General features: G+C 42.4%; 96 protein-coding genes, 1 tRNA gene and 1 pseudogene (1 of these 98 running past the window's edge). 43 read left to right on the forward strand and 55 right to left on the reverse strand.

Annotation, left to right across the window (positions count from 1 at the left end; translation table 11 throughout):
- Positions 1 to 778: 778 nt before the first annotated feature.
- From thrS to rnr, 4 genes are all read left to right on the forward strand, one after another.
- A complete protein-coding gene (gene thrS, locus HCZ91_RS04695; RefSeq protein ID WP_179798492.1) occupies positions 779 to 2,713 on the forward strand; it encodes a threonine--tRNA ligase in 1,935 nt (644 codons plus the stop codon).
- 23 nt (positions 2,714 to 2,736) lie between these two features.
- Positions 2,737 to 3,240: a translation initiation factor IF-3 gene (gene infC / locus HCZ91_RS04700; RefSeq protein ID WP_057762155.1), complete on the forward strand. Its 504-nt coding sequence runs from the start codon at positions 2,737 to 2,739 to the stop codon at positions 3,238 to 3,240.
- 404 nt (positions 3,241 to 3,644) lie between these two features.
- The gene (locus tag HCZ91_RS04705; RefSeq protein WP_179798493.1) at positions 3,645 to 4,889 is read left to right on the forward strand and encodes a toxic anion resistance protein; all 1,245 of its coding nucleotides are present in this window, start codon (positions 3,645 to 3,647) and stop codon (positions 4,887 to 4,889) included.
- Between the two features lie 139 nt (positions 4,890 to 5,028).
- Positions 5,029 to 7,305 (forward strand): ribonuclease R, encoded by a 2,277-nt coding sequence (rnr, locus tag HCZ91_RS04710; protein ID WP_179798494.1) that lies wholly within the window; start codon positions 5,029 to 5,031, stop codon positions 7,303 to 7,305.
- Between the two features lie 117 nt (positions 7,306 to 7,422).
- On the opposite strand, the gene HCZ91_RS04715 is transcribed toward rnr, so the two are convergent.
- From HCZ91_RS04715 to hisA, 3 genes are all read right to left on the reverse strand, one after another.
- Positions 7,423 to 7,704: a hypothetical protein gene (locus tag HCZ91_RS04715; protein WP_179798495.1), complete on the reverse strand. Its 282-nt coding sequence runs from the start codon at positions 7,702 to 7,704 to the stop codon at positions 7,423 to 7,425.
- A gap of 81 nt (positions 7,705 to 7,785) precedes the next feature.
- The gene (locus HCZ91_RS04720; protein ID WP_179798496.1) at positions 7,786 to 9,462 is read right to left on the reverse strand and encodes a mechanosensitive ion channel family protein; all 1,677 of its coding nucleotides are present in this window, start codon (positions 9,460 to 9,462) and stop codon (positions 7,786 to 7,788) included.
- A gap of 89 nt (positions 9,463 to 9,551) precedes the next feature.
- Positions 9,552 to 10,289 (reverse strand): 1-(5-phosphoribosyl)-5-[(5-phosphoribosylamino)methylideneamino]imidazole-4-carboxamide isomerase, encoded by a 738-nt coding sequence (gene hisA / locus HCZ91_RS04725; protein ID WP_179798497.1) that lies wholly within the window; start codon positions 10,287 to 10,289, stop codon positions 9,552 to 9,554.
- A gap of 1,096 nt (positions 10,290 to 11,385) precedes the next feature.
- Between hisA and HCZ91_RS04730 the strand changes: the two genes are divergently transcribed.
- From HCZ91_RS04730 to HCZ91_RS04790, 13 genes are all read left to right on the forward strand, one after another.
- On the forward strand, positions 11,386 to 12,738 hold the full coding sequence (locus tag HCZ91_RS04730) for a Na(+)-translocating NADH-quinone reductase subunit A (RefSeq protein WP_179798498.1): 1,353 nt from the start codon (positions 11,386 to 11,388) through the stop codon (positions 12,736 to 12,738).
- Between the two features lie 5 nt (positions 12,739 to 12,743).
- Positions 12,744 to 13,979, forward strand: coding sequence for an NADH:ubiquinone reductase (Na(+)-transporting) subunit B (locus tag HCZ91_RS04735; RefSeq protein ID WP_057762164.1), 1,236 nt, complete (start codon positions 12,744 to 12,746; stop codon positions 13,977 to 13,979).
- Complete coding sequence (locus HCZ91_RS04740; protein ID WP_057762167.1) at positions 13,960 to 14,862, forward strand: Na(+)-translocating NADH-quinone reductase subunit C; 903 nt, start codon at positions 13,960 to 13,962, stop codon at positions 14,860 to 14,862. The genes HCZ91_RS04735 and HCZ91_RS04740 overlap by 20 nt, the downstream gene beginning before the upstream one ends.
- A gap of 1 nt (position 14,863) precedes the next feature.
- Positions 14,864 to 15,535, forward strand: a complete 672-nt coding sequence (locus tag HCZ91_RS04745) for an NADH:ubiquinone reductase (Na(+)-transporting) subunit D (protein ID WP_101204727.1) — start codon at positions 14,864 to 14,866, stop codon at positions 15,533 to 15,535.
- Positions 15,535 to 16,143, forward strand: a complete 609-nt coding sequence (gene nqrE / locus HCZ91_RS04750; RefSeq protein ID WP_011281361.1) for an NADH:ubiquinone reductase (Na(+)-transporting) subunit E — start codon at positions 15,535 to 15,537, stop codon at positions 16,141 to 16,143. Before HCZ91_RS04745 ends, nqrE begins: the two co-directional genes overlap by 1 nt.
- Before the next feature lie 122 nt (positions 16,144 to 16,265).
- The gene (nqrF, locus tag HCZ91_RS04755) at positions 16,266 to 17,501 is read left to right on the forward strand and encodes an NADH:ubiquinone reductase (Na(+)-transporting) subunit F (RefSeq protein WP_102078341.1); all 1,236 of its coding nucleotides are present in this window, start codon (positions 16,266 to 16,268) and stop codon (positions 17,499 to 17,501) included.
- Between the two features lie 177 nt (positions 17,502 to 17,678).
- On the forward strand, positions 17,679 to 18,479 hold the full coding sequence (locus HCZ91_RS04760; protein WP_179798499.1) for an SDR family oxidoreductase: 801 nt from the start codon (positions 17,679 to 17,681) through the stop codon (positions 18,477 to 18,479).
- A gap of 123 nt (positions 18,480 to 18,602) precedes the next feature.
- Entirely contained in the window at positions 18,603 to 19,757 is a 1,155-nt protein-coding gene (locus HCZ91_RS04765; RefSeq protein ID WP_179798500.1) for an FAD:protein FMN transferase, read from the forward strand.
- A 200-nt stretch (positions 19,758 to 19,957) separates the two neighbouring features.
- Complete coding sequence (gene nqrM, locus HCZ91_RS04770; RefSeq protein ID WP_179798501.1) at positions 19,958 to 20,203, forward strand: (Na+)-NQR maturation NqrM; 246 nt, start codon at positions 19,958 to 19,960, stop codon at positions 20,201 to 20,203.
- A gap of 396 nt (positions 20,204 to 20,599) precedes the next feature.
- Positions 20,600 to 21,832, forward strand: coding sequence for an MFS transporter (locus HCZ91_RS04775; protein ID WP_179798502.1), 1,233 nt, complete (start codon positions 20,600 to 20,602; stop codon positions 21,830 to 21,832).
- 295 nt (positions 21,833 to 22,127) lie between these two features.
- Positions 22,128 to 22,982: an arylesterase gene (locus tag HCZ91_RS04780; RefSeq protein ID WP_179798503.1), complete on the forward strand. Its 855-nt coding sequence runs from the start codon at positions 22,128 to 22,130 to the stop codon at positions 22,980 to 22,982.
- A gap of 12 nt (positions 22,983 to 22,994) precedes the next feature.
- On the forward strand, positions 22,995 to 23,714 hold the full coding sequence (locus HCZ91_RS04785; RefSeq protein WP_179798504.1) for an ABC transporter ATP-binding protein: 720 nt from the start codon (positions 22,995 to 22,997) through the stop codon (positions 23,712 to 23,714).
- Between the two features lie 19 nt (positions 23,715 to 23,733).
- Positions 23,734 to 26,376: an FtsX-like permease family protein gene (locus tag HCZ91_RS04790; protein ID WP_179798505.1), complete on the forward strand. Its 2,643-nt coding sequence runs from the start codon at positions 23,734 to 23,736 to the stop codon at positions 26,374 to 26,376.
- 184 nt (positions 26,377 to 26,560) lie between these two features.
- Here the strand turns inward: HCZ91_RS04790 and HCZ91_RS04795 are convergent, their stop codons facing one another.
- Entirely contained in the window at positions 26,561 to 27,043 is a 483-nt protein-coding gene (locus HCZ91_RS04795; protein WP_179798506.1) for a DUF4411 family protein, read from the reverse strand.
- Positions 27,040 to 28,182, reverse strand: a complete 1,143-nt coding sequence (locus HCZ91_RS04800; protein WP_179798507.1) for an XRE family transcriptional regulator — start codon at positions 28,180 to 28,182, stop codon at positions 27,040 to 27,042. The genes HCZ91_RS04795 and HCZ91_RS04800 overlap by 4 nt, the downstream gene beginning before the upstream one ends.
- A 523-nt stretch (positions 28,183 to 28,705) precedes the next feature.
- On the opposite strand from HCZ91_RS04800, the gene HCZ91_RS04805 reads away from it, so the two are divergent.
- The gene (locus HCZ91_RS04805) at positions 28,706 to 30,043 is read left to right on the forward strand and encodes a valine--pyruvate transaminase (RefSeq protein WP_179798508.1); all 1,338 of its coding nucleotides are present in this window, start codon (positions 28,706 to 28,708) and stop codon (positions 30,041 to 30,043) included.
- A gap of 52 nt (positions 30,044 to 30,095) precedes the next feature.
- On the opposite strand, the gene HCZ91_RS04810 is transcribed toward HCZ91_RS04805, so the two are convergent.
- The 3 genes from HCZ91_RS04810 to hisB all read right to left on the reverse strand — a co-directional run bounded on the left by HCZ91_RS04810 (position 30,096) and on the right by hisB (position 32,158).
- Positions 30,096 to 30,485: a hypothetical protein gene (locus tag HCZ91_RS04810; protein ID WP_160022833.1), complete on the reverse strand. Its 390-nt coding sequence runs from the start codon at positions 30,483 to 30,485 to the stop codon at positions 30,096 to 30,098.
- 183 nt (positions 30,486 to 30,668) lie between these two features.
- Positions 30,669 to 31,304: an imidazole glycerol phosphate synthase subunit HisH gene (gene hisH, locus HCZ91_RS04815; RefSeq protein WP_179798509.1), complete on the reverse strand. Its 636-nt coding sequence runs from the start codon at positions 31,302 to 31,304 to the stop codon at positions 30,669 to 30,671.
- Positions 31,305 to 31,492: 188 nt separating this feature from the next.
- Entirely contained in the window at positions 31,493 to 32,158 is a 666-nt protein-coding gene (hisB, locus tag HCZ91_RS04820) for an imidazoleglycerol-phosphate dehydratase HisB (RefSeq protein ID WP_218870054.1), read from the reverse strand.
- Between the two features lie 387 nt (positions 32,159 to 32,545).
- On the opposite strand from hisB, the gene HCZ91_RS04825 reads away from it, so the two are divergent.
- Together HCZ91_RS04825 and HCZ91_RS04830 are read left to right on the forward strand one after the other, a co-directional pair.
- Complete coding sequence (locus HCZ91_RS04825) at positions 32,546 to 32,968, forward strand: hypothetical protein (protein WP_102091078.1); 423 nt, start codon at positions 32,546 to 32,548, stop codon at positions 32,966 to 32,968.
- A gap of 123 nt (positions 32,969 to 33,091) precedes the next feature.
- Positions 33,092 to 33,167, forward strand: a tRNA-Phe gene (locus HCZ91_RS04830).
- A 124-nt stretch (positions 33,168 to 33,291) separates the two neighbouring features.
- Here the strand turns inward: HCZ91_RS04830 and HCZ91_RS04835 are convergent.
- On the reverse strand, positions 33,292 to 33,774 hold the full coding sequence (locus HCZ91_RS04835; protein WP_179798510.1) for a hypothetical protein: 483 nt from the start codon (positions 33,772 to 33,774) through the stop codon (positions 33,292 to 33,294).
- Between the two features lie 79 nt (positions 33,775 to 33,853).
- On the opposite strand from HCZ91_RS04835, the gene HCZ91_RS04840 reads away from it, so the two are divergent.
- On the forward strand, positions 33,854 to 34,354 hold the full coding sequence (locus HCZ91_RS04840) for a DUF4385 domain-containing protein (RefSeq protein ID WP_179798511.1): 501 nt from the start codon (positions 33,854 to 33,856) through the stop codon (positions 34,352 to 34,354).
- A 130-nt stretch (positions 34,355 to 34,484) separates the two neighbouring features.
- Positions 34,485 to 35,168 (forward strand): phosphoglycolate phosphatase, encoded by a 684-nt coding sequence (locus HCZ91_RS04845; RefSeq protein WP_179798512.1) that lies wholly within the window; start codon positions 34,485 to 34,487, stop codon positions 35,166 to 35,168.
- A 50-nt stretch (positions 35,169 to 35,218) separates the two neighbouring features.
- On the opposite strand, the gene HCZ91_RS04850 is transcribed toward HCZ91_RS04845, so the two are convergent.
- On the reverse strand, positions 35,219 to 36,808 hold the full coding sequence (locus HCZ91_RS04850; protein ID WP_179798513.1) for a YifB family Mg chelatase-like AAA ATPase: 1,590 nt from the start codon (positions 36,806 to 36,808) through the stop codon (positions 35,219 to 35,221).
- A 353-nt stretch (positions 36,809 to 37,161) separates the two neighbouring features.
- Here HCZ91_RS04850 and hemN point away from each other — a divergent pair, with 353 nt between their 5' ends.
- Positions 37,162 to 38,718: an oxygen-independent coproporphyrinogen III oxidase gene (gene hemN, locus HCZ91_RS04855; protein WP_179798514.1), complete on the forward strand. Its 1,557-nt coding sequence runs from the start codon at positions 37,162 to 37,164 to the stop codon at positions 38,716 to 38,718.
- 77 nt (positions 38,719 to 38,795) lie between these two features.
- On the opposite strand, the gene HCZ91_RS04860 is transcribed toward hemN, so the two are convergent.
- From HCZ91_RS04860 to HCZ91_RS04880, 5 genes and pseudogenes are all read right to left on the reverse strand, one after another.
- Positions 38,796 to 39,656, reverse strand: a complete 861-nt coding sequence (locus HCZ91_RS04860; RefSeq protein WP_057762202.1) for an SPFH domain-containing protein — start codon at positions 39,654 to 39,656, stop codon at positions 38,796 to 38,798.
- A gap of 16 nt (positions 39,657 to 39,672) precedes the next feature.
- A complete protein-coding gene (locus HCZ91_RS04865) occupies positions 39,673 to 40,167 on the reverse strand; it encodes an NfeD family protein (protein ID WP_227511172.1) in 495 nt (164 codons plus the stop codon).
- Between the two features lie 195 nt (positions 40,168 to 40,362).
- Entirely contained in the window at positions 40,363 to 40,929 is a 567-nt protein-coding gene (locus tag HCZ91_RS04870) for a porin family protein (protein ID WP_179798515.1), read from the reverse strand.
- Between the two features lie 92 nt (positions 40,930 to 41,021).
- Positions 41,022 to 41,773, reverse strand: a pseudogene (locus HCZ91_RS04875) (IS5 family transposase).
- A gap of 214 nt (positions 41,774 to 41,987) precedes the next feature.
- Positions 41,988 to 42,527 (reverse strand): porin family protein, encoded by a 540-nt coding sequence (locus tag HCZ91_RS04880; protein ID WP_179798516.1) that lies wholly within the window; start codon positions 42,525 to 42,527, stop codon positions 41,988 to 41,990.
- Positions 42,528 to 42,831: 304 nt separating this feature from the next.
- On the opposite strand from HCZ91_RS04880, the gene HCZ91_RS04885 reads away from it, so the two are divergent.
- Together HCZ91_RS04885 and HCZ91_RS04890 are read left to right on the forward strand one after the other, a co-directional pair.
- Positions 42,832 to 44,064, forward strand: a complete 1,233-nt coding sequence (locus HCZ91_RS04885) for an 8-amino-7-oxononanoate synthase (RefSeq protein WP_179798517.1) — start codon at positions 42,832 to 42,834, stop codon at positions 44,062 to 44,064.
- A gap of 71 nt (positions 44,065 to 44,135) precedes the next feature.
- On the forward strand, positions 44,136 to 44,945 hold the full coding sequence (locus tag HCZ91_RS04890; RefSeq protein ID WP_257019974.1) for a methyltransferase domain-containing protein: 810 nt from the start codon (positions 44,136 to 44,138) through the stop codon (positions 44,943 to 44,945).
- A gap of 229 nt (positions 44,946 to 45,174) precedes the next feature.
- Here the strand turns inward: HCZ91_RS04890 and dnaK are convergent, their stop codons facing one another.
- Together dnaK and grpE are read right to left on the reverse strand one after the other, a co-directional pair.
- Positions 45,175 to 47,115 (reverse strand): molecular chaperone DnaK, encoded by a 1,941-nt coding sequence (dnaK, locus tag HCZ91_RS04895; protein WP_179798519.1) that lies wholly within the window; start codon positions 47,113 to 47,115, stop codon positions 45,175 to 45,177.
- A 183-nt stretch (positions 47,116 to 47,298) separates the two neighbouring features.
- Positions 47,299 to 47,898: a nucleotide exchange factor GrpE gene (grpE, locus tag HCZ91_RS04900; RefSeq protein ID WP_057762215.1), complete on the reverse strand. Its 600-nt coding sequence runs from the start codon at positions 47,896 to 47,898 to the stop codon at positions 47,299 to 47,301.
- 433 nt (positions 47,899 to 48,331) lie between these two features.
- Here grpE and HCZ91_RS04905 point away from each other — a divergent pair, with 433 nt between their 5' ends.
- Positions 48,332 to 49,744, forward strand: coding sequence for an alpha/beta hydrolase (locus tag HCZ91_RS04905; protein ID WP_179798520.1), 1,413 nt, complete (start codon positions 48,332 to 48,334; stop codon positions 49,742 to 49,744).
- Positions 49,745 to 49,776: 32 nt separating this feature from the next.
- Here HCZ91_RS04905 and HCZ91_RS04910 read toward each other — a convergent pair whose 3' ends face one another.
- The 9 genes from HCZ91_RS04910 to fmt form a co-directional block, all read right to left on the reverse strand.
- Positions 49,777 to 50,910, reverse strand: coding sequence for a metallophosphoesterase (locus tag HCZ91_RS04910; protein ID WP_179798521.1), 1,134 nt, complete (start codon positions 50,908 to 50,910; stop codon positions 49,777 to 49,779).
- An 86-nt stretch (positions 50,911 to 50,996) separates the two neighbouring features.
- Complete coding sequence (locus HCZ91_RS04915) at positions 50,997 to 52,007, reverse strand: TIGR01777 family oxidoreductase (RefSeq protein ID WP_179798522.1); 1,011 nt, start codon at positions 52,005 to 52,007, stop codon at positions 50,997 to 50,999.
- A 292-nt stretch (positions 52,008 to 52,299) separates the two neighbouring features.
- The gene (locus HCZ91_RS04920) at positions 52,300 to 52,929 is read right to left on the reverse strand and encodes an L-threonylcarbamoyladenylate synthase (RefSeq protein WP_179798523.1); all 630 of its coding nucleotides are present in this window, start codon (positions 52,927 to 52,929) and stop codon (positions 52,300 to 52,302) included.
- A gap of 117 nt (positions 52,930 to 53,046) precedes the next feature.
- The gene (gene dprA, locus HCZ91_RS04925; RefSeq protein ID WP_179798524.1) at positions 53,047 to 54,312 is read right to left on the reverse strand and encodes a DNA-processing protein DprA; all 1,266 of its coding nucleotides are present in this window, start codon (positions 54,310 to 54,312) and stop codon (positions 53,047 to 53,049) included.
- Positions 54,313 to 54,387: 75 nt separating this feature from the next.
- Positions 54,388 to 55,491, reverse strand: coding sequence for a LysM peptidoglycan-binding domain-containing protein (locus HCZ91_RS04930; protein WP_257019975.1), 1,104 nt, complete (start codon positions 55,489 to 55,491; stop codon positions 54,388 to 54,390).
- 331 nt (positions 55,492 to 55,822) lie between these two features.
- Positions 55,823 to 57,244: a threonine synthase gene (gene thrC / locus HCZ91_RS04935; RefSeq protein WP_179798526.1), complete on the reverse strand. Its 1,422-nt coding sequence runs from the start codon at positions 57,242 to 57,244 to the stop codon at positions 55,823 to 55,825.
- 54 nt (positions 57,245 to 57,298) lie between these two features.
- On the reverse strand, positions 57,299 to 58,312 hold the full coding sequence (locus HCZ91_RS04940) for a DUF2806 domain-containing protein (protein ID WP_179798527.1): 1,014 nt from the start codon (positions 58,310 to 58,312) through the stop codon (positions 57,299 to 57,301).
- A gap of 33 nt (positions 58,313 to 58,345) precedes the next feature.
- Positions 58,346 to 59,947 carry a transcription antitermination factor NusB gene (locus tag HCZ91_RS04945; protein ID WP_179798528.1) on the reverse strand — a complete coding sequence of 534 codons (1,602 nt, stop codon included), beginning with the start codon at positions 59,945 to 59,947 and terminating at the stop codon, positions 58,346 to 58,348.
- A gap of 65 nt (positions 59,948 to 60,012) precedes the next feature.
- Positions 60,013 to 61,083, reverse strand: a complete 1,071-nt coding sequence (gene fmt / locus HCZ91_RS04950; protein ID WP_179798529.1) for a methionyl-tRNA formyltransferase — start codon at positions 61,081 to 61,083, stop codon at positions 60,013 to 60,015.
- 327 nt (positions 61,084 to 61,410) lie between these two features.
- On the opposite strand from fmt, the gene HCZ91_RS04955 reads away from it, so the two are divergent.
- Positions 61,411 to 64,164, forward strand: a complete 2,754-nt coding sequence (locus tag HCZ91_RS04955; RefSeq protein WP_179798530.1) for a response regulator — start codon at positions 61,411 to 61,413, stop codon at positions 64,162 to 64,164.
- A gap of 105 nt (positions 64,165 to 64,269) precedes the next feature.
- On the opposite strand, the gene HCZ91_RS04960 is transcribed toward HCZ91_RS04955, so the two are convergent.
- The 8 genes from HCZ91_RS04960 to rpmH all read right to left on the reverse strand — a co-directional run bounded on the left by HCZ91_RS04960 (position 64,270) and on the right by rpmH (position 71,778).
- Complete coding sequence (locus HCZ91_RS04960; protein WP_179798531.1) at positions 64,270 to 64,944, reverse strand: riboflavin synthase; 675 nt, start codon at positions 64,942 to 64,944, stop codon at positions 64,270 to 64,272.
- Positions 64,945 to 65,375: 431 nt separating this feature from the next.
- Positions 65,376 to 66,431, reverse strand: a complete 1,056-nt coding sequence (gene ribD / locus HCZ91_RS04965; RefSeq protein WP_179798532.1) for a bifunctional diaminohydroxyphosphoribosylaminopyrimidine deaminase/5-amino-6-(5-phosphoribosylamino)uracil reductase RibD — start codon at positions 66,429 to 66,431, stop codon at positions 65,376 to 65,378.
- 167 nt (positions 66,432 to 66,598) lie between these two features.
- Positions 66,599 to 67,057: a transcriptional regulator NrdR gene (gene nrdR / locus HCZ91_RS04970; protein ID WP_057762240.1), complete on the reverse strand. Its 459-nt coding sequence runs from the start codon at positions 67,055 to 67,057 to the stop codon at positions 66,599 to 66,601.
- An 86-nt stretch (positions 67,058 to 67,143) separates the two neighbouring features.
- Positions 67,144 to 68,532, reverse strand: coding sequence for a tRNA uridine-5-carboxymethylaminomethyl(34) synthesis GTPase MnmE (gene mnmE / locus HCZ91_RS04975; RefSeq protein WP_179798613.1), 1,389 nt, complete (start codon positions 68,530 to 68,532; stop codon positions 67,144 to 67,146).
- A 280-nt stretch (positions 68,533 to 68,812) separates the two neighbouring features.
- Complete coding sequence (yidC, locus tag HCZ91_RS04980; protein WP_179798533.1) at positions 68,813 to 70,495, reverse strand: membrane protein insertase YidC; 1,683 nt, start codon at positions 70,493 to 70,495, stop codon at positions 68,813 to 68,815.
- Between the two features lie 215 nt (positions 70,496 to 70,710).
- On the reverse strand, positions 70,711 to 71,091 hold the full coding sequence (yidD, locus tag HCZ91_RS04985) for a membrane protein insertion efficiency factor YidD (protein ID WP_179798534.1): 381 nt from the start codon (positions 71,089 to 71,091) through the stop codon (positions 70,711 to 70,713).
- 1 nt (position 71,092) lies between these two features.
- Positions 71,093 to 71,464 carry a ribonuclease P protein component gene (gene rnpA / locus HCZ91_RS04990; RefSeq protein WP_179798535.1) on the reverse strand — a complete coding sequence of 124 codons (372 nt, stop codon included), beginning with the start codon at positions 71,462 to 71,464 and terminating at the stop codon, positions 71,093 to 71,095.
- Positions 71,465 to 71,643: 179 nt separating this feature from the next.
- Positions 71,644 to 71,778, reverse strand: a complete 135-nt coding sequence (gene rpmH / locus HCZ91_RS04995; RefSeq protein ID WP_007394757.1) for a 50S ribosomal protein L34 — start codon at positions 71,776 to 71,778, stop codon at positions 71,644 to 71,646.
- A gap of 590 nt (positions 71,779 to 72,368) precedes the next feature.
- Between rpmH and dnaA the strand changes: the two genes are divergently transcribed.
- The 5 genes from dnaA (at position 72,369) to HCZ91_RS05020 (ending at position 80,371) form a co-directional block, all read left to right on the forward strand.
- On the forward strand, positions 72,369 to 73,808 hold the full coding sequence (gene dnaA / locus HCZ91_RS05000; protein WP_102094841.1) for a chromosomal replication initiator protein DnaA: 1,440 nt from the start codon (positions 72,369 to 72,371) through the stop codon (positions 73,806 to 73,808).
- 160 nt (positions 73,809 to 73,968) lie between these two features.
- Positions 73,969 to 75,144: a DNA polymerase III subunit beta gene (gene dnaN, locus HCZ91_RS05005; RefSeq protein WP_179798536.1), complete on the forward strand. Its 1,176-nt coding sequence runs from the start codon at positions 73,969 to 73,971 to the stop codon at positions 75,142 to 75,144.
- A 138-nt stretch (positions 75,145 to 75,282) separates the two neighbouring features.
- Entirely contained in the window at positions 75,283 to 76,494 is a 1,212-nt protein-coding gene (gene recF, locus HCZ91_RS05010; RefSeq protein ID WP_179798537.1) for a DNA replication and repair protein RecF, read from the forward strand.
- Positions 76,495 to 77,005: 511 nt separating this feature from the next.
- Positions 77,006 to 79,621, forward strand: a complete 2,616-nt coding sequence (gene gyrB / locus HCZ91_RS05015) for a DNA topoisomerase (ATP-hydrolyzing) subunit B (protein WP_179798538.1) — start codon at positions 77,006 to 77,008, stop codon at positions 79,619 to 79,621.
- 126 nt (positions 79,622 to 79,747) lie between these two features.
- Positions 79,748 to 80,371, forward strand: a complete 624-nt coding sequence (locus HCZ91_RS05020; protein ID WP_179798539.1) for a manganese efflux pump MntP family protein — start codon at positions 79,748 to 79,750, stop codon at positions 80,369 to 80,371.
- Between the two features lie 106 nt (positions 80,372 to 80,477).
- Here the strand turns inward: HCZ91_RS05020 and rlmF are convergent, their stop codons facing one another.
- Together rlmF and HCZ91_RS05030 are read right to left on the reverse strand one after the other, a co-directional pair.
- A complete protein-coding gene (gene rlmF, locus HCZ91_RS05025) occupies positions 80,478 to 81,515 on the reverse strand; it encodes a 23S rRNA (adenine(1618)-N(6))-methyltransferase RlmF (RefSeq protein ID WP_134292782.1) in 1,038 nt (345 codons plus the stop codon).
- Positions 81,516 to 81,602: 87 nt separating this feature from the next.
- Positions 81,603 to 82,358, reverse strand: a complete 756-nt coding sequence (locus HCZ91_RS05030) for a LysE family transporter (protein ID WP_179798540.1) — start codon at positions 82,356 to 82,358, stop codon at positions 81,603 to 81,605.
- A gap of 229 nt (positions 82,359 to 82,587) precedes the next feature.
- On the opposite strand from HCZ91_RS05030, the gene HCZ91_RS05035 reads away from it, so the two are divergent.
- Positions 82,588 to 83,388 (forward strand): crotonase/enoyl-CoA hydratase family protein, encoded by an 801-nt coding sequence (locus tag HCZ91_RS05035; RefSeq protein WP_179798541.1) that lies wholly within the window; start codon positions 82,588 to 82,590, stop codon positions 83,386 to 83,388.
- Between the two features lie 192 nt (positions 83,389 to 83,580).
- On the opposite strand, the gene HCZ91_RS05040 is transcribed toward HCZ91_RS05035, so the two are convergent.
- Entirely contained in the window at positions 83,581 to 84,315 is a 735-nt protein-coding gene (locus HCZ91_RS05040; RefSeq protein WP_257019976.1) for a hypothetical protein, read from the reverse strand.
- A gap of 445 nt (positions 84,316 to 84,760) precedes the next feature.
- On the opposite strand from HCZ91_RS05040, the gene HCZ91_RS05045 reads away from it, so the two are divergent.
- The 3 genes from HCZ91_RS05045 (at position 84,761) to HCZ91_RS05055 (ending at position 89,193) form a co-directional block, all read left to right on the forward strand.
- Positions 84,761 to 85,918, forward strand: a complete 1,158-nt coding sequence (locus HCZ91_RS05045; protein WP_179798542.1) for a MalY/PatB family protein — start codon at positions 84,761 to 84,763, stop codon at positions 85,916 to 85,918.
- Positions 85,919 to 86,139: 221 nt separating this feature from the next.
- Positions 86,140 to 87,735 (forward strand): glutamine-hydrolyzing GMP synthase, encoded by a 1,596-nt coding sequence (gene guaA, locus HCZ91_RS05050; RefSeq protein WP_179798543.1) that lies wholly within the window; start codon positions 86,140 to 86,142, stop codon positions 87,733 to 87,735.
- Positions 87,736 to 87,978: 243 nt separating this feature from the next.
- Positions 87,979 to 89,193 (forward strand): DUF3578 domain-containing protein, encoded by a 1,215-nt coding sequence (locus HCZ91_RS05055; RefSeq protein ID WP_179798544.1) that lies wholly within the window; start codon positions 87,979 to 87,981, stop codon positions 89,191 to 89,193.
- Positions 89,194 to 89,267: 74 nt separating this feature from the next.
- Here HCZ91_RS05055 and HCZ91_RS05060 read toward each other — a convergent pair whose 3' ends face one another.
- The 3 genes from HCZ91_RS05060 to HCZ91_RS05070 all read right to left on the reverse strand — a co-directional run bounded on the left by HCZ91_RS05060 (position 89,268) and on the right by HCZ91_RS05070 (position 91,931).
- Positions 89,268 to 90,272, reverse strand: a complete 1,005-nt coding sequence (locus HCZ91_RS05060; protein ID WP_179798545.1) for a YhdH/YhfP family quinone oxidoreductase — start codon at positions 90,270 to 90,272, stop codon at positions 89,268 to 89,270.
- A 191-nt stretch (positions 90,273 to 90,463) separates the two neighbouring features.
- Positions 90,464 to 91,441: a zinc-binding dehydrogenase gene (locus HCZ91_RS05065; RefSeq protein WP_179798546.1), complete on the reverse strand. Its 978-nt coding sequence runs from the start codon at positions 91,439 to 91,441 to the stop codon at positions 90,464 to 90,466.
- A gap of 235 nt (positions 91,442 to 91,676) precedes the next feature.
- The gene (locus HCZ91_RS05070; RefSeq protein WP_179798547.1) at positions 91,677 to 91,931 is read right to left on the reverse strand and encodes a DUF2798 domain-containing protein; all 255 of its coding nucleotides are present in this window, start codon (positions 91,929 to 91,931) and stop codon (positions 91,677 to 91,679) included.
- 344 nt (positions 91,932 to 92,275) lie between these two features.
- Between HCZ91_RS05070 and HCZ91_RS05075 the strand changes: the two genes are divergently transcribed.
- Positions 92,276 to 92,995, forward strand: a complete 720-nt coding sequence (locus HCZ91_RS05075) for an aspartate/glutamate racemase family protein (protein WP_179798548.1) — start codon at positions 92,276 to 92,278, stop codon at positions 92,993 to 92,995.
- 25 nt (positions 92,996 to 93,020) lie between these two features.
- Here HCZ91_RS05075 and HCZ91_RS05080 read toward each other — a convergent pair whose 3' ends face one another.
- The 6 genes from HCZ91_RS05080 to HCZ91_RS05105 all read right to left on the reverse strand — a co-directional run bounded on the left by HCZ91_RS05080 (position 93,021) and on the right by HCZ91_RS05105 (position 98,938).
- Positions 93,021 to 94,064, reverse strand: coding sequence for a nitronate monooxygenase (locus tag HCZ91_RS05080; protein WP_179798549.1), 1,044 nt, complete (start codon positions 94,062 to 94,064; stop codon positions 93,021 to 93,023).
- A gap of 177 nt (positions 94,065 to 94,241) precedes the next feature.
- Complete coding sequence (locus tag HCZ91_RS05085) at positions 94,242 to 95,699, reverse strand: hypothetical protein (RefSeq protein WP_179798550.1); 1,458 nt, start codon at positions 95,697 to 95,699, stop codon at positions 94,242 to 94,244.
- A gap of 179 nt (positions 95,700 to 95,878) precedes the next feature.
- Positions 95,879 to 96,256 (reverse strand): DsrE family protein, encoded by a 378-nt coding sequence (locus HCZ91_RS05090; RefSeq protein WP_134292833.1) that lies wholly within the window; start codon positions 96,254 to 96,256, stop codon positions 95,879 to 95,881.
- A gap of 177 nt (positions 96,257 to 96,433) precedes the next feature.
- Positions 96,434 to 96,985, reverse strand: a complete 552-nt coding sequence (locus tag HCZ91_RS05095) for an acyl-CoA thioesterase (protein WP_179798551.1) — start codon at positions 96,983 to 96,985, stop codon at positions 96,434 to 96,436.
- 50 nt (positions 96,986 to 97,035) lie between these two features.
- Entirely contained in the window at positions 97,036 to 98,133 is a 1,098-nt protein-coding gene (locus HCZ91_RS05100) for an alpha/beta fold hydrolase (RefSeq protein WP_179798552.1), read from the reverse strand.
- A gap of 202 nt (positions 98,134 to 98,335) precedes the next feature.
- Positions 98,336 to 98,938 carry a YigZ family protein gene (locus HCZ91_RS05105; protein WP_179798553.1) on the reverse strand — a complete coding sequence of 201 codons (603 nt, stop codon included), beginning with the start codon at positions 98,936 to 98,938 and terminating at the stop codon, positions 98,336 to 98,338.
- 196 nt (positions 98,939 to 99,134) lie between these two features.
- On the opposite strand from HCZ91_RS05105, the gene HCZ91_RS05110 reads away from it, so the two are divergent.
- Both HCZ91_RS05110 and HCZ91_RS05115 read left to right on the forward strand, forming a co-directional pair.
- Entirely contained in the window at positions 99,135 to 99,839 is a 705-nt protein-coding gene (locus HCZ91_RS05110; RefSeq protein WP_057757631.1) for a 16S rRNA pseudouridine(516) synthase, read from the forward strand.
- A gap of 376 nt (positions 99,840 to 100,215) precedes the next feature.
- Positions 100,216 to 101,280 (forward strand): disulfide isomerase DsbC N-terminal domain-containing protein, encoded by a 1,065-nt coding sequence (locus HCZ91_RS05115; RefSeq protein WP_179798554.1) that lies wholly within the window; start codon positions 100,216 to 100,218, stop codon positions 101,278 to 101,280.
- A 153-nt stretch (positions 101,281 to 101,433) separates the two neighbouring features.
- Here the strand turns inward: HCZ91_RS05115 and HCZ91_RS05120 are convergent, their stop codons facing one another.
- Positions 101,434 to 102,252, reverse strand: coding sequence for a DUF2939 domain-containing protein (locus HCZ91_RS05120; RefSeq protein ID WP_257019977.1), 819 nt, complete (start codon positions 102,250 to 102,252; stop codon positions 101,434 to 101,436).
- Positions 102,253 to 102,506: 254 nt separating this feature from the next.
- Between HCZ91_RS05120 and dnaJ the strand changes: the two genes are divergently transcribed.
- From dnaJ to HCZ91_RS05135, 3 genes are all read left to right on the forward strand, one after another.
- On the forward strand, positions 102,507 to 103,643 hold the full coding sequence (dnaJ, locus tag HCZ91_RS05125) for a molecular chaperone DnaJ (RefSeq protein ID WP_057757637.1): 1,137 nt from the start codon (positions 102,507 to 102,509) through the stop codon (positions 103,641 to 103,643).
- A 172-nt stretch (positions 103,644 to 103,815) separates the two neighbouring features.
- Positions 103,816 to 104,646 carry a 4-hydroxy-tetrahydrodipicolinate reductase gene (gene dapB / locus HCZ91_RS05130; protein ID WP_179798555.1) on the forward strand — a complete coding sequence of 277 codons (831 nt, stop codon included), beginning with the start codon at positions 103,816 to 103,818 and terminating at the stop codon, positions 104,644 to 104,646.
- A 76-nt stretch (positions 104,647 to 104,722) separates the two neighbouring features.
- On the forward strand, positions 104,723 to 105,643 hold the full coding sequence (locus HCZ91_RS05135) for a hypothetical protein (RefSeq protein ID WP_257019978.1): 921 nt from the start codon (positions 104,723 to 104,725) through the stop codon (positions 105,641 to 105,643).
- 78 nt (positions 105,644 to 105,721) lie between these two features.
- Here HCZ91_RS05135 and HCZ91_RS05140 read toward each other — a convergent pair whose 3' ends face one another.
- From HCZ91_RS05140 to erpA, 8 genes are all read right to left on the reverse strand, one after another.
- Positions 105,722 to 106,897: a type III PLP-dependent enzyme gene (locus tag HCZ91_RS05140; protein WP_057762254.1), complete on the reverse strand. Its 1,176-nt coding sequence runs from the start codon at positions 106,895 to 106,897 to the stop codon at positions 105,722 to 105,724.
- A gap of 147 nt (positions 106,898 to 107,044) precedes the next feature.
- Positions 107,045 to 107,599, reverse strand: a complete 555-nt coding sequence (gene def / locus HCZ91_RS05145; protein ID WP_057757649.1) for a peptide deformylase — start codon at positions 107,597 to 107,599, stop codon at positions 107,045 to 107,047.
- Positions 107,600 to 107,833: 234 nt separating this feature from the next.
- Positions 107,834 to 108,088 (reverse strand): GlsB/YeaQ/YmgE family stress response membrane protein, encoded by a 255-nt coding sequence (locus tag HCZ91_RS05150; protein WP_179798556.1) that lies wholly within the window; start codon positions 108,086 to 108,088, stop codon positions 107,834 to 107,836.
- 357 nt (positions 108,089 to 108,445) lie between these two features.
- Positions 108,446 to 109,927, reverse strand: coding sequence for a UDP-N-acetylmuramate:L-alanyl-gamma-D-glutamyl-meso-diaminopimelate ligase (gene mpl, locus HCZ91_RS05155; RefSeq protein WP_179798557.1), 1,482 nt, complete (start codon positions 109,925 to 109,927; stop codon positions 108,446 to 108,448).
- A gap of 261 nt (positions 109,928 to 110,188) precedes the next feature.
- Entirely contained in the window at positions 110,189 to 110,827 is a 639-nt protein-coding gene (locus HCZ91_RS05160; protein WP_179798558.1) for a copper resistance protein NlpE N-terminal domain-containing protein, read from the reverse strand.
- 442 nt (positions 110,828 to 111,269) lie between these two features.
- Positions 111,270 to 111,782: a disulfide bond formation protein B gene (locus HCZ91_RS05165; protein WP_134292233.1), complete on the reverse strand. Its 513-nt coding sequence runs from the start codon at positions 111,780 to 111,782 to the stop codon at positions 111,270 to 111,272.
- Positions 111,783 to 111,963: 181 nt separating this feature from the next.
- Complete coding sequence (gene gshA / locus HCZ91_RS05170; RefSeq protein ID WP_179798559.1) at positions 111,964 to 113,538, reverse strand: glutamate--cysteine ligase; 1,575 nt, start codon at positions 113,536 to 113,538, stop codon at positions 111,964 to 111,966.
- 353 nt (positions 113,539 to 113,891) lie between these two features.
- Positions 113,892 to 114,272 carry an iron-sulfur cluster insertion protein ErpA gene (gene erpA / locus HCZ91_RS05175; RefSeq protein WP_179798560.1) on the reverse strand — a complete coding sequence of 127 codons (381 nt, stop codon included), beginning with the start codon at positions 114,270 to 114,272 and terminating at the stop codon, positions 113,892 to 113,894.
- Between the two features lie 928 nt (positions 114,273 to 115,200).
- Between erpA and HCZ91_RS05180 the strand changes: the two genes are divergently transcribed.
- On the forward strand, positions 115,201 to 115,343 hold the 5' portion of the coding sequence (locus tag HCZ91_RS05180) for an ATP-binding cassette domain-containing protein (RefSeq protein WP_179798561.1). It continues 1,879 nt past the right edge of the window; the window shows 143 of its 2,022 coding nt (coding positions 1-143); it begins with the start codon at positions 115,201 to 115,203; its stop codon lies off the right edge, out of view.

Consider the following 115,343-nt stretch of genomic DNA (forward strand, 5'->3'; position numbering starts at 1 on the left):
ATTTGTTTCAACAAGTTAACTGGGTTATTAATGTGTAATTACACACTAGCTACTTCCAGCTCGTCTTGATGAGGTGCGTATTATAGACGGTTTAAATTTTGTGTCAACCCGTTTTATTAATGTTTTTAATCTTATTTTAGTAGATGAATAAATCTGTATTTTTTTTCAATGGGTTATGAACTTAGGGTTCTTTATCTTCTTAAGTACTAGTGTGCAATACGACTTAATTTAACAATTTTTAGTAAAGGTAAGATTATTTGTTCCTTATAACTGGACTTATCCATCCTGTCATTCTTGAGTATCTTCCTTAAACAAATTATCTATTATATTTTTGAATGTTGATATTCATATGATTAGCACTATATAGGAGCTAAGTCATTTAGGGTTATATGATGCTTTCAATATATTGTCCTATATAGTGTAGTATTTGATACTACCTTTGTCATAAGATGTGGCTCTTATATTAGTCGTCGCGCAATCCCTTGATATCTAGTGTTGAGAGACGGTTTTTGCTATAATAGGTATTTTGCTGCATTACTTATATATTTTGGCTGTTATGTTACTTCTATAGCGAAATGCGTTTTGCTGCAATGCTATTGATTAACTGGCTTTAAGCCTTGCATCAGCTCTAGCATATATAGTCATAATAAGTCTTTAGGTAATGCGTCCCTTTCACAACATATCACGATGATTAGATATAATTGATGTGGTCTCACGGTTATATGATTGATGGTTGCAATCATCACTGCCAACGGACCCAATAATAGGCGAATAGATTATGGTAGCGATTACTTTACCCGATGGTAGTGTAAAAGACTTTGAAGGTCATACAACAGTCATGGAAGTGGCGCAAAGTATTGGGACAGGACTCGCTAAAGCGACGGTTGCTGGACGTGTAAATGGTCATCTCGTAGACGCTCATGATCCTATCGTCGCTGATGCCAACGTTGAAATCGTAACGCCAAAAGACGACGACGGTGTCGATATTATCCGTCACTCATGCGCTCATCTATTAGGTCACGCTGTTAAGCAGCTATATCCTGATGTGAAAATGGTCATTGGTCCTGTCATTGATGATGGTTTTTATTACGATATCTTTAGTGAAACACCATTTACGCCTGAGCATATGGAAGCGATTGAAAAACGCATGATGGAGCTGATCAAGCAAGATTATGACGTTATCAAAAAAATGACGCCACGTGCCGAAGCGATTGAGATATTTGAATCACGTAACGAAGACTATAAGCTAAAGCTTATCAATGATATGCCAGGTGAAGAAGCCTTTGGCTTGTATCATCATCAAGAATACGTCGATATGTGCCGTGGCCCGCATGTGCCAAACACGCGCTTTTTGAAAGTATTTAAACTGACCAAAATGTCAGGTGCTTATTGGCGCGGCGATGCGAAAAATGAGCAGTTACAACGTATCTATGGTACTGCGTGGGCTGATAAGAAACAGCTAAAAGCTTATATCCAGCGTATTGAAGAAGCAGAAAAACGTGACCATCGTAAAATCGGTAAAGCGCTGAACCTATTTCATATGCAAGAGCAAGCGCCAGGTATGGTGTTCTGGCATGCTAATGGTTGGACGATTTATCAAGTACTTGAGCAATATATGCGCAAAGTACAATACGATAACGGCTACGAAGAGATTAAGACACCTCAAATCGTTGATCGCAGCTTGTGGGAGCGTTCAGGACATTGGGGCAACTATGCAACCAATATGTTCACGACTTCTAGCGAAAACCGTGATTATGCAGTAAAACCGATGAACTGCCCTTGTCATGTGCAAGTGTTTAATCAAGGTTTAAAGTCTTATCGTGACTTACCACTGCGTATGGCTGAATTTGGTTCTTGTCATCGTAATGAGCCATCAGGTTCATTGCATGGTTTGATGCGTGTACGTGGTTTTACTCAAGATGATGCCCATATCTTCTGTACGCAGGCACAGATTCAACAAGAAGTTGCTGATTTTATTAAGCTAACGCTTGCTGTCTATGAAGATTTTGGCTTTGATAACATTATCATGAAGCTCTCTACCCGCCCTGAAAAACGTGTTGGTAGTGATGATTCTTGGGACTTTGCAGAAAAAGCGCTAGCAGATGCGCTTGACAGCTCAGGGCTAGACTGGGATTACTTACCTGGCGAAGGTGCATTCTATGGTCCAAAGATTGAGTTTAGTCTAAAGGATTCTTTAGGACGTATTTGGCAGTGCGGTACTATTCAGGTTGATCCAAATATGCCTGAGCGTCTCGATGCTGAGTTCGTCAATGAGCAAAACGATCGTGAAGTACCTATTATGTTGCACCGTGCAATCTTAGGTTCGTTCGAGCGTTTCATCGGTATTTTGATCGAAAACTATGCTGGTTGGATGCCAGTATGGCTAGCACCGCAGCAAGTTGTGGTCATGAATATCACCGATAAGCAAGCTGATGCATGTGAAAACGTGGTTAGCGAGCTCAAAAATGCAGGTTTGCGCGCTATTAGCGACTTGCGTAACGAAAAGATTGGATTTAAGATACGAGAGAAAACATTAGAACGTATTCCCTATATGCTAGTATTAGGGGATAAAGAAGTCGAATCGGGCAGTGTTAACGTCCGAACTCGTGAAGGTGAGAACCTTGGCGTGATGAGTGTTTCTGAATTTATTACATTAGTACAGACCGCTGTCAGTAAAAAAGGCCGACAGACCCCAAAAACAGATGAGGAGTAATACCTATTAAACAGTCCAACCGTTTGAACATCAACGAAGATATCAATGTCAAAGAAGTCCGTCTCGTTAAAGAAGATGGCGAGCAAATGGGTGTGGTTGATATCGCAACCGCGATGAAAGCGGCACGTGATGAAAATCTAGATTTGGTTGAATTAGTTCCTGAAGCTAAGCCGCCAGTATGTAAGATCATGGATTATAAGCATTTCCTCTATGATCAAAAGCAAAAGGCTAAAGAAGCTAAGAAAAACCAAAAGCAGACTCAGCTTAAAGAGATGAAGCTACGTCCTAGTACCGAAGAGGCCGATTATCAGGTTAAACTGAGAAAAATCGTGAGCTTCTTGGAAGATCAAGACAAAGTTAAAATTAGCATCCGTTTCCGCGGACGTGAAATGGCGCACCAAGATATTGGTCGCAAACAACTTGATCGTATCATTGAAGATACTGCTGATATCTCAAACGTCGAACAGTACCCTAAGATGGAAGGTCGTCAGATGGGTATGCTGCTTGGACCCACTAAGAAAAAGTAATCTGTTTATTGGATTGCTTTGAGTGGTGGCTGTTAGTCTATATAGCTATTTATAAATCTAACCATCAATATGCTGCGGGATATTGATGGTTTTTTATTATTTGGACTCAAAAACGGCTGTAATGAACATAGCTATACTGAACATAATAGCCTAGCATCATTGACTGACGCTATTTTACAAAACCTACCTTCTCAACTTTCTGATTACACGGTAATCTAAAGGTCTAGTTATATTTACTAGTTAGTATTTAGCAGTAACTAATGATCATTTGATAAAAATTAGTACGAGCTAAAAACATTTTATAAATGTATAAAAGCTAAGTGTATAAATAAAAACAATGTATATCACGACTGTCAGAGTCGTTGAAAAAAACACTTCCCTTCTCCGATATCAGAGGATATTTCATGCAAGAATTGACGCCACCAGAAAACGCTACAACGCCCAGTATCTCTCTAACAGCACCTGAACCTGTCAAAGAAATACAGAAAAGTGAAGCAGATCAGATGGTCAAATTGGATGAAAGCCAAATTCCTGAGCTCGATGCCAAGGTTGATGCTTTTGTTGATCATGTGCTTACCAACTCTGTGCATAGCGATGAGTTTCGACAAAATGTGCAGTCTATTCATAATCTAGGTACCAAAGAGATTCGTGAATCTGCGCAAGTATCTAATCGAATGTTAGATTTGCCTGCAAAAAGTCTTAATGACAGTTTATTCGACAACTCTCCTATCGCCAAATCATTGACGGAACTACGCGGGATTGTCGAAGACTTAGATCCGAGCAAAAAAGAGCTGACCAGCTCACGCAAGTTGTTCGGTCTCATTCCGTTCGGTAATAAAGTACAAGATTATTTCCGTCAATATGAGTCAGCGCAGTCGCATATCAATGCAGTGGTGACCAGCCTCTATAATGGTAAGGATGAGCTGCTCAAAGACAATGCGATGATCGAGCAAGAAAAAGTCAATATGTGGGAGCTGATGCAGTCTATTCGCCAGTATGTCTATGTTGGCAAAAAGATTGATGAGCAGCTTGAGCATAAGGTCTATGCCATAGAAGCAACAGATCCAGAAAAAGCGCGCATCATTAAAGAAGAGATGTTGTTTTATGTCCGTCAAAAAAATACTGACTTTTTAACTCAGTTAGCAGTGAATGTACAAGGCTATTTAGCGCTTGATACCATTCGCCGTAATAACTTAGAGCTGATCAAAGGTGTCGATCGCGCAACCACGACCACGGTGTCTGCATTACGCACGGCTGTTGTTGTTGCCCAAGCAATGACCAATCAAAAATTGGTATTGGATCAAATCACTGCATTGAACAAAACCACCAGTAGTTTGATTGAATCAACTTCAGCGATGCTCAAACGTCAGTCAGGTGAAATCCATGAGCAGGCGACCAGCAGTAGTATTGAGCTTGATAAACTGCAAAATGCCTTCAATAATGTCTATGACACTATGGATATGATTAGCAATTACAAAATTGAAGCGCTAGAGAATATGAAGCAAACGGTCAATACACTGACCACTGAAGTAGATAAAGCACAAAAATACTTGGATAAATCAAATCAGACTACGGTGTTAGAAGTCTCAAAAGAGTTAGATAGTAAAAAAATCACTAACCAATCAAGCAATGTCAATATTGATATTTGATTTATCCCTATAGCGGTCGCCAGAAAACTGACCGCTTCCTGCTACCGAATACACATAAGACAATTGACGCAAGATATTGCAACGTCGTTCGTGTTAAGATAGCCACTATTAATAATTTTAAAAATAGATACGGTAATTTATGAGTTGGAATGATCCAAACGCCTCAAGTGAGGCAAAAAAATATGACAACCCGATTCCTAGTCGTGAGCTGATACTCAGCACGATTAATGAGCATGGGGAAGTCACGCATCAACAGTTGGCAAAAGCCTTTAACATTGATGATCCTGATCAGTTTGATGCTTTGGGCAATCGCCTAAAAGCAATGGCGCGTGACGGCCAAGTGAATCGTGATGGTCGTCCTTATCGCTATCGCACGGTGACTAAGCAAGATATCGTCTCAGGTACAGTGTCTGCACATCCAAAAGGTTTTGGTTTTGTAGTGCTAAGTGACATGCCAGATTTGTTTTTGCATGAAAAACAAATGCGCTGGGTATTCAATGGCGATACAGTAGCAGCCGTCGGCACTTCGACAGACAATCGTGGACGTACCGAAGGGCGCATCGTTGATGTTGTCGAACGTCGCCAAAACAACTTTATCGGTACACTTGCTCGTGATGAAGACGGCTATTGTGTTGAGCTTGGTAGCCCGAACAATCATCAACCGATTACGGTTACTGATGACAATGTTCAGGCGCTAAATATCAAACAAGGCGCTCCTGTTAAAGTCGATATCATTGACTGGCCAAACCAGCATGAATTTGCCACTGGTAAAATCACTGAAGTGCTGTCTGACGATAATGATCGTGAATTGATTATTGAGACTACCCTGCTCAACTATGATATTCCATCAGATTTTAGCGAAGCTGCGCTTAAACAAGCTGATGACTATCAGGAGCCAACCGAAAAAGACATAAAAGGCCGCACAGACATACGTCATCTACCGCTTGTCACTATCGATGGCGAAGATGCTCGTGACTTTGATGATGCTGTATTTGCTGAAAAGCGTTCTGGTGGTAACTACCGTGTCGTGGTTGCGATTGCGGACGTCAGCTATTATGTGACACCGAATTCACCACTTGACCAAGATGCTTATGAGCGTGGTACTTCGGTATACTTCCCGCATCGCGTGATTCCAATGTTGCCTGAAGTGTTATCTAACGGTCTATGTTCATTGAACCCTAATCTAGATCGCTTATGTATGGTTGCTGATATCAAGATATCGCGCGCTGGTAAAGTGACTGGATATGAGTTTTATCCGTCAGTGATGCACTCACAAGCACGTCTAACTTATAATCAAGTAAATGATTATCTTGTGAACCCGAATGATAAGAGATTACCTAAATCACTAACAGGTAATAAAGACGTTAAAAAGTCTGTTGATACCTTACATCAATTGTATGAGCTACTGCTTAAAAAGCGTGAAGAACGTCATGCAATGGAATTTGAAACGGTTGAAACGTATATCAAGTTCAATGAGAAAGGCGGAATCGAAGCGATTTTACCACGTACTCGTGGCGACTCTCAGAAGCTAATCGAAGAGTGTATGCTCCTTGCCAATACTTGTGCTGCAAACTTCGCGCTTAAGCATGAGTTACCAGTTTTGTATCGTAACCATGATAAGCCTGATAATGAGAAGTCGATGCGTATTCATGAATATGCAAAAAACTTTGGCTTACCATTCCCAGAAGAAAATCCAACGCAAGCGGATTATCAGCGCATTATCGAAGCGACTAAAGATAGACCAGATGCCATCAGTATTCATAGCATGCTGCTGCGTTCAATGATGCAAGCAAACTATGCACCTGACAATATTGGTCACTTTGGCTTAGCATATGACGAATATAGCCACTTTACCTCGCCAATTCGCCGTTATCCAGATTTGATGCTGCATCGCGCGATTAAAGCGAAAGTCACTAATAGCCCACAGCCTGTTATGGACTTTTCTCTTGAAGGTGCTGGTACACAAACATCAGATACAGAACGCCGTGCAGAAAAAGCATCACGTTATGTAGAGTCTTGGCTCAAGTGTCATTATATGACCGATCATGTCGGTGAAGAGTTCGAAGGCGTTGTGACTACGGTTACTAGCTTTGGTCTATTCGTCACATTGACTGACTTATATATCGATGGTTTGGTTCATATTTCAAACGTTGGCGATGACTTCTTCGTCTACGATGAACAGCAACAGCAGCTTATCGGTAAAGATAAAGGCACGCTATTTGGACTGGGCGATTCAGTTAAAGTGAAGGTTGCGGGTGTCAACATGGACCTGCTACAGATTGATTTTGATTTGAAGGCTAAATTGCAATCTAGTGCAATGAACCAAAGTAAAAAAGGTCAATCGAAGAAAGAGCAGCCTAAGAAAGCCCCAGCGAAAAGAAGCAGCAACCGCAGAGGCGCTGCCAAAAAAAGCTAAGCTTAGACTGATACTTAAATACTGATGTTGTAATACAATAAAAAAGGCTAACGCGATCGTTAGCCTTTTTTATGCTGTGTACTTTTGAGTTATAGATGATATAGCTATTTATTGTGCCTATTGCGCATCGTCCAATTGGTCTACACGGTCTTGCTCTGCTTGCTGCGCTTGGTCAATTTTACTGGTCGCACTATCTACGATAGCTTTCGGCTGTTGACTAAGTGGCTGGCTAGTAATATCTGCATCAGAGGTAGCTACTGTAGAATCAGGCTGTTCAGCCGCTACACTACTGGTTGCAATCTCTCTATTTTGTTCGCGACTATTACCATTGATAATGTTAAAGCCAAGCAATGCCACAATACCAATTACTGCAAAGATAATAACGTGTTTCATTTCCATAAAAAGCCCCGTATTTGAATAACCATCAAATATAGATTCTGTTGCACTTTTTATGCCTAAATCTTATTTAACGTCTAGTACCTATTCTTGCGGGCTATTATTATTCAATAAATCCGTCTCATCTGAGCTTTGAGCAATCTCTTGCTCTACCTTTTCCATCAGCTTATCGTCAGGACGGGCGTCGAGAACCTCATTAGCACTGCGACCTTGCAAAATGGTTTTGGCTCGAGCCTTGGCTTGTTGTTTATCTTGGTCATCCGTATGACTCTCAATGACCTGATTTGTTTCAGCAGGTTTAGGAGTCGACGGCGTAATCGTTATATCAGATTGAATATTATTAGCATTGCTGACACTGCTTTGCATGTGCTCAAAGGCTTTTTCTAACTTATTGTTGAAGCGCAGACGATAGATAGGCTCAGGTAAGCTAAAGCCTTTATCTTCTAGTGCATGCTTGGTCTCACGAATGGCGATACTGCGTGCTTTGGCAAAGTCAGTCTCTGATTGGTCTACCCAAACCTGAAATTCCAAAACAATATTAGAATCACCCACATTGGTAATGACCGCAATCGCCTTTGGTTCATTCAACACAAACGCTAGTGTATGTATCGCATCCAATCCGACTTTGATTGCTGCTAATGGATCGTCATTGGCATCAACGCCTAATTCAAAAGTAAATCGGCGCTCAGGATTTTTGGTGTAATTTAGAATGGTACCTTTAAAGACTTCAGCATTAGGAATACGTAACTGATTACCATCTAATGTCATCAGTATCGTCGCGCGCGAGGTCAAACGAACCACGATGCCCTCTTGCCCATTAATCACGATATGGTCACGAGCACGAAAAGGTTGGCGAATGCTCAGCATTAGTGAAGCGATATAATTCTCGATAGTATCTTTGACTGCGAAACCAACCGCAATACCAATGACACCTGCACCACCAAGCAATGTGCCTAAAATAGTCTCTGCACCTATCAGACTTAGTCCTAGAATCAGACCAAAGATAATAAAAATGACTTTGACCGTTTGTGACAGCAGCTCAGCGACAAATGGATTGGGCGTAAGACGTTGCCACATTTTTTTTCGATTAGATAACCAACTGCCAAACCATGCTACCAAGGCAAATATAACGATGCCAACCAATAGTAGTGGTAGCGCCTTCACTAGATTGGTCACCTGCGCTTTTAAACCTTGATAGACCGTTGAGACATTCTCTTGAACATCTAGCGTGCGGTTAATTCTGTCTTCTACAGTGACGACATCTGTTAGTCGGTTGGTTAAGTTAATCGCTTGCTGTGCTTTTTTTTCGTTGGCTGTCTCTCCCGTTAGGGTAACGACCCCTTGGGTAACACTAACATTGACAGCTTGTAAACCTTCGATTTCAGAGAAAATACCGCTGATACGTTGACGAATGTCGTTGTCTTTTTGCGGTGTGGGTGTGGTCTCGATTTGAGCATTATTGGTGCTTTCGCCACTGATTACTGGCGGTGGAGCAGGCGTTGGCAATGAGCTAGCAGGTTCTGTGGTATCACCTGTTGATGCTTCATTTTCTGATGTGGCAGAATTATCGTTAGATACGCTTTCCTCTGTCGTCTCTACACCTTCAGTTGTCTCTATACCTAGCGCTGCTGCGATACCAGAAATTTCTTCACTGGCAGCATGCGCTGAAAACGCAAAAAGAAGGATGCTTAGTAGCAACACTATTTGACCCCACGCTTTTATAGAACTGCGTACTATCGGACGGTCAATATAAGTGGCCATAAGCATCCTTTATTTTTTACGGATTTTTCTCGCTTAGCTTGTTGCTGATAATTAGCTGTCTGATTTTAACCGACTAATTTTTGATTTATTTAGCTATCTAAGTAAAGCTGCGCTTCGCTCAAGTTCAATGTGCCTTCATAGATAGCGCGACCGGTAATGATACCTTCGATACAGTCACCGTAAAGCTTTAACAGCTCAATATCTTTCATATCAGTAACGCCGCCTGATGCAATCACAGGTAATCCGCCTTCGCGCGCCAGATTAACAGTTTGTTCAACGTTGACGCCTTGCATCATGCCATCACGGGCGATGTCAGTATAAACGATTGATGACACACCGACGTCTGCAAAGCGCTTAGCAAGCTCGGTCGCCTTGGTGTCTGTCACGTTTGCCCAGCCATGAGTGGCTACCATACCGTCTTTGGCGTCGATACCGACGATGATATGCCCTGCAAATTCGCGGCAAGCTTCCGCGACAAAATCAGGATCTTCAACGGCTTTTGTACCGATAATGATATACGTCAAACCTGCGGTAATATACTGCTCGATAGTGTTCATGTTACGTACACCGCCGCCTAGCTGAATAGGCAGGTTCGGGTAGGCTTTGGTGATATCATTGACCACTTGTCTATGTACTGGCACACCGTCAAAAGCACCATTCAAATCGACCAAATGTAAGCGACGCGCGCCTTCATCTACCCAACGCGCTGCCATGGCAACTGGGTCATCAGAGAACACCGTATCATCTTCCATACGGCCTTGTTTTAAACGTACACACTTACCATCTTTTAAATCAATAGCCGGGATAATGACAGGCACAGCACACATATAGCATTCCTTATAAAGCACAAGATTGGCAATAAATTTAGTAAATTAAAATTTTGAGAATGAAACGTTATTGAAGCATCAAATAACGAGAGAAAACGCTGCTTAAAAGTAGCATAAATTATGGACAGATCGAAAACCAAGACATCGCTAAGTTAGCAATCTGTTTGAATACAAATAAGAAAGACAGAAACTAGACAATCATAACCATAAGTTTTAGTACGTAGAATCACTACCAACAATCGTTAAATTCTATTACTGACTGGCAATTTTAGGTCAATTTAGCGTATAATCCTAGGTAAATTTTTATTTGTTTCTATGTGATAGTAACCATGTGTTACGCTTTTTGTTGAGTTGTTACAACTCACTAATACAGCATGGTGATCAGGATGGATCGAGCAATCCTTCAATACGCCAATAAAATATTGGCCAAGAAATTGCTAAAAAGGACTATCTGAAAAAATCTCAACCAATAGTCTCTAAACCATCGATTCTGCGGTATTTAACCTTAATTAGATGTCTTGCAAGCCCCTATCACTAGCTAACTATATTAAAACCGTTACGATTAAAACTATAGCAGCTTATAATAAGTGAAGTTTGCTTATCAGTTGCTTAGCTAGTTTGTCTTTTAACCAGTATATCATCTACCTTAATAGATCGTTATTTGGCCACACTCTTATTCTATCGAATACTTTTAGACGGTATTAGTGAGCGAGAGATGGTCAAACATACTGGTGTTACAAGTTTTAAATTTCAATGAAACGTGTGATAAAGCCATTTGTATTTAAACCAGTCTCTTTTAGCCATGTGCTGTAGTGATTGATTTCGATGAAACGGTTTTAGCATACACCTTGGTAGCCAGTCGCCACTTTGGTAATTCGAATAAGACATTAACGTGTTGTTAAGGAGTCTAAGGTCAGCGTTAATACTCTTACTAGTAGTTATGATCATGTATTGTCTTCACAGAGCTTTCATCCCTATTTCACTATAAAGGAAATAGACGATTGAAGGCTTTGTTGAGTGATACAAACGTTCATGCTACCGATATACCAAACAGGACGTCTGGTATCGTTTTAGACTATGGACTAAGTTTTCGCTTATGATTACCATCAAAAAAGGTTTGGATTTGCCCATCACTGGTGAACCCTCCCGCGAGATATCTGAGCACCAACCGACACATGTAGCACTTGTTGGCTATGATTATGTGGGTATGAAACCCACTATGAATGTCAAAGAAGGTGACATTGTAGCCAAAGGTCAGCCCGTTTATGAAGACAAAAAACGTGTTGGCGTGATCTACACTGCCCCTGCTGCCGGTAAGGTCGTCGCTGTTAAACGTGGCGAACGTCGAGTGTTTGAGAGTCTTGTGATTGCGGTCGACCCAAATGGTGAAGAAGTAGACTTTGAGCGCTATGACTCACAGCAGCTTGCTGACCTAGACTCTGAAGTCGTTGAAACCCAACTGATTGCCTCTGGCGAATGGACGGCGTTCCGTACGCGTCCTTATAGCCGCGCACCCGAAATCGGCGCTCGTCCACATGCCATCTTTGTCACAGCAATGGATACCAATCCACTTGCCTTTGACCCGATGCTTGTGATCAATGAGCAGCTACAAGCGTTCAATGATGGACTTGCTGTATTATCTACGCTTAGTCCAAAGACCTTTGTCTGCCATCATGGCGATACCCAACTGACGCCAGTTGCAAAAACTGCAGCGAATAACGTCACTGAGTATCATGGTTTTGCTGGTAAGCATCCAGCTGGTCTTGCTGGTACGCACATTCACTTTTTGCATCCTATTAGCCGCGGTGTGACCGTATGGACGATTGGTTATCAAGACGTGATTGCCATCGGTAAATTGTTCACGACAGGTCGTCTATATACGCGCCGCATGGTGAGCTTAGCAGGTCCTGCTGTCACTAACCCGCATTTGGTTATGACTGAACGTGGTGCTGATATTACTGCATTGACCAAAGGTAAGCTGGCTGCTGGCGAGAACCGTATCATTTCAGGTTCAGTATTGTCTGGTCGCAAAGTGTTTGAAAACATTGCCTATCTGGGTCGTTTTCACAATCAGATCAGCGTATTGACTGAAGGCCGTGAGCGTCCTGCGTTCCATTTCTTTAGCCCCGGTAAAAACCGCTTCTCAAAACTGCCTATCTATATTTCGCAGTTCTTTGGTGGCAAAAAGTACGACTTTACTACGACAAGTAACGGCTCACCACGAGCGATGGTACCAATCGGTGTCTACGAAGAAGTCATGCCACAAGATTACCTACCAACTCAGTTACTACGTGCATTGATTGTCGAAGACATCATTAGTGCCGTAGATTTGGGTGTGCTTGAACTGGACGAAGAAGATTTGGCACTATGCACCTTTGTATCTCCTGGCAAATATGAATTCGGTGATATTTTGCGTGATAACTTAACGCGCATTGAGCTGGAGGGCTAACCACGATGAAATTTTTACACAATATGTTCGATCGTATGGAGCCATCTTTCACCAAAGGCGGCAAACACGAAAAGTACTACGCTATTTTTGAGATGTTTGATACGTTCTTACGTCAACCAAGCTCAACCACTTATGCATCATCGCATGTACGTGACGGGATTGACCTAAAACGTATTATGATTACCGTATGGCTATGCACCTTCCCAGCGATGTTTTGGGGTATGTACAACATTGGTCATCAAGCACTAACCGCTATCGCTCAGCTTGGCTTGCAGCCTGAAGGCTGGCGTACTGTAATCACTAGCATGGCAGGCTATAACCCAGACAGTATCTGGGCAAGTTTCGTCTATGGTGCGATGCAGTTTTTGCCTATTTATATCGTGACGTTTGCAGTGGGTATTCTCTGTGAGATTATCTTTGCTGTCGTCCGTGGGCACGAGGTCAACGAAGGTTTCTTTGTGACTTCAGTTCTATTTGCATTATGTCTACCACCTGATATTCCTTTATGGCAAGTTGCCCTAGGTATTATCTTCGGTGTGGTTGTCGCAAAAGAAGTGTTCGGTGGTACTGGTAAAAACTTCCTGAACCCTGCCCTATCGGGTCGTGCATTCCTATACTTTGCTTATCCAGCCTATATGTCTGGTGACTCAGTATGGACGGCGGTAGATGGTTTCTCAGGTGCGACGCCTCTTGGCCTTGCAGCACTTGGTGTGGTTCCTCAGGACTTCGTCGATGTCTATGGTAATGCGATCACGTGGAGTGATGCATTCTTAGGCAACATGCAAGGCAGTATCGGTGAAGTATCGACGCTAGCCATCCTAATGGGTGCGGCAGTGTTGCTATGGACGCGTATTGCTTCTTGGCGCATTATGGCAGGTTGTGTGGTCGGTCTGATTGCGACGTCTCTTGTGTTCAACATGATTGGCTCTGAAGACAACATGATGATGAGCTTGCCGTTCTACTGGCACTTAGTTATCGGTGGCTTTGCTTTCGGTGCTGTATTTATGGCAACCGATCCAGTATCAGCTGCGCATACAAACAAAGGCCGCTGGGCTTACGGTATCTTGATTGGTTTTATGACCGTATTGATTCGCGTCATCAACCCTGCTTTCCCAGAAGGCATCATGCTGGCCATTCTATTCGCCAACTTATTTGCTCCATTGTTTGATTACTTTGTGACTCAAGCAAATATCAAACGCCAAACCGCTCGGAGGGTTCGCTATGTCCAAGCCCAAAAGTAATAACGCGAAAACCATCAGTGTGGCTTTGACGCTATGCTTGGTGTGTTCAGTGTTGGTTTCAGCAGTGGCTGTTGGTCTAAAGCCTGCGCAAGTCGAAAACGCACGTTTAGATCGTAACAAAAACATCTTAGTTGCGGCTGACATGTATGACGCTGAGTCTGATACAGCAGATGATGTCGCCGAACGTTTTAAAGACTTTGAAGTCAAAATCATTGATTTAAACGAAGGTACTTATCTCGATGACGATGCGCTAAAAACTGCTGGCATCCCTGATCGTAATGCTTATGACGCCAGTCAAGCGACAAAAAACCAAGCTCTAAGTGAAGACTTGGGTGACAACGATCCTGCTGGTATTGGTCGTAAGCCAAAATATGCCAAAGTCTATGTCAAAAATGATGACGCAGGTCAGCCAGAAACGGTTGTATTGCCAATTCAGGGCTACGGTCTATGGGGCACTATCTATGGTTTCTTAACGCTCGAAAGTGATATGAATACCATCAAAGGTATCAGTTTCTATGAGCATAAAGAAACCCCAGGTCTTGGCGCTCGTATCGAAGAGCCAGAATGGCGTGCAAAGTGGAGCGGTATCGAGTCTTATGACGAGAATGGTAACGTTGCCACTGGTGTCACCAAAGCTGGTAACCCAAAAGAGAACTGGGTTGATGGCATTAGCGGTGCAACATTGACTAGCCGCGGCGTCAGCAACATGATTCAGTTTTGGTTGGGCGAGCAAGGTTATAAGCCTTATCTAGATACGCTACGCGAAAAGAGCGGCCAAACGGTTGAAGGTGCAGACACGCAAGCAAATCAATCAAAGCCGGCAGCTCAACCTAAAACCGAATTGGCAGCCAAGCTACCAGTAGCAAACGGCAAGGAGGCATAACATGGCTGACACTAAAAGCATTTTAACCACGCCTATCTTTGATAATAACCCTATTGCCCTACAGATCCTTGGTATCTGTTCGGCATTGGCTGTCACCACCAGCATGGCTAACGCTATGGTCATGTGTGTGGCATTGACCTTGGTCACGGCATTTTCGAGCTTCTTTATCTCGATTATCCGTAAGCAGATTCCATCAAGCATTCGTATCATCGTACAGATGACGATTATTGCTTCATTGGTTATCTTGGTTGATCAGGTACTAAAAGCAGTTGCTTATGACGTCAGTAAAGGTTTGTCAGTTTTCGTCGGTTTGATCATCACGAACTGTATCGTTATGGGCCGTGCTGAAGCATTTGCTATGAGCAACCCACCAGTCCCAAGCTTTTTAGACGGTATTGGTAACGGTCTTGGTTACTCAGCAGTATTACTATTCGTTGCAACTATCCGTGAGCTATTGGGTGCTGGTACTTGGTTCGGTATTACGATTCTACAGCCAGTCACTGATGGCGGTTGGTACATACCAAACGGTCTATTACTGTTACCACCATCAGCGTTCTTTATCATTGGTTTGTTCATCGCTGTTGTCCGTATCTGGAAACCAGAACAAGTTGAAGAAGCTGAGTTTGTAATGAAGCCGCAGTCTAAAGGCATGGCACATGGAGGCGGTCACTAATGGGACATTATGTTAGTTTATTTATAACCTCAGTCTTTATTGAGAACATGGCGCTTGCCTACTTCTTAGGTATGTGTACTTTTTTGGCCGTATCCAAAAAAGTCTCTACAGCGATTGGTCTAGGTGTTGCGGTTGTTGTCGTGATGGCAATTACCGTTCCACTAAACAATTTACTATTCCAGTTCATCCTAAAAGATGGTGCGCTGGCATGGGCAGGGTTCCCTGATATCGACTTGAGCTTCTTAGGATTGCTAAGTTATATCGGTTTGATTGCAGCCACCGTACAGATCCTAGAGATGTTCTTGGACAAGTTTGTACCGAGTCTATATAACGCGCTTGGGGTGTTCTTACCACTAATCACCGTAAACTGTGCCATCTTGGGTGGTGTACTATTTATGGTTGAGCGTGACTATAACTTTGGTGAATCTGTTGTCTATGGTGTGGGTGCAGGCTTCGGTTGGGCACTTGCTATTACAGCATTGGCGGGTATCCGTGAAAAGCTCAAATACTCAGATATTCCAGCACCGCTGCGTGGTCTTGGTATTACTTTTATCACGGTTGGTCTTATGTCGCTCGGCTTTATGTCGTTCGGTGGTATGTCCATCTAAACCGCTAAGCTCAAAGCTTTCATTAGCTATTTGACTTATTTAATTCATTTATTCGGTAGAGGTTTGGGTACAGCATAGATTATGCCCCCACACCCCTACCCCATAGATTAAGGATACCTACCATGGATTACGCTACGGCGATTGGTGGCGTTGCTATGTTTACCTTGATCATCATGGGCCTCGTCGCTATTATTTTGGCGGCACGCTCAAGACTGGTCAGTTCAGGCGATGTCACTATCCATATTAATGATAATCCCGATAATGATGTGGTGACACCAGCTGGCGGCAAACTACTACAAACGCTAGCGGGCGAAGGTATATTTTTATCTTCAGCTTGTGGTGGTGGTGGTACTTGTGCGCAGTGTCGTTGCCGCGTTATTGAAGGTGGTGGTTCTATTTTGCCCACCGAAGAAGGCTATTTTACTCAAGGTGAAATCCGCAATCACATGCGCTTAGCTTGTCAGGTAGCTGTTAAGCAAGACATGAAAATTGAGATTGATCCTGAGTTCTTTGACGTACAGAAATGGGAATGTGAAGTTATCTCTAACGATAACGTTGCCACTTTCATTAAAGAGCTTGTTCTAAAAATTCCAGAAGGCGAAGAAGTAAACTTCCGCGCTGGTGGTTATGTACAGTTGGAAGCGCCACCGCATGAAGTACACTACAAAGACTTTGTGGTTGATGAAGAATATAGAGAAGACTGGGAAAAATTCGGCATTTTCAACTATGTCTCAAAAGTTGATGAGCCTGTTATCCGTGCTTACTCAATGGCTAACTACCCTGAAGAGAAAGGCCTCATCAAATTTAACATCCGTATCGCCAGTCCACCGCCACGTGGTCCTGACGGTATCCCACCAGGCAAAATGTCTTCATGGGTATTTAGCTTAGTACCTGGTGACAAAGTGACAGTTTCAGGTCCTTATGGTGAGTTCTTTGCCAAGAAGACCGAAGCTGAAATGATCTTTGTCGGTGGTGGTGCTGGTATGGCCCCAATGCGCTCACATATCTTTGATCAGCTCAAACGCCTGAACACTGATCGTAAGATTAGCTTCTGGTATGGTGCTCGTTCTATTCGTGAGATGTTCTACGTTGAAGACTATGATCAGCTAGAAGAAGAGTTCGATAACTTTGAGTGGCATGTTGCACTGTCTGACCCATTACCAGAAGATAACTGGGAAGGTCCAACAGGCTTTATCCATAACGTATTGCTCGAAAACTATCTGAAAGATCATCCAAACCCAGAAGACTGTGAATACTACATGTGTGGGCCACCGATGATGAACGCTGCCGTAATCGACATGCTACACAGCATGGGCGTGGAAGACGAAAACATCATGCTTGATGATTTCGGTGGTTAAGTTAGATAATTAATCTAGCAAAGTAAGGTTTAAGAATATAAAAAAGAGTCTCAATTGAGGCTCTTTTTTTGTGCGATTTTTACACATAGTAGTGCCTTTGCAGACTACAAATCTAGCTAGTAGAGTCGCTTTATTATCCTATATTATGGACTATCTAAACTTTGAGAAAGGACTCTTATGAAAACGAAATACAAAGATTTGACCATTTGGATTACCGGTGCTTCTAGCGGTATTGGAGAAGCCCTTGCCATAGCCTTTGCCAAAAAAGGTGCTCGGATTATTTTAAGTGGACGCGATCAGGACAGATTAGACACAGTCAAACAACGCTGCAAGCGTGCTAACAAGCATATAGTTATTCCTTTTGATATCAGTGATGCCAACCAAGCCAAAGAAGCTTATGCTACTGCTAAAGCTCAGGCGGGGAAAATCGACTGGCTGATTAATAACGCTGGTATCAGTCAGCGTTCACTCATCATGGACACGGCTGAAGAAGTTGAACGCCAAATCATGGAAATAGATTACTTTGCTCAGACGCGTCTTACCAGACTTGCGTTGCCTGACATGATTGCACAAGGCGGCGGCAAAGTAGTTATGATATCTAGTGTGGCAGGTTTATTGGGTACGCAATATCGCGGTGCTTATGGGGCAGCCAAGGCGGCACTGCATATGTGGGCAAACAGCTTGCGCGCTGAGCTACATGACCAAGGTATCGAAGTAGCCACGATATTCCCCGGGTTTATTCAGACCAACATCTCTATCAATGCATTGACTGGCGATGGTAGCGCACAAGGTACGATGGATGAGGCAACCAATAATGGTCTAACTGCGACTGAGTTTGCTAAACAAGTTGTGAAGGCGCTCGCCAAGGAAGAAGAATATATTATCGTCGCTGGTCGCAAAGAAAAACTGGCCACACGAGTCAACCGCGTCTCTCCGCCAAAACTCTATAAGCTCATACGTGAGTCACAAGTGAAATAAGCTACTTAACCGAACGAATTGTCACCGAATAATGCCTTCGTTGGTATTTTTGGGTTCAAGGGGTGTAAAATAGGCAGTGCTTGTTTTACACCCTACTCATTTCTACGCCATACCGAAAATATTATGAAAAACACTATATCCAGCTTATCTTCCAAAAAACCTATACACCTTACCTTAGTAGGCGTCATCAGCCTTGCTAGTACTTTAGGTCTTAGCGCTTGCCAGCAAACCCCAGACTATAACTATCTGATCGGTGAGACGATGGGAACGAGCTACCATATTAGCTATCAGTTGCCTGATGATGCGGACGAAGCTGCCATACAAGCTGCGGTAGACGAGCGCCTAAAACAAATTAACGATAGCATGTCTACTTATCAAAACGACTCAACAATATCTACATTCAATCGTTTGGGCAAAGACAAACCTATCACTATCGATGCTGATTTTAGTCGTGTGCTAGATGTCTCGCAAATTGTCTATCAGCAGTCTGGCGGTGCTTTTGACCCTACCGTTATGCCACTCGTAAACACCTGGGGCTTTGGGAGCACCATGACGGTCGAGCGCCTACAAAGTCCACCGACCGCCGTTGAAATTGCGCAGGCCAAAGCATTGGTCGATTTTGAGAGCATCATAAAGAAAGACGACACCATCTATAAAACCAAAGATGGCGTTGGTTTAGATTTTTCTGCTGTTGCCAAAGGTTATGGCGTCGATGTCATCGCTGATGTGCTGAGAGAGGATTACCAAATTCGTAACTATATGGTTGAGATCGGTGGTGAAATAGCCACCTCTGGTGTCAATAACCAACAGCAGCCATGGCAAATTGCGATTGACGCTCCTATTGAAGGCAGTACGGTCAGCGAACGTCAAACCATATCTGCTATTCGTCAACCAAAGAATACGGCTAGCCAAATGCATCTAGCGACCTCTGGTAACTATCGCAACTCTGTCATATTCGATGGCAAACGCTATAGCCATACTATCGATCCGACAACGGGTAACCCTATTGCAGACGGCGCACCTTCAATTACTGTCGCAGCTGATTCGGTTGCATTGGCGGATGCGTGGGCAACTGCCCTTACCGCGATGCCTTATCACAAAGCACTAGACCTCGCTAAAACGCAAAATCTAGCAGCCATGTTTGTGGTACTAGCTGACGATGTAAAGGCAAAAGGTTCTGATGATATCTCTAACGAAGCTGCTGACGATAACATTGACGATTGGCAGGTGGTACAGACACCAGCGATGAAAGCGTTACGTGCTGATAAAAAGCTCTAAACATACTTCAAACTCTAGATGGCACATTCTAAAAGCTACTAGTAAGTGATAGATGTGAAACAAGAGAATACGTTAACGCACAACGAGCCGCACTAAAATTTGCTATACTATTATACAGTTGTTATTAACGGTGCTTAGCTGCCATAAACTTAGGTAACACCACTAATAACTGCCCTATTTTTTAAAATGAGGTTTCCTCTATGCTTAGCCAACTGCTTCTTATGCTTGCCATTACTTTCACCGTATTTGTCCTATTCTTCATTTTTATGGGCGTCGGTTATATGGTCAAAAAAAAGCCGCTTAGAGGATCTTGTGGCGGTGTTGCCAAATTGATGGGTGATGAAAATTGCTCGTTTTGTGGTAATGATCCCAATAAGTGCGATTCACTAATCGCTGAACAGCAAGAGAATGCATTGAGAGCTGCTCAATTGGGTAAATCGGTTTAATAGCCTATTGGTTACCATACGCTGGTAGCATTTACCTGACATATGTTCTTATAATAGCGTCAAGTCATTCAAAAGTGACTTGGCGCTATTTTTATTGTGCGATAAGACTGCTTATTTAAGATTTATTATTATCGCCATCTCTTATTATCACTGTTCTATAGCCGTAACTCGAAGTAACCACACATACATTTTGACTAAGCTGCCTGCCAATTTAGCAAAGTCAGTTAAGAAAATTGTATGTCTTACGCGCTACATATATTTTTCGGTCTGATTTACGATATCTCTTACCGTCTAGGTACGTGTCTGGGTAAATGCTCTCTGGTGTTATTTTATAAGCGGCAATTTCTTGGCGCTGTTTAATAACGTGTTCTTTTTCGCTGTCATCGTTGTGCTGCTATGTCTACCTCGTCCAATCTATCTGCTTCATCTAGCCTGCCATCCTCGCGCTTTACCTTTTGGTTGGTTCTGTGTGCCATGGTTCTGCTAGCCACCAATATGCGTGCGCCTATCGTCGCACTAGGTTCTATCGCCCCAGTGGTAAAAGACGCGCTTGATATCTCTGAGTTTCAGATAGGCTGGCTAGGGGCAGTACCTATGCTGAGCTTTGCCGTTGGTGCGCTGATTTCCCCAACCATTGGCAAGCGATTCGGACTAGAAAACACACTGATTGCTATGATTGGGCTATTGACGGTAGGAATGGTTATCCGTACTGCTATCCCGACGTGGAGTGGGTTTTTAATTGGTACTTTACTACTTACCCTCGCCATCGGCTTCGCTAATACTTTGGCAGCACCTGTCATTAAGCAGCGTACCCCGCAACATATTCCGCTAATTACTGGTCTGTTTAGTCTAACGATGACCACAGCAGCAGGTATCGTCGCAGGCGTCGTACTACCGTTATCGGAGCAAGTTGGTTGGCAGTGGGCATTAGGTGGTTGGACGATACTGGGCGTATTTGCCTTTGTCATTTGGCTGTTCTTACGTGTGCGTTTGGGTTCATCTAACCATCAAGCGGTTATCCCTGCGGCCTTAGGTTCTTCTGAGATCTCTATGTGGCGAACCACCTTTGCGTGGCAGATTGCTATTTTTATGGGATTACAGTCATTATTGTTTTATACCGTCGCCAGTTTTTTACCATCGATTTGGGTTAGTAAGGGACTATCTGCCGTCAGTGCTGGACAGATGGGTTCTGTATTCCAGTTTATGGCACCAGTTTCTATATTAAGTTTAACTTGGCTAGTCAATCGCGGCCGCCCTATTCAAGCGCTAGCAGTGTTCGCCGCTGTGCTAAATGTCGTTGGTATATTGGGCATAAGTTACCTATCGACTGACTTGGCATGGCTATGGTCAGGCATGATGGGCATGGGCTGTTCAGCAATTTTTACCTTGAGCATGATGCTGTTCTCTATGCGTACTTATACGACCAATCAGGCAAGTGAGCTGTCTGGTATGGCTCAAGCAGTGGGTTATGTGATTGCGTTTTTTGGCCCATTGGGCACAGGCTGGCTCCATGAAACAACGGGCAGTTGGAGTGTGCCACTTTTTATTATGCTGATACTGATGATTGTCAACGTCGTGATTGCTTGGCTTGTTAGTCGTCCAGTGATGGTCGATGGCAAATATATTTGATTGCTATAAGCCTTTGTTATTCATAAGGCCATAATTGCTAACGCGCAATAAAGCGGCTTTAAATTAACCTTAGGGCAATATAGGTCACTGTCTTATTTTGCTATAGTCAGTTCAATATAACTTAGATACTTAATATAAGCTGGATACTCAATATAATCTGGATAAAAGGAAGGTGAGTGACAGTACTACCAATAGTAGACTGAGCGAGCCTGACGATTCATCCGACTGATACCGTATCTGATTTAGATAGGATTTGACTATACCTTGGTTTGATTGCATATAGGACATAACACCCATGATGAATTTCCCTTCTCGTTTTGCTCAGCCCTTGCCTGCTATCGCCATGCTCGCAGCTGTAATGGCTATCAGTGGCTGTCAGAAAGATGCTGAAACCACATCTGCTACTGATACGCAGAGTACCAGTACTGAAGCGACTAACAGTCAAGCCAGCACTGCTCCAGTAGCAGCTGAAACCGCAGCAACAACTGATCAACAGGTCAAATCCTCATCACTTACTATTTTAGCGCTTGGTGACTCTCTGACAGAAGGTCTGGGAGTGGACAAAGACGACAACTATCCTGCTCAGTTAGAAGATCGTCTACAAGAGATGGGCTACGCTAATGCCAAGGTTATCAACTCAGGTCTAAGCGGTGAAACCAGTACGGGATTGGTCAATCGATTGGACTGGGTGTCGCAAACCAAACCCGACATCACCATATTGACTATTGGTGCTAACGATGCGATACGCGGTATCGATGTAGCGACCATTGAAGCCAATATTCGTACTGCGGTTAAGCACCTGCAAGACAATGGTAGTGTCGTCATCTTAGGCGGTATGTCGATCTATGACAATCTAGGCAGTGAATACGTCGCGGCATTCTCAGACATTTATCCACGTGTTGCCAAGGATATGAATCTAACGCTTATTCCGTTCTTCTTAGAGGGCGTCGGCGGTGACCGAGAGCTTAACCAAGCAGATGCGATTCATCCAACCAAAGAAGGCTATGAGATTATCGTTAATAACAATATCCTGCCCATTCTAGAACCGAAGCTAGAAGAACTACAAGAGTTAAAAACAGCCGATACCGATAACACAGCTACTACTGCTCAAGACAATACGACAAAAAATAAGACAAATGAGACTACTTAACGAGACCATGTAATGACATTATCATCTTCGACTGCCACAGCAACGCCACAAGCAGACGCTAAGACACAAGCACTACTGACCGCCTCACAGTTAAATAAAACCGTACAAGTCGGTGAGCAAAAGCTGTCCATCATCAAAGACGTGGATATCTATGTTAATGCTGGCGAGTTTGTGGTCATTATGGGCAAATCAGGCTCGGGTAAATCTACTCTGTTAGGGTTACTCGCAGCATTAGACTATCCCGATAACGGTACGGTATCGCTGGCAGGTCAAATGCTTAGCAGTCTTGACGAAGATGCGCTAGCCGTTATTCGTCAACAGGATATGGGCTTTGTCTTTCAGTCGTTTCATTTATTGCCCACACTGACCGTCGCTGAAAATATCGCCTTTCCACTTGATATTGCCAGACGTCCAAACCCAGCACGCGTAGACGAGCTGATAGATGCGGTCGACTTAGGTCATAGACGTAACAGCTTACCTAATCAGTTGTCAGGTGGTGAGCAGCAGCGTACAGCGGTGGCACGAGCACTGGTATCGCACCCAAAGATTGTGTTTGCGGATGAGCCAACGGGTAACTTAGACGAGCAAAATGCTGATCAAGTCATGCAGCTATTGTTAGACCTACGTCAACAGGTTGGCTCGGCACTGGTGGTCGTGACTCATGACCCTGCACTTGCCGAGATGGCAGATCGCGTCATCACTATGCATGACGGCCGCATTGTACCTACATGAATAACTGGATTGTATCTTAATGAATAGTAAGCCCACAGACAACAAATCGCCTGATACAAAAAAGACTGCTACCAGTATGCATCAAGAGTCCAGTTATCCTAGCGGCATTCTTAGTCAACTATTTACCCGTACCCTAGGTTTTCAAACACTAGGCTCGCAAGCACTCAGCCGTAGCTGGTGGCAGCGCTGGGTGTATCCCGTGTTGTTTCTACTCACATTGACCTTGTCTCTTGCAACCTACCTGACCCTCGACTCTGTACAGCAGTCTGTCGATAGCTATATCAATGACAATCAGCGCGCGCTCGTTGGTGGGGATCTAATCCTAAACAGTAAACAAGACTGGCCAAGCGAAGTATTGTCACAGGTAGAAACTATCCCTAATACACAGACCGTGTATGACTATCAGTTTAGCGCCATGCTGGTCAATGATGAGCAAACCTTGCTTGCCAGCGTCAAAGCCGTCTCGCCGTCGTATCCCTTATACGGCACAGCGGAGCTTGCCTCGGGGCAGCCGCTGTGGGATCAGCTAACATCTGACAGTGTGATCGTCGCACCAGAAGTGCTCAGTAGTCTACAGGCCGATATCGGCGACCGTATCACCATTGGCGATGCGCAGTTTACGATCAGTGATGTACTGACCAAAGAGCCTGACCGTCCGCTGACTACCTTTGGTTTTGGTGGGCGTGTGTTGATGAAACAAGATGCACTCCCGTCAACCAACCTATTGGGGCAACGCAGCCGCATAAACTATCGTATTGAGATGGCAGGCGATCCAGAGCTGATAACCACGCAGCGTGAACAGCTTACAGATATCCTGACCAATTATCCTGATATCGAGCTCTCTGATGCAGAGTCCGCAGATACTTCTGTCTCGCGTATATCTGATAATGTGCTGATGTTTTTAAAATTGCTAGTCATTGCGGTGTTGCTACTATCTGCGGTTGCTATGTATGGCGTCATTAGTGCATTTGTCAGTAAGCAGCAGTCCAATAACGCGATTCGCTTGGCGTTAGGCGAGCCGCTGGGCTCACTCAAACGTAGCTACTATCAATTGCTTATCGTCACGACCGTCATTGCTTGTGTCGCAGCGGTTGCCCTTAGTTTGGGCTTGCTTAAAATCGGTCAGCCGTATCTGGTGGCTATCTTGCCTGCCGATGTGGGTCTCGCTATTAACCCAATCAGTGCTATTAAAACCATTGTGATTGCTTTAGCCCTGACGTTACTGATTGCGCAGCGTGGTTTGAGCGCGCTTAGCACAACCAAACCCGCTACCCTACTCAATCAAGGGGCGAGTACGCAAACACAAAACTTGCCTTGGTATCGACGCGTACCGTTACTATGGTATGGCTTGGTGCTGGCAGGGCTGTATGCTTTCTTTGCTTATGAAGTGGGTTCGCTGTCATTAGGCGCACAGTTATTGGGCGGCTTGATTGGCTTTGTGGCGATATTTTGGCTATTGGCACGTGGGTGGCTCTGGCTGCTCAACAAGTTGGCAAGTAATACCAAGGTCAGTTGGATGCAGCGTATCTCCATTCATAATCTGGCGCGTAAAGGCAACCAATCAGCGTTATTCTTTGTCACCTTATCACTATCGGTGGCGGTGCTGACGCTTATCACCACACTCAATCACAGTATCAATGCGCAGTTTATCAATGCTTATCCTGAAGACGCGCCCAATCTGTTTTTGCTCGATGTGCAGAGCGATCAGCATGATGATATTGATGCGATCATTGAGGCGCCCGTCACTTATTACCCCGTAATTCGTGCCCGTGTGGAGACAGCAAATGATGTGGCGGCAAAAGATATCGAGCCTGCTGATGGGTTTGATGATCCCACGCGTGTCTTTAACTTGAGCTATGCAGATACGGTCATGGATACCGAATACATCGTTGACTCACTCACGGACGATGCACTGTATACGTCTATCGATGCGACAAATGAACAAATCAAGCCTTTGTCTATCTTGGACACTGCCGCAGGTATGCTCAATGTCGGTATGGGCGATCAGGTGCGTTTTAACATTCAAGGTATCGAAATCATCGGGCAAATTACCAGTATTCGCACGCGCTATGAGCGTGGCCCAAGCCCGTATTTCTACTTCTTGTTTGAGCCGTCCGTGCTGTCTGCTGCCCCGCAGATTCAGTTTGCTACTGCACATGTATCAGAAGATGCTATTCCAGAGCTGCAAGGCAAACTGGTACGCGAGTTCCCTGCTGTCACCACAATCGATGGCACTGCTATTGCTAAGCAAATCCAAGAGCTGGTGGTACAAATGAGCCGCTTGGTCTATGTGTTCACCTTGCTTGCCCTACTCACTGGGGTCATGGTGCTAATTAGCTCGCTACTATCTACCTCGCAAGACCGTATGAAAGACAGCGCGTCATTTAGACTGCTCGGTATGCAAAAGCGCGACCTGTATATGCTAAATATCCTAGAGTTAGGCGTGCTTGGTATTAGCGCGGCGACCTTTGCCGTTGTCATTGCCAACGTTGGTGCATGGGCTGCCATCACACAATGGTTTAATCTACAGTTTAGTGTGCCGTGGACAAGCTTGGCCATTGGCGGTGCGGCATTAATCGTATTGCTGTTTGCCATTGCTATTATTTATGTGAGATTGGTGATTGGACGTGGGATTATGGCAAGGGTCAGGGCGATGATTTAAGCGTATTCGATTTTGGCTTTATACGAAAAAACCCCTTAATTGGGGTTTTTTGGTCTGCTACTTTAGACTAAACGGTGGCTATAAGGGCTATAAAATTTCTCTAATCAGTATTGAATATAGAAAAATCGATTTAAATGTTTATTTCTTTCGAATTAAAATATGGTCTATTCCTAGTTATTAATGATTACTTAAAGCAGTCATCAAACTCTCTAAGCAACTCAAACGTATTTATATAATCTACACCTAGTTCATGACAAATATTGGGTATAAGTATTTTCTCCCCTTGTAACTTATATCTCTCTTCAGTAACAACCGTTGAACCATCTGTCATGGCTCTAGCAATTAGCCAAGGATCTGCTGAACCTAAAAAATTTATATTTTTCTTATGGCCTAAATTATATTTTCTTTGGCATAGATTCGCGATGATTTTGAAGTTCTCTTGACACGCATTATCACTTTCAGAATGGAAGTAATAGCTATACTGTTTAACCCAATCTGCTAATTCATCTCCAAAATCTTTAAGTTCATCGTAAACTGATCGAATACTATATAAATTTCCTTTATTCTCATGGTCACGTAACCACTCCCAAAAAACGGGACAAAAATCTAAACCATAATATCGTTTGTTCGCTTCAAGAAATACATTAGTATCCAAAACGTATCTCATAGTTTTATACCTACATTCTGAGCAAACTTTTCAATATTACTAGGCTTAATTCCTAACATGTATCCAGCATCTCTATAAAGCATCCTTCCAGATAAAGTCTGTGAGATAACCGCTTGTGATAACTGTGAACTAAGTTTAGAGTTTTTGACTACATAATAGCTAGGCCCGCTATCGCTCTTCTTCTTACTAGCTAAGAATTCTTCGCGGATTTTGTAGATATAATTTTCATAATGCTGTTTATCAATATAATTTAAGGTTAGTGATCGTCTAGCAATAACATGACGGCTTACGTGGAAAGTTTTTGCTAGACTAGCAAAAGCCATATCAAGGCTGGTTTCATCAAGATTGTTCCACTGTTTCACAAACTCGTTCTTAGGAACTAAGAACTCTCCAGCCACTGCATTACAAAATTGCTCAGTAGGGTCTACTGATGAGAAGCTGTTGTCAGAAACGCCTGACTCTCCCTTCAGAATATGAGCTAGCTCATGAATCAAAGTAAATAGTTGAGCATTCAAACTATCCGCAGTATTTATAAATATTAGTGGAGCAATCTCATCAGCTATAGCAAACCCACGAAACTCTTCAATATCCAACGGTTTAGTATGATGGCCTAAGTTACTATCCTGTATTACCATTACTCGCAATTCTTCAACAGCTTTGACCAATTGTCGATAGTAGTCCCTAGCATCCTTAACTTTACAAACTTTTAATTTCTTAGTTAAAAAAGTAACCATTTCCTTGATGTCTGCTTTAGATAAAGAACCTACATAAGAGTTTTCTTCAACACCTAGTTCGCTTAAATAAGCTCGATACCATTCTACTCTTTCCTGATTCAAACGAATTATCTCTTTTAAGGCTTGGCTAGGCTCTCTTAGGTCCTTACTGTCTATAGTACGCAAGTCTGGTAGTGCGAGGTTATCTTCCTCTGGAACTTCATTCAAAAATAAGAAACCGAAAGGAATATTAGTAATGTTAGCAAACTGCTTAGCTTTACCAAAAGCTATATTAGTCTTTCCTTGTTCAATTTCAGTCAGCTTTTCTTCTTTTATAGAAAGCTTCTTAGATATATCAGACATACCTAAACCTGAGCGTTTAATAGCCCAGCTGATAATGTTAGGATTTATGAGAGCATATGCCATGATAAACTCAATACGACTTAGAATAGTTTAGTATGATTATATTCTAGCACTTTTTCTGTTACCATCATTTTAAAAATGTACCTAACAGGTATTATTGATTTATCTCAGTATCAAATAGACGTTAACTCACCTTCCTAATAATAGTCGCCTTGAGACGTGGTTTAGCCTCGACAGTAGCGGGTATACTTATGTGACCACTTGCTTGCGGGGACTTGGCTGAAAGGGTTATCGAAACAACAGGAACACTATCAGCCTTTAGTCACCGCGCCAGTGGGCATATAAGATATTAGCGGATGGCGAGATTAGCTACCAAACCCTTAGCTTTAAAACCTCAAACCAAAACGCCTTCTATCCATACAGAGGGCATTTTTGATGCGCTCAACGTATAAGCATATAAACCAATATCAGCCATTCACTTTGCTTATTTATTGGGGCGATTACCTAGCCCTCATTTGCTATACTAGCCCAACTTTATCGGTTAAATACCCACTTATAACACCCTCCCAAACAGCATGGTAGCCTTATGAAATTCTCAAAGTTCGGTCAAAAATTTACCCAACCCACTGGCATCTCACAATTGATGGATGATCTGGGCGATGCGCTAAAAAGCGATCAACCTGTCAACATGTTGGGCGGTGGTAACCCTGCCAAAATTGATGCCGTTAATGAGTTGTTCTTGGAGACCTATAAGGCGCTGGGTGTTGATAATGATGCAGGCGTGCCCAATAGTAGCGCGATTATCAGCATGGCGAACTACTCTAATCCGCAAGGTGATGCCGCTTTTATCGACGCCTTAGTTGGCTTCTTTAACCGTCATTACGATTGGAACCTCACTTCAGAAAACATCGCCTTGACCAATGGCTCACAGAATGCGTTTTTCTATCTGTTTAATCTGTTTGGCGGTGCTTTCGTTGATGAAAACAGTCAAGATGAAAAGAACGAATCTATCGACAAGTCCATTCTACTGCCATTGACCCCTGAGTATATCGGCTATAGCGATGTGCATGTGGAAGGTCAGCATTTCACCGCGGTATTACCGCATATTGATGAAGTGACGCATGATGGTGAGGAAGGCTTCTTTAAATATCGTGTGGATTTTGACGCGTTAGAGAACTTGCCAGCGCTAAAGGAAGGGCGTATCGGCGCGATTTGCTGCTCACGCCCGACCAACCCGACTGGCAACGTGCTAACCGATGACGAAATGGCGCATTTGGCCGAGATTGCCAAACGCTATGACATACCGCTGATTATCGATAATGCCTACGGTATGCCCTTCCCCAATATCATCTACTCTGACGCGCATCTGAATTGGGATAATAATACGATTCTGTGCTTTAGCCTATCCAAAATAGGTTTGCCCGGTATGCGTACCGGTATCATCGTGGCCGACGCCAAAGTAATCGAAGCGGTTAGCGCGATGAATGCGGTGGTCAATCTAGCACCGACACGCTTTGGTGCAGCGATTGCCACGCCATTGGTAGAAAACGATCGTATAAAGCAATTATCTGATAACGACATCAAGCCGTTTTATCAAAAGCAGGCCACCCTTGCTGTGAAGCTATTAAAAGAAGCCTTGGGCGATTATCCTTTGGTCATTCATAAGCCTGAAGGCGCGATATTTTTATGGTTATGGTTTAAAGACTTGCCGATTAGCACGCTGGATCTATACGAGCGCCTAAAAGAAAAAGGCACGCTTATTGTACCAAGCGAGTACTTCTTCCCCGGTGTCGATGTCAGCGATTATCAGCATGCGCACGAGTGTATTCGTATGAGTATCGCCGCGGATGAGCAGACACTGACTGATGGTATCAAAGCCATTGGTGAAGTCGTACGTGAGCTGTATGATGAAGCCAAAAAATAAGATGAGCTGCTAGAATTATAAATTTAAATAGCAAAACGAAAAAACGGACTAATTAATAGTCCGTTTTTTTATGGCGCTTGGTCAATGAAGTCGATTTATTGGTTGGTCGAAATATAGTCGTCCACTTATTCAGCGCAAAAAGCACGTACGGCAGCATACAAGTATTAATCAAATCACGGATACTTGCGAGTATCTGATCACGGCTCAAGCCAGTTAAGCCAAGCGATTCAATTGTATCTCGATTGTCCAGATACTCACCCAACAGCGCAATGCAAGTTACGACGATCAGAGCGATAAATGATCGAATACCTTGGCTTTTGATAATAGGTCGCAGCGCAACCAGACACAGCAGATAAACACCGACACCGACATAGATATGTAAGGCATCTTTGGCAAGGCCAGTTGTTTCCACAACATTCATTTTAAAGGCAGTAAAATCCACTGAGATATTCCAAATATAAGCGAGTAGAAAATAACTGAGCGTATCACTAAACCATAATGGCTAAACTATAATAGCTAAAGAATAGCAGCTACAAAGTGATCACTGAGCATAAAAAAGGCAGATTATACAATTGATAATCTACCTTCTACTAAATTAAATATTCACTTCACGTTTATCAACTACTTACACATTCCACTCTACAAAGTTCTTGAGCAGTTGCAAGCCAGCAGTATGGCTCTTTTCTGGATGGAACTGGGTGGCAAATAGATTGTCTTGGATAACACTGGCGCAGAACGGTTGACCATAGTCACATACCGCCGCCACTTGTGAGCTATCAGCAGGTTCACAGTAGTAACTATGCACAAAGTAAAAGTGCGCATTGTCTTCGATACCGTGCCAAAGCGGATGATCAAAATCCATACCGCTAATGGTATTCCAACCCATATGCGGTACTTTTATCGTTGCGCCCTGCTTGTCTTTCCACGTATGGTCAAACGCTTCTACAGTGCCGTTTAAGATGCCCAAACAGTCCGTGCCACCATTTTCAGCTGACTGCTCAAACAATGCCTGCATGCCCACACAGATGGCCATAACGGGCTTGTTAAATACTGCATGCCGTATCACTTCATCAATGCCTGCCTCGTGCATACCAGCGATACAATCACGCATCGCACCCACACCAGGGAAGACAATCTTATCAGCCGCCGCCACGACTTTTGGATCATTGGTGATAGAGACTTCTGCCCCAACTACTGATAAGGCTTTGCTAGCAGAATGCAGGTTGCCCATACCATAATCTAATAGTGCTACTTTAGTCATCGATTGGTTCTCATTTTTAAATATTTTGACTACTGTACTATTTATATTATTGACCATTTATATTGTTGGCTATTACTAAGGTGTAGATAAGGTTTTGCTACAAGGAAGTCAAGCGCAGGCTGTACAACTAGTATGCTACGCTTGACTGGCCCTTTTGAGTAATCTTGTAGAAGAGCCTTAAATGCGCCTTAGAAAGCTTCTTTGGTCGATGGCAAGGTGTTTAGCGCACGCTCATCATACTCACAGGCCATACGTAACGCACGAGCAAAGGCTTTAAAGGTTGATTCGATCTGATGATGACTGTTTTTGCCTTTTAGGTTGTCCAAGTGCACCGTCATCCATGAGTGATTGACGAACCCGTAAAAGAACTCACTGAACAAATCCACATCGAAACGGCCGACGTGCGAACGTGTAAAAGGAATGTCCATATGCAAACCAGGACGCCCTGACAGATCGACGACAGCACGGGTCAATGACTCATCTAGCGGCGCATAGAAATGCCCATAACGACGAATGCCTTTCTTGTCACTCAATGCTTTATTGAACGCTTGGCCAAGGGTAATACCAGTGTCTTCAACGCTATGATGGTCATCAATAAACGTATCACCGGTACATTTGATATCTAAGTCAAACAAACCGTGACGCTTAATTTGATCAATCATATGATCCAAAAATGGCACACCAGTGTCTACTGTGCCTTTACCTGTACCATCTAAATTAACGGTACAGGTGATTTGCGTTTCGGCAGTGATACGCTCAACGGTCGCGATACGTTCAGGGCGACCATATAGATTTACGTTTTTTGACTCAGTTTGCTCAGGTGTGGCAGCAGTCGTCGTTGCATTGGCTGTCATGGCTACTCTCTATCAGTTTTTTATCAGTGAAAAGCGGTCAATAAATAAGGCAAAAACCTGCCCAAAATATTTTACTAGTGTCTGGGTCAGACCTTAGCAGAAAATGTATTAGAAAATGATATATACAAAAGATATCAACATATTAGGGTTTATACATACTAAATATTATATAGCCTCATCATAGCAAACCCTAACATTTACTGCCACGACCAAGCGGTAAACCACGCACAAAATCACGTCATTCTGCTAAAATAGTGTGTTCAGTATTATCAATCATGACTCGCGCTGACTTTGCAGACCCTTACTTACGGCACTACACGCTATGACATCGTGCTGTCTCATATTGCTAATTTATACTATAGAAACCCTCTATTTATAGGAACTGCTATGCCTTTAGAAGCGATCGCCATTAATAGTTTGGATGCGCCACTTATCAAAAAACCTGCTCGCGACAATGAGCTAGCAGAGCGCTTGCAAGCGTTGTACGATAGTGATGATGCACAGCCTGATGGTCTCGAGGTATTAAATATCGTTGAGCAAGGGTTTAAACGTGGACAGTATCTCTATGTCGGGATGTTCAATGATAAGCCTATCGCTGCGGTCGCCTGCTTTGATGACGGGCAGACCAATGCCAAGCGCCTGCAATATCTCACCGTGCATCCAGAGAACCGTAAACGTGCTATCGATGCCAAGTTTATTAAATTGGTCTATGATTGCGAAGTTAGAAAAGGCGTACGTGAATTTGTCCCTGCTGACGCTGATATTCACCGCATCATGAGCGAGTACGAACTATTACGTGTAAAAGACTAAATTGAGCACTAAAATGGTTAATTTTGCCAATATCTAATTATTTATCGTCTTTTATCAGATATAATGCAAAAACAGCTTGACAGAAGCGCGTATATTTAGTTTAATAGCGACCTCAACGAAGACGGCTCGATAGCTCAGTAGGTAGAGCAACGGATTGAAAATCCGTGTGTCGGCAGTTCGATCCTGCCTCGAGCCACCATTCGTTAATAGAATTCTAAAAAGCCCTGAACAGCGATGTTCGGGGCTTTTTTTATGTTTGAATTTTACCGTATTCTTTAGCGTTTATTCTATTCATGCATTGTTCTTATTCGTAGAGCCGACCACTATTCGTACAACCGACCACGTAAGAGTAAATTACAGCGCTCACGCGAATCCAAGTCGTATATAGTTGCGCGGTAATCAATACCGTGACGCCCTTCAAAAAATATCACTCGATCACCCACTGCCAAAAAACAAGACGTGCGTGCATCATAGATAAAGCCATCTATCACAAATGCCAAATCGCGATCTATCTCGCGTACCGTATAAGTCTCCCCTTGCGGAATCAAACGTTCAAACCACGCGCTATGGGCAGTCGTATTGGCTAGTATGCTTGTCGTTAGCAATAGCCATGCCACCAGTATATTTTTGGGTAATCGCAAACGGCTGAGCTCATTTACACTTATCTTATTTCTCAACATAACATCTCTCGTGGCATTGTATTTATCATACTCATAGTCTTCATACCTCTCACAGCTAACCTTACCATAACCATTTTCGCTCATCGCTTCTGATGCTAAATACCTACTGTCACGGTTGCATAACATTTTTGTGCTTTTTTCTAAACAGCTTGGCTAAGTATACTCAATAACCATCTACGCTAGATAAAAATAATAGGTCATACATATGAGAGAGTTTGATTACGACTTGGATTATAAGAGTTTGGATTTGCGCGCTCAGCCTGAGTTGTACCGTGTCGGTCGCGGTGAGCAAGGCGTATTACTGGTAGAGCCTTATAAGTCTGAGATTTTACCTCATTGGCGCTTTGCGACTCCCGATATCGCCCGCGAGAGTAGTGAGGCTATCTATCAGATGTTTTTAGATTACTTGGCTGACGATGACTTCGTCGGCGCAGATATGGCGCGCAAGTTTATTCAAATGGGCTATACCCGCGCTCGTCGCTTTGCCAATCATAAAGGTGGCAAAAAATATAAAGGCGCGGTACCCGATGATAAAAAAGGTCAAAGCGGCGCTCATGGTCGCGAAGAGTTGCCACGACAAGAGGAAGACCCAGTTAAAGCAGAATCCGCACGAATCTTTAAAGTTAAATGGGATGAATGCCGTGAGAACAAAGATTACTTAAGAATGAAAAAAGAGCATCGTGAACGCTATAAAGATGTCGAATAGATGCTAATGCTCAAGACATTTGCTCAAGACATTAAGCACAACAGGTAACTAAATTGACTGGTCTCAGAACGCTACTGTGCTAAGGTATGGCCAATATAATAAATATAACGATTTTCAATAGTGAGGAACAATGAACAAGCAGCTTTTAATTTTTGATTTTGATGGAACGCTCATTGATAGCGTACCTGATTTGGCCGACGCCACCAACACCATGCTAACCACATTAGGCAAAGACACCTACCCTATCGAGACGATACGTAACTGGATAGGAAATGGCTCACGCCTGCTCGTAGAGCGCGCGTTGGTTGGTAAAGTGGAAGTAGCAGAAGGTGAGCTAACGGTTGAGGAAGCCGATCATGCAGAGCAAATATTTTTTGAGGCTTATAAAAACCTCAGTGGTAGCAAAACCGTTGCCTATCCAGATGTCGATGACGGACTCAAAAAACTGCACGCAGCTGGCTATACGCTTGCTTTAGTCACCAATAAGCCCATTCGATTTGTACCGAAGATATTGCACTCATTTGGCTGGCAAGATTTGTTTAGTGAAGTGATTGGCGGCGACAGTTTATCTGTCAAAAAACCAGATCCAGCGCCCCTACTGCATGTCTGTGAGACTCTCAATGTCAGTGTTGATCAGGCAGTGATGATTGGCGACTCTAGGAACGATATGTTGGCTGGACAGAACGCCAATATGGACACGCTCGGTTTGTCTTATGGTTATAACTACGGCCAAGATATTCGCGAATTAAATCCGACCGAAGCATTTGACCATTTCGCGGACTTGGTTGCTTGGGTTATGAAAGATAGAGTTTAGTCTATAAAAAACCTATCAAATCATCATGATGTAACTTGCTCAAACATAGATTACGCTTTGCTGCGATAGCTCAGCGCCTCAGATACGTGGGCGCTGTTGATATCCGTACTATTAGCCAAATCCGCGATTGTACGCGCAACCCGTAATACTCGGTGGTAGCCACGCGCGGATAAATTCAAACGCTGCTGAGCAAGTTGCAATAACTGCTTTTCATTGTCGCCTAGCTGGATATATTCATCGATTTCGCTAGGGCTAAGCTCATTATTGACTTTTTGTTGTCGTTTTAATTGATGCTGATGCGCGGCTGCTACTCGCTCGCGTACTTGTTTGGATGTTTCCCCTGCCTGCGCGCTTTGCAAATCAGCAATCGGCAATGCTGGTACGGTAATATGCAAATCAATACGATCTAATAGTGGCCCTGAGAGTTTGTCTTGATAGCGTTTGATTTGCTCAGGTCGACAGCGGCAGCGACCTGAAGTATCACCATCATAACCACACGGGCACGGATTCATAGCAGCGACTAATTGAAAGTTGGCTGGAAAGGTCATTTGAGAGTTAGCACGGCTAATAGTAATTTGTTTGGCTTCTAACGGCTGGCGTAATACTTCAAGCACGCTCCGATCAAATTCTGGTAACTCATCAAGGAACAATACCCCTTTATTAGCAAGCGTAATCTCGCCTGGTTTTGGCCGTGAACCACCACCGACTAATGCCACAGCTGATATCGTATGATGCACTTGTCTGAACGGCCGCGTCCCATAGTCATAATCGCTGTCCGCCACCGAATAGGTACTGGCAACCTCTAGCGCATCCTCATCACTCAAATCTGGCAATATCGTTGGCAATCGTGATGCCATAAGCGTCTTGCCAGAACCTGGGGGCCCTGTAAATAACAATGAATGGCCACCAGCGGCGGCAATCTCTAACGCGCGCCGAGCATGATGCTGTCCTTTGACATCAGCTAAATCCACTTGATAGCCAACATGCTGCTGTGTGGGACTAGGCTGTACTACTGCTAAACTCTCATAGCTTGCACTTGGGTCAACGAGCGACTGCAGATGGTCGCAAACTGCTTTTAGACTCTGAGCAGCTAGTATCGTTACGCCATCAACGCGGCTGGCCTCACGACCATTATCAATCGGTACGATCAGTTGCGGAGTTGTCTGTGGCGAGTTATTTGAGTTATTTGAATTATTTTGCTCTTGGTCACTCGCTGCTACCTGAGACAACGCTACTGCCAATTTCTCAGCTTTGATTGCTCGTGCGACTGCCAAACTACCAGTTACTTGTCGCAATTGACCATTGAGCGCTAATTCGCCGATAAATTCAAATCCTGATAGCACCTCTGGCTCAAGCTGTCCGCTTGCTGCCAGTATACCAATAGCAATTGGTAAGTCTAAACGCGCGCCATCTTTAGGTAGATCAGCAGGGGCTAAATTGATCGTGAGACGGCGGTTAGGAAACTGGAAACCTGAATTGAGAATGGCGGAGCGTACCCTGTCTTTACTCTCACGCACGGCGGCTTCAGGCAGCCCAACGATGGTCAATGCAGGTAATCCTTGCGATAGATGCACCTCAATGATGACCTTTGGAGCATGCAGACCAACCACCGAACGGGTATAGACTTGGGCAAACGACATCAGCATCTTCCTAATACAGAGTATTATTGATAATAAAGTATTATTTATCAACGCGCAAATGTCGTGTTTTATTGCTGGTGTGGAGAGAATCACCACAACCTCAGCGTCGTTCTGAGGTTTTTTATGTGTAAATGATAGCTCTATTTTAATATTTAAGAATACTCACCGACCACCCCACTGCTAACAAGGATTTGCTATACTAACTACTATACATTTAGCGATACATACTGCTGCCGATGATATATTCAAGCCGTGTTATCAATCAATCTTAAAAGCAAAAAATAAACGCCAAATCCGAAATCATTGATAATATAAAAACCAGCAGTATCTAGAGTAAAAACGAGGAATATCGCATGACAGACTATTCAGAACAGAACACTCAGCAGCCCTACAACCGTGCGGACGAGCCGCCCACGACTGTGCGCCCTGTTATGCAGACTGACAACCCTTATGCTAGTACACGTGGCAGTATTACTAGCAAGCAGCTACCAGCATTTGATGAGGCAATCATCAATAAGTACAATCGCTCAGGGCCACGTTATACCTCTTATCCGACTGCTTTAGAATTTACTCCAATACCGGATAGCTTTGAGGCTATCGGTCTTGAGACAAAAATCCTGCAGAATCGTGAAGGGCGCGCTCCTTTATCGCTATATTTTCATATTCCGTTCTGTCGCCACCTTTGCTACTACTGCGCTTGTAATAAGATTATTACCAAAAAAAATAGCGACTCTGGCGATTACTTGCAGTATTTAATCGCTGAAATTACGCATAAGCGCCGCCTGTTATCTACGCCAGAAGGCAGCGACAAACCATTGGTCAAACAGCTACATTTAGGCGGTGGTACACCAACGTTTTTACGTGACGAAGAGATGGTGCAATTATGGGAGTTTTTACAGACTCAGTTTGAGTTTTTGCCAGAAGACGAAGGTGACTACTCTATCGAAATTGATCCTCGTGAGCTGAGTGAAAACACTCTGAAAATATTGCGTAATCTCGGTTTCAACCGTATCAGCTTAGGTGTGCAAGATTTAGATGAAACGGTGCAAATTGCCGTTAATCGTGTGCATTCCGCAGAGCTTATTGAAAGCGTGCTAACAGAAGCACGTGAGCTTGGTTTTCGCTCTATCAATATTGATTTGATTTATGGTTTACCGCATCAAACGCCTGATACTTTGGACAAAACCGTAAATCGTATCATCGAGATGTCGCCAGATCGCCTGTCGGTCTTTAACTATGCGCATTTGCCTGAGCGATTTAAAGCTCAGCGTCAGATAAAAGATGAAGACTTGCCAAGCCCAGCTACCAAACTGACGATGCTCGGCAGTACTGTCAATACATTGACCGAAGCCGGCTATCAATATATCGGTATCGATCATTTTGCCAAACCTGATGACGAGTTGGCTATCGCCCAGCGCGAAGGTAAATTACATCGTAACTTTCAGGGTTACACCATCATGGGTGATTGTGACTTATTAGGCTTTGGTGTCTCATCAATCAGTCAGGTTTCTAATGCCAATACGCGCTATATTTTGCAGAACGATACTGATCTACAGAACTATCAAGCCAAGATTGATATGACGAAAATCAATCCGACTGTCATGCCTGCGGTCAAGTATATAAAAACCTCTATCAAAGACCGCTTGCGTGAATATGTCATCATGAACTTACTATGTCATGACTATCTCGATTTTAAAGATGTGAATCAAAAATTTGGTATCGATGCCATCACCTATTTTATTAATGAGATTCAGCAGTTGGGCGCTATGCAAGACGATAGACTGATTGATATGGATGCAGCAGGTATCCGCGTCTTACCTAGAGGTCGCTTGCTTGGCCGTAACGTCGCCATGGTATTTGATGAATATTTAGAAAAGAAACATCAAAACCGCTTTTCGAAAGTTATCTAAGTTAGCGAGTCATTCCTCAATTATTAAACATAAAAAAGACCTCAAGCGAGGTCTTTTTTTATTATTGCTGTGGCTTTTTACACTTTTAATTTATCACCGACCATACCTTTTACAGTGCTTAAGATATCTGCTGGTAATACCACCATTTTGGAGTTATCAGATTCCGCCAACTCTCGTATCGCTTTAATATACTGCTCACCAAGCAAGTATACAATCGGCATCTCTTCCTCACCCATCGCACTAGTAATCAAACGAATCGATTCTTCAGAACCTCTGGCTAGTACCACCTGCGCTTCAGCATCACGGCGTGACGCTTCCAAGCGACCATCCGCTTCTAAGATAGCAGCTTGCTTTTGACCATCAGCACGGGTCACGGTTGCACGGCGTAAACGCTCTGCCGCTGCTTGCTCTTCCATGGATGCTTGCATGGTCTGCGAAGGATTAATATCTTGAATCTCTACTGTCTTAAGGGTAATACCCCAATCTGCGATATCTTCTGAAATCGCATGTTTTAGCTTGGTTTTGATCTCGTCGCGACTAGACAATGCGCTATCAAGATCCATCTCACCAATGATCGAACGTAGCGATGTTTGCACCAGATTACGGATACCGTATTCATAATCTTCAATACCATAGACCGCTTTATCAGGACGCACGATATTAATATAAGCGACAGCGTTTGCAATGATAACGACGTTGTCACGAGTAATGACTTCTTGTGACGGAATATCAAGTACGATGTCCTTGGTCGTTACTTTATAAGCCACATCATCTACATAAGGGATGATGAGGTTGAGTCCAGGCTCTAGCGTTTGGCTATACTTACCCAGTCTCTGCACTACCCATTTATAACCTTGCGGTACAATACGTACGCCTTTAAACACGGTGAATACCACCAGTGCAATCAATACCACCATGACAATACTAAAGCTTTCCATAACTCATCCCTTATTATTATACCTGCATACTTTTATGCATCGCTGCCTGCGCTTTTGTACTGCTCACAATCAGCTCGTTACCCACGATATCCGTCACTACCACTCTATCGCCGATTGCCACCTGCTCCCCTCTCGTACGGCACATCCATTCAGCCGCACCAACGATAGGAACACTAAATCTAACTGTGCCAGCTTTATCTAGCTGCGGTGACACGATAATCATCCCGACTTCACCGACTATGACACTGCCGCCCAGTCCAGCTTTGGTACGATCTACTGACAACGGTTTGATAAACTTGAACCAAGCCAGTAAGAACACAGCAGAGAGCACTAACCAGACGATAATCTGAACAGAGACAGAAATAGGTAGCAGCCATGATAGAGCTGCAACGATGATGGCAGCGGCACCAAACCACAGACTGGCAAACGTCGGTACAAACATCTCGACTATTAGTAATAAGAAGCCCAATACTAACCAATGCCAAGGTTCAATCATCCAAAGTATCTCCATCCTTGCCACCATTCCTATCTTTATCATTCCAGTTTTTAATGTAGCACATTTTTAAGGATAACAACGCTTTAACGATAATGATATATTATCGGTGAGCTACTTATAAATTATTACCCTAAAAGCCTCATCATAAATTTTAAGCAAAAAAAACGACCACTTAAAGTGATCGTTCTATTGACTAACTCTAACTCTATACTAGAATTTGAAATGTGCGCCTAATGTAAAGCCATTTACATCTACATCATCGCCATCAGCGTCAATAGTAGGGTAAACGTTGTACATAACCTCCATAGTTGCCATAGGGGTAATGTTATATCCGAGTCCTAAACCACCAGATATACCTGTATCAGAATAGCTAAAACTTTCATCTTCTTCATCAATATTAAAATCATCTATATCAATTTTATTTTTAGCAACGCCTAGACGACCCTTAGCATATAAAGCGGTATTAGGAAACATATAGTCATAAGTAGCGTATAAACCGTAAACATCAGCACTATATTCTGAAGTTCCAAACTCGTCTTTAAAGGCATCAGCATCACCAGTAGCTAAATATTCAGCTTCAACACCAAACTCTGGAGTAAACTTATAGCCACCATAAATACCATATGACACTGCATCATCATCTACATCGTCTGGACCATATTGACCAACTTTAACACCAGCATACGGTTGGCCTGTGTAATTCATTGCTGCCTGTGCGCTCATTGTCATTACTGAGCCAGCGATTACTGCGATTAAAGCTTTTTGTAGATTTTTCATATACTTTTCTCAACTTTGGATTCAATAAACAAATAGTTTGTTTAATATCAAATGATACTCAACTATTTTCTACTTGTTATTAGGGCGTGTCTTCAATTCATCTTACAATGAACGATAGTACACGCCAGATAAAGCATTGACTTAAAATTACGCGCTAACTTCTCATAGCGAGTGGCGATACTACGAAAGTGTTTAAGCCTTGCAAACATATTTTCAACAAGATGACGCAGCTTGTACAAATAGCTATCAAACTCTGGATTAGGCTGTTTGGCATTTTTCCTTTTAGGAACGACAGGTATCATATTATGGCTTCGAGCTTTGTCTCTGATAGACTCTGAGTCATAGCCTTTATCAGCGATAAAGTAATCAGCTTGCCCAATCATTTCAATCAATTCACCTGCAACTTGACTGTCGTGGACTTCACCCCCAGTGATTTTAAAATTGAGCGGATATCCATCGGCATCACAGGATAGGTGTATCTTTGTAGTTGCTCCGCCACGGCTTTGTCCAATTGCTCGTTCTTCACCAAGCCGAGCTCCACTTGCATGCTGATGACAGCGAACATAGCTTCCGTCTGTGAATACCCATTCCGTATCAACTTCTGCTCAAAAGCCAAAAAAAAATCCGCCCATAAGCCAGTTTTCGACCAGCGGTTGAAACGACTATAGGCTGTTTTCCACGAACATAATTCTTCAGGTATGTCACGCCAAGGCGCCCCTGTGCGTAGTTTCCACAGTATGGCTTCCATGATCTCTCGGCTGTTTTGAGTTTGATAGCAGCCGTACTTTATCATCGTCGATTGCAATTGATCCCAAAGCGTATCTGTTAATGCTTTTCTTGCCATAACTTGTATTTCTAGCATCGACTCAATAGATGCGGTATTGTAACTATTATTTAGGGCTTATCCAATTGAAGACACGCCCTAGTAGTGGAGGTATCATACCAAATTACTTAAGAAAGTAAACATATGTTTCATAGAAATTTTAAGCAAAAAAAACGACCATGTGAAATGGTCGTTTATTCGTTTTTGACTATAGGTACGAGTACACTATATTATCTTAGAACTTTAAGTTAGCACCAACAGTAAGCAGCTTAGTATCTGCATCACTATCCATCATGGCATACTCTGTTTCAATATTGAAGTTAGGATTCACCGCATAGCCAAGACCGATGCCACCAGCAATACCAGTATCACTCACTGAATCACTGCTACCGTCGTTAAAATCAGCTTCTAGCTCTGTTTTAGCGATACCAAGCTTACCTTTGGCATACAGTGCAGTATTTGGGAACGTGTAACGATAAGTACCGTACGCACCATAAGTTTTCGTATCATAATCGCCAGCATTATTGTCTAGATCAGCATCATCTGAACCAACATATTCAACTTCCATACCAAAATTAGGATCGAAGTTATAACCAGCATACACACCATACGCAGTTGGATCGTCGCCGCTTACATCATTATCGAACTGACCAATCTTAGCACCAACATACGGTTGACCTGTATAGCCGTTACCATAATTAACGGCAGCTTGTGCACCTACAGTAAGTAAAGAACCAGTTGCTAGTGCAAGTATAGTTTTTTGTAGAGTTTTCATTATTAGCTCCTTCAAGTAAATTTGGACAAACAAGTTATTTAGTTGTATTGACCATTTGGCCGTATCGCCTTGTTTGCTAACGATGGGTACATAGTAACAAACTATTTCAGACACTCTGTCAGTGTTTAATGGTATGAGAGTTAAGATTTGAAAGCATTTGTCAGTGCTCGGGTTACAAAGGCCTAGATATGAAACCTTTTGTTACATCCACCCAGTTTATGCAATAATCCGTACTCATTTCACAGTTTTCTTGCTAGATAAATCGGCTAAATATGGCTGATATAACAATAATTAGAGAGAAAAAATGCAAAATTCTATCACTGAGCGCTTACAAACTGCACTTGCAGACTTAAAAGCAAAGCAGCAGTACCGCCAATTTCCAAACCTGCAGCACGATGGGCGATACGTCGTTAGTGCAGGTAAGGCTTTACTTAATATTGCGAGTAATGATTATCTTGGCTTAAGCGGCGATACCGAGATGCAAGCTGAGTTTCTAGCTCAAGTGGGACAGCTATCTACTATGCACACTCCTAAAATGAGTGCCACTTCCTCACGCCTACTGACAGGCAATGATATACAGTTAGAAGCTCTAGAAGAGGAACTGCAAAACTGGTATCAAAGCGCCATAGAGAAACAGAGTTCAACCAACTCCAAGTCGGTGCTGGTGTTGAACAGTGGCTATCATGCCAATCTAGGTATCTTGCCAGCATTAACAACTTTGCCAGTCAAGACACTTATTTTGGCTGATAAACTAGTACATGCCAGCATTATCGATGGTATGCGCTTAAGCCAAAGTAAATTTGTCACTTATCGTCGTTACCGTCACAACGATTACGAGCATTTGGCCAAGTTTATTGAACAAGCAGACGAGACGGTTGAACGCATCATTATTGTCACCGAGAGTATATTTAGTATGGATGGTGACCGTGCTGACTTGGCTCAACTAGTTCAATTCAAATCCAAAGATACTCGTATTGAGCTGTATGTCGATGAAGCACATGCTGTTGGAGTGCTTGGCGATACAGGTCTAGGATTGGCGGAAGAAACGCATACCTTGGCTGATATTGACTATTTGGTAGGTACCTTTGGTAAAGCATTTGCTTCAATGGGTGCTTATATAATGTGTGATGAAGTCATCAAACAATGGCTGATCAATGCCATGCGTCCACTGATTTTTAGTACCGCACTCCCTCCTATCAATCACGCATGGACACGATTTATCTTAGCAAAAATGCCGACCTTAACTGACCAACGTGCGCATCTAGCCCAGCTATCTACTACGCTTAGTCAAGCCATTGACCCACGGCACCGTGTATCGCCAACTTTGCAAGAGATATATTACCAATCCCCTATCGTTCCTTATATATTAGGCGATAATGCAAGTACCCTTGCCAAAGCACAACAGTTACAAGCCGCTGGATTTTACGCGCTGCCTATCAGGCCTCCTACTGTGCCTACAAATACTGCTCGCATTCGCTTAGTTATGAATGCCAAACTAACTAACGAAGACTGCGAGCGATTGATACAGCAATTGTAATTTTATCGTTTAACACAAACTTTATTTCTACTATCGATAGATAACTGGCGCACTTGGACATAATGAAGCCTATGACAACACTCGACACAGCTGATGACCTCAGTGTTAGAAAACGAACCATCGCTCGCCACTTTGCCAATGCAAGCGACTATGACCAGCATGCCAGTATCCAGCAGACCGTTTGTCAGTATTTATTAGGCAGTATTGCTCATACCAAGCAAAGTAGCGTGCTAGAAGTGGGTGCAGGCACAGGTCAAATGACGCGCCTACTCGCTGCTCATATTCAAAGCCAGTATTGGCTTATTAATGAGTTATGTAATGAGCAGACGGCTACATTGCAATCAATACTGCCAACTGCTGACGTAATGATTGGCGATGCTGAAACCATAGATTTAGCAGAAAATAATAGCTTGATAGTTAGTGCCAATGCCGTGCAATGGTTTGATAATCCGTTGAGTTTCGTCACGCAATCCGCGCAGCGTCTACAACCTGGAGGACAACTGGTCTTTAGTACTTTTACGCCAAATAACTTTTTGCAAATTAAAACTCTTACTGGCCAAGGACTTCACTACCCAGATATTAATGAATGGCAATTGGCATTAGATAGTGCAAGCTTTGAGAATATCAAACTCTCAACTCAGCGCTTTGATTTACCATTTCCAACCCCCTACGCTATCCTAAAGCATATGAAACTCACTGGCGTATCGACCAATCAAACGCAAGCTAAATCAGAAGATACTCAAACCTTTATATGGACAAAATCCCGTCTACAGCAATTTGAGTCAGACTATTGGCAGCAATTCTCAAAAAAGAATGACATAGGACAGCTCGTGGTTAATTTAACCTATGAAGTGCTCATAGTGAGCGCGTTTAAACTATAAGAACACGTCTCATCAATAAAAACAATAGCTAGCAGAAATAGTAACTGATAAGAAAAATAGCCATAAAAAAACGCACCCCGAAGGATGCGTTTTTTTAATTTAACTAGTTATCGATTCGTATCGACTATACCATTTTCAAAAACTTGAGTAGCAAGGAAAACAAGCGTAAGTACTACATCAAGTAGACTAAGCGAGTTTGACGTAGCTAATCGCGTTTTTGGATTTGGTATTATTTTTTGTCTTCGTCTACTTCAGTGAACTCAGCATCAACGACGTCGTCATCAGCTTTGTTGCTACCAGCATCGTCAGCACCTTGTTGGAACTGGCTTGGATCCATACCTTCTGCGCCAGCGCCGCTATCAGCGTAGATTTTTTGGCTGATTGGCAAGAATGCATTGTCTAATGCTTCAAGCTTAGCTTTGATTTCGTCATGATCGTCTTCTTTCGCCGCCGCTTCAAGCTCAGTGATGGCAGATTCTACTGTTGATTTTTCTTCATCAGTGACTTTGTCTTCTGCTTCTTTTAGCGCTTTTTGTACGGCATGAATACGACCATCTGCTTCGTTACGAACTTGCGCTAGGTTAGCGAACTTCTCATCTTCAGCAGCATTGGCTTCTGCATCGCGAACCATTTGTTCGACTTCTTCGTCCGACAAACCAGAATCCGCTTTGATTTGGATACTTTGTGCTTTACCAGTACCTTTATCGGTTGCAGAGATGTTCATGATACCATCAGCATTGATGTCAAAAGACACTTCGATTTGCGGTAGGCCACGTGGTGCTGGTGGAATATCCGTCAAGTCAAAACGACCAAGCATTTTGTTTTGGTTAGCGATTTTACGCTCACCTTGATATACCTGAATCGTTACAGCTGGCTGGTTGTCTTCAGCAGTTGAGAATACCTGTGATTTCTTAGTAGGAATCATGGTGTTTTTCTCGATAACTGGCGTCATGACACCGCCCATCGTTTCGATACCTAGAGTCAATGGCGTTACATCAAGTAGCAATACGTCAGTTTTGTCACCAGACAATACGGCACCTTGAATCGCTGCACCAGCTGCAACTGCTTCATCAGGGTTCACGTCTTTACGTGGCTCTTGACCGAAGAAGTCTTGTACTTTTTGCTGTACTAGTGGCATACGAGTCTGACCACCGACCAAGATTACATCGTTGATGTCGCCAATTTTTAGGCCAGCATCTTCAAGTGCAGTCTTACAAGGACCCATTGTACGTTGTACCAATTCTTCAGTTAGGCTCTCTAGTTTCGAGCGACTGATAGTAACGACTAAATGCTTAGGACCACTGCTATCAGCAGTGATGTATGGCAAGTTTACTTCAGTGCTTTGTGCACTTGATAGCTCAATCTTCGCTTTTTCAGCCGCTTCTTTTAGACGCTGCATCGCAAGAGAGTCACCTTTTAGGTTCACGTCTTGCTCTTTTTTGAATTCAGCAACTAAGAAGTCAATCAATGCTGAGTCAAAGTCTTCACCACCTAGGAAAGTATCACCGTTGGTCGCTAGTACTTCGAACTGTTGTTCGCCGTCTACGTCTGCGATTTCGATGATTGAGATATCGAAAGTACCACCACCTAAGTCATATACAGCAACAGTGCCATCGCCTTGCTTCTTGTCCATACCATAAGCAAGTGCAGCAGCAGTTGGCTCATTGATGATACGTTTTACATCAAGACCAGCGATTTTACCCGCATCTTTAGTTGCTTGACGCTGTGAGTCATTGAAGTAAGCAGGTACAGTTACAACTGCTTCAGTCACGCTCTCACCAAGATAATCTTCTGCTGTTTTTTTCATTTTTTTCAAGATTTCAGCAGAAACCTGTGGTGGCGCAAGCTTTTTACCGTTGATTTCTACCCACGCATCGCCGTTATCTGCTTTAGCGATTTTGTAAGGAACCATGCCGATATCTTTTTGCACGACTTTGTCATCAAAACGACGACCGATCAAACGCTTGATCGCAAACAAAGTGTTACTTGGATTAGTTACTGCTTGACGCTTGGCTGACTGACCAACAAGCGTTTCGTCATCTTTATAAGCGACGATTGATGGTGTTGTACGAGTACCTTCAGCATTTTCGATGACTTTAACTTTGTCACCTTCCATTACTGCTACACACGAGTTAGTAGTACCTAAATCAATACCAATTACTTTACCCATAATCAATTGCTCCTAATTTGTTTTTAACTATAAATACTTATTTATCCAGACCGTAGTCGGTCACTTGTTGCTATATATCGGTTTACCCGTCGTATTTTTCAAGGTGATAATCACGCAAAAACTGTGTTTCATGTCATTTTTTGTGAAAAACCTTCATATTAGTAGGGTTTAGCCCTAAAAATATTACTGACCAACACGAACCATGGCCGGACGTAATAGACGACCGTTTAGGCTATAGCCTTTTTGTAAGACCGTACCCACTGTATCTGCCGCTGCTTCTGGGTCAATACCCACTGCTTCATGGAAGTCCGCGTTGAACTTTTCGCCTTGTGGATCGACCACTTCTACGCCGTTTTTGGTCAATACTGCAACCAATGCTTTGTGCGTTAATTGCACACCCTCAGCGACTGGATCATTGGCATCGGCATTTTCGATAGCACGCTCTAAGTTGTCAACGATGTCTAACAATTCTTTAGCAAATTTCTGTAGTGCAAACTTTTTGCTCTTATCCGCTTCTTGCTCCATGCGTTTTTGCGCATTATAAGCTTCAGCATTAGCGCGTGCAGTACCTTCTTTGGCTTGTTTTACTTCGCCTTCTAGCTCAGCAATACGCGCTTTAAAAGTATCAAGGTTGATTTCGTTTTCGATAGTCGTTTCTTCACCTGAATTATTCTGTGGATCAAACTCTTTCATGGTTTCTTCTAAGATACTGTCATTGTGATCAATATTCTCATGTGCCACATTTTGGTCAAGATTTTCGTGGTTCGGGTTTTGCTCGCTCATGATAGCTCCTTGGAATTTCAATAATGAAGATTAAGAGACGGCACAGTAGACCAAATCATTACTGGTCCTACTATGCCATTATTAAATGCTCGATGTTTCTAACTCATTGTTTTTTTAATACGCTTCAATAGCTGCTTGATAAAGGTGATGAGGACAAATTTCAAGCCTAGAGCAAAGGAATTTTTACCATTTATGACAAATATTCAAGAAGTCTGATTAAAGATATGCGTCAAACGTTTTTGTTCCATGTCAATAAATCTCAATATTTACTCACAAAAAGAACAAAAAACCGCTATTTATTCCAATTGCTTTACGCTTATTAATCAAGCTATTACCAAACGATACGCTATTATTCTGCTAGCTATTTTATCATTGCTATAAATATTATCGCCCACACTCAAATGCACGCTAAAAATCATTTATGAGAGCTGTTATGTCTAATTCAAAAAATTTATCTATCAATACTTTGCTTAATAAAGCATTGATGACATTGCACTTAGCGTCAAAAGAAAATCCAGCGTCAAGAGAGTCATCGAACCAAGATGCACAAACGTATGACTCATTAGAAAAACGTCTGAGCGTTAAAGAAAAAATACTCGCTTATAACCCTGTAGCAAACTACCAGCCGCATACATTGCACTATGCAATGAAAAGTCTCGGTTACTTACCAGACCCTATTTTAGAAGGGGTGATTGGTTACCTAAAAGGTCCTAATTCAAAACAATATTTGCATGCAAACGCTCATATGCGTCTCATCCTTGCAGTGAATAGCTACCTAAAAACACCGTTAGAACTAACTCCAATGCCGGAATTGCGTGAGAGGTTTACTACTGATGCGGTAGCCATGCAATCACCTAGAGTATGGCAGCAAGCCAATACGACTATGCTAAGTAACATAAAGCCCTTCACTAAAAAAAATGATTCACCTGTTAGTTGGAAAGATGAAACGATTGCCAATGCGGATAATGGCGACATGACTGTCCGTTGTTATAAAGCAGGCGGCAAAAAATCTGGTTTTAGAAGAAAACGTGTCCATAATCCTGATGAAACAGTCATGCTGTTTTTTCATGGTGGCGGGTTCTGCATTGGTGATGTCGATACACATCATGAGTTCTGTCATGCGGTCTGTGAGCAGACTGGCTGGTCTGTGGTTAGTGTCGATTATCGCTTAGCCCCTGAATGTCCCGCTCCAGCAGCATTAAAAGACTGTATCACTGCATATGCTTGGTTGGTTGAAAACTCTGACAAATTAGGTGCATTACCCTCTCGTATCGTATTAGCTGGTGATAGCGCAGGTGGTGGTCTATCAACTTTAATTGCGCAGCAGCTGACAGCACCGAGCAAAAGCGCATGGGCAGACCTAGGGATAGAAGGTCAGAAAATGTTTAATCTATTAGAAAAACTACCCGAACCTCTAGCGCAAATGCCCTTGTATCCAGTCACTGATATTGAGACAGATTATCCTAGTTGGGAGCTATATGGTGAGGGTCTACTATTAGATCATGCTGATGTAGCAGTATTTGATGCTGCTTGTTTGGAAAATAGTCCGCTGCCTCGTCTACATATACTGAACTCACCTATGCTGGGTGATAATAGTAAAGTTTGCCCAACTTACATTGTAGCTTCTGAGCTCGATGTATTACGTGACGAGGCATTTGCTTATGCAAAGCAGCTGAGAGGTTATGGCGTTGCTGTAGAGACCTATACTGTGCTTGGTGCACCGCATGGCTTTATTCACTTTATGAGTGTCCATCAAGGTCTTGGACAAGAGACAAACAATATCATTCTTGGGTTTAGCAGCTTTGTACGTGAGATCATCAGTACACAATCGCGGTTAGCTGCATAGACCGCTTGCTAGCTAATTATCGGTTTGTATATTCAATTTGTATTGCCAGATAGTGTAATTAACCAAATCTCTGAGCGCGATCCCAATCGAAAGGGAATGCCCCAAAAACCATAACCAGAGGACACGACGAAGTGCCCTTTACCAATCTGCTCATAGCCATAGCCTAATCTATTAATAGCATTGACGATGAAATTAGCGGGGAATACTTGACCGTTGTGGGTATGTCCCGAGACTTGTAAATCTATAGGTAATTGACTGTGATTATCTATATCACTCGGTCTATGGTCTAACAATATCACTGGCTGCGACGTATCTACTTGCGTCAGCAGATCGGTAGTTGCTACACGTTGACGTTTATGATTATCAAAACGTCCAACTAACCATACTGGTTGACCCTCGTGCTCGATATAGAGCACCTCATCGTTCAACAATTGTATACCTGCATTTTGCAGCGCTTCGCTAATGGGTCGCTCATGACCATACAAATCATGATTACCCAATGTCGCATAGACACCGCGTGGCAGAATGCTGCACAATTCTGCTAAGTTTTGCTCCATATGATATTCATTAAAGGCCTCTGTATTATCATCCATAATATCCCCTGGCATTAGTAGCATATCTGCACCAGAGCGAATCATAAGTTGTTGCAATCTATCTATGGCTTTTACACCAAATAATCGTCCTATATGCAAGTCACTAGCGACTGCAATGCGTAATGGCTTGGTTAAAGGTTTATCTATATTAATAGAAAGCTTGCGTATAACAGGGGTATAGGCACTATATAACGAATAAATAAATAGTCCTAAAAATAGGAATAGCGCTAGTACTCTTAGCCCTATAGCCATTTCATTCGATTGGTGTAACGTACTACCTGATAAAGCAACTACTAGCAGATACCCTCCGTAGAATAGACTCACTGCCAACGCCGTCAGTATCATAAAATGCATGATTAGCATCCATCCACTAATCCAGCGATAACTGTTAGCAAATGCTCTTTTTACGCTCAATATTAATAGACCATTAGTAATAATAAATACACTAACCCATATCGTTGTCTGTAATGTTGGCGTCATCCAAGGCTGGAGCCACCACTGTATACTTAATACTGTACCCAGACTGAACAGCTGTAATAGCAAAAAGATAGTGAAGAAAAATGCGTAACGCATGGACTGCCCTTAGACATAAATACTGTTTGATAAGTGATTATCAGAAAATAAACTCTAATGTTTCACATGAAACAACTGCTATATAACTATTTCTGATTTCCTAATGCTTGCTGGAGTGTCGAGTGTTTGAACGAATAACCTGCATCCAATAGTGCTTGTGGCAGCACCTTTTGACCATCGATAAGTAATGTCGACATTTCGCCAAACATCAGCTTGAGTAAAAACTCTGGTAAAGTAAAAAAGGTTGGACGATGTAGCCACGAGCCAAGCGCTTTGGTAAAAGTATGATTGTTCACAGGATTTGGAGCAGTAAGGTTATATACGACTGTATGCGTATCATTTGCGGTACCGCTTGCAGTCTTGATAGTGCTGTTACTAATAGGTGCATTATCTTGGGCTAAGCTTTCGATGTGATTAACGTCTGATTCTTTAGTAAGTTTAAGCTGCTGCTCGATAATAAAGATGACCGCACTAACCCAATCTTCACGGCTGATCCAGCTCATGATTTGTTGTCCATCACCCAACTGTCCACCGACACCAAATTTAAATGGTAGCAACAATTTAGCCACCATACCGCCTTCAGGATGGATGACTACACCTGTTCTGACGATAGCTACAGGAACATCATGATCGGTCGCTTTAAGTGCTAATTGCTCCCATTCATCACATAGTGTATGAGCAAAGTCTGTCTCATAATCGCTGTTTTCAGTCAGTGGCTTATCGCCTTGTGTACCATACCAGCCGATTGCTGATCCGCTCACCAGTAACTTGGGTTTTGTGCTAGCACGTGCGATAAAATCCAGTATCGATTGAGTAGGTTTGATACGGCTCGCCATCAACTCTCTTTTGCGCTCATCGCTCCAACGAGAGTCAGCAATCCCAGCACCTGCTAAATTTAGTATGACATCAAAGCTCATATCAGACATCGCAAGCTCGTCATAAGTCATCATATTGATATCATCGGGATGTGGTTGACCGCTATTACGAGTTAGCCAAGTAATCGTCACGTCTTTATTCTGCGCGCGATACCGTGCCATTAGCTCTCGACTAAAAGCACTTCCCAAAAACCCTGAACCACCACTGATCAAAACATCCATACCTTACACTCCCTATATGCCTCAAATATCGCCATTATGACTTATCGCTGAGTTGCTTATTGTTGAAGTACTTATCGTTCAATAAAAACCAGACCGTTATAACCATCGTCTGATTTTTTGTGGTTTTTATCAAAACGACTTTTACATGCTTTTGGTAAAGGAAAGTGAGCAAATAGGAAAGCTAGCAGATGGTTAATTTATAAACGCTCACGTAAATAAGGAGTAGCGACAATCATCACTTTGCATTGCAAGCAATCGCTTATGAGAAATTTAAGAGTTCGTATAGAGAACGCTATCGAACGACGAAACCTGTCGTTGCATCACGAATTTGGCTAGGCAAGGTATAACCTAAAGTATCGCCCTGCAAATAACCAATTTGCTCTTCGAAATAAGCATAGGCGGCCTCAAAAGTGCTAGCAGGTATTTGACCTGACGGGTTGCAGCTTGTAGAAACCAATAGACCAAATGGGTTCTGCTCACTGACCATCTGCTGGCAAAGCTGACGAACTGTAAGATGCGAGATAACTCGAACAGCAATAGTCTGATGCTGACCGGTAATCCAAGTGGGCACAGTGTTCGCAAGCGGCTGAGGAATCGGTAATAACCAAGTATGTGCTTGGCGATTGTGCTGTTCATCTCTACTATCGTCTGTCTGCCAGCTATCAATAACCTGCTGGCGCTGAACATCATCTAAAGAGGCTAGTAAGGGGGCTAAGCGAGACACACTATCAGTAACGACTATCATGCCTTTGGCTTGTGGACGTTGTTTGATATCCAAGATACGCTGAACAGCTGCTTGGTCATAAGGGTCGCAACCAATACCCCAAACGCTTTCTGTAGGATACGCGAGCAGTTGCCCTTCTTTTAGCCACTTAGCAGCTTGGATAGCAGAATTAGTAATAAGAGGTGTAGGTTGGCTCATGACTTAAATGGTTCGTAGAAGTAAATTCTAATAATACCACAAGAGGGATATTGTCTAGGAGAGACTATAACTAAGGGCTATCTATGCCAGCGTCTAATAAGGAATATTTGCAATATTTTAAACGCGTAAATATCGTCCACCTTGTTCGCTGATAAGACCCATTAACTCAAGCTCCATTAGCTGACCAATCAACTGCGGCGGTGCAAGCTTGGTTGCACTAATAAGCGCATCTAAATCCTGCCCATGCCAGTCAAGCTGCTCATAGATTGCAGCTAAATGCTCAGGCACAACGACTGTGCTGCGCGCAGGCTTTATCTCAGAGGATGGTTGCTGGCTAGTAGATTTGATTGAGTTTTTCTCTATCTCAAATGCATCTGAAGTCTGAATAACATTATAGTGATTGCTATTAGAGTGATTACTATTGAAAGTAGTAACGTTTGCTGTTCTATAAGCGCCTTTATCGTAATCAAGCTGACCATTGACGTCTTCTAGTACTTGCTGAGGATGATAAACCAAAGTCGCGCCTTCACGTATTAAATGATGGCAACCCTCTGCATTGCTATTGTCAATATGACTGGGAATAGCAAAGACCTGTTTACCTTGCTCAGACGTGAGACGTGCTGTGATAAGCGAGCCGCTTTTGATTGTCGCTTCCGTTACGATGGTCGCGAGACTCAGTCCAGCTACCAAACGATTGCGACGCGGAAAAGTATGTTTATGCGGCTGAGTGTGTGGTAATAGCTCACTAATAATGCAGCCACCTTGCTCAACAATTTGAGTAAATAACTGATCTCGATGATTGGGATAGTTCACATCGATCCCTGTACCCATGACACCAACCGTCCGTCCCTGATAGTCAGGGTCTGCTTGTGCTAGCGCGCCTAAATGTGCGCGTTTATCTACACCCATAGCCAGACCGCTAGTAACAATATAACCTGCTTGCGCTAAGTACTGCGCCATATCAAACGTGATTTTTTGCGCATGCGCGGTAGGTTTTCGGCTACCTACTATAGCGATTTGTGCTTGATGCAGGCGCGCGCTATTCCCACGATAAAACAATAATGGCGGCGGGTCGTAGATTTGTGAGAGTTGGGCAGGATAATCGGCGTCATCAGCGAATAGCAAACCATAACGCCCATCTATCAATGCTTGCTGAATCTTATCGATATTGGCGAGTGTTTGCTCTGGCTGCTCATGACGTTTTAGATGGGTATGATGAATACCTAGCTGCTTCCATGCCTCTACTTTGGCTTGCCAAGCAAGCTGCGGATAACCGAAAGAAGTGATTAGTGTGTGATAAGCAGATAACGACGCATTCACCTCGTACCACAGCGCTAGGATAGCGCGCTGATCGTCGGATAAAGAAGAGGTGACTGCCGTCATTGTGATCTGTCTCGTATAGGCAAGCTTAGATTAGTATTTAGTTTAATATATTGCTTAATAAAACCTTATAGCTATTTATAAATAAGGGGGTGGTAATAACTGATCGCCAATATTAAGTGGCAGCTCAGAGTCAAGTACGTAAGCATAGCTGATGTGGTCAAAGGTATTGAAAACCATCACCATACCACTTGGCTCGTTTGGTAGACGTACAGGCGTGTCGTTGTCTTTAGTATCACGTACCAAAGGTCCTTTTTGATAAACCGTCAGCACATCACCTGGTTTAGCACCTTGTAAGCTACCCAGATTGATGGCAACCACACTACCCTTCGCAGCCGAGCTGATAGAGTCCATCACACGTACGATCATACCACCGCGACTGACACTTGCAGGCGTTGGATAAAAGACAGGAGGGATAGCGTTATCTAACTCTACGAATACGCGATCCCCTTCACGCACTTCTTTGCCATAGCTATCGATAAGCTGCAAGCTAGTCACACCATTGCTTTCTGTAGAAGTTGCTAGTCCTGTCGCTACCTGCGTAACTTCTAAGCCGATCACTTCTTGCGTTTTGGGGTCTACATATAGCTCACCCTCACGGTAAACGCCGTAACGCTGGCCTACGATAAGCGGTACGCCTTTAGCATAGACTTTATCACCACGCGCCGTGATTAAGTTACCTTTTTTAGAGGCCAATATATAAGGAGTGGTGTTGAAGTCTTGAGGATTAACAATGAGTGTTTTATCAAGCCAATGCTGAATAGCCGACCACGGAATAGGAGGAATACTATTGGCCGTCGAGGTAATCGCGACCGTACTCGTACTTACATTTCCAGTAAGCTGCTTTTCAACGCCAGCACAGCCTTCACCAGTATCAACGCCAATCAGTGTTTTTCCTTGAATCACACAAAGGATAAGAACGTCATTAGGGTAAATAAGGTTTGGATTTTTGATTTGCTTATTGGTTGCCCAAATTTCTTTCCAGCGCCATGGGCTGTCTAGGTAGCGACCTGAGATATCCCATAAGGTATCGCCTTTTTTAACGATATAACGATTGGGCGCATCAGCTTTGATAGTTGGCGGCGGATTGTTAGCTTGAGCCGTGCTCATCAACATGGCACTACTAAACGTCGTAACTAATAATCCTTTTGCCAGTGCTTTTGCTGTCTTTTTTAAGCTCATCTTCATCGTTATATCCACAATATGTACCACTGTGTTCGACGCAAAGAACTGTACTAAATTTATTACTGTAAAAATTTCTTAAATTAATAAAAAATCAATAATATCAGCAATTTACAAGTAAAATTCTCATGGCGATTATAGGGTAACTGTTCAGTGTAATTGGCTAGAATAATTCCTAAAAAAGCGCCTAGCACGATGATGACTTGCTGACGCTGTTTCTAATATTACAATTATATCTACCATAACACAATCATAAACACTTTATTACAATGGTGTAACTTTTACGCGGATACTTTTCCTTGTTGATGATAAGCATAAAGACCGTAATTACTTAAGCAGGATTCGGCGTAACATGTTGGCGGATTTGTTCAGCAACCAGTTCAGCCTTGTTTTCCAGTACCACTACATGCTGTGGCAAATCTTCTAGACCTTTGGTATGTGCTGGACGAGCAATGTCTATCTGACCAATGGCCTCAACGATAGTATCTGCAAACTTAACAGGTAGTGCCGTCTCTGCACAAACAATGATTTCGCCATCCAGTTGTAGCTCTTTAGCGACCTTGATACCGTCTGCGGTGTGTGGATCAACCAGTTCGCCATACTGCTCGTACAGTGCTTTAATGGTTTGCAAACGGTCGCTGTGGGTAGATTTACCAGCAGCAAAACCATAACGGGTATTGACCGCTTCCATCAACTCAGATAGATCAAAACCTTGACCAGATTTCACCCCTTCAAATAACTCATGGACACGGGCGCTATCTTTCTCTAGTAGCAGATAAACAAAACGCTCAAAGTTAGATGCTTTCGAAATATCCATCGATGGACTAGAGGTAACATAAGTTTTTTCGGTCGGACGTGGCTGATAAGCGCCTTGATTGAAGAAGTCATTCAATACGTCGTTTTCATTGGTTGCGACAATCAGACGGTCAATTGGCAGTCCCATTTCACGAGCGATATGACCGGCACAGATATTACCAAAGTTACCAGATGGTACGCTAAAGCTGATTTTTTCATCGTTGCTGGTAGTAATGGCAAAATAGGCTTTAAAGTAATAAACGATTTGCGCAAGGATACGACCCCAGTTGATAGAGTTAACGGTACCGAGGTTATAAGCCGCTTTAAATTCGGCATCTTGCTGCAATGCCTTGACGATATCTTGGCAATCATCAAACATGCCATCGATGGCAATATTATGGATGTTATCATCGGTCAAACTATACATTTGTGCACGCTGAAATTCGCTCATTTTACCGTGCGGTGACAGCATAAAGACTTCGATATTTTCTTTGCCGCGCAATGCATACTCTGCTGCGCTGCCCGTGTCACCACTGGTCGCACCAATAATAGTAATGCGAGCGTCCTTTCTTTTGAGCACGTATTCGAAGGCATTGCCCAAGAACTGCATCGCCACATCTTTAAATGCCAATGTCGGACCGTTCGATAATCCTAAAATATATAAGTTATCCTCAAGCTTACGGACAGGGACAATCTCATCAGAACCAAATATCTCAGCAGTATAAGTACGCTCGATGATATCTTGCAAATCAGCCACAGGAATATCAGTGGCAAAGCGCTGCATAATCGCCATGGCAAGCTGTGGATAGCTGAGCGTACGCCATTCATCAAGGGTCGTGCTATCAATATTTGGATAGTGCTCAGGCAGCATCAAACCGCCATCTGGCGCAAGCCCCATCAATAGTACATCACTAAAATCCATCGGCGCTGTCTGACCACGGGTACTGATATATTTCATGGTTTTTCCTATATATAGTTTGAATTACTCATCTGTATTTGAAAAAATAATTTTCTAATCATTAAAAATAAATATAGGCTTAAAATTATTATCAATTTTTTCGCATATTGTAACTTGGTAATCATCTGTTAATTGGTCTGCCAACCACTTTAAGTGGCTTGGTTTAGTCTCATAGGTGATAAGACTTAAGACCTCTTTTCCTACTTTTGTAACCTTATAGCATAAAAGTTTAACATTCTCATTCAAGCTTTTGCTTGAAATCATAAGAGCCTTTTCACTGACTAAGATAAATGAAAGAAAACCTGCCTCATCAACTTTTCTTATATTAAGAAGCTCTTGAACTACTCCTAAAGTTGAAACACCAGAGATTATGCCAATTTCTTCCAAAAGATTTAATTCACCTCTCGTCATTTTTGATGCTTCAAGGAAGTTATCATTTGATGCTACAAAACTTCCTTCTGTGACACGTCCATATATAATTCCCAGCTCTGAATAATAAGGTGCAAGCTTCTCTACAAGTAAAGCGTCTGATTTAGACATAGTCTTTAGAAACTCTAATAACCTTAAGGAATAACGTCCTGGTTCTAGAAATTCTTGAGCTAATATGTTACCCCATAGTGACTGAACTTCTTCATCAGTGACTTTACTAGCATTATCGCGCCATGTATTTAGCCAATCCTGACTTACTTCTTCCTTAGGTAAATCTGAAACATCTTCTATCAGGCGTCCGTTAGCATGATTAATTGCTTTTACTACATTTATTTCTGCACGGATTAATCTTTTGATATCATGACTAAGAACTGTATCCCTTACTGATGTTCCTGACTCGTTTTCTACTGAAGCTGTCGATTCATAGCCAATTAGATTGATTTCATTATTATTAAGTTCAGCTATCTCTTTTTCACCTTCAGAGATAGCAATCCTGCTAATTTTATCCAACTCTATTGCGCCAAGAGTAAGCTTTTTATTTTTCCAAACTGTATAGTAAGGATAGATTAATCCACCAATACCCTTCTCTATTAAAGTCTCCCACATTTTAAGTAGCAACACTTCACCAGGCATTTGCATTCTTAATTCCTTGAAATACAGTTAGTCAGCTATTTATTCAGCAGTTTTGTGCAACAGCGCATAATAAAAACCATCGCCACTCGCGCTATCAATCGGTAAGCACTGACGACCGATCGCTTGTTCGATGCCCCAGTTGCAATCGTCGGTAAACTCAATCACTACCGCATCATTATGATGAGTGATAAAGTCCTGCATTTGCTCAACGTTTTCTTGCTTTAAGATAGAACATGTCACATACAACAGATAACCACCAACCTTGAGTTGTGGCCATAGATTATGCAAGATGTCTGCTTGTAGCAGCGCCGTTTGCTCGATGTCTTCTTCAGTACGCAAGATGCTGATATCTGGATGACGGCGAATCACGCCAGTCGCAGTACAAGGAGAATCTAATAATATCGCATCAAATACCGGCTCATTTGTCGCCGCCTTTTTATTCTTGCCATGCTGCCATCTAGTCGCATCCGCACAGACAATATTCAATGCGATGCTGTTATTTGCTTGCTGCAAATCATGCTGACTTAGATTTAAACGCTGTAAATTCTCGCGAATACGCTCGATACGCGGTGCTTCATTATCAATAGCTGTTACCTTGATATCAGTAATCGCAGGTGACGTTTCAGATGATATCTCATTATTGTCTTGTTTCACGTGAAACAACGATGATTCGTCGTTAGCGCTTATGAGCTCTAACCAATGAGCAAGCTTGCCACCAGGTGCCGCACAAGCATCTAGAATATGTAGCTCATTATTATTACTTTCATCACTGTCGCTGTCAGTGTTCGCACTTTCAGCGCTAAGCTTAGCCATTAATGCTTGATTAATAATCGGTGCAGCGAGCTGAGCATGCATATCTTGAACGCTAGCCGTTCCTAAAGTGAAATCAGGCAAAGCGTTAACGGCAGTACTTTGATGTAGTCTAAGACCTTTGGTTGATAGCGTGGTAGAAATAGCAGACCCTGATGAGTTTGCTACCTTAAAACCAGTCGTTAGCTCAACGATATCTGCATCAATTTCTGCGCCATCCAATGCATGCTGATAATCTTCTACCGAAGTAACCGCAGAGTTCACTCGTAAAAACATCGGTGCTGGCTGACGCAAACCTTGTGTCAGCTCATCATACTGTTCGCTCCAATCTTGTTTAAGCTGATAAGCGAGCCAATTCGGTAGACTATGCTTTTTATCGCATTTCTTACGGAATTTGCTTGGATTCTTGGCGACTTTACGCAAAATAGCATTCACCAAACCAGTCGAATGAGCAAACTCAATTTCTTTGGCTGCTTCAACGGTTTCATGAATTGCAGCATGGTCAGCCACTTCTAAATATAGCAACTGTACTAAGCCGACTTGAATGGTGGTACGCACTTCAACTTCGTCGATAGGGTTGTCTGCTAAGCTATCGAGCAAACGTGCCAGCGCATGCCATTGACGCAATGTCGTGAGCAGTAATGCATGAGCAAAGCCTTTATCGCCATCGTGCAGACTATTCAGTAACGGGTCAAGGACGCTTGAGAGCGACTGACCATTTTGAATAGCCAGTAAGGTACGAATCACACGCACGCGTACGCTGCCATTCATAATAAGATTGCTTGATGGTTTGAGCTTATTGTTTCTAGGCGCAGTACTGTTTTGTCTCATTAAATTTCATTTCCTTGACGTATGATCGATAGCGTCTTGTGCAAGTAGGTTAAATATAAGTAACGTTATTTTGTTTCTGACGTAAATTGATCGCCGTCATTTAATTGGTTGCCATGGCAAACTTGTTCAGCAGTCATCGGCTTACCACCCGCAAACTGCAAGTGAGTAATGGCTAAAGTAGTGGCCGACGACTCGGTATCATTATCCTTACCACAAGCGACTAAGATCGCTTTTCGTCCGACACTGATAACCGTTCCAGCAGGTTTATTCGTTTGCTGCGATGTATTTACAGGTAAGCTAGCCAACACTTTGACGCGCTGCCCTGCTAGGAAAGTATAAGCACCCGGCCATGGTGTCAGCCCACGAATTTGGCGTTCAATAGCGGCAGCAGGCTGCGACCAATCAACTTCGCCTTCGGTTTTGACCAGCTTTTCAGCGTAGTTGGCTTGACTATCATTTTGAGCAATAGCTTGAGCTTGATAAGCAGCTAAATCTTTTAACACCGTACTAATGGCTGTCGCACCAAGTGCAGCCATCTTATCATGTAGGCTAGCAGCGGTATCATCAGAGGCAATACTTTCGCTAACTTTATAAAGCATGTCACCTGTATCAAGACCTTTGTCCATCTGCATAATGGTAATTCCTGTCTCATCGTCTCCGGCCAAGAGTGCACGATGGATAGGTGCAGCACCGCGCCAGCGTGGCAACAGTGAAGCGTGAATATTCAAGCAACCATGAGTAGGCGTCTCTAATACACCGATAGGTAGGATCAACCCGTAAGCGGCGACAATCATCACATCTGGTTGATAGGTGCGCAGAGTTTGCCTAGCAGCTAGCCCTTCTGCACTAGACTTTTTAAAAGTGACTGGCTGCTCTACAGCGATATCATGTGTCAATGCAACTTCTTTTACCGCAGAGGCTGACAGCTTTTGACCACGACCTGCTTTACGATCAGGCTGGGTGTAAACAGCAACTATCTCTATATTCAGCGCTTCTTGCTGCTTAATTAACGACTCAAGGCTGATAGCAGCAAATTCAGGTGTACCCGCAAATACTACCCTTAATCGGTTAATAGTTGGGTTATCATGGTCAGTAAGCGAGTTAGATGTATCAAAGGTAGGAGCAGTTGTAGTCATAATCATGCATTATATAAGGTTTATTTGTTCATTATAGGTGAGTTTACGGCGCAGTGCCATGATTGTAATGACCTCACTTCATGATAACCAATGACATTATTTGCCTTTATAATATCAAGGACATCGAACGTTCTATTTATATCTTTTACAAAACAATTTGGTGTTAATAACCACTCTCTGTAAACAGTAAGCCGTTATTCTGCTATAAATAGAAGGTAACACTAAAAATTTTAGACAATTCAACTGTCGTATAATTCACCTACAATATGTAGAAACCTAATTTTAATTTCACTATATTCTTTCGTGTCGAGATAGGGCCACGCTTTCATGCAACAGTTTCAGTCCTTACAGCGCTTATTGATTTTTTATGCCTTGTCTCTCACGGTTATGTTACTGCTGTACTATGTCACACTGTTTGATGGGATGAAAAAACATAGTGAGCAACATAGCATAGATACTTTTTATGCCCTACAGCACAGTATTATTGAGCATGCAGCGCCTGTAGATAGTGAAATAAAAAGAATCTTAGAGCAACCTACTTTTGATCACCTTAGTTATCAGCTGATTTTGATGATGCCTTCTGGGCAGACCTATATTCATCATAATACTCGTCCTAATGAATCTGCTTTTTCTACCGTTGCTTTCCCTACCATCGGTACATCAGCTTCTAGCAGCAGCGACCATAGCTCTTATACCATCAATAGCAATGACCTAACAGGAATCATTAATCTAAAAAGCGGACATCAGATTTATATCGTATTACGCCACGAACCTTTTGTTGTTGACTGGATATCTTACCGTTATTGGCTCCCTTTGATGGTCGCCATCGTACTATTTTTCATGGCATTGCTCTATATGCTCAATCGTCGAACCAACTGGGAGCAATTACTGGTTTATACCGATAATTTGAGTAGCCGCGCAAAAGAATCTTATACGCCGCCGCCGTTTCTACAAAAGAAATCTACTACCGAGTTCATGCTGTTAGGTCATGCGTTAAGTCGCGTCAGCTACCAACTACATAATGACTATCGGCGTATAAAAACATTGACTCATCGGTTAGAACGTCTGGTCGATCAGGCACCTTTACCGATGTTGATGAGTATACGACATGGTCAAATTAGTTTCTATAATCAACGCTTTGAACAGGTATTTGCACCTTCTGTACATAAAGAAATTAGTTATAGACTTACTGACTTTATTCAAGGTAAAGATGAAGCGACACAAGTCCTACTACAAAATATGTCCAGCTTACGCATTACCCGCACACTCATCGTTTATGGCTTAGAAAACCAGCAAGCCTATCAACTTCACGTAACACCATGGTTTGGTGAACATGGCCAAGTTCATGGCTTTACTGTGATTTTTAATAACGTCGACGATATTCTCCAAAAATCTGAGCAATTACAGCTGCACAACCAACAACTGCAATTACAAATTGATGAATCAAACGAAGCCCAGGCATTTATAGGTCGTAAGTTAAGGTTACCACTAGAGAAGATAATTGATTCGTTGGAACCCATCGACCCTTCAACATTGACAGCTCAAGGCAAAAAAACTCTAAATACATTGATTACAACCAGTCAAAGCATGTTGACTGTGCTCAATGAGACGCTAGCAACAGAGGAAGTTGAAGTCAGAAAAACACGTCTAAGTATAGAAACGGTTGATATTTATAAGGTAAGCAAAGAGGTTAGCAATTTAGTCACAAAAGAAATAAGACAACAAGGGTTAGAATTGATCTATTTCTTTGCGCCAGACTGTCCTCGTTACATCGAAACTGATTACATTCGACTGCACCATATCCTATTAAACATGTTGAAAAACGCTATTAGCTTTACAACATCAGGCTATGTCGCGCTCACTGTTGATCGTGTGCCTGAAGATAAAGTAACGCGAATAAGTAATCAGCATTTAACTCCTAACAATGACACGACAATGCCTACGCAGACATCTTATTGGATTCGCTTTAGCGTAAAAGACACTGGAGCAACTATTACTCCTGAGAGAAAAAATCAATTAGTCAATATCTTGAATCAAAGCAATCATAACTTAGTTGAAGACAGTAATATTGGCTTGAGTGATGCCAATAGCTTTGCTCAGTTACTCGGCGGTTTTATCGAACTCAGTAATACGGTAGATAAAGAGACGGTATTTAGCCTCTACCTTCCTTATCCTCATACCACTTATCAATCGGTATATCATCGTTGTTCGCAGCTGCCCCATATTCACCTTATCGCTATCATCAATCAGCCTCTAGTTGCTAAACATTTACAACGTTTGTGCGAGTACTTAACGATATCCGTGACTATCTACAGCACTTTAGATAGAGCCACTGTACAGCAGCTAAAAAATAAATTAAAACAAGATGAGCAAACCATCATTCCTGTCTTGTTATTAGATTATGAGTATAGCCAATCCATCACCTTACCAGTTCATGCGAGCAACAAGTATAACGAACAACAAGAAGCGTTAAACGACCTAGTCGCTACGCCTTCACTACCGAAGATATTGCTTAGCATGAAACTTGAAAGGCATATCCCTTCTACTTTACTAGGCCAATATGATGGATTTTTGACCAAACCCTTGGACGCAAGTTTACTAATTTCTGAACTGCTACGTTTAACCTTGTTTGCAAGGAAAACGCTAAACATACTGGTCAAACATCAATATGACAGCAGTCTATCTTTTGTAGAAGATATACCTAAGAAAGAAATCTTATCTCCACTGATTTTGGTCGTAGAAGACAGCCCTACTAACCAAAAGATAGCCTGTAAAATGTTAAGTAAACTTGGTTATCGTAGCATCGTCGCAGAAGATGGACAGCAAGCACTTGAGAAACTCAAAAGCCAACGTGAAGAGATTTCTCTGATTTTGATGGACTGCCGAATGCCCGTTATGGATGGCTTACAAGCCACACAAGTGATTCGCTCGCAAGGTGATAAAATACCGATTGTGGCGCTAACTGCAAATAATACAGAAGAAGATCGCGAGGCCTGTATGCAAGTTGGTATGGACGAGTTTTTATCCAAACCCATTAGTAAGAAAGACTTAGAATCCGTTTTGCAGAGTTTTATACAATAAATCTCTAGTGCAAATAAAAAACACCCTATCAATATCACTTAATCAAAGTAATATCGATAGGGTCGAAAACTTGGTGCGAGGATGATATTTCGGTAAGCTTAATTGTTATTTCATAAATCCATTATCGGCTAAAAATGCTTCTGTGATTTGGTTTTGCGGGTTTGACGCATTCATACCGTCAGATTGAGATTTATTTAATAGACGCTCTAGATAACGGGCAACGATATCTACTTCAATATTTACTTTGTTGCCTACTAACCAATGCTTAGCGATATTTGTCACTTGAGCAGTATGCGGAATGATATTTAGAGAAACAATATTGTCACGCACTAAATTGGTCGTCAGACTAATACCATCTACTGTGATAGAGCCTTTGGTCGCTGTATAGTGCGCCAGCTCTTGCGGTATCTCAATCTCTATATAAATAGAACGAGCATCTTGTTGTAATTTACTAACGACCCCTACTCCATCTACATGACCAGCGACGATATGACCACCAAAACGTGTCGTTGGTAGCATGGCTTTTTCTAGATTGACCGTATGTCCTGCTTTTAACCCTTCTAATGCTGTTCTAGCAATCGTTTCACGTGAGACATCAACAGAGTAGTAGTTGCTTCCGAACTCCACCACGGTTAAACAAATACCATTTGATGCAATAGAATCGCCTAGCTTCACATCACTGAAATCTAAGTCATCAGACTCTACTGTCAAACGTATGTCACCGCCTGTAGCTTGCATAGATTTAACTTTTCCAACGCTTTCTATAATTCCAGTAAACATATTACCCTCATCTCATTACTGTATTGCCTTCATAGGCGAATATTTTAGTTTATTAAATCATCTATCAATTCTTTATCACAACTTGTTCAAATAACTGACAGTGCAACATCGTTAGACTTGACCTTTAATAGGATAGATTGTGGATAAGTAGAGATAAATCAATATAGACATAGTTAGAAGCCGCTATAAATATATAGTTATCCACAACAAATGTAAATTTCTCATGGTACGTACTTATCTAGAGAATAAAATATAAGTTATTGATTTAAAATAATATTTTTAAATTCGTTTGAGAAATATACATCTTTCTTGTTTCATGTGAAACAAAGTTATACACAGTTCCATGTGAAACACGTAAATCAATGATTAATTTATCCACATCTTGAGCTTATTCTTATGATTTGTGGACAACCTACTTATACGAAGAATATTTATAAAGGTAATAAGGTTAATTTGAGATCTGGACCAAGCTGCTGATAATCTTCTATATCAAACCGTAACTGCTGAGCAAGGGACATAGGATTGAAATCAACCATGGGACGTGCTTGCGCACCAAGTAAACAAGGTGCTTGATACACGATTAACTCATCTACCAACTGTTGACTCAAAAAGCTACCTGCAACGCTAGCACCTGCTTCTACCAACACGTCATAGCATTGATGCTCATTAACCAGTTTCGCCAACAACGCCGGCAAATCGTCTTCATGCCAATAGATAGTATCTGGATGCCGGCACAGCTGATAATCAGACTGCAGGCTGTGCTTTAAACGCTGACGCCTATCAAGTATGACTATTTTAGGATTAGGTATTTTCTCAGGTGGCACGTCCAATTGTTCTGAGCGCACATTGAGTTGTGGGTTATCAGTTATTACAGTTTCACTACCGGTGATAATCGCGCCACTTTGTGCTCGTAGTTTTTGTACGTCTTCACGAGCAGCTGTCGAGGTAATCCACTTTGATTCACCAGATGCCATCGCTGTACGGCCGTCTAAACTGGTCGCTATTTTCAATCGTACATAGGGCATCTGAGTGCGCATAGCTTTTAGAAACCCACGGTTTAGTGCCTCTGCCTGCTCTGTCAGGACACCGACCGTTACCTCAATACCAGCTTGTTCTAATAGTTTCACACCGCGACCTGCGACCTGCGGATTTGGATCTAGACCTGCAATCACAACGCGTTTCACATTCGCGGCAACCAGCGCCAACGCACATGGCGGTGTACGTCCCGTATGACTACATGGCTCTAATGTAACGTAAGCAGTTGCCCCTGCTGCCTGTGTACCAGCATCTTTCAGCGCAAACACTTCTGCATGTGGCTCACCAGCTTTAGGGTGAAACCCTTGACCAACAATCTGCTCTGCCTGAACAATAACGCAGCCTACTGCAGGATTGGGTCGAGTAGTATATAAACCGCGCTTCGCTTGTTCGATAGCGAGCATCATAAAGTAGCGGTCTTGTGCATCTTGAGCATGGCTTTGAATAGACATAAGGCTAGGCTTAATAAATGATTGATAGTTCTATATAAGAAAGTAAGGTTTGAAAGCTGATTGATAACTAGGATTGACTTATCAACTAGGATTGACTTATCAACTAGGATTGACTTATCAACTAGGATTGACTTATCAACTAGGACTTATTTAAAAGCTTACTTCACTTACTTTTCGTTTGGACGAATATTGGCAATCTCTTGATGAAATGCATCGATATCTTGAAAGTCGCGATACACACTAGCAAAGCGTACATAGGCGACATCATCCAAAGTTTTGAGCTCACTCATGATGATTTCACCCAAGACTTTACTACTGATTTCTCGCTCACCCATCTGCCTAACACGCTTTTCAATACGACTAATCATCGCCTCTTGTTCATCGATAGTAATAGGACGCTTTTGTAAAGGTAGTAAAATAGAACGGCGCAGCTTTTCATTATCATAAGGTTCAATCTTGTTGCTCGATTTGATAATCCTTGGCATGACAACTTCTACCATCTCAAAAGTCGTAAAACGTTCTTGGCAGCTGTTACACGAACGGCGTCGACGCACTTGTGCCCCTTCCGCAGCAAGACGTGAGTCAATAACCTTGGTCTCTGACGCATTACAGTACGGACAGTGCATAGCATTTCCTTATTTTACAATTGAGAATAAAAGCAGTATTTCTAAGATAGCTAATTTATTAAATAATAAAGAACACCGTGTTTCAGTTATTTACCAATACAAAAGCTACCAAATATTTTACCTAATAAGTCATCGGCGCTGAACTCACCTGTAATCTCACCCAAACTCTGCTGTGCTTGACGTAAGCTATCAGCAACCAACTCACCCGCTTCGAATACCGTTAATTGCTCATGGGCTTCTGCTAAGAAATTAGCAGTTCGTCTAAGTGCATCGAGATGTCTGGTACGAGCGATTAAGCTATTCTCTGGTGGATGAAAGCCTACTTTCTCACATAATGCTTCAACCAAGTTATCGATACCAATGCCTGTTTCACATGAAACATTAACCTGCTGATAACCTCTGTTCTTGATTTCAGCTTGGGTCATAGCAGCACTTTTTTCTCTGTTATTATCGCTCAATAAGTCGCTCTTATTAGCAATAATTAGTAAGCGTTTAGCTTCTGGCAATTCACCAAATAACTGTTCAGCAAGCTGTAACGGTGTGCTCTCTTCTTCAACATCGCGAGTCACATCATAGACCATTAGTAGCATATCAGCCTGCGTGATAGCAGTACGGGCACGCTCAATTCCGATACGTTCCACAGTATCTTCTGTCTCGCGTAGGCCTGCTGTGTCGGTCAGATGTAGCGTCAAACCATTGAGTACAACGGTCTCTTGCAGCGTATCACGTGTAGTACCAGCGACATCAGTCACGATAGCACGCTCTTGCCCTGCAAGGCGGTTAAGTAAGCTAGATTTACCTGCGTTTGGCCTACCTGCTAGCACGACATGGATACCGTCGCGCAAAAGCTGACCTTGCTTTGCCGTTGCTAAAACTTGCTGTATCTTATCTTGCGTCTGCTCAAGCTTACTTTGTATGACGCCATCAGACAAAAAATCAACGTCTTCTTCGTCGGGGAAATCAATCGCTGCTTCAACATGTAAACGAAGATGAATCAATTGTTCTAGTAGCTGGTTAATTTTTTGTGAAAACTCACCGCTTAGAGAACGAATCGCACTACTGGCCGCGGCAGCACTAGTCGCATCAATCGCATCAGCGATCGCTTCGGCCTGTACCAAGTCCAATTTATCGTTATCAAAGGCACGGTAAGAGAACTCTCCTGCACTCGCTTGCTTGGCACCTAGCTCAAAAACTCGTGCAAGCAACTGGTTTTGCAAAATAACACCACCATGCCCTTGTAGCTCAATAACGTCCTCACCTGTGAATGAATGCGGACCTTTGAAAAACAAGACCAATCCCTCATCGATGACAGTGCCATCAGCTTGATAAAAACGACAAAAGCTGGCCATCCGCGGCGTAAAAGCAGACTTACCTGTTAAAGCACATGCCATATCGTAAGCACGGCTGCCTGATAGACGTATGACACCCACACCCCCTCGCCCGAGCGGCGTTGCAATCGCAGCAATTGTAGCCAATCCAGATGTATTAGACTTTTCAGAAGAATTAGGTACGGCTAATGCTGTCTCTAAGGAATCCACAATTACTCTCAATGTTTAAAAGCTCCATTATAGACGTCTGGACTCATACTGACAAAGCAAACTTTGAAAGGTAGCCGCATCAGACATATTTTCGTTTTAATATTTATAAACTATGGATAATGTTGATAAGCTGTGGATAACATTTACCACTTATACACCACCTATAAAAAAACCACCGCTTGCGCGATGGTTTTTTGTATTTCTAAAAAAGAACTAATTAATCGACTACTTTTACCGTACGACGCTTCTGCTCTTCATCGACTTTCTTATTAACGATATATTGCTGAGTCATACTAAACAAGTTGTTGACTGTCCAATATAAAACCAAACCTGCTGGGAAGAACAACATGAACGCAGTAAAGATAATCGGCAAGAACTTCATGACTTTTGCTTGCATCGGATCTGCTGGCTGCGGGTTCAACTGCTGCTGTACAAACATCGACGCACCCATTAGCAATGGTAAGATAAACCATGGGTCCATCGCTGATAGATCTTGAATCCACAAAATCCATGGTGCATGACGCAGCTCAACACTCTCTACCAACACCCAATATAAAGCTAAGAAAATAGGCATCTGCATCAAGATTGGTAGACAACCTGCCATCGGATTGACTTTTTCTTCTTTGTATATCGCCATCATTTCTTGCGACATTTTCATCCGATCATCGCCATGCTCTTCTTTAAGCACTTTAAGTCTTGGTGCAATGGCACGCATTTTAGCCATCGAGTAGTAGCTCTTATTAGAGAACCACATCAAGGCAATTTTTACTAAGATAGTCAGTAAAATAATTGACCACCCCCAGTTACCAACAACCTTATGCACACCTTCCAAGATAGCAAATAAGACCTTTGATATTGGCCACAGCAGACCATAATCAACTGTTTTGTTAAGGCCTACCGCAACGTCTTTTAGCTCAGACTGAACTTTTGGACCTGCATACAGTGTTGCATTTAAAGTAACTTGTTTGTTTGGTGCTACGTTCACTGGTTGACTATTGAAGCCAATAAAGTAATCACTACCTGTTTCACGTGTAAAGAATTTGCCAGTGAAATTTTCAGGTGTCCAAGCAGATACAAAGTAATGCTGTACGATACCAACCCAGCCTTTATCGCTAGTCGTCGTCAACTCACCATCACTAAAGTCGCCAAATTTCAGCTTATTATAAGGATCATCTGGTGTACCCCAAGCGCCGCCTAGATAAGTCGCCATGCTCAGCGCGCCTTTATCAGACATACCAGGATCTTTACTATCATCACGCTTTAATTGCGCAAACATCTGACCTTGCCAAGCATTGGTAGACGCGTTTTGGATCTGATAGCTAATATCGATTGGATATTTATTTTCAGTGAATGTGAACGTTTTGGTAATCGTCACACCGTCTTTTTTGTAAGTAAGCGGCACTGACAACGTTTGCTGTCCATCTTCCATCACATAATTGTTATCAGTATGGTTATAAGTCGCTCTACCTTCTGCTGTATCAATACCGTTCTGACCAATAAGTCCAGATTGAGCCACATACACACGGTTACTGTTGTTTTCTAACAATACGAAAGGCTTATCGCTATCGAGCGTTGCGTCATACTGCTTGAGCGCAGCATAAACAATATCACCACCTTCTGGATTGATTTTTATATCATAGCGATCAGTTGTTACCGTGATTAGACCAGCGTTTTTCGCAGGAGTCGCTGTCACAGCACTATTATCCACAGGTAATGTCTGTACCGGGATATCACCTGCTGCACCAGTAGTAGAAGGAATGTCAGCACCTACCGAACTCGTAGTTTCTGGCACCGCATCTACAGCTGGAGCATCGGCATAATCATCTCGCCATGCCAAAATCAGCAGATAAGCGGTAATTAGCATCGCAATGATGATCATCACCCGAAATATCTTTTGCATAAACCTTTCCTAGATTAAAAAATTAGGGAATGAAAAATTAGGGCATGTGTCATGACTGTCCTACACAGCTGTCCTGTCACATTGCAACTGCATCAGTAGTCATTTACATAAAATGTGCATCATTTTACTAAAAATCTGTCTTAAATGATACCAAGAGTGTGGATAACTTGTGGGTAACTTAACAGAGTATCGATCTGAGACTAAAGAGGGGGACTTCATGTTGATTTCATCAAATAATTAAGCTGTGAAACATAGCTAGTATAGTCTCGATAGACACCCAAACTCTGGAGGTTATTATTTGATACATCAGTAAAAGATATGTATTGATAGCTATAGCAAGCTAAGGGTAAGGGTACAAAGTCTATACCGTCCCCACCTAAAGGGTGACACCTGCTAAGACGTTTTAACAACAACCAACCACCCTTACGGGTGCCATGCCATGTTAAAGCTTGTTTGCCATAATTTGAGCATGTTGGATAATAGCGACAACGAGCAGGTATTATAGGACTAACTATTTTTTGATAAAAAACAATCAAATTAAAAAATACTTTATAGAAAATTTTATTTATATTTTTTATTTTTAATAAAATATTCATTTTATTTTTTTTCTATTTTCTTAAATATATTAATTATTTGATTTTTTATTTCTTTATTATCTATATCTTTAATAGATTTTTTGACAATAAAAACAATATCTTTATTTTCCATTTTAAAAGCTTTCGTACGGAACTCTTCACGCACATATCTTTTGATCAGATTACGAGCGACAGCAGTAGGTACTTTACGCTTAGTAACAGCCATACCGACTCGCGGCTGTGCATGCTCGTTAGCACGTACAAAAGCCATTAAATGACTCTGATGAATCTTGCGCTCAGGTGCGTCAAATACCTCACGAAAGGCTGCAGGAGTAAGCAGGCGTTGCTGTTTAGTGAAACTAGCTGCAGGTGTATCTGATAGAGTATTGGACATAGTACAACCTAGTAGAATAACGATAGGAGAAATAATAACAAATTATAGAGACAAAAAAAGCGCCGATGTAGGCGCTTTTAATATATGGCTAAGTGTCAGTTGTGATGATTGACTATCGCAATCTATAAACAATAAGAACACAACAAGCACTATTAGCCATGCTTATCGCAATCTACTGATTATACAGTAAGGCGATGACGTCCTTTAGCGCGGCGACGAGCTAAGACCTGACGGCCTTTTTTAGTTGCCATACGAGCACGGAAACCGTGAGTACGTTTACGCTTGATCACGCTTGGTTGGAATGTACGTTTCATAACTCACCTATCAAAATAATGGACTAAATTCGTAATAACGGAGGATTATACCATTCAGTATAGTTTTGGTCAATAAACTAATTTGCTTTGTCCCTAAATAGGAAATACCTCATACGAACTTAGTAGAGATATTTCCTTAAAAACTTATTTCTAGTAATCAAATTTTATAGTTATATATTCTATGATTTACAAGGTTATCCACAGCTAGACTGAAATACTATAATAATAATTAATTAATATAAATATAGTATTGTTATTATTGGGACCATGATTATCTGTGGTTAAGTCCATTTTCCTTTTTATTATCAAATTACTAGACTATGGGTAAGCCTGTGGATAAACTGTGGGTTAAATATGGATAACTAGTTTATAAAAGTTATACACAAAATTATCCACAGGCTTATCCACAAAAAACGAGGTTTTATCCACAGGGTATCTGTGTTAAATTAGGCGCTACTTGATATACACCTTCGTATAGGGTGCTAGTACGAACTCTTTGGTTAGTTGTTACGTGTAATATCGAGGCTTAGGTAGCAAGTTATATTGCTAAAAAATAACTATTATTTCAGATCACAAGGTCAGTACTTTTCATGATAGACACAGCAAATATTTGGGATAAATGTCTAAACGATTTGCGTTACAACGTCAAAGACAACGTGTTTACTATGTGGCTGAGACCTCTGTCAGCTCATCAAGAAGCGCAAACTTTGATTATTCTTGCTCCCAATGATTATTTTGTGACGTATATCAAGAAGAATCATCTTCAAGATATTCAGCAGTTGGTGACCAAACACAGTCAAGGTAGTATTGAAGAGGTCGTCGTACGTGTTGATAATGCTGGCCGCAATGCAGAAGATAATAGTCAATCAGGTTCTTTGTTTATAGAAGACGAGGTCTCCCCTACCCCATTCGAACATAAATTTGAATCTATTCATCATAACAACGCAAAAGCAGATATCGACGCGAACATGCGTCATAATGAGCCAGTTGAGTCTGCTGATACAAAATCATTAAGCTACCTGAACCCCGAATTTACTTTTGAAACCTTTGTTACAGGTAAGTCCAATAACTTGGCTTACAAGGCTTGTTATGAACTTGGTAAGCGCCAATCGAAAAATCGTCATAATCCTTTATTTATATACGGCCCTTCTGGATTGGGAAAAACGCATTTAATGCATTCTGTAGCTCATCGCTATTTAAAAAATAATCAAAGTTTTTATTATTTCACTTCTGAAAAATTTATAAATCAATTAGTTTATTCCTTAAGAAATAATAAAATAGAAGATTTTAAAAAGAAAATAAAAAAAGTAGATTTGTTAATTGTAGATGATATTCATGTATTGGCAGGAAAGACTAAAAGTAGTAATGAGTTTCTAACATTATTTGCAGATTTTACTAGTGGTGATAAACAACTTATTTTAGCCTCTGATCGACATCCCTCCCAAATGACAGAATTTGATGAACGATTTAGATCACGGTTTTCTTGGGGGTTAACAGTCGCTGTTGATCCTCCTGAGATTGATACTCGAGTACAAATTCTGCAGAAAAAAGCAGCCTCCTACGGTATGGTATTACCAAAGGAATGTGCGCTATTCATTGCGCAAAATGTGGTGTCTAATGTCAGACGTTTAGAAGGTGCCCTAAATCAGGTGTTTGCCAATGCTAACTTAACAGGGGCACAGATTACCCTTGAGATGGTGCAATACGCACTAAAAGACATCGTTGCGATGCGTGTGCAGGCAGTGAATATGGATAACATCCGTAAGGTAGTGGCTGAGTACTATGATGTCACGGTCAAAGATATTATGGGGCGCAAACGTACGCGTAGTATTGCAAGACCACGTCAAATAGCGATGGCTTTGTCGCGTGAATTAACAGGCGATAGCTTCCCTGAAATTGGTCAGTCGTTCGGTGGACGCGACCATACGACGGTGATGCATGCTTGTGATAAAGTAAATGAGTTGAGAGCAGCAGATCCTGCATTTGATAAGGATTATAAAACCCTAGCTCTGATGTTACAGGCAGGATAAAAGCGCTAGATATCGTTGTATTCTAGTAGATACAGATGGTTTATAATATCGAAAATATAAGTCCACAGATGCTTTGTAGATTATCGTCAGCAGACAAGGTATTATTAAGTCATTACGATAAATATTTATAAAAAAATCATTCAAATAAGAGTAATTAAGCATGCAATTATCGATCAATCGAGAATCGTTACTAAAAGCTATCAACTTGATCGCCAAAGCCGCTGATAAACGCCACAATATGGTTATATTGGGTAATATCAAGCTACAGTTATCAGACTCTGAGCTTATCTTAACAGCGTCAGATTTAGAGGTAGAGCTGACATCGACATTGAAATTGCCTGCTGGTGCTTGTGTAGAAGCAGGTACAACGACACTTCCTGCAACCAAGCTAAAAGATATTTGTAAATCGCTACCTGCACAGGCTCAAGTTAATCTAGCAACTCAAGCAAATGAGCGTTGCTTATTAACTAGTGGTAAGAGTCGTTTTACATTAGGAACATTGCCAAGCGAAGACTATCCGAGCTTGGGTAACCCTGAGAATATCACCCCTCTGACTATCAGCCGTAATCGTCTGACAGATTTGATTCACAAAACGCAGTTTGCGATGGCGATTCAAGATGTACGCTATTACTTAACAGGTATGCTCTTTGACGTTTCACAGCAGCAACTGACAACGGTAGCAACAGATGGCCATAGATTGGCATTAGCCCGTAGTGTTATCAATGTAAGCGCAGATCTCAATATGCAAGCTATCTTGCCACGTAAGGCAGTGATCGAACTTGAGCGTCTAGCTTCTGAGCTTGGTAAAATGTTGGGTGATCAGGACAACGCAGTTACCCTAAGTTTTGGCCGAGAGTTTTTACAAGTAAGTTTGCCGTTTGGTGATGTAGATAGTGCAGGGCAAGTTAGCCAAGATCTAATGGTGACGTTTACCGCACGTTTAATTGATGGTAAGTTCCCTGATTATCGCCGTGTGATGCCGAGCAATACTGATAAATTGGCTTTATTCAGTCAAGAAAAAATGACAGACGTACTACGTCGTGTTGCCATCTTGAGTAATGAAAAATCTCGTGGTGTGGTCTTTAATTTTGCTAGCGATGGTATGGTCGAAGTACGTGCTAATAATGCTGAGCAAGATGAAGCAGTTGAAATGATACAAGCTAAGTATCAAGGCGAGCCGATGGAGCTGTCGTTTAACGCTGCGTATCTGCAAGATGTATTGGGCGTTATCCAAGGCGATTTACAGATGCATATGAGCCAATCGAATGCCTCTGTATTGGTCAATCAACTAAATGATGAGTTCCATCAGTATGTCATTATGCCAATGCGTATATAGTGTGTTTTTCTTTGGCAATAAACAAAACTGAATAGAAATAGTACGTTTCAAAGAGCTTTGTTTTCAGTACTAAATATTGATTTTTAATGAACTTTTGCCCGCTAAGCTAGCAGGCTTTAATGGGCGGCTATCGATACTATGATTGAACGTCTACAAATATCCCACCTTAGAAACCTTACTCAAATTAGTTTAGAGCCTACTGCTTGCAACATCATTATCGGTGCAAATGGCAGTGGTAAAACCTCGTTGCTTGAAGCTATATTCTTGTTATCAAGAGGTAAGAGCTTTCGTCATCACCAGCCTAAACGTTATATCCAACATCATCAAAATAACACGACTGTTCATGCTAAGCTCAATGATAGTCGTACTTTAGCTATTCAAAAGCAAGCAGATGCTACGACCATCTTACGCCTCAATCAAACCACTGTTTATAACCAAAGTATCTTGACAGAGCAGCTACCTACATTGCTGATAGATCCATCGACGATGGATATGTTGGAGCAGGGAAGTGCGAGCCGTCGACAGCTGCTAGATTGGTTAGTGTTTCACATGAAACAAGGGTTTCATCCACAATGGATGGCTTATCAACGTCTCCTAAAACAGCGCAATAGTTTGCTAAAGAGGACTCGTCATTTAACCCAAGTACAGCTTTCTGAGCTGAAATCATGGGATAAAGGGTTGAGTAACCATGCTGCTTTGATTCATCATTATCGCGAGCAAGTATTTACTGAATGGCAGCCTTATTTTGCCAAGAGTATTTTACAGCTATTGCCTTCTTATGCTGAGCAACTGAGCCTAAGCTATAACGCTGGGTATGACACCAGTTTTGCGCTAGATGTGCAACTTAATGAGCGGTTAGAGCAGGATTTGCAACTGGGATATACCCGTATAGGCAATCATCGTGCTGATATCCATGTGCATTGGCGTTCTGATGAGTCTGTAAACGATCAAACGACAGATGCCAGAACAGCAGCTTCAGCAAATAGTATTCAAACCAAATTACCGACTTTAAAAGAGCAGGCAGCAAATGTATTGTCTCGCGGTGAAAAAAAGCTACTTATTACTGCATTACGCCTATCGCAGCTACCACTGTTGCTAAACGATGAAGAGCACAGTAACTCACTCAATGATGATTTATCATCGAAAGCAACACCTGTCGTGCTCCTAGATGATATCACTGCAGAATTGGATGATAGAGCTATAGAAATACTGCTATCGACCCTAGCTAAACTCCCTTGCCAAGTATTTATGACCAGTCTGACAGACGATATTTTACCTTTAGTTAATGAACTTTGGTTACAACTAAATGTGTTTCACGTGAAACAAGGTGAGATTCTGTTTACTAACTAATATTTCATTCTTCTGCTTATACTTTTTATGATTATTCATCTACTTTCACCTCTCATTACTCAGTACACTAGCCACTACTATCTGTCCTGACACTTACTATGTTAAGACGACCTTTCACAGACCGTAAAACTCTCAGTAAACAGTGACTTAGAAGCAAAAAAATGTTAAAATAACCCTTTATTTTTGTCCTGTGCTCAGCAATTTATTTGATAGCATCATAGAAAAGATTTCTATTTTTCAATTGTCTATAAGTATTTGATAGTTATGTATTTTATTTATTTCAATAGTTTTAACAACGGCTAGAAAAACAAAGACTATTACTAATAAGTAATTTACTGATTTTATCTCTGTGCGGCCTTTTTTGAGGCTAACGGTGGTTAGTGGTTTAGCTGCTCATATGCACTCTAGATTATGAATAATAGACGTTAATTTTAAGATGCCATTATGTAGCAGACTTTTTATAAGTGCGCTAATCGTAAATGGCTGATTATGGCTAGATTAAGGAATGTACATGAGTGATTCATTACCTATTGACCACGAGCAATTGATAGACGACAGTGCTACTGAAGCCGCCGTGCCTAATGTAGTTTCAGAAGTATTGCCTTCTGATTATAGTTCTAAAGATATTCGCGTATTGCGTGGGTTAGAGGCCGTACGTGTACGTCCTGGTATGTATATCGGTGATACCGATGATGGCACAGGCTTGCATCATATGGTCTTTGAGGTAGTGGATAACTCTATCGATGAAGCACTTGCCGGTCACTGTGATCAGATTGATATTGTCATCCACGAAGACGAGTCTGTCAGTGTGATGGATAATGGTCGCGGTGTACCAGTCGATATCCATCCAGAAGAAGGTGTATCAGCGGCACAGGTTATTATGACCGTATTGCATGCAGGCGGTAAGTTCGATGACAATAGCTATAAAGTGTCAGGTGGCTTGCACGGTGTGGGTGTATCAGTAGTTAACGCTCTGTCTCAAAAGCTTGAAATGAATATCTGGCGTGAAGGCTATCATTATCATCAGACTTATACTGATGGCGTACCTGATAGCGATATCCAACAGATGGAAGCCACCGATCAGACAGGTACCCAAATTCGTTTTTATCCTAGCAGTGATGTGTTTACTGGTACGATCTTTGAGTACGATATCTTGGCAAAACGCTTACGTGAGCTGTCATTTTTGAACTCTGGTGTGCGTATTGTTTTGACTGATGAGCGTATTGATAAGCGTCACGAGTTTGAGCATAAAGGTGGCTTGCTAGAGTTTGTTAGCTATATCAATGCTGGTAAAGACGGTATCAATGAAGTATTCCATTTTACCAGTCAGCAAGATGATGGTATCAGCGTAGAAGTCGCGCTACAGTGGACAGATACGTATAACGAAAAAGTGCTATGTTTTACCAACAATATCCCGCAAAAAGATGGTGGTACTCACTTATCTGGTTTCCGTTCAGCATTGACGCGTTGCCTAAACAGTTATATGGATCGCGAAAACTTATTTAAAAAAGAGAAAGTAGCCGCAACGGGTGATGACGCTCGCGAAGGGTTAACTGCAATTGTCTCTGTAAAAGTACCAGATCCAAAATTCTCAAGTCAGACCAAAGATAAGCTAGTATCAAGCGAAGTGAAATCTGCTGTTGAATCAGCGATGCATGATAAGTTCAATGACTATCTGTTAGAGAATCCAAGTGCTGGTAAAGCCATTGCCAATAAGATTATCGATGCAGCGCGTGCACGTGATGCGGCTCGTAAAGCACGTGAAATGACACGTCGCAAGACCACTTTGGATATTGCAGGTCTGCCTGGTAAGTTAGCCGATTGCCAAGAAAAAGATCCAGTATTATCTGAACTATACATTGTGGAGGGTGACTCTGCAGGTGGCTCAGCTAAACAAGGTCGTAGTCGTAAAACACAAGCAATCTTGCCACTAAAAGGTAAGATTCTGAACGTCGAGCGTGCTCGTTTTGATAAGATGCTATCATCTGCTGAAGTGGGTAACCTGATTACTGCATTAGGTTGTGGTATTGGTCCTGATGAGTATAATCCTGACAAAGTACGCTACCACAAAATCATCATCATGACCGATGCCGACGTTGATGGATCGCATATTCGTACGTTGCTATTGACGTTCTTCTTCCGTCAAACACCTGAGTTGATCGAGCGTGGTTATGTATATATTGCTCAGCCACCGCTATACAAAGTGAAAAAAGGTCGTCAAGAGTTGTACCTAAAAGATGACGAAGCGCTTAAAGCATATCTATTGTCTTCAACAATTGACAATACCAAGCTGCATATCAGTGCCGATGCGCCTGCGATTACGGGTCAAGCGCTTGAGACACTGCTTAACGACTACAACCAAACGCAGTTGATCAAAGCACGTCTGCAGATTCGCTTCCCAGCGGTGATTTTAGACGCATTGACACATACGCCAAAACTTAGCACTGACATGACTTATGATGAGTCTGCCATGCAGGATTGGAAAGCAGCGATGCAGACTAAGCTTGATCACTTCGGTAGCGATCTAAGCCCTGAAATTGAATTAGTTAATATCCATGCGCCGCAGCCAAAAAATATGGATGCAGCCGCAGCAGATCTATTGGGTATGACGCCAGTAGTAGGTACTGAAGAAGGCGAAGCGTCAGATAGTGAGGCTTTATCTACCAAGGCTCAGTGGCTGCCACGCGTCACGGTATACGTGCATCAACTGGCACACCATTATTTGTTAGATGCTAGCTTTATCAACTCGGGTGAGTATGGCAAGTTGCTGCGTTTATCAAGTGAATGGAATACATTGCTTGAGAGCGACGCCTTTATCCGCCGTGAAGCAAGTGCAGGAACAACGAAAGATATCCCAGTGCGTGACTTCGATTACCTATGGCAACAAATGATGCTGGATGCGCGTCGTGGTCTAGCTATCCAACGTTACAAAGGGCTAGGTGAGATGAACGCCGACCAGCTATGGGATACAACGATGGATCCTGAAAACCGTCGTATGCTACGCGTTACTATCGAAGATGCTATCGCCGCTGACCATATGTTTACCTGTTTAATGGGTGATCACGTTGAACCGCGTCGTATCTTCATTGAAGAGAATGCATTAACAGTATCGAACTTAGATATTTAAATTTGAAACTGGTTACTGACAATTTATAAAAATACCGCTTTGATATTCAAGGCGGTATTTTTGTTTCACGTGAAACTCATTTGTTAGCGTTGCTATTACCTAATAATTATAATCTATGGAAATCAAATGGTTGAAGTAATTTTACTCGCTATTGCTTTAGCAATGGATGCGTTTGCAGTGTCAATAGGGTTGGGTGCTAAGGCTCAAAAATATAGTCATCAATATGTACTGCGCTTGGCTATCTATGCTGCGCTTTACTTTGGTATCGCTCAGGGGATAATGCCTCTTATTGGATACTTATTAGGTGCGGCAATGTTGGGTTGGTTGGCCGCTGCTGCACCTTGGATTGGCGGTACTATATTGATTGCTCTAGGTGGCAAAATGCTTTATGAAGTGTTTACTGCTGATGAGTCAGATGATGACAGTGATGATCTAGACGTCAATGATGATATTAACACTGATAGTGATACAGTAACAGCCACGAGTAAGCATGGACATATCAATCATCGCACTATGTTTACGTTAGCAGTTGCAACCAGTATTGATGCAATGGCAGCAGGGTTTACGCTGAATTTATTGGCACTGAACGCGTGGTTAGCTTGCCTTATTATCGCTGTAGTAACCGCTATATTTGGCTGGCTCGGGGTTTATTTGGGACGTCGCTCAGGTACATGGCTAGAGGATAAGGCTGAAGCATTGGGCGGTATCGTGCTTATTGCAATTGGTCTAAAAGTGATGTTTTTTAGCTAATTTATTTAGATTCTTACTGAGTATTTATACAAAAGTACCACTTTGAATATCAAAGTGGTGCTTTTTTGTTTCACGTGAAACTCGAGTTAGTAATTTTGCTTGATGATTACTCTTCGTCAGTGTCAAAGCGCCAAGCTAGTACGCGAGTGCTTTTCTGACCTTGGCTCATCTCGATGATACGCATTTGAGCGACGTTTAGCTGCTTTAATAACAATTGCAATGGCTTAACGTTTTCAGATTTTGATACTAAGGTTGTGAACCAACCAACGTGTTCTGCAAAGCTCTGGCTTTCTTTTGCCATTTTGGTCAAGAACGCAATTTCGCCACCTTCACTCCATAGCTCTTTGTGCTGACCGCCAAAGTTCAGGTTTTGCGCAGCGTTGCCTGATTTGGTTGAACTGCGGCTGATTTGCTCGCTTTCATTCTTACCACGATGGCGCTGCAAGTTATGTTGCTTTCGGCTATTGGCTTCCATCGCTTCTTCTAATGAAGCATGAAACGGAGGGTTACAAACCACGACATCAAAATAGTCTTGACGACCAATGATGTTTTTAAAGATAAATTTAGGCTCAGGCTGTAGCTTTACTTTAACAGCACTCTTTAGCTTTGGATTGGCTTCACAAATTAGCGCTGCGGTATTGACCGAGATAGGGTCAATGTCACTTGCTGTAAAGCGCCAGCCATAGCTTTGACTACCAACGATAGGGTAGATAGCACTGGCACCAGTACCGATATCAAGGGCGTGAATTTCTTTACCCGTTGGCGGTGTGTTATCGGCGTTTACGTGAGTGGTTTGCGCCAGTAAATCCGCGATATAGTGAATATAATCGGCACGTCCAGGAATAGGCGGACATAGATAACCTTCAGGAATGTCCCAAAATTTAACCCCGTAATAGTTCGCCAACAGTGCTTTATTTAGCACGCGAACAGCCTGATGATCCGAGAAGTTAATCGTCGACTCACCTTTAGGGTTGGTAATGGTGTGGTCAGCAAGCTCTGGTAAGGCGCGAGTCAGTACTGCAAAGTCATAACGACCTTGGTGCGGGTTGCGTGGGTGCAGCTGACCGAGTTTTTTCGCGGTCGCAGGAGATCTATTTCTGTGTTTACTATTTGCAGGGTTACGGGTCATGGGCTTACTTGTCATAATGTCAGGCTACGATATATGGATATAAGTAACCAGTGTAGCAGATTTCGCAGGTTGCTAATTGTTTATCCGCGCTTTATCGGTCGCTTATCGGTGACGTAATATCAAGTTAAGCCCTAATACGATCATCGCAGTACCCAATACACGGTCGATCCAATGCTCAAATCTTTGGAAGCGTCGATGTACTGCAGGGATAGAGAGTAGCATGACGACCGTACTAAACCATGCCATCTGCAACACCATCATCCATACGCCATAGATAGCCAATTGCCAAAGCGGTATGTCAGGCGACAATACAAGAGTAAAGATAGCTACAAAATAGACAGGCGCTTTTGGATTAAAGACATTACAAAGGAATCCGCGACGCAACGTAGCAAAGGTAGATTCGCTATTGCTAGATGATTTTTCGATAGTGGTTTCTTTGGTTGTAGGTGGGGTCTGGCTAGTAAGCGCATCTTGCGAAGTGTGAGTGCTTGAACCTACTTGTGAATCTGCTTTTTCTAAAGCATGTGTTTTTTCTAAAAGGTGAGCTGTGTCTAAATCTGCTGGTTTTTCAGGCTTAGCTTGGATACCTTGCCAACCTAAGTAAATCAGATAGCCACCACCCAACCATTTAATAGTAGTCAATAATGGCTGCGAATGAGCAATGACAGTCGCCAGTCCTAATACAGAATAAATTATATGGACGGCAAGACCCAAGGTAATACCGAGACTACAAGTCAAACCTGTGCGTCGACCTTTTGCTAATGTCTGCTGCGAGACTAAGACAAAATCAGGGCCAGGTGAGGCCGCGGCTAATAGGTGTACGCTAGTGATGAGTAAAAAACCGTGCCAAAATTCCATAAAATACTCTGAACCATATTTAGACCTGCAACATAGTTGCACTTATCGTAAATGAGGTCAACTTTTATCGATTTTTGCACTATGCGAGTCATCTCTATGGCTTGTGTTATAGAACGAGGGTGTCTATATTAAAGGTGACTTATCGCTCAATCTCTACACATAAATTATTGAGATTCGACTATATAACCACTCATTATATGCCAATGATTACTTTAACAAGGATGGAACCATGACTACGGATAGTAACTCCACAGAGAACCGCATCACTTATAACACACAAGGCCATGTTTGCCTTGTCGGGCTAAACCGTGCCAACAAACGCAACGCCTTTGACAGTCATATGATTGCCCAACTGTCTGACGCCATGACTCGCTACGAGCAAGACGACAACTTACGCTGTGCATTAATATTTGCCCATGGAGATCACTTCACTGCTGGGCTAGATTTGGTAGAGCTACAAGACAAGCTAAACGATGGCGTGTTTGAGTTTAATGACGAACAAATCGACCCATGGGGTATCAGTGGAAAACTGCGTACCAAACCAGTGGTCGTCGCGGTAAAAGGTACTTGCTTCACTGTGGCTATCGAGCTGATGCTAAATAGTGATGTGGTCATCGCTAGTGATAACTGCAACTTTGCTCAAATGGAAGTCCAGCGCGGTATCATGCCATTTGGCGGGGCAACGGTACGCTTTGTCGCAGCGGCAGGCTGGCAAAAAGCCATGCCATATCTGCTTACTGGTAAAGCATTCGATGCGCAAACGGCAGATAGACTGAATTTGGTCAGTGAAGTGGTGGCAAATGGGACTGAGTATGAGCGTGCATTAACGCTTGCCCAAGAGATCTGTAAAGCTGCACCTTTAGGTGTCAGAGGCGTATTGTCGTCAGCGCAAGATGCTAGCCGTAATGGCGCAGCGACTGCATTGGCTAATATCCATAGCTATCTACCACCGCTGTTTCATTCAGAAGATGCGAAAGAGGGTGTAATGGCGATGGTTGAGAGACGTGAGGCCGAGTTTAAGGGGCGTTAATACTAATATGGTTTAAGAGTTATTTCTCATAAGCAAAAGATAAAAGTTCGATATGTGTGATTATCTTTTAAACTTCCGTAAAAGTCCTGTTTAGTCGAACATACCAGCCAAAAAAACCTCGCAATTGCGAGGTTTTTGTTTTATCTAGTATGACTGACTACAACAGCGTCAGTGTTGACCATTCAACTATAATTATTTAGCTTTCTGGTAGTAATCAACCATCATCGTACCTAAGGTGCCATTGTCATCGATTGTGACGATTCTGACCGTACCTGATTGTGCTGCGGTACTCGACTGAACTTGTCCAGCGTTACCTAACACGACTTGGTTATCTTTAGACGCTTTTGCCTCGTTACCGATAGCGATACTGTTCATGCCGCCTGCCATAGATTTATTACCGACCGCCACCGAAGTTGCGCCTTGTGCCATAGCCGCTTCACCAATAGCGGTAGAGCGCATACCGCTTGCATTGGCTAGATGACCAAACGCTTGTGCGCGTTCAGCGGTAGCTTTTGACTGCCAACCGATAGAGGTTGAGCCTAGACCAGCGGCATTAGCTTCACCGCCTACGGCTGTTGCTGAATTTAGACCTGCATTGGCTTTATTCCCGACAGCAACTGTATCATTATTGCCACCCGCCATAGCTGCCTCACCGACAGCGGTAGAGCGTACACCACTTGCATTGGCTAGATGACCAAAAGCTTGTGCACGTTCGGCAGTGGCTTTTGATTGCCAACCAATAGAGGTTGAGCCTAGACCAGCAGCGTTAGCTTGACCGCCAACGGCAGTAGCTGAGTTTAATCCTGCATTGGCCTGACTACCAATGGCAACGGTATCATTGGTGCCGCTAGTCGTGGCAGTATTGCCGAGAGTGATGGCGGTGCTGCTAGCTGCGTTTGCAGTCTGATGGTCAGTTCCTGTTGCCATAGCAGTGCAAGAAGCAGTTGCGGCAATGGCAAAGGGCACTAATCTTTAGTACTGATTTCGGTAACAAGTCCATTTTCATTCTTTATTCCTTTTTGTTAGCCTTGATGGCTTATTAGATAGTTTGGGTAGATGTTGATAGATTATAATCATGGCAACATCAGCGCATTCTGGCACAAATAACTTTATGATAGATAGAGTCCGAAACCTTAATGTAGCATTATTTTTTAATCATTATTCAAATAATGTTTACTTTATATCTTTGAAGGTTATTTAAGCCGATAAATGGATAATTAAGGTCTAAAAACACTTTAATTTTTTGTGTAAAATTGAATGCGCCTTAATCTACTAGAGCGGATAGCGTAGCGTATATTGATAATACAATGCATATATTGCGCTGTATTTTTGACGTTCCAAACCATTATTATTCCAAATAAGAAGAGTACCAATGCAATATAACTTTGATGAAATAATCGACAGACGTGATACCGGCTCACTCAAGTGGCACTATAGCGATGACACAATTGCGCTATGGGTGGCGGACATGGATTTTAAGGCTGCCGCACCGATATTAAGCGCGGTTGAGCAAGTCGTGCAGCATAGCATCTTGGGTTATACCAAGCCTACTGATGCCTTATACAACTCGATTATTAACTGGCATGGCAGTCGTTATGACTTGCAGTTAGAGAAGCAAAATATCTTGTTTTCCCCTGGTGTCGTGCCAAGCCTAGCGCTGATGATGAATGTCTTTACCAAGGTAGGCGAGGCGGTAATGGTCAACGATCCTATCTACACGCCTTTTATGACTAAGGTTGAGCAAAATGATCGCAAGCTTGTACTCTCTGCATTAAAGGAAGTCGAAGGTAAGTATCGTTTAGACTTGGCTGATATCGAAGCCAAGATAATCGAGCATGAGGTTAAGCTTTATCTACTGTGCAATCCGCACAATCCTGGCGGGCGTGTATGGACGAAGAACGAGCTGGAAGCGCTACTGGCCATTTGCAAAAAGCACAACGTGGCGATTGTTAGTGACGAGATTCATCAAGATTTGACCTTGACTGGTCATACGTTTACGCCATTTCTGACGCTAGCAAAAGGCTATGAGCACAATGTAGTCAGCCTGACTTCGATGACCAAAACCTTTAACATAGCTGGTATCAAAGGCTCTATGATATTTGCAACAGATGAGGCATTGGTCAAAAAAATCAGCCAGCAGCAGCAGTTAAATGATGAGTATGAGCTGAATCTATTTGCGTATACAGCCATGCGTAGTGCTTATGAGCATGGCGGTGAGTGGCTAGAGCAGGCGCTTAGTTATATCGAAGCCAATATTGAATTGACCGTGCAGTTTTTAAATGAGCATTTGCCTGATATTAAAATCATGCGCCCAGAAGCATCGTACTTAATGTGGCTAGATTGCTCAGCATATAGCCAAGACGATCAAGCATTATATGATGCGCTTAGAGCTGCCAAAGTTGAGCTAAACGCTGGCATTAAATATGGTGAGGAAGGATATTTAAAAATGCGTTTAAATGTGGCCTGTCCTAAAGAGACATTGATAGAAGGGTTGAATCGCATTCATGCAGCGTTGGGTGATATTACGTAGTAAACCTAGTAAATGGCTGATGAATAGAGAAGAAGATAGTTTGCTCGTAATTGGGTTTGCTATCTACTCTTTGCTTATTTTTATCCTTACTTAGGGAGTAATTATTCAAATTGAGGGTATGCGCGAATAATAATCGTGAATAATTAACCATCTAATAGCCAATAGAGGGCGTAAACTTGTTAAAATAGGGCACCAATTTATCTATTGATGGATATCGATTTATGACCACTGCTGCTGCCACTCCTGCAATCAAAGAAGATCGCATCTTAATCCTCGATTTTGGCTCGCAATATAGCCAGCTGATCGCCCGCCGTGTGCGCGATTCTGGGGTGTTTTGTGAGATGTTCCCTTATGACATCGACGCTCAGCGCATCATCGATTTTGGCGCAAAAGGTGTCATCCTATCGGGCGGCCCTGAGAGCGTCCATGCTGAAAACAGCCCACGTATCAACGACGCTGTATTCGATTTGGGCGTACCAGTATTGGGTATTTGCTACGGTATGCAAGCGATGGCAGATCGTTTCGGCGGGCAGGTTCATGCCAGTGATATCCATGAGTTTGGCGCAGCGACGATCAACATCAATGGCACGTCTACCTTGATCGATGGTATCGAAGACGCAGCTGGCACGCTCAATGTCTGGATGAGTCATGGCGATAAAGTGATTGAAGCACCTAAAGGCTTCGATATCGTGGCTAGTACGCCAAGTTGCCCGATTGCGATTATGGCCAATGATGACAAGCAATATTACGGTCTACAGTTCCATCCAGAAGTGACGCATACCTTACAAGGTCAGGCGTTGCTAGGTCGTTTCGTTCATGAAATATGTGAGTGTGCAGGCAACTGGACACCAGACAACATCGCTGAGATGCGTATCGCACAGTTAAAAGAGCAAATCGGTGACAAGCAAGTATTGCTAGGTCTATCGGGCGGTGTTGATAGTTCAGTCGTTGCCGCGTTATTGCACAAAGCAATTGGCGATCAGCTGACTTGTGTGTTCGTTGATAACGGTCTATTGCGTTTGCATGAAGGCGACCAAGTGATGCAAATCTTTGCAGAAAACATGGGCGTAAAAGTCATCCGTGTTGATGCAGAAGACTTGTTCTTAAACGCATTGGCTGGCGAGTCTGATCCAGAGAAAAAACGTAAAATCATCGGTAAGACGTTCATTGACGTATTCGCTGATAGCTCGCGCCAAGTGAGTGAGCAGAGCGATGGAAAAGTCGTTGAGTTCTTAGCACAGGGTACGATTTACCCAGACGTTATCGAATCTGCCAAGTCGCATCAAGGCAAAGCACACGTGATTAAGAGTCACCATAACGTAGGCGGTTTGCCAGATGATTTGGCATTTAAACTGATTGAGCCGTTACGTGATTTGTTCAAAGACGAAGTACGCAAGCTTGGTATTACCTTAGGTCTACCAGCCAAAATGATCTATCGTCATCCGTTCCCAGGTCCAGGTTTGGGCGTGCGTATCCTTGGTGAAGTCAAAAAAGAATATGCGGATATCCTACGTTTGGCGGATGCGATCTTTATGCAAGAGCTTGAGCGCTCAGGCTGGTATGACAAGACGGCACAAGCATTTGCGGTATTCCAACCAATCAAATCTGTCGGCGTGGTCGGCGATGGCCGCCGCTATGCGTGGGTAATCGCGCTACGTGCCGTTGAAACTGTTGACTTTATGACGGCTCGCTTTGCGCATCTGCCATATGATTTGATCGAAACGGTATCGAACCGCATCATGAATGAAATCGCTGAAGTATCTCGCGTGACTTATGATGTTTCGAGCAAGCCGCCTGCAACGATTGAGTGGGAATAACACTTAGTAAAATCAAACTAAAAATCTGATTAGCGTCGTCAAACTCGTTCAGCCTACTTGATGTAGTGCTATCACTCGTTTTTCTCGCTATTCAAATTTTTCGAACTGATGAACAGCTTGTCATAAATAAAAAAGCACTCAACTTGGTTGGGTGCTTTTTTATTGACGTCTAAATAATCTAGAAACTACTATTAAAGTGAAATCTGTTATGATTTTATTGGATAGACATATAAGGATGTTAGAATGCAAAAATTACTATTAAATATTTTAGAAAACTATAAACTTGCCAAGTTAAATGATCTTACAGATCATGAGCTTGCAATATATGTGAGGAAAAAATCTGTAGATATTTTAGCGCATGCTATATCTGTAGATATTGAAAGATACAAATTAAAAGGATCAGTAGGACAAGGACAGTGGGCAGATGTGCCATGGATTGCAGTTTTTGATAAGTCAATTACTCAGTCGGCTACAGAAGGTTATTATATAGTTTATTTATTTCGTGCAGATATGAGCGGAGTCTATTTGTCCCTAAATCAGGGTTGGACTTATTTCAAAGATAAGTATAAAACTAAGTTGGGAAGAGAAAAGATAACCCAAGTATCAAATGCATGGAAAGATGAACTGTCATCAGCTTTAAATGATTTCTCATATGAGAAAATAGATTTAAAGAATGGAGGTAAGATAAATAGTTTTGTAGAAGGCTACGAACTTGGTCATATATGTGGGAAGTTTTATTCCGTTGAAAATATGCCAAGTAGCGAAGAATTAGGGCTGGACCTACAGAACTTAATAGGAGTTTATAGAGAAGTTAAAGGAAAGTTGAAGCAAAGTTCTGTTGAGAAAACTAATGATTATTTAATAGTAAATTCTAATATGGGTTTATTGGATGTAGAAGAAACAGAAGATGATTCATACGGAATTGAGAGTTCTATTGAGAATTACAATGAATCTAAGCTTAAGTTGAATCCAGTTCCTATATTTTTTATAGCAAAAGAACAAAAGCCAAGAAGCTTTACTCCTAAAAAAATTGATTTTATAAGCAAAGCTAAAAATCAAAAAAAACTAGGTTACGCAGGTGAATTGATTGTACTGAAATATGAAAAGGATCTCTTAGAAAAAGAAGGAAAGCCTAACTTAGCCAGAAAAATCAAACATATTTCACAGGAAGAGGGTGATGGGGCTGGATACGATATACTGTCATTTGATTTACATGGCAATGAAAAGTATATTGAAGTTAAAACAACTAGACTCAATAGTGAGACTCAATTTCATCTTACAGATAACGAGCTTGAATTTTCAAAAAAGGAAGCTAGTAACTATTATCTATACAGAGTGTATGACTTTGACATACAAGAAAATAAAGCTAAATTCTATATTCTCCACGGTGATTTAACTAATATAATAAGTCTTAAGCCACAAAACTATATAGTAGAAGGACTGTTACGTTCTAAATAATACAATTAAAAAAGAGAAAAGGCAGCACCTCAAAAGAGATGCTGCCTTTTCTTTATAACGCTAACTTTTAAAATCTAACCCTTCACATTCACCACATAACGCCCAACCACTTTGCTAGACATAAAGCGATCTAGGTATTCTGGCGTTTGCTCTAACGTGATCTCCTCGCCATAGCTCTCAAGATTAGGCAGCTTCATATCGGTTGCGACACGATTCCAAATGGCTTCTTTATCAGCCAGTGGAATATAGACCGAGTCGATACCCAATAGCGACACCGCGCGGGTGATAAAAGGTATTACCGACATCGAAAAATCAGCGCCGCTTGCTAGGCCGCAACTGGTCACCGCACCGCCAGATTTGGTTTGCTTGAGCAGGTTGGGTAAGTAGTCGCCGCCGATGGTATCAATAGCATTGGCCCATAGCTCACGGCCGACAGGTTTGTTACCGATTTCATTGATGGTATCGCGATGACGTACTTCGCTCGCGCCAAGTGCTTTTAGATGTTCGCTTTGCTCTGGCTTACCTGAGAATGCAATCACCTCATAGCCGAGCTGCTTTAGGATAGCGATGCTGATCGTACCTACGCCGCCTGTTGCGCCAGTCACAGCAACTGGGCCATCACTTGGTTTTGCGCCCATTTTTTCTAGCTTTTGGACACTTAGTGCTGCGGTTAGGCCGCCAGTACCGTAGGTCATCGCTTCTTTTAGCGTCAGCGTTTCTGGGCAAGGTAGCGCCCACTCTGCTGGTATAGAGATCATTTGACCGAGACCACCATCTGTGTCCATACCGAGATCATAGCCGAATACTAATACTTCTTGTCCTGCGCTAAACGTGCCTGATTTATCACTGACGACCACGCCAGCGGCGTCGATACCTGGAGTATGCGGATACTGTTTGGTGATTCTTTTATTACCCGTGGCTGACATCGCATCTTTAAAGTTTAACGATGAATAATGCACTTCGATGAGCAAGTCATTTTCTGGCAAGTCACTGACTTTGCGCTCTTGAATGCTCTTTTTGAATTCGCCATCGCTGGTTTCTTCGACAACTAAGGCTTTGAACGTTGTATCGTTTGACATGGTTATATCCTTATTAAGTATTATTATTTGGGTTGATAGGTAATTGCTTATGAAACTAATTACTTTGAAATCATCATGACAACAGCACGGTTAAAATAAAAAAGCCCATAGTATTATCTAACGAGTAATACAAATGGACTTTTCATATTTATGATGCCTTTAATGACAATCATTACAAGGTAAAGTATCGCTTAAGGTTTTAGGATAACTTTACCTTTTTTGCTTGATTGTACCTTTCCAGAGACGGCAGTCGTGATGTCGTCCAGACTATAAATAGCTTCGATAGGGAGTTTTAGATCGCCATTCGAAGCGCGCTCTAGTAACTCATCGATTAGACGTTGTTTGTTTTCCAGATCCATTTCTTGACTGGTTTTGCTGCCCCAAAACCCTTTTACAACGGCTTGCTTAAAGATCAAGCTGCCAGCGTCTAGTGCCATTGGCTTGCCTGACATGATACCAAATGAGACCAGCGTGCCTTTGCTGCCAAGTAATGATAGTAGCTCGTTGCTCGACTCACCACCGACTGAATCGACAGCTGCTGTGATCTTATCATCACCAATGATAGCGCGAACTTGGTCTTTCCAGTCATCGTCAGCGGTGACGACATTGTTTTTGATACTGAGCGAGGTCAGCTCTTCTATCGCATCTTTACTACGTACGAGATTGATCGTATTCACACCGCGTGCTGCTGCGAGCATCGCAAGCGTTTTACCCACTGCGCCGTTTGCCGCGTTATGAATAATCCATTGACCTTTATCTACTTCCAAAAATTCTAATAGCATTAGGGCAGATAGCGGCATAGCGATCAGCTGGGCAGCCAACTCGTCTTCGATGCTATCAGGCATGTTAAATACCATGCTGGCAGGGGCGACAAAATACTCCGCCCACGTCTCGTGCACACTGGCACAAGCCACACGTTGACCAACACTTAGATCTGTCACATCATCGCCCACGGCATCGATAATACCTAGCGCTTCACTACCACCGATGGCTGGCATCTCAGGCTTATAGCCGTATTGACCACTTACGGTTAGCAAGTCATGGTTATGAATAGGGGAGAGAATGGTTTTGATACGGACTTCGTTGGCAGCAGGCTGCTGCATGGGACTGTCGCCAACGCTCAATACGTCAGAAGGTTTGCCAAAGCTGTTATGAATAGCACTACGCATGATGATTTCCTTTGTTTATTTTTAATAATCGTATTCTAGTTATTTGATTGTCTGTCGGTGATGGACACTCGAAGAAAGCGTGTAATCAGCTAACAACAGTAGCAACTTTGATGGATTGTTATCAGTACTTTTTTGGTTAAGTAACGTTGTTGCTTACTGATGAGGACATTGCATAGTTATGGCAAATTCAAGATAACGATATTTTTAGAAGACATGATGTAGTGCATAGGAGTAATTAATAAAACTCTATTCTACTCAGTACGTGCTCTTGTATTAGATAGGCGCAGATGTACGCACTTGGCCATGCAAACATAAAGGCCAATCCCCAAGAATGCATCAATTCTGCAAAAAAGCCATCAACGTAGCCTACTTTTACCAATAATAGCGCTGACGAGATAATAAGCGACATCATCATCGCCATCAGACCTGTAAAGATAAGGCGATAGAGCTTGCGACGAATGCGTATTCTAATCGTGGGGAAGTTGGTCATAGTATTTGGTGTCCTACAGGATGATAGCAATTAATGACGCTCAGCCTATGATGCTGGCGTATGGCACAAATATAATTATGCGGTAATAAATAAGCGTAACTGACAAGATAGTTGGCTACGAGGGCACATGATACGCTTCGAAAATGAGTAGGTAAAATCGTTATTATTAATGGTAGGGTTTGCGATATGTTATTAATATGATTATTGTCTTTAAGGCAGCATTTTAAAGCTTTTTGAAGAAATTATTTCTAAAACGAATATCTCTAAAAATAGCGCGTTCTCAACAGTCGGTTTTGCTACGATAACTTACTATAACTAAGACCAAAAACAAATAGGAGTATAGTATGGCAGCTCAAGAACAACGAGGGTCTCAACAAAAAACATTAGGAATCATCGGTGGTATGAGCTGGGAGAGTACCGAGAGCTATTATCGTCTGATTAACGAAGGTGTCAAGCATCAGCTTGGTGGACTACACTCAGCAGATTTATTGATTCATAGTGTGGATTTTGCGTTGATCAATACGTTACAGGAGCAAGGCAGATGGGACGAGCTAGGTGTAATAATGGCTGACAGTGCTCAGCGTCTACAAGCAGCTGGCGTACAAGGAATCATGATTGCCTCTAACACGATGCACAAACTGGTCGATGACGTGCGCTCCGCCACAGACTTGCCATTGACTCATATCGCTGATGCGACTACTGATGCTATCAAAAAACAAAATCTTACCAAAATAGCCTTACTTGGTACTCAGTTTACGATGACTCAAGATTTTTATAAGCAGCGTCTTATTGATGCGGGTTTACAAGTATTGATACCAGAAGATGAGGCGAGAGCAGAAGTGCACCGCATTATCAAAAAAGAGCTGTGTGTCGGTGAGTTTAAAGACAGCTCACGAGCGTATTATCGTCAAGTTATTAAGGATTTGGCAGCGCAAGGGGCAGAGGGTGTGATCTTGGGCTGCACAGAGATTGGTTTACTTATCAAACAAGCCGACAGCCCCATACCTGTATTTGATACCACAGCTATTCATGCAGCTGCGGCGGTAGATTTTTTATTAGAGTAGTGCGAACTGATAAAAATATTTAAGCCTATAACGTTTTTACCAGTCGCTTAAGCAGTTCAAGCGTGCTCTCTTGTTTGACCAAAGTTATCCCTTGTCCTGCCCATAAGGATTGATGTTCTGCATCCATATTCTTAGAGGCATGAGCTCGCATAGATTTGGACATGGCATTTAATTGTGGGTAGGGCGGTAGCTCGTCAGCGCTTTCAAATTGAGAAAAATCACGTAGATAATCGTTTAATAAACCACGAGCGAGCTTACCTGAGAATAATCGAGTTAAGCGCGTTTCTGAGCTGCGTCTATTGTGACTGGCATCGAGTAAGGCATGTTTATAAGTATCATTGATACCGCATTGGTCGGTGGTCAAAAACGCCGTCCCCATTTGTGCAAGCTCAGCACCTGCCGCTTGTACTGCCTTTATATCCTGTCCCGTCATAATGCCACCTGCTGCAATCAAAGGAATATCAGTACAGGCGCGCGTTTGGGCAATCAAAGTCAATAATCCCAATGGATCGCTTTCACTTTGCGGTAACCAACCACCGCGATGTCCACCCGCTTCGACCCCTTGTACACATACCGCATCTGCGCCAATATCTGCCCATGCTATCGCTTCTAGTGGATGATTGGCAGTGCCGATGACGCGCGTGCCGAGACCTTGCAGACGCTGAACTTGCTCAGCACTGATAATGCCAAAGGTAAAACTGGCAACAGGCACAGGGTTGTCATAGAGCACTTGTAGCTGCTCTGCGAAGCTCTGCGCTGGGCGTTCAGGTAGTGTAAATTCGATATTATTGTCTTGGTAGTACTCACTCAGCCAAGTGGGGATGTCGGTATCAAAGGTCGTAGATTCTTGCTCAGACAATACCATGAGATTGATCATAAAAGGTCGGTCGGTCAGCGATTTAATAGTATCAATTTGGCTGGTCAAAACATCTGGCGCCGTCATGCCAGACCCTAATGAGCCCAGCCCACCAAAATTACTCACCCTCGCTGCCAGCTCAGGTGTGGTTGCTCCTGCCATGGGTGCTTGGACGACAGGGTAGGTTAAATTCAGAGTATCAAGTAAGCTCATGACTGGCTGCCTTTTTAGTAGGGTGTTTGCATGACTTACTTTAACAGAGCTGAGTACAGAGTATGTGAGATAGTGTTTATTTAGTTGCTGAATAGGGTAGTGGGTTTTGACTACGAAGTTGTAGTTAAGATAGTTGGCTATGGATTTGTAGCTAAGTAGGTATAGTTTATGAAAAGACTACTCTTTAGGGTTAATAGAAGGTAGTTTATTAACAGTTTTATCGAAGATACCAATTAGAGGAGCATTATCACCATGCTTTTTATCTAATGTACTTGAAGCATTCATAGCTATAGTTTCAATAGCAGCAGCTAAAAGTTTTTCTAGTAAAGGTTCTTTGTTCTCACTATCAAGCTCTTCTATCTGAAGCTTAAAACTCTGATAGGACTTAGCCAAAGCTTCCTTATGAGCATATTCTTGTTTCAGCCTCTCCGCTTCACTTCTTCTTTTAGAAGCAAATATCGCAAACCATATAACAGGTAAAACAACGGGTAGTCGTTGAAGTAAGAACACACCTATATCATTAAGAAAATTACGACTAGTAAGGTTTGTCGAAAACTCAGTAAAAAATAAACTATGTATGGTCAGAAAACCTGATATAACTAAAAGAAGAAAAATAGATATAGCAAAATATTTTGAATATTTTGCTATAGGTTCATTGAAGGAAATACTTAGATCATGGTATGCACTAGCCAATCCAGCACTTGTTGCACCAGGTATTAGACTCTCAATATTTGCTTTTATAGCTTGATACTGGTCTGTCTGAGCATTCGTCAATGAGACTAAATCATTCCTTCTCTCGTTAATTTCAAATTTGAGTCCGTTGTTTATATTGCCTTCTTCATTTGGCTCACCAAAAATTTTTCTATGAAATTCTTTTAGCTCGTCTAGTTTTTCAGATAAGTCGTCTCGAATACTTTGTGTTTCCACATTCGCTTCAATTATTAGGGCACGTGCTTCTTCAATTTTAGATTGTATTGAGCCTTCATCTACCAAAAGAGCACTATAAAAGTCTTCTATCTTAGAGTGTTGCTCGTCGATAGATTCTTCCAAGCTTTTCAGTTTTGCCTGTAGTGAAAATTCTTCGTCTGTACCTACTAAAAACTCATCATGTAACTTTGAAATACTCTGTTTGTATCCAAGCATTTCATTATTAATATCTGAAGAAATGCTTAGCTTTTCTTGTAACTCTCTAACCAAATGATCGTTTTTATTTTTATAAGTATCTAGCTGATTTGTGATGTACTTCACATAACCATTAAAAGCAGGCTTCATAGCTTTAATTTTAGCTAAAGAATCTTGAAAATAGGGAGCAAGTTTGGAAAGCAATACATCTACTGAGTTATTAGCTGTTAGGACAGTCGCTTCAGTTTTCTTGTTGATAGCTTCCTCGATACTTGCTTTGCAGCTTACACAGTGATTTTTACATTCACTCCATAAGGTTAAAGGAACAAGCTCACTATCAATACTTTTTATAGTCTCATCTATATAAGTAATAACCTTCAATAATCGGGCAAACTCTTGAGTAGGCTCATTTGATTCATTATCAGTATCTACTATAGGCACATCGCAAATTTTATTTGCTAACTCTTGCCACTCATTCAAAAAGCTTTCATATTCACTATTTCTATTAGCCATAAAATTCACGCTTATTGAAGCATATAAATGAATATGATATTAGCATACTAAAGTTCATATATTAATTTAAGTTCTTAGAGTTTTTGACGAAACAAAAAAAGAGCCAGTCCTCCAAGCCATCGAAAAGATGACTAAGAAAATTGACCCATTCTTATAATATTACTTTTTAACTTTAGCTATTAGTTCAACTGCAACGACCCTTTCGCATTCATCAGTAGCTCAACCACATCATCACCACTAATTACTTCAAAGCGCTTGTCGATATCTGACTCTTCTACACCGTTGTGTTTCATGCAAGCGCCGCAGACCAATACTTGACCACCTTTTTCGATAAAGGCTTCTAGTAACTCACCAGCTGGCTCAAACGGATCGCCGATATCTACATTGTCTAGCGCGTTTGGTTTTGCCAGATGTACGGCATCCACCATTAATATCACAGTAGCAGAATGGCCTTTTTTCAGTGCCACGCCTGCCATGGTAAACGCTAAAGTAATTTTGCTTGGGTTTGACTCGCTATTATCAAATAACGTACCGACATAATTTGTTGTATTAGCCATATTATTCTCCTTATAAGACTATATTTGTTTTGTCTGAGTATGTACTCACCACTATCCTAACATTTATTATATGTATTTATATAATGAGTTGTTATGGAATAGTAGCTATAAGGTTGCTTGCTCGTACTATCTGTTGAATAAATTAAAAGTAATAGATTTCTAGCTTATAAAGTTAAGTCAGTCAGCTGTATCGACAGGCGGCCACGGACGATCAGCATCACTTTTGATCCACTCAGCTACGTAACCCGTTGGCGGTAGATCCCAGTCAGATTGACCCAACGCAGCCAGTACTTGTGCCGTGTCGATCACTCTACCACCTTTGGTCACACCGGTACGCAGTAGTCCAGATGAGCAGGGCTGTCCTTTAACCCACATTGATTGCTCAATGTACAGCCAGCGCGCGTCGATACCGACGATTTTGGTCTTGAGCGTGACTTTTTGAAAGGCGCGAATACGCTTACGGTATTGAATAGTGCTGCCAGCGATGACCAAACCCCAGCGTTGTTTTAACAACTGCTTGCCAAGACCAGTCCGTACTGCAAAGTCCATACGACCCAAATCATATAGCGTAAATACGCGGCCGTTATTCATCTCCAAAAAATTATCTATATCGGATAAGCGGCAGCGAAACTGAATCTCACTGGTGTCCTTAAACGTCAGTGTGTCGCCCTTTTTTGCTTTTAGGGCAGCATGAGCGATGGTGTTAGCATAACGGATAAATGGGTACATAAAACACTCTCAAAAGGTTATAAACGTTGGCGTTATTATTTTGTCATTGATTACTTATTGTCAGAGATTAGATCCTGAGAAGGTTCGCTAATAGAAGCCACACCAATCCAATTAAAATAATCGCTGACAGTTTCAGGTATCCAGTTAATATCGAATTTTGAAGTCTTGGACTCTTTATCATTGGTGACAGACGATTTGCTTTTGGACTGCCCATTGTCTGAGCGATAACGCAGATAGCCAATATGTCCGCCGTGGTCAGTATCTAAGATAGTGACACTCTCAGAGACATCATTTGGCGTAGCAGTGAAGCCAATAAAAGGATCGTCTTTTGCACTGATTAATAGCAGAGGATGAGTGACGTTGCGCAAATACGGCATGGCGGATGCAGTATGGTAATAGTCGTTTTTGGAGCGATAGCCGTGACGCGGTGCAGTAAAGATATCATCGAAATCACTGATACGATTGGCAGCTTTGATAGAGTTGATTTCATCTTGCGTAAGATCGTTTGCCAATGCTTTTTTGATAATTGGGTTAAGCAGATAAGGCGTATAGATACGATGACTCAAGAAGCTATGCATAGTAATGGCAGCTGAGGACATATCGACTGGCGCGGAGATAACCACTGCACCTTTACAAAGGACTTTGTCCTCATATTCGCCCATATATTTGGCCAGTGCATTGCCACCTAATGAGACACCAACCGCATAGATATTGGCATACTGCTCACGCAAATTCTGTAGCGCATGATGCACCTCGTCAGTGTCGCCTGCATTATAAAATACTGTGCCACTAGCAGGAATACCGCCGCAACTGCGGAAATGTGCCACCACAAAATGCCAGCCTTGCGCGTGCATTTGGTACGCCAGTGCGCGCGCATAATGACTGTCACTACTACCTTCCATGCCGTGGAAGAGAACAATCAATGGGGTTTGCTCAAGCTCGCCGTTTTTTGATGCTTCTACAGGGTGCGCATCATAGAAGTCATAGGCAATATCGCTCTCATCTAACGAGTCTTTTTCGACCACACGGCGGTAGGTCGGTGCTTTTGGTGCAAAAAACTTGGGCAATATGCTTTGCAGATGTGGATTGGTCAGCCAAAATGGTGGCTTAAAGGGTGTTGGAGAAAAAGGTTTGGTTGAAGTTGGCATATATTGGTCTTATTTAATGATCGTGAAAAAACAAATAGAGTAGTGTGATAAGGGTTTTTTATCATAACGCCAGTACCTGTGAAAACCAATAATTTTCAGTGAACGCATGATTACTGAAAAGCAGTTACTGAAAAATCTAACAAATAAATATATTGAAAAGAGAACTATCTGAAACGGCCGATAAGTAGTTAGTCAGAATTTTTTAGTCTTCTGAATTGTTCAATACTCGACCATCCATCGCAAGTCGCGCTTTTAAATTTTCGACATCTGCTTTAGCGAGTGTGGCGGTTAAGGTCACTTGCTTACTATAGGCAACATCGTCGATATGACCGCCAAGGCTCTCTATCATATAGCGGCATTGCGCTTCAGTCGCAAATTCTGCCAGTATCTGAATCTGGGTCATCGGTACATAAGGGTTTAGTATCATCTCGTCGACGGCCGCTTGAGCAGAGCCCGCGTAAGCACGAGTGAGACCGCCAGCACCCAATTTGATACCACCGAAGTAACGTACTACGACGATAATCACATTGCCGATCGACTTATGCTGAAGGACATTTAATATTGGCCTGCCTGCCGTACCACTTGGCTCGCCATCATCATCAAAACCAGCACTAGTGGTATTATCTGGATCACCGATGATGTATGCCCAACAAAAATGCCGTGCATCGGCATATTGCTCGCGAAGTTGTTCCACGTGAAACATTGCTTGCTCGCGAGAGGTCACCGGATAGGCATAAGCAATAAACTCAGATTTTTTAATTTCGAGTCGCGTGGTAACGGCACGTTTTAGCGTTTGATAGCTCATATTTCATCAGGCTTAGGTTGGATATGTTAAACTGGTCTGACTTTCACTGGCTTTGTATTGGGCACAGTGTTCATTTAATTTTTCATTATAGTACCATTTCTAACCATCGAAGATAATGAGCCGCTCACGGCTGAGTGCTGGCGTCGTTAATTTCTGATTTAGGGCTGGTATAATAAAACCGATGGTAGTAAATAGTATGCGTTTAGATAAATTCATTAGTAAAGCCACCGAGCTGTCGCGTAAAGAGTCAAAAAAGATCATGCACGCCGGCGAAATCACCGTAAACGATCAAGTAGTCAAAGATCCTGGCCTACATGTCGATGTGGTCAATGATGATGTGATGTGGGCAGGCGAGCCGTTGTCGGTCGCTGCGGGTAATCGCTATATCTTATTGTATAAGCCTGAAGGCTTCGAGTGCACGCTAAAAGTTAAAGAATATCCAATCGTCACTGAACTGATTGCTGTACCAGAATTGGGCAGCTTGCGTATCGCTGGGCGTCTCGATGTCGATACCACTGGCGCATTGCTGATGAGTGATGATGGCGGCTGGCTGCACCGTGTCACTAGTCCTAAGCACGAGCATGCAAAGGTGTACGAGCTGACTTTGGCAGATGCAATGGATAGTGATGCACAAGAAAAAGCCGTTAAGAAAGTGGCTGAAGGCATCTTGCTTGAAGGGGATTACGAGCCAACCAAGCCTGCTGTTCTTGAGTTCATTGATGAAAAACATGCACGTCTGACATTAGAGCAGGGCAAATACCATCAGGTCAAACGTATGATGGGTTACTTCGGTAATCGAGTCACTGAGCTGCACCGCGCCAGTATCGGTCATATCAATCTAGAAGGCCTAGAAAAAGGCGATAGCCGTTTCTTAACGCCAGAAGAAGTTGCCAAGTTTTAAGAAATAAGCACTGAAACTATTAAGCTTTGGCATTAGTATTTGTCTTGAAATTACCGTTTTAAACCCATTAGCAGCCGCTACCCAGTGTGCTGCTTTTTGCGGTCTGCTATATTGTATTTATGTCTACTACCTACCTGTGTTGCCTATCTCTTAAAGCTAAGTAGCAGTTTTGCGATATTTGCAATTTATTGCTTTGCAAAACTATCCCATATGCTACAGTCTTTTTTATCTATATTTTTATGACAGACAACCCTTAAACCAATTCCAAGGATCTGACTAATCAGAAAATAGTTGCTACCTTTCAGTTAGTAATAGCTTTGGAATTGGTCTTAATATCGAAAATCGTCATTATTAAAAGCCAGATAGGAATCTCTCTGTGACATTACCTGTATTAAAGTCTGCTAGCCTAATCAGTGTCATACTATTAGCAACCACTGCTTGTGCTCAGCCAAGTTCAGCGGATGCCAACAGTAATAACGTAACGCAAAGCACTACAAATTCGCAAGCAACTCAGACAGTGAGTGCGACTGTCGATAAGCGCTTGCGCCAAGTACTGACCCAAGCAGGCATCAAAACACAGATTACTTCTATTGTGCCATCCAAACTGCCCAATATGTATCAAGTGAATTTGGCTGGACAACTGCCGCTGCACATCACCGAAGATGGTCGTTACGTCATACAAGGTGAGCTACAGAAAAACCCAAGCAAACGGGTAGTGACCAAAACACCAGTACGTAGCACGAGTGCGCAGGTAGGCGAACCTGTCAGTGCTTCAGTCAAGTCTGACATGCTAGCAAATATGGCTGCGCTTAAGAACATGAGCGCGAAAACACCGTTCTTTTATACCGCAGTACCGGGTGTTATCTGGGGTGCAACGCTAGAAGGGGTGCCGTTTTTACTATCAGATGATGCGCAGTATATTACCGATGGCGAAATATCAGTCATCGAAAATGGTCAATTTATCGGCCTCGATGAAAACTTTGAAAAACGCAAAAACCAGTCTGTGTTTGCGTCATTGGACAAAAGCCAACTGATTACTTATCCAGCAACCACTACTGAGAGAGCCGTTATCTATGTGGCGGATGATGTGAACTGCCCTTACTGCCGCCGCTTGCATCAGCAAGTGCCATCACTCAATGCGAAAGGTGTGACAGTCAATGTCATCGGCTATCCGATATATGAGGCGTCACCGAAGCAGATGCGTGGTATCTGGTGCCAAGCGGATGCAGACAGTCGTCGTCAGGCATTTGACAGGGCAATGCTACAGGGTGAAATGACACCTGCATCAGCAAGTTGTACAGTTGACCATGTGACACCCAATCGTGAAAAAGCAGCTGGACTTGCGGTGATGGCGACGCCTGCCATCTACCGTGAAGATGGCGTACTATATCAGGCGAGTTTTGAGAGTCCAGAATTTCTAGAATTCTTGGGCGTTGAATAATCGACTGGTATGGTTAAGTGTTTCAATAATTCAAAACTTTAAGGTATTGGACTGCTAAACAACGTAAAAAGACCGCCTTATGAATCAGTTCATAAGGCGGTTTTTATGGTTCTATTCAGACATTTTTGCATCTCAAAAGCTGTCTTAAATAATTTATGGTAAGACGATATCAACGATTTTCCAATTGATAAGTCCTTCACGCTGCATCTCGATAGTGAGAGGATAGCCTTTTACCTGACCACTGATACTAAAGCAATTGATACCGCAGTAGCTAAGCGTTGGCTTTTCGCTGTCATTGCCTTGGGCGACTTGCTGCTCAAGTTCTGCCGCTTGTTTTTTCATGACTTGCTGCATTTGACTTTTGACCACGGCATCGACATCACCGCGCTGAATGATTAAGCTCTGAATTAGGTTTTTCAAGTCAACTTGATCGCTAGCGATGGCCCATGCTGCGGCTAGCTCTTTGGTTGCTGTATTGGCTTGACCTTGGGTATTAATCACCTTTTCGATATTCTGCGGAGTGATAGCACCTTCAACTGCCTGCGCGATAAAACCATTCGCGGCTTGGGTCAACGGCTCACCGCCCAATTCAGAAATTAGTGGATACTTAGTCATTGTCGTCGCAAATTGGCTGGTTAGCTGATTTTGGACGCTTGGTCGCACTTGCTCATAATCAATAGCCGCTGCGATAGTGGCACCGTCTTTATCATCATAAGCGTTTTTGAGCTGATAAGCGCTGTAATAAGGCGAGCCTGCATACACTGCTACCGCAATGATGATTAATAGAATAACCAGCTTTTTCATAAGACTTGATACCTTGTCGCAAGCGTCATCACTATGAGTATAAATGACCGTAGATGTGGCGGTAAATATTAGCACGACTGGGCACCGCTCAGGTACGAAAAGCTTTGCAGTAACCTTAATGAATCGTTTGGCTTTTGCCGCAGCGATGCCAACTGCTAATTTCATCATTTAAGAGCTTGATAAATCAGCAGACCATCTCCATAAATAGCGCAAACTTTTTATAATTGATTTGGCTAAGCAGCCTTCACCGTATTTGTTGGTTAAGTCTAAGCATTATGGTTCTATAGCATATGATTTGTAATGTTTCATGTGAAACGTTATACATATCCGATAGCTAAGAGTCATGAATAAGATTAAGACAATTATCAACTGAGCTGATGATTTGACGAGCCGGTGTGGCTGTAAAGACGATAGGAGAGAGCATGAGTAAGCGCGATTTTTATGAAATATTAGGTGTCAGCAAGACCGCTGACAGCAAAGAAATTAAGCGAGCCTACCGTAAGCTTGCCATGAAATACCATCCAGATCGCAACTCTGATGATCCTGATTCGGAAGACAAATTCAAAGAAGCTTCAATGGCTTATGAAGTATTGAGCGACGAAGAGAAACGTTCAGCCTACGACCGTATGGGCCATGCAGCCTTTGAAAACGGCATGGGTGGCGGCGGCTTCGGCGGCGCAGGTGGCGGTAACTTTCAAGATATCTTTGGCGATATCTTTGGTAACTTCGGCGATATCTTCGGTCAGCAGCGTGGCGGCGGCGGTGGGCGTTCGCGTCGCGGCTCTGACTTGCGTTATGTGATTGAGCTGACATTAGAAGAAGCCGTACGTGGCTGCAAAAAAGAAATCAGTTTCACGGCTCCTGCGCCTTGTGATACCTGTGATGGTAAAGGGGCAAAAAATGCGTCTGATGTGGTCACCTGTCAGACTTGTCATGGTCAAGGTCAAGTACGTATGCAGCAAGGTTTCTTTGCGGTACAGCAAGCTTGTCCTCATTGCGGCGGTACTGGTAAACAGATCAAAAACCCTTGTTCGGACTGTCATGGCAACGGCGTAAAAGACAAATCACGCACCTTAGAAGTCTCTATCCCTGCAGGCGTCGATGATGGTGATCGCGTTCGTCTAGCTGGCGAAGGCGAAGCGGGCGGCGCTGGCGTACAAAATGGCGATCTATATGTCGAAGTACGCGTCAAACAGCACAATGTCTTTACCCGTCAAGGCGCTGACCTATATATGGATGTACCAGTAAGCATCACTGATGCAGCATTGGGTAAGGAAGTAGAAATCCCAACCTTAGATGGTAAAGTAAAAATCAAAGTGGCAGAAGGTACGCAAAGTGGTAAGTTACTGCGTGTACGCGGTAAAGGCGTAACGCCAGTCCGTACTACTATGAAAGGTGACTTGATTTGCCGTGTGGTTATCGAAACACCAGTGAATCTGACTCGTGAGCAAAAAGACTTGCTACGCCAATTCCAAGACACGTTGGATGATGACAGCAAGCATCAACAGTCGCCACATAAGAAGTCATTCTTCAAAAAAATCGGCGATTTGTTCGATTAAGAAATAATCTAACTAAGTAGCTAGTATTGAACTAAGCCCAAAGGTTTCACATGAAACCTTTGGGCTTTTTATTGATGGTATAAAAAGCCATTCATGTGATGATATTTGCTAAACTTACGATAAATATGGTCAAAAATAATTTCACCAAATATAAAGCATCTAAGGTAAAAATATGAGCGAACAAGCGAATAATAAATCTATCAACGTTGGGGTAATCGGTGCAGGCGGACGTATGGGTCGTATGCTTATCGAGGCTGTACAGAACAATCCACAAACTACATTAAAAGCAGCGATTGAGCGTCGAGGCTCTAGCCTAGTCGATGCTGATGCCGGCGAAGTTGCTGCTATCGGCCATTTAAATGTGCAAATCGTTGATGACTTAGCCGCTGTGATTGATGATATTGATGTACTGATTGATTTTAGCTTGCCTGACGCCACTGAAGAAAACATGCAAGTTTGTGCTGAGCATAATGTAGCTATGGTCATCGGTACCACAGGATTCAATGAACAGCAAGAACAAGTACTGGCAAAAGCAAGTGAGAAAATAACTATCGTATATGCGGGCAACTATTCGACAGGCGTTAATTTATCATTGAAGCTACTCGGTATGGCTGCCAAAGCGTTTGGTAATGATGCTGATGTAGAAATCATTGAGGCACATCATAAGCATAAAATTGATGCGCCTTCTGGTACGGCGTATATGATGGCCGAAGCCGTCGCGGAAGCGCGCGGACAGAACCTAAAAGACGTTGCTATTTATGGCCGCGAAGGACAAACTGGCGAGCGCAAATCTGGAACAATTGGTATTCATGCAGTACGTGGTGGCGAAATCGTAGGCGACCATACTGTGATGTTCATCGCAGATGGTGAAGTGGTTGAGATTACCCATCGTGCACGTGCGCGCATGACATTTGCCGCTGGTGCAGTGCGTGCCGCAACTTGGGTCGTTGAGCAGGAAGTAGGTCAGTACAACATGCAAGATGTACTTGGATTAAGTGACTAACGACTATTTATAGTTAATGGTTGATGATTGACTATAGCGTGATGACTGATGACTTAATAGCAGCAAGGGAGCAGGTATGAATAGTATCAAACGTTATGTTAGGCATAAACTGATAAATACTTTTTGTACCACCAACCTTGCAAGCCTATCAGCCTTTGCACTGAGTCTAGCGGTTCTACCAATTAGCGTACAAGCCAGTACTTCTCAAACCTATGTTATCCATACTTATGGCGGGGCTAGCCTACTACCTGCAGTAAGGCAGCAACTAAATAGTAGTTCTGACGGTGGCACAGTGACTACGTATCAAGATAAATTGGTACTGCGAACGACGGCACGCAATTATGAGGCAGTACAGCAGTTATTGTCTCAGATAGACCGTCAACCACAGGCATTGACGGTCGCCGTACGTGTTGGCAATAGTAGTAGCCTGCAAGGTAGTATTCAGCAGGGTCAGGTCATTATTACCAATCGTGGTATCCAAGGTACAGGCGTTATTAGTCAGCGTAGCAGCCAGCAGCAGAGTAGTAATCTATATCAAGTACAAACACTATCTGGCAGTGCGGCGAGTATCAGCACAGGTACGCTTTATTCGCTAACTCAAACCTATAATGCTAATAACTATTCAACTTATCATCGCTCAGCTAACGATAATTTCAAACCACAGATCGTGATTCAGCAGCAAATACTACTACCGACGACACAAGGCATTGCCGTCACACCAAGACTGCTGCCTAATGGACAGGTGGAAGTACAACTTTTACAAGTAGAAGAAAGGTTAGTGCAGCCGAATTCACCTTATAATCAAATGAGTTCTACTGACAACTCTACTGGCAGTGCTAGCAATGCTATTCGAGGTCAAAGATTGAACAGTACGATTATCGTGCCGCGTGGACAGTGGGTGACAATTGGACAGATTTCACAAAACTCAACCAATAGCACTAGTAACAGTAGCCGTAATACCAATAATAGCGTGCCTATTTCTTTAAGAGTTGAATAGTCATTAAATTGTCAAGCACAAAAAAGCGCGATACGGGTATTAACCGTGCCGCGCTTTTTTGTGGAATAGTATTAAGTACTAGTCAATATAAACCACTTCGAGCGGTGGGAAACCATTGAACTCTACCGATGAGTAAGAGTTGGTATAAGCACCAGTGGTCAGCCAGTAGATTTTATCACCAATCTCAAGCTCTTCTGGTAGCTGATAACCCGCTTCTTCATACATGATATCGGTTGAATCACAGGTTGGGCCTGCCAATACCACAGTACCCTCGCTGGTAGACGTTTCCATCTTAGGCGTATAGACAGGGTACTTGATAGCTTCGCCTAGCGTTTCGATTAAGCCTTGGAATAGACCAACGTCGGTATATACCCAACGAGTCAAATCGGTATCTGACTTACGAGAGATCAGTACCACATCACTAACCAAGACACCTGAACCACCAACGAGTGAACGGCCTGGTTCTAAAATAATCTCAGGCATCTCATCATCATTATAATCATCAGTCAAATAGCTGGTAATCTCTTCTGCATAGACCTTAATAGGATTGACTTCGCTGATGTAGTTGGTTGGGAAGCCGCCACCTAGATTGATCATTTGTAGCTTGATGCCTTCTTCGTTCTTCATCCAGTCAAACATATATTTAACTTTGGCTAATGCATCATCCCATGCAGCGACGTCTTTTTGCTGGCTACCAACGTGGAATGAGATACCATAAGGCACCAAGCCCAGCTCGCGTGCTTGAACCAGTAGGTCGATGGCCATATTAGGATGGCAACCAAACTTACGTGACAATGGCCATTCTGCTGTCTCTGAGCCTTGAACCAAGATACGCACAAATATTTTAGAACCTGGAGCATGTTTGGCAATGTTTTTTAGATCTGCTTCTGAGTCAGTCGCATATAGATCAATGCCTTTTTCAAAGGCATATTTAACATGCTCAGCTTTTTTGATGGTGTTGCCATACGAGATACGAGATGGCTCAACGCCGCAACCAAGTACACGATCAAGCTCATAAATAGAGGCACAGTCAAAGTTTGATCCAAGGTTTGCTAGTAGATCGATTACTTCCACCGCAGGGCTAGCTTTCATTGCATAATGCAGTTTTGCGTTAGGAAACAGGCTTACCATTTCGTGGTATTTGGTTTCGATACGACTAAGGTCAACTACTAAGAAAGGCGTCTCGCGGCCTTCAGCAGCCTTGGTAAATTTCTGCCAGCTGGCAGGTTCAAAATATTGGTCAATTTTGATCATTGTCATAGTAGTAAACCTTTTGTGGAAACTGTATCGGTTAGAAAAATTATCGCCAAACAGTGAATGCTAAATATTAACACCCACTGTAGACGTAACTATGTGAAGGATAAAGACGAAATAGAAAAGATAAGAATAAAGAGTAGAGCTTTAAGAATTGACGGCTTGTGTCTGTTTTTCTGCTGATTGAGCTTCTTGCTTTTCACGTATTTTGAGAACTTTGCGGACTTTATCACGAGCACGAGTCTGTTTTAGACGAGACAAGTAATCAACGAAGATTACGCCATTTAGGTGATCCATTTCATGTTGGATACAAACAGCAAGCAGTCCTTCGACTACCTCATCGATGACCTCACCGTTACCGTCTAACGCTTCGATACGGACTTTATTAGGACGTTCGACTTTGTCATAGACATCAGGTACGGATAAGCAGCCTTCTTCATACGGTTGCTTTTCTTCTACCAGTGGCGTGACTTTTGGGTTGATAAAAACTCTAGGAGAGCTTTTGTCTTCAGACAAATCCATAACGATAAGCTGAATATGATGATCCACTTGACTGGCTGCAAGCCCGATGCCTTGAGCATCATACATCGTCTCGATCATGTCTGCGATTAAGGTTTTGATTTCAGCAGTCACTTCCTTGACAGGCTTGGCGATAGTACGCAAGCGAGGATCTGGGTAACTTAAGATAGGGAGTAGTGCCATAACGCTCACCTCAATGATAGGGACAAAATAGGGTTGGTATTATAAGATAAATGGGGACAAAAGTAATGCTTATCAATACTTTCGCAGTCATATGATGCTATATGTATATAGAAAGACTAAATTTCGATTATAAATTGCATAAAAAAGCCCTGCTTAACGCAAGGCTTTGTTTATATAGTATTTTAATTAGCTAGTAATTAATTTATGACCAAGCTATGCACAGCTTATAACTAATTATGCACGGCGTTTGTTTACAATCATTTCATATAAGAACAGTAGGATAATTGCACCAATTACTGAGAATATAAGACCAGTGAAACCACCATCAGCGTTAATACCGATTAGGCCAGCTAGGAAACCACCTAGCATTGCACCAACGATACCCAATACGATAGTCATAACCCAACCCATAGGGTCATTACCTGGTTTGATAGCACGTGCTAATAAACCTGCGACTAAACCTATAATAATCATCCAAATAAAGCTCATGTTATTCTCCTAATATTATTAATATTTATAATGTGTTACAAATTTTGATAAATCTATTGTAAACACTCCTCGGACGCAAAAGTAAGCATAAAATGTTACTACTGTAGGGGCTATGTGAGGAAAAAGTCCGATTTGCTATCGAGTAAGGGCAATAAGTAAACGAAAGGTTACAAAGGTAGCAGTGGTGCTAACAACGTTTATTAACGTGGTACCTGTAGTGCTGAACTCATATAGTGAAGACATATAAATATTAGAAATGAAAAACGCAGCCATCTATTAGATGGCTGCGTTTATATGTAAGAGAATAAGAAGAGCTATTTCTTTATAAGAGCTGCTTCATTATCTTAGCTAGAAGCATTAGCCGTTATGCAATGCGGTTAATAGACGCTGATGAATCCCTTCAAAACCGCCATTTGACATGACCACAATCGCATCACCTGCTTTTGCATGACTGCTAATATGCTCAATGATATCATCAATGCTTGATAACACTTGTTGGTTGCCGATAGCGTCACTGGTTACCTTAGCTTGTTCGATGACCTCTTTTAAGCCCCATTCCAAACCAGTAGGCTCGTACCATAATGTGTAGTCAGCAAGTGCCGCTGATTGAGCCAAACTGTCTTGATGAATACCCATTTTCATGGTGTTACTACGCGGCTCAATGATAGCCCAAATGCGTCTATCAGCCAGCTTCTTTTTGGCACCATCCAATGTGGTTGTAATAGCTGTTGGATGATGGGCAAAATCATCAAAGACTAAGATGTCATTGACGTCGCCAATCAGCTCCATCCGGCGCTTAATACCAGCGAAATCTGATAAAGCAGCACAGGCAGTCTCAACACTGACGCCAACATTATAAGCAGCGGCTACAGCAACTAATGCATTGTTGACGTTATGGATACCGATCATTGACCAGTTTACGATAGCAGTTGGTTCTTCGTTAGCAGCAAAACTAACTTTGAACTTACTACCGTCTTCTTGAATCAGCTCAGCCTGCCAGTCGCTACTATCTTTTAAAGCACGCGTATTTTCACTGGTATTAGCTAAAGTAGAGTCGATGACGGCAGTACGCCAGATAGGTGTCCAAACCCCTTTTGCTAGCGTATCTTCTAGACTGATGGTCGCGGCTGGCATAATAATTTTGCCACTGCTTGGAATCATACGCACCATATGGTGGAACTGAGTTTGTATCGCGTTGAGATCTGCAAAGATGTCTGCATGATCAAACTCAAGGTTATTCAAAATAGCAGTACGCGGACGATAGTGAACGAACTTCGAACGCTTATCAAAAAACGCAGAGTCATACTCATCTGCTTCAATCACAAAGTAACCAGATTTATCATTATCGCTTTTATCAGCACTCAAATAGCTGCTGTGCGCAAACACTTGCTGTAAGTGCTCGTCAGTTGTATCAACCAATGGCACACCGCCAATCAAAAACCCTGCGTCGATACCAGCATAATGTAATATCCACGCAAGCATAGTAGTGGTTGTGGTCTTACCATGTGTCCCTGCAACGGCGATTACATGGCGTGACTGCAATACTTGCTCAGATAAAAACTGCGGACCTGAGGTATAGCGCAAGCCATTATCTAGCATATACTCAATCACATCCATGCCGCGCTTCATCGCGTTCCCAACGACGACTAAGTCTGGCGTTGGTTGCAAGTGCTCTACTAGGTAGCCCTCTTCGATAGTCACGCCAGCATTTTCGAGCTGAGTGGACATAGGAGGATAGACATTGGCATCTGAACCCGTGACCGTATGTCCAAGCGCACGTGCTAGCAATGCCAGTGAGCCCATAAAAGTACCACAAATACCAAGGATATGAATATGCATAGACGTTCCGTACGCGCTTGAATGAAAAGAATAGAAAGCGGATAAAATAAAGTATGAGGTGCCTAGCTGTCATCAGTAAAAATAAACGCTTTGATAAACAATGACCAATACATCAGCTGGGCAAACAAGCAATCATTGTAAAGTAAACCCTGTTCGATGACCAATAAAAAACGCCTAACAAGTAGGCGCTATGTAGCTAATGTAATTTGGCTGTTTTAGTATGTAGAGATACGCCAGCTAACAGTCAGCATGAGGACGCTTTTATTTTCGTGATAACGTATAGTCATCCTCTAAATTATCGTGTTCATCGATCCGTATCAAGCGGTTGTCTTGGATATGATAGGTCTCGATATTTTTTCCTTCATAGACAATGGAGATTTTATCATTGTCTTGTCGGTAGATGCCCGATTCGAGTAGGGGTGTTTTTGGTTTTTCAGGATTATGATAATAACTTGCTTTTAGTACGGAACCATCAGCGAATAGGTTCAGTGTAACGTCGATACTGTCGCAATCTATACAAGAGACCATACCGCCATAATCGCCCATCAATGTCGCTTGCAGCATACTGCTTTTTGCTTCTGATCGCTCCATAGAGCTGTCTGCATAGGTATCTTTATTTGACTGAGCAGCAGCAATTAATGATTGCCCTTCCACCATTTCGCCTGTCTCATCATCATTCGCTAGCTCAGCACTCTCAATATTGTCATCTTGCAATGATTGTGAAGCCTCCTGCGATTCAGAACCAGTCGACGCGAACGTCGATACCATGTCTTTATCGGTATTGGATGAGGCACTATCACAGCCTACGAGTAGCACACATAGTGACGCTACCAGTAACGAAGGACGCCACCGTTTTACGATAGCAAGCGTGGTAGAGCGAACGGGAGCAAAATATATCATGGTCATACCAAAAACAGTTTTTAACAAGTATTTTTCAAGCTCATCTATACTATCGACAACGTAAAGCCATTGTCAAAGATAAGGATAATAAGGCATGGGCGCGTAGTAATAATATAAATTAATAACTTGACAGCATTATCTTATATTCAAAATACAGATAGCTTATGAGTAGAAAGCGACAAATATCTAATGCTTATCCGTTTATAAGGTAAGCTGACTAAAGATATCAAAGGCTTGAAAATATCTCTGTGGGCTTTTTGTTGTTGGCCTTATATCTAAAAGGCATAAGTTGACATTAGCGATACCTGTTGGTAACGCTAATATGGGTTGTAAGGGCGGGTTAATAGTAGACAAAAAAACAGACATCGTATCGAAGATAGCAATGTCTGTTTTAAAAGCAGAACTAGGAAAGAAACCTAACGTCTTATTGAGTCATAAGATACTACTTGGAAGATTTTACGATACGCATTAATATCAAGACATGTACGATCAGCAGCACACTAAATAGAATCAACGACTGCTCAGGAATACTTAATCCCATAAGCATCCAATCAACAGAGGCGCATTCGCCAGATCCTGCAAATACTTCTTTGAATACTTGTAGGATAGGGAGGGTATCAAGCCAATAGTTCAGTCCTGGACCACAAGAAGGTACTTGGTCAGCAGGTAAATGTTGCAGCCATACATGGCGTGCTGCTACCGCAGTTGCCCAGCCGATACCTACTAGACTCCCAAGCCATAGCAATAGTCTTATCACTTTAGACTTAGGATTAAACAACGCTGATATCAGGGCAAATCCGCCCATGACGATTAGACCAACACGCTGAAAAATACAGAGTGGGCAAGGTGAAAGCCCTAGATGACGCTGTAGATAAAACAGCGCAAAACTCATGCCTATGATGGCCATTATCACCAAAAATACTTGCAGGTTACGGTAAGTGGTTAGCTGTCGCATTGTGCGGTTACTCTTATGGGTTTATCTATAATAGATATAGGGTAGCAATCAAGATTAAGCAGTCAAAATTTTACAGTCAGACCTTAGCAATCAGACCTTAGCAATCGTCAACTAGTCATCAGAATTCAGCAATCAATAACTGGCAGTTAAAAGTTAGTAATCAAAAGCTAGTAATCACGCCTTAGCGATACTGCTGTAAAAATTCCGCAAAGTCTTCTGTTTCAGATTGCTCAATCTCAGCTTGCTGCAAGATAGATTTTTCTGCCAATACCTCGTATTTAGCTTGGGTATTTGGACTAAGTGTCTGCTGTAATAAAGACTCGCGATGCTGCTGAGCCAATGTAAATCCAAGCTGCCATAAGCTGCCTAAGCGTTTGCTATCGGAATTTACTTGTGCAGAGATAGTCGACTCAGAGTGTCCTGCTTTGCCTTGCATCAATGCTACGGCCGCACGGTAATCGTTACCACCGTAGTGAGCATCAAGCAGGGCAGCAAGCGGCTGCATACGCTCTAGATGCGTTAGCATCCAGCTTTCAAGTGACTGCTCTTGACCATTATTGATAATATGCAAGTCATCACGGCGACCTTCATTGACCACCCGCTCAAGATTGATAGCGAGCGTGTCTTCTTCTTCAGGTAGCAAGTCTGGTGAGTCACTGAACAGGCAATACAGCGCCATCACTTCCAAGAAACAAGCACTAGAGAGGCGAATACCTACGTCACTATATGGGTCAAGATCGATAGCACGGAACTCGACATAGGCGATACCGCGACGCTCAAGTGCTTCGGTTGGTGTTTCACCGCTCATCGCGATTTGTTTAGGACGAATAGGGCTGTAGTACTCGTTTTCTATTTGTAAAATATGATTGTTAATTTGGATCGGGTTACCATTTTCGTCTTCTAAGCCAAGCTTAGCAAAGCTTTCGTGCGGTGTTTGGATGGCACGGCGTAGACCATCGACATACTCTGGAAGATAGTTGTAACGGATATCAAGCTGCTCTTGCACGCTATTTGTATAGCCAAGCTTACCCATACGTAGGCTAGTCGCAGCAGGTTTGTAATAGGTCGAATCATTGAGCAATTCTAAATCGTGCTCACGCCCTGCCAAGAAACAAGGACATACGCTCGGACTGGCACCTAGCAAATACAAAACAAGGCTGGTCAGACGTTTAAAGTTACGAATCAACCCTAGGTATTTTTCGTTTTTGAACTCTGTCAACGTTTGGCTTTGTGCGGTCGGCGTTTTGGCTTGCCATGTCTCAAACAACGTATCACCAAAAGATAAGTTGTAATGCAAACCAGCAATCGTCTGCATGCGGCGACCATAGCGGATACCAAGGCCACTACGATATAGGGTTTTTAGCTTACCCGTATTAGAGCTACCATAATCAGCTAGTGGGATATCTTCGTCTTTAGAAGACAACATGCAAGGCATCGATAATGGCCACATCAGCTCACCTTCAGGTATGCCCTGATAGACCAATACGTGCAATTGGCGCAGCATATTAAGGGTCTCTTTTGGTGAGGACTTTGGTTCAGTGATGAGCTCAAGCAGGCTTTCTGAGTAATCAGTAGTAATAAAAGGATGGGTAAGTTTTGATCCAAGTTTGGCTGGATGCGGGGTCTGGGCCAAGAAACCATCAGGCTTTACGCGTAGGCCCTCTTTTTCAATACCGCGGAGCATACCCGTTAAGTGTTGGCTATCAAACCAATTAGGGATTTCGAAATTAACAAAGCTACTCGCAAAATTACTCATAATAGTCATCTATTGTTATTTATTATAGTGGATCAAAACACGATAAGCGTTTGTCCATAAAATAGGTAAATGTTAGGTCAATAATTCCGTCAGTTTAGCTCAAAGCTGTCTTGAAAACCACGGACAATTACAAATACGATAAGCTTTAGGCAAAGCGATTTGTGAGGATTTTGACCCTGTTTTTAATACAAATTCATCTCGAATATAGCGTTATTCTGGCCAGATAGTTTGATAAAAAAAGCATCTACCTGAGAGATAGATGCTTTGTTCATTATGCCTACAAGCCATTTGACATAGTATTGGCACACTACCGCATTATCTTAATAACCATAGCGCGACCGCGTCTATTTGGCTTATATAGAGAATGACGAACCGCAGCCGCACGTGGTCGTGGCATTTGGATTGGTCACCACAAAACGTGCACCTTCCAGACCTTCGGTATAGTCAACGGTAGAGCCTTGCAAGTATTGATAGCTTAGCGAATCGACGACTAACGTCACATCCCCATTATCAAAATTGGCATCGTCTTCGTTTAGATCGTTGGCAAAGTTAAACCCGTAAGAGAAACCAGAACAACCGCCACCCGTCACATAGACACGTAACATAAGATCGCTATCACCTTCTTCTTCGCGTAGACGGCGTACTTTTTGCGCCGCACTATCAGTTAGGCTTAATACGGTTGGGTCTACTGATTGGCTTGAGCTTGGACTAAATTGGTTGGCTGATTCGTTCATATCTACCTCAGTTGCTAGGATCAAATGCGGTCGTCGTCCTGTTTGGGTTTGCAATAGGGTACTTGCAAATAAAGATACGCACGGCGTTTGATTTAATTGGGTGCTGTCATTATGGCAAAGCTATTGGTGCATTATAAGCTGTTTGTGCAATTTCAAAATAGTATTTGTGCCACTACAATATTTTATTGGCTCTATTGATAGTGGGCACTTATCTTTTAGCAGTATATCATAATGGGGGTGCTGATTCGTTTGTCAAGAGTGATGCAACTACTGAATTTTACTAATGAATAGCAGTGTTCCATTTTTGATATTGTGTTTTTTAAAATAACTGCGTCAAGGGGCTAAACCAATAACCAGACTAAAAAATGATAGCGTGTGACTAGGGCGTGTTGAACATTCAAATATTAGGGCTGCTGATCGCTAAAATTGCACCAAACTAGGCGCAAGCCGACGATAATGTCGAGACCTTAACTAGGCTTGTAACGACCTTTGGGGTGATTTTAGCATCAGCCTTTCAGGGCAGTACTCTTTTTTGCCAATACATGGCGAAATTGTTTAACCTAGAATGACTAGGCATCAAAAATTTCACGGCATATTGTCTAAAAAATAGTCACTGCCAGCACCACATTTGAATGTTCAACACGCCCTATATAAAACACTACTTAATAATATTAGGCAGTCTTAAAGCTTATTAGTCATATTACGGTATTTTACGGCCATAACCTTTATAATAGTAACAACCATGTATGAGCTCAAGAGTCGCTTGTACAACATAAGGTGTTTGGCGTAATAAATACTTAGTTTTGAAATAGTTATTTAATTGTTTGCCTATGTGGCAAGCGTTTGAAATAATAGCCGCCAGTTGGCATACCCTATGTGTGTTTCTTATTGCCCTATATCTATATTATTGTTGAGATGAAGAAATTATATGATCGAATTTAAAGACGTTGGTGTTCGCCGTGATGGTCGTGAATTGTTTGCAGGTGCAAGCTTTCAGCTCCATCCAGGTCACAAAGTTGGACTGACGGGCAACAACGGCACAGGCAAATCTACTTTATTTGCGCTGTTACT

Origin of the sequence: Psychrobacter sp. BI730, assembly GCF_013414195.1 — a bacterium.
Classification (GTDB): Bacteria; Pseudomonadota; Gammaproteobacteria; order Pseudomonadales; family Moraxellaceae; genus Psychrobacter.

Bases quoted from the DNA above. Each gene is read 5' to 3' on its own strand.
- HCZ91_RS04845 (WP_179798512.1), top strand. From the start codon at position 34,485: ATGAACAAGCAGCTTTTAATTTTTGATTTTGATGGAACGCTCATTGAT.
- hisB (WP_218870054.1), bottom strand. From the start codon at position 32,158: ATGACAGCCAATGCAACGACGACTGCTGCCACACCTGAGCAAACTGAG.
- HCZ91_RS04805 (WP_179798508.1), top strand. From the start codon at position 28,706: ATGAAATTCTCAAAGTTCGGTCAAAAATTTACCCAACCCACTGGCATC.
- HCZ91_RS05120 (WP_257019977.1), bottom strand. From the start codon at position 102,252: ATGATGAAATTAGCAGTTGGCATCGCTGCGGCAAAAGCCAAACGATTC.
- thrS (WP_179798492.1), top strand. From the start codon at position 779: ATGGTAGCGATTACTTTACCCGATGGTAGTGTAAAAGACTTTGAAGGT.
- nrdR (WP_057762240.1), bottom strand. From the start codon at position 67,057: ATGCACTGTCCGTACTGTAATGCGTCAGAGACCAAGGTTATTGACTCA.
- HCZ91_RS04735 (WP_057762164.1), top strand. From the start codon at position 12,744: ATGAAATTTTTACACAATATGTTCGATCGTATGGAGCCATCTTTCACC.
- HCZ91_RS05070 (WP_179798547.1), bottom strand. From the start codon at position 91,931: ATGACCAACTTCCCCACGATTAGAATACGCATTCGTCGCAAGCTCTAT.
- HCZ91_RS04885 (WP_179798517.1), top strand. From the start codon at position 42,832: ATGCAAAATTCTATCACTGAGCGCTTACAAACTGCACTTGCAGACTTA.
- HCZ91_RS05040 (WP_257019976.1), bottom strand. From the start codon at position 84,315: ATGGCAACAGGAACTGACCATCAGACTGCAAACGCAGCTAGCAGCACC.
- thrC (WP_179798526.1), bottom strand. From the start codon at position 57,244: ATGAAATATATCAGTACCCGTGGTCAGACAGCGCCGATGGATTTTAGT.
- HCZ91_RS05105 (WP_179798553.1), bottom strand. From the start codon at position 98,938: ATGAGCTATCAAACGCTAAAACGTGCCGTTACCACGCGACTCGAAATT.
- def (WP_057757649.1), bottom strand. From the start codon at position 107,599: ATGGCACTACTCCCTATCTTAAGTTACCCAGATCCTCGCTTGCGTACT.
- HCZ91_RS04795 (WP_179798506.1), bottom strand. From the start codon at position 27,043: ATGAGATACGTTTTGGATACTAATGTATTTCTTGAAGCGAACAAACGA.
- HCZ91_RS04955 (WP_179798530.1), top strand. From the start codon at position 61,411: ATGCAACAGTTTCAGTCCTTACAGCGCTTATTGATTTTTTATGCCTTG.
- HCZ91_RS05045 (WP_179798542.1), top strand. From the start codon at position 84,761: ATGCAATATAACTTTGATGAAATAATCGACAGACGTGATACCGGCTCA.
- HCZ91_RS05150 (WP_179798556.1), bottom strand. From the start codon at position 108,088: ATGAGCTTTATTTGGATGATTATTATAGGTTTAGTCGCAGGTTTATTA.
- mpl (WP_179798557.1), bottom strand. From the start codon at position 109,927: ATGCATATTCATATCCTTGGTATTTGTGGTACTTTTATGGGCTCACTG.
- HCZ91_RS05055 (WP_179798544.1), top strand. From the start codon at position 87,979: ATGCAAAAATTACTATTAAATATTTTAGAAAACTATAAACTTGCCAAG.
- HCZ91_RS04860 (WP_057762202.1), bottom strand. From the start codon at position 39,656: ATGGAAAGCTTTAGTATTGTCATGGTGGTATTGATTGCACTGGTGGTA.
- dnaA (WP_102094841.1), top strand. From the start codon at position 72,369: ATGATAGACACAGCAAATATTTGGGATAAATGTCTAAACGATTTGCGT.
- dnaJ (WP_057757637.1), top strand. From the start codon at position 102,507: ATGAGTAAGCGCGATTTTTATGAAATATTAGGTGTCAGCAAGACCGCT.
- HCZ91_RS04760 (WP_179798499.1), top strand. From the start codon at position 17,679: ATGAAAACGAAATACAAAGATTTGACCATTTGGATTACCGGTGCTTCT.
- dapB (WP_179798555.1), top strand. From the start codon at position 103,816: ATGAGCGAACAAGCGAATAATAAATCTATCAACGTTGGGGTAATCGGT.
- HCZ91_RS05085 (WP_179798550.1), bottom strand. From the start codon at position 95,699: ATGGCTAATAGAAATAGTGAATATGAAAGCTTTTTGAATGAGTGGCAA.
- HCZ91_RS04920 (WP_179798523.1), bottom strand. From the start codon at position 52,929: ATGAGCCAACCTACACCTCTTATTACTAATTCTGCTATCCAAGCTGCT.
- HCZ91_RS04715 (WP_179798495.1), bottom strand. From the start codon at position 7,704: ATGGAAATGAAACACGTTATTATCTTTGCAGTAATTGGTATTGTGGCA.
- hisH (WP_179798509.1), bottom strand. From the start codon at position 31,304: ATGACTAAAGTAGCACTATTAGATTATGGTATGGGCAACCTGCATTCT.
- HCZ91_RS04910 (WP_179798521.1), bottom strand. From the start codon at position 50,910: ATGCGTTACGCATTTTTCTTCACTATCTTTTTGCTATTACAGCTGTTC.
- nqrF (WP_102078341.1), top strand. From the start codon at position 16,266: ATGGATTACGCTACGGCGATTGGTGGCGTTGCTATGTTTACCTTGATC.
- grpE (WP_057762215.1), bottom strand. From the start codon at position 47,898: ATGAGCGAGCAAAACCCGAACCACGAAAATCTTGACCAAAATGTGGCA.
- HCZ91_RS04800 (WP_179798507.1), bottom strand. From the start codon at position 28,182: ATGGCATATGCTCTCATAAATCCTAACATTATCAGCTGGGCTATTAAA.
- erpA (WP_179798560.1), bottom strand. From the start codon at position 114,272: ATGAACGAATCAGCCAACCAATTTAGTCCAAGCTCAAGCCAATCAGTA.
- ribD (WP_179798532.1), bottom strand. From the start codon at position 66,431: ATGTCTATTCAAAGCCATGCTCAAGATGCACAAGACCGCTACTTTATG.
- hisA (WP_179798497.1), bottom strand. From the start codon at position 10,289: ATGTGTGCTGTGCCTGTCATTATCCCGGCTATTGATTTAAAAGATGGT.
- HCZ91_RS04785 (WP_179798504.1), top strand. From the start codon at position 22,995: ATGACATTATCATCTTCGACTGCCACAGCAACGCCACAAGCAGACGCT.
- HCZ91_RS04840 (WP_179798511.1), top strand. From the start codon at position 33,854: ATGAGAGAGTTTGATTACGACTTGGATTATAAGAGTTTGGATTTGCGC.
- HCZ91_RS04945 (WP_179798528.1), bottom strand. From the start codon at position 59,947: ATGAGACAAAACAGTACTGCGCCTAGAAACAATAAGCTCAAACCATCA.
- HCZ91_RS04790 (WP_179798505.1), top strand. From the start codon at position 23,734: ATGAATAGTAAGCCCACAGACAACAAATCGCCTGATACAAAAAAGACT.
- HCZ91_RS05110 (WP_057757631.1), top strand. From the start codon at position 99,135: ATGCGTTTAGATAAATTCATTAGTAAAGCCACCGAGCTGTCGCGTAAA.
- HCZ91_RS05140 (WP_057762254.1), bottom strand. From the start codon at position 106,897: ATGATCAAAATTGACCAATATTTTGAACCTGCCAGCTGGCAGAAATTT.
- HCZ91_RS04930 (WP_257019975.1), bottom strand. From the start codon at position 55,491: ATGAGCTTAAAAAAGACAGCAAAAGCACTGGCAAAAGGATTATTAGTT.
- HCZ91_RS04730 (WP_179798498.1), top strand. From the start codon at position 11,386: ATGATTACCATCAAAAAAGGTTTGGATTTGCCCATCACTGGTGAACCC.
- HCZ91_RS05090 (WP_134292833.1), bottom strand. From the start codon at position 96,256: ATGGCTAATACAACAAATTATGTCGGTACGTTATTTGATAATAGCGAG.
- HCZ91_RS05035 (WP_179798541.1), top strand. From the start codon at position 82,588: ATGACTACGGATAGTAACTCCACAGAGAACCGCATCACTTATAACACA.
- HCZ91_RS04905 (WP_179798520.1), top strand. From the start codon at position 48,332: ATGTCTAATTCAAAAAATTTATCTATCAATACTTTGCTTAATAAAGCA.
- HCZ91_RS04780 (WP_179798503.1), top strand. From the start codon at position 22,128: ATGATGAATTTCCCTTCTCGTTTTGCTCAGCCCTTGCCTGCTATCGCC.
- HCZ91_RS04835 (WP_179798510.1), bottom strand. From the start codon at position 33,774: ATGTTATGCAACCGTGACAGTAGGTATTTAGCATCAGAAGCGATGAGC.
- HCZ91_RS04740 (WP_057762167.1), top strand. From the start codon at position 13,960: ATGTCCAAGCCCAAAAGTAATAACGCGAAAACCATCAGTGTGGCTTTG.
- HCZ91_RS05080 (WP_179798549.1), bottom strand. From the start codon at position 94,064: ATGAGCTTACTTGATACTCTGAATTTAACCTACCCTGTCGTCCAAGCA.
- HCZ91_RS04705 (WP_179798493.1), top strand. From the start codon at position 3,645: ATGCAAGAATTGACGCCACCAGAAAACGCTACAACGCCCAGTATCTCT.
- nqrE (WP_011281361.1), top strand. From the start codon at position 15,535: ATGGGACATTATGTTAGTTTATTTATAACCTCAGTCTTTATTGAGAAC.
- HCZ91_RS04890 (WP_257019974.1), top strand. From the start codon at position 44,136: ATGACAACACTCGACACAGCTGATGACCTCAGTGTTAGAAAACGAACC.
- HCZ91_RS05020 (WP_179798539.1), top strand. From the start codon at position 79,748: ATGGTTGAAGTAATTTTACTCGCTATTGCTTTAGCAATGGATGCGTTT.
- HCZ91_RS04940 (WP_179798527.1), bottom strand. From the start codon at position 58,312: ATGCAAATGCCTGGTGAAGTGTTGCTACTTAAAATGTGGGAGACTTTA.
- HCZ91_RS04825 (WP_102091078.1), top strand. From the start codon at position 32,546: ATGCCTTTAGAAGCGATCGCCATTAATAGTTTGGATGCGCCACTTATC.
- rnpA (WP_179798535.1), bottom strand. From the start codon at position 71,464: ATGTCCAATACTCTATCAGATACACCTGCAGCTAGTTTCACTAAACAG.
- HCZ91_RS04915 (WP_179798522.1), bottom strand. From the start codon at position 52,007: ATGGATGTTTTGATCAGTGGTGGTTCAGGGTTTTTGGGAAGTGCTTTT.
- HCZ91_RS04775 (WP_179798502.1), top strand. From the start codon at position 20,600: ATGTCTACCTCGTCCAATCTATCTGCTTCATCTAGCCTGCCATCCTCG.
- nqrM (WP_179798501.1), top strand. From the start codon at position 19,958: ATGCTTAGCCAACTGCTTCTTATGCTTGCCATTACTTTCACCGTATTT.
- yidD (WP_179798534.1), bottom strand. From the start codon at position 71,091: ATGAATATTTTATTAAAAATAAAAAATATAAATAAAATTTTCTATAAA.
- HCZ91_RS04880 (WP_179798516.1), bottom strand. From the start codon at position 42,527: ATGAAAACTCTACAAAAAACTATACTTGCACTAGCAACTGGTTCTTTA.
- HCZ91_RS05030 (WP_179798540.1), bottom strand. From the start codon at position 82,358: ATGGAATTTTGGCACGGTTTTTTACTCATCACTAGCGTACACCTATTA.
- HCZ91_RS04960 (WP_179798531.1), bottom strand. From the start codon at position 64,944: ATGTTTACTGGAATTATAGAAAGCGTTGGAAAAGTTAAATCTATGCAA.
- dnaN (WP_179798536.1), top strand. From the start codon at position 73,969: ATGCAATTATCGATCAATCGAGAATCGTTACTAAAAGCTATCAACTTG.
- gyrB (WP_179798538.1), top strand. From the start codon at position 77,006: ATGAGTGATTCATTACCTATTGACCACGAGCAATTGATAGACGACAGT.
- rlmF (WP_134292782.1), bottom strand. From the start codon at position 81,515: ATGACAAGTAAGCCCATGACCCGTAACCCTGCAAATAGTAAACACAGA.
- HCZ91_RS04765 (WP_179798500.1), top strand. From the start codon at position 18,603: ATGAAAAACACTATATCCAGCTTATCTTCCAAAAAACCTATACACCTT.
- recF (WP_179798537.1), top strand. From the start codon at position 75,283: ATGATTGAACGTCTACAAATATCCCACCTTAGAAACCTTACTCAAATT.
- HCZ91_RS05060 (WP_179798545.1), bottom strand. From the start codon at position 90,272: ATGTCAAACGATACAACGTTCAAAGCCTTAGTTGTCGAAGAAACCAGC.
- dprA (WP_179798524.1), bottom strand. From the start codon at position 54,312: ATGACGGCAGTCACCTCTTCTTTATCCGACGATCAGCGCGCTATCCTA.
- rnr (WP_179798494.1), top strand. From the start codon at position 5,029: ATGAGTTGGAATGATCCAAACGCCTCAAGTGAGGCAAAAAAATATGAC.
- hemN (WP_179798514.1), top strand. From the start codon at position 37,162: ATGACAGACTATTCAGAACAGAACACTCAGCAGCCCTACAACCGTGCG.
- HCZ91_RS05165 (WP_134292233.1), bottom strand. From the start codon at position 111,782: ATGCGACAGCTAACCACTTACCGTAACCTGCAAGTATTTTTGGTGATA.
- rpmH (WP_007394757.1), bottom strand. From the start codon at position 71,778: ATGAAACGTACATTCCAACCAAGCGTGATCAAGCGTAAACGTACTCAC.
- gshA (WP_179798559.1), bottom strand. From the start codon at position 113,538: ATGAGTAATTTTGCGAGTAGCTTTGTTAATTTCGAAATCCCTAATTGG.
- HCZ91_RS05065 (WP_179798546.1), bottom strand. From the start codon at position 91,441: ATGCGTAGTGCTATTCATAACAGCTTTGGCAAACCTTCTGACGTATTG.
- HCZ91_RS04870 (WP_179798515.1), bottom strand. From the start codon at position 40,929: ATGAAAAATCTACAAAAAGCTTTAATCGCAGTAATCGCTGGCTCAGTA.
- guaA (WP_179798543.1), top strand. From the start codon at position 86,140: ATGACCACTGCTGCTGCCACTCCTGCAATCAAAGAAGATCGCATCTTA.
- HCZ91_RS05095 (WP_179798551.1), bottom strand. From the start codon at position 96,985: ATGTACCCATTTATCCGTTATGCTAACACCATCGCTCATGCTGCCCTA.
- HCZ91_RS04850 (WP_179798513.1), bottom strand. From the start codon at position 36,808: ATGTCGTTTGCCCAAGTCTATACCCGTTCGGTGGTTGGTCTGCATGCT.
- HCZ91_RS04720 (WP_179798496.1), bottom strand. From the start codon at position 9,462: ATGGCCACTTATATTGACCGTCCGATAGTACGCAGTTCTATAAAAGCG.
- HCZ91_RS05160 (WP_179798558.1), bottom strand. From the start codon at position 110,827: ATGATATATTTTGCTCCCGTTCGCTCTACCACGCTTGCTATCGTAAAA.
- HCZ91_RS04865 (WP_227511172.1), bottom strand. From the start codon at position 40,167: ATGGAGATACTTTGGATGATTGAACCTTGGCATTGGTTAGTATTGGGC.
- HCZ91_RS05100 (WP_179798552.1), bottom strand. From the start codon at position 98,133: ATGCCAACTTCAACCAAACCTTTTTCTCCAACACCCTTTAAGCCACCA.
- HCZ91_RS04745 (WP_101204727.1), top strand. From the start codon at position 14,864: ATGGCTGACACTAAAAGCATTTTAACCACGCCTATCTTTGATAATAAC.
- fmt (WP_179798529.1), bottom strand. From the start codon at position 61,083: ATGACTACAACTGCTCCTACCTTTGATACATCTAACTCGCTTACTGAC.
- HCZ91_RS05075 (WP_179798548.1), top strand. From the start codon at position 92,276: ATGGCAGCTCAAGAACAACGAGGGTCTCAACAAAAAACATTAGGAATC.
- yidC (WP_179798533.1), bottom strand. From the start codon at position 70,495: ATGCAAAAGATATTTCGGGTGATGATCATCATTGCGATGCTAATTACC.
- dnaK (WP_179798519.1), bottom strand. From the start codon at position 47,115: ATGGGTAAAGTAATTGGTATTGATTTAGGTACTACTAACTCGTGTGTA.
- HCZ91_RS05135 (WP_257019978.1), top strand. From the start codon at position 104,723: ATGAATAGTATCAAACGTTATGTTAGGCATAAACTGATAAATACTTTT.